Raw genomic sequence first — 111,364 nt, 5'->3', positions numbered from 1 at the left:
TCGGCGAGGTCGTCGACGGCCTGCTCGATCCAGGCGGTGACCGCGGCGCGGCGGCGGGCGCGCTCGGCCCGGATCTCCTCCGGGCTGCCGTCCGGCCGGCCCGGGCGCGGCCGGCTGACGCGGTGCGGCGCCCAGCGGTTCCACTTGTCGGCCAGGCCGAGGCCGCAGGCCAGCCCGGCCACGACCGAGCCGACCGGGCGGTCCTCGACCGGGTCCTCGGCGTCGCCATAGAGGTCGGCGAAGGCCTGGGAGACCTGCAGGTCGAGGGCGGCGGCGCGGCCGCGGTCCTCGGCATCGCTCCAGACCAGACGGCCGATCAGGGTCTGGACCTGCTCGCGGTGGCGGGCGCGGCGGGCGTCGCGGCCGCCGTCGCGGAGGGACAGGTCCCGCACGGCGCGGGCGCGCTGGGCCAGGGTCTGGCGCACCAGATGGGCATAGCGGGTGAAGGCGAGCCCGGGGTCTCCGGCCGGGGCGGCCTCGGGCCGACTCTCCGCAGCCTCAGCCTGGGGCTCTGCCGCCTGGGCGGCGAGGGCGCGGGCGCCGGCGGCCTCGGCCAGCTGCATGCCGATCTCGGCCAGGCGCGAGAGCATCTCGCACTGCTGCAGGGCGCAGCCGCGGCCATAGGCCTGGACATCGAAATCGGCGGGGATCTCCTTCATGGAACATATCATGAACGAGCCGCGCAGGCTCGCGCAATGAACATTGTGTTCAGTAGCCGGGCGGAACCGGCGGAGGCTGCGCCATGGGCGCTAGGCGTGAAACAGTTCGCTGACGGACTCTCCGGCGTGGATCCGGCGCATCGCCTCGGCCAGGGCGGGAGCGATGGAGAGGACCACGAGCTTGGGATGGCGGTCGGCCCCGTCCACCGGAATGGTGTTGGTGCAGACGATCTCCAGCACGTCGTCCTGGGCGCCGAGCCGCTCCAGCGCGCCGCCGCAGAAGAGGCCGTGCGTGCAGGCCACGCGGATCGACCGCGCGCCCTGGCGGCGGAGATGGCCCAGCAGCTCCAGCACCGTGCTCCCCTTGGCGATCTCGTCGTCGATGACGATGACGTCCTTGCCGCGCACCTCGCCGATGACGGTGCTGATCTCGACGCGGTCGTTTTCATAGCGCTGCTTGGCGCCCATGGCGACGCCGGCGCCCAGCAGGCGCGCGAAGGCGGACGCTTCCTTCGCATAGCCGAGGTCCGGCGAAACCACGACGGCGTTGGAGAGGTCGTACCGGCGGAAATGGCCGGCGAGCTCACCGAGGGCGTGGAGATGGTCCACCGGCACGCTGAAGAAGCCATGGACCTGGGGCGAGTGCAGGGCGACGGTCAGGACCCGGTCGGCCCCCGCCGCGACCAGCAGATCCGCCACCAGCCGGCCGCCGATCGAGATGCGCGGCGCGTCCTTCTTGTCCGACCGCGCATAGGCGTAGTGCGGCATGACCACGGTGATCCGCGAGGCCGAAGCGCCGCGGGCAGCGTTGATCATCAGGAGCAGCTCGACCAGATGCTCCTGGACCGGAGGGTTGAGCGGCTGGACCAGGAAGACGTCGCGCTCGCGGCAATTCGCCTGCAGCTGGACCTGGAGGCAGTCATTGGCGAAGCGCTGCACCCTGGACGGCAGGAGCGGCACGCCCAGCGCGGCGCAGATCTCCGCCGCCAGGCCGGGATGCGCGGTTCCGGAGAAGACAGCTAGATCCGCCATTGGTCCCCCTGGACGCCCCGGGTCTTCGGAACGGCGCCAAGCTAGAGGCGGCACATGGCCCTGTCCACGGCCGGACGTTGCCCCCGGACGCGCATCGGCGATGCCGGAAAAGCGCAGGCTCGGAGCGGCTCATGACGTTATCCATCAGAACTTGTGGCTGGCCGAGTTCGACGCCCCTGATCGCGATTTTCCCCGGCGGCGATCCACGAGGCGGCGTCGAGATCATGACGCCGACCAGACCGCGGCCCGGCCCATGCGGACCGGACATGATGTTCGCTCATCCGGCGCACACCGGACAACGCTCGAATCCGCAGAATCCGAGGCAGACGAGCCAGTCGAGGGCACAGATTCTGTTATCCAGCCCCGGAAGCCATGTGCGATCGCCGCTCCGGACGGTGCCGGACGGCCCGGCGAGCGCCGCCGCGAATGTCCACTATGCCGAAGTCCAGGATCTCCAAACCTTCGGTGTGCCGAAGGTGCCGGTCCGCATACTGGTCGAACGGGCCCATGATCCTGCATCTGGTTCCGAACACCGGCCGTGAAGCGAAGGGAACCGTCCCTTCGAACGGGATGGCGTTCCCCTGTTCGCAAGAGGTGCATTCATGAAGATCGTCGTCATCGGCGGGACCGGCCTGATCGGCTCGAAGATCGTTGCCGGGCTGACCCGGGAAGGCCATCAGGCCCTCGCGGCTTCGCCGAACACCGGGGTCAACGCCCTGACCGGAGAAGGCTTGTCCGAAGCCCTCGCCGGCGCCGATGTGGTCGTCGACGTCGCCAATTCGCCCTCGTTCGAGCCACAAGCCGTGCTCACCTTCTTCGAGACCGCGGGCCGCAATCTGCTCGCCGCCGAACGCGCAGCTGGAATCCGGCACCACGTGGCGCTCTCCATCGTCGGCACCGATCGGATGCCCGACAACGGCTATTTCCGGGCAAAGGTGGCCCAGGAGGCGCTGATCAAGGCGTCCGGCGTGCCCTACACCATCGTCCGCGCCACCCAGTTCATGGAATTCCTCGGCGCGATTGCCGATTCGAGCGCCGTGGACGGGGCAATCCGCCTTCCCGGCGGCATGTTCCAGCCCATCGCCGCCGATGACGTCGCGGCAGTCCTGGCGGAGACCGCAATCGCCGCGCCGCGGAACGGGACGTTCGATATCGCCGGCCCGGACCGCGCCCCCTTCGATCGCATCATCGCCCAGTACCTCGAAGCCATGGCCGATCCCCGCCCCGTCGTGCAAGACCCCCGGGCGCGCTACTTCGGCGGCACGGTCGAGGAAACGTCGCTGGTGCCGCTCGGCGAGGCGCGGCTCGGCCGCATCTCGCTCGGCACATGGCTGCGCGACCACAGCCCCGCGTGAGACCGACACCCGACCAAGGCAATCCCCATGAAACATCCGGTTATCGCAGCCCTCCTGCTCGTCGCTTCCTCGGGCGCCGTCTTCGCGGACGCTCCGGGCTCCAAGAACGCGAGGGTCACGCTGGTCTATGAGCACGCCCTGCCGGACGTGCCCGGGAAGAGCATCAAAGGCGTGCTCGTCGAATACGGACCGGGCGGCTACTCGCCCGCGCACACCCACCCGAAATCGGCGCTGATCTACGCCACCGTGCTGGAAGGCGCCGTCAAGATGCAGATCAACCAGGGGCCGGTGCGCACATACAAGGCTGGCGAGAACTTCACCGAAATGCCCGGCGACCATCACGGCGTCAGCGCCAATGCCAGCGAGACCGAGCCCTCCAAGCTCCTCGCCGTGTTCGTCGTGAACACCGACGAGACGGAGCTGGTGACTCCGGACCCCAAGTGAGCGTCGTTGAATCCGCCGCGTCGGCGCCGCCGGTTCACCGCCCGCCGGTCCCCAGGTCATCGGAATGCCCGGCCTTCACGCGGGGCCATTGGACGATGGGACGGTCGCCGACACGATAGTAGTGCTCGCCCTCCCACCGGGGCCAGCCGGCCGGCGAGTCCTCCCACGGCTCCTGCCGCCCATAGACCGTGAGGTCGAGCAGGGCGTAGCTGTTCCCCATCACCTCGACGCCGCGCTGCGTCGTCCAGTAGGTCTCGAACACATCGGAGCCCTGCCGCAGGTAGCAGACGATGTGCATCATGCCCACCCTGCGGCCGACCAGGAGCGTCTCGAGCGAGCCCCGGTCGGCCGCGTACCAGGGCATCTCCCAGCCCATGAAGTCGCGGTACCGGGCGCTCTCTTCGTACGGGCCCTGGCAGATCGTGGCGTAGGTGACGCCGCGGGACTGCAGGAAGGACAGCTCGCGGACCTGCGCCGTGTAGAGGGAGCAGCCCTCGCACTGCTCCGCCGCCGGGCGGCCGGCGTGCCACATGAAGTAGTAGGCGATGAGGATCCGGCGTCCCTCGAACGCGTCCAGCAGCGTCACCGGGCCATGGTCGCCGATGAGCGGCGTGGCGCCGTCCACCTCGACCATGGGCAGTCGCCGGCGGGCGGCCGCAAGGGCATCGCCTTCCCTCGTATGAGCCTTCTCTCGAACCCGCAGGGCGTCCAGCTCCGCCTGGAAGGTGCCGCGGTCGACGATCCTGGGCGCGGCAGGGTGCTTTCGTTTGGCGTCTTTCATCGTCTCGTTCTCCCTTTCTCGACCTGGCAGGTCGCGGAGAAAGAGCTAGCGCCGGACATCGAAACGGTGAGAGTGACAAGTCTGGCGGGATTCGATGCGCCCCCCTCGCTGCCGCTGCTCAGACCGCCCGAACTTCGGCGAGCCGCCTGATCGAATATTCGTCGTCCCAGCAGACGGCGGCCTCCCACGCGGCCGACGCCTGGGCGGCGATGTCATGGGCGTCGCCGTCGAGGCCGGCGGCGTTGTAGGGCAGCACCAGGTCGAGGTCGGGGACGTCGACATGCGACTCGTCCCAGTCGATCAGCGCGACCCGATCCGCGGTCATGCGGATGTTGCGCGGATTGGGGTCGCCGTGGACGACGCATGTCCGGCGTCCGACGAGTCTCGCCCACGCCGCCCGGCACCGGGCAACGCCCTCCGGCGGCATCGCGCCGAGGTCGATCTTCGTCCCGGTATCGGCGTGCAGGAGGTCGGTCGACGATCGCCAGCCCGGGCGCTGCGGCCAGCCCTGCGTCAACCGATGCAGCCGGCGGAGCGTGTCGGCCACGCGACGCCAGTCAGCCTCCGTCTCGGGCGGTCCGCCCTCCACATATGTCATCACCACCAGGCCGTCCGCGAACAGCCGGCCGGCCGTCGTCGGGATCGGCACCGGCACGGCCAGACCTGCACGGTCGAGATGCTGGAGGAGCCCGGTCTCCCACGCGAGATCGGCGTCGCTCCTGGTGCCGAGACGACCGACCGCGAGGTGCCCGCGGACGCGCACGCTCCACACGTCGTTGGCGACCCCGCCGGCGAGCCGTTCGATGCGGGCGACATCTTCACCCCACTGCCCGAGCGCTTCCCATCCCATTGCGACGCCTTCGACCAACCCGACCGGCGCCCAGCTCTAACTTGAACGCAAGCCCGGAACAATGACCCGGCCTCGCGTCACTCCGCTTCAGCCGCCCGGCCGGTAGCGCAGGCCGTCGAGCACCAGCCGCAGCAATCGACCGGCACGCTGGCGCCAGTCGGGCTGGCCCGCGATCGACCAGATGCCGGCCGCCGCCGCCAGCAGCACGTCGTCGGGGTCGGCATCGCCCCGGATTGCCCCGGCCTTGGCGGCGGCGTCGAGCAGCAGCGCCATCGCCTGCCGGATCCGCGCCTTGGTCCGGGCCATGCCTTCAGAATCGGACTCCCGCGCCCGGGTCAGCACCTCGGCCATGCCGCGCTTGGCCGCGACCATCGCGGCATAGCGGTCCATCCAGTCGACCAGCGCCTCCTCCGGCGGCAGCCGGCGCAGCAGCGTCTCGGCGGCCTCGCACAGCCGGTCGACCTCGTTGCGGTACACGGCTTCCACCAGCGCCTCGCGGGTCGGGAAGTGGCGGTAGAGCGTGCCGATGCCGACCCCGGCCCGGGCCGCCACCGCCGACAGCGTGACCTCGCCCTCGACCGCGCCGAACAGCTCCGCCGCCGCAGCCAGCAGCCGCTCGCGGTTGCGCCGGGCATCGGCGCGCCCGCCACCCGTCTCCTGCCCGTCCGCCGCCGTCACGCTCGTCTCCATCCAGCCGCCGCCATCATGCACCATTCACGGCGCTGGTTGAAAACGGAGGATCCTCCGCTTAGATCAGGAAAACGGAGGATCCTCCGCTTCAATCCCGACGAGGACACTATGGCAGGCAAGGTCTGGTTCATCACCGGCACGTCGAAGGGGCTCGGCCGGGCCTGGGCGGAGGCGGCGCTGGCGCGCGGCGACCAGATCGCGGCGACGGCCCGCGACATCTCCAGCCTCTGCGGCCTGGTGCACGAATACGGCGCCCAGGTGGCGCCGATCCGGCTGGACGTGACCGACCGCGCCGCGGTGTTCGCGGCGGTGGCCACGGCGCAGGAGCGGTTCGGCCGGCTGGACGTGGTGGTCAACAACGCCGGCTACGGCCTGCTCGGCGCGGTCGAGGAGGTCAGCGAGGCGCAGGCCCGGGCGCAGATCGAGACCAACCTGTTCGGCGCGCTGTGGGTGACCCAGGCGGCGCTGCCGATCCTGCGGGCCCAGGGGTCGGGCCACATCATCCAGGTGTCCTCGGTCGGCGGCGTCAACGCCTTCCCGATGCTGGGCCTGTACCATGCCTCGAAATGGGCGCTGGAGGGGCTGAGCCAGGCGCTGCAGGGCGAGCTGGCCGGCACCGGCGTCAAGGTCACGCTGGTCGAGCCCGGCGGCTACGCCACCGAATGGAAGGGCGGGTCGATGGTGCATGCCGAGCCGATCGCCGCCTATGACGAGATCCGCGCCGGGCGGCTGGCGCGGTGGCGCGACGCCGAATTCGCCGATCCGGGCGCGAGCGGCGCAGCCATCCTGCGCGTGGTCGACGCCGCCGAGCCGCCGCTGCGGGTGTTCTTCGGCCCGAACAACCTGGAGATGACGCGGGCCGAATACCAGAAGCGGCTTGCCGGCTGGGAGCAGTGGCAGGATGTCGCCGCGCTGGCGGTGGGCCGCTGACCGAAGCCGGGCGGGCACCGCCCGCCCGGGCATTGGCGTCGCGGGGTAGTGCTGATAGGATTTCGGACCTGGACAGGCGATAGGGGCGGCTGGTCCATGCAATCCCGCGACGTGGAGCGGTTTTCCGACCTGATCGGACAGATCTACGACTGCGCCATCGATTCGGCGCTGTGGCCGGAGACGATCGGCGCGATCTGCGACGCCACGCGCTGCTGGGCCGGGTCGATCGTCGTCAGCACCTTCGAGCCGCCGGCGCTGCGGCTGGTCAAGAGCTGGAACTTCGACGACCAGATCCTGGCTTGCCTGCCGAGCTTCGCCGCCGAGAGCGCCCAGGTCTGGCAGAGCCTGCCCGACTATTGGACGCGTGACCTGGACCGGCCCGGCTCGTCCATGCGCGAGGCGCCAGAGACCTACGGCGAATCGAGCTGGGCCCAGGATCTCATGATCCCGCGCGGCATCGTCGATTCGATGCATCTGATGCTGATCCGCGAGGCGGACCGGGTCGCCGACCTGGCCCTGTACCGCCACCAGGATCACGGCCCGGTGACCGACCAGGATCTCGGCCTGCTGCGGCTGCTGGCGCCGCATATCCGACGATCGGTCACGATCGGCGACGTGATCGAGATGAAGAACCTGGAACGGCAGGCGCTGCACGCGACGCTCGACAGCGTGGCCGCCGGCATCGTCGTGGTCGGCGCCGAAGGCCGGATCCTGCACGCCAACGACATGGCCCGCGCCATGCTCGAGGCGGGCACCCCCGTGATCTCGGTCCGCGGCCGGCTGACCGCGCTGAACCCGGACTCCAACCGAGAGCTGCAGCAGGCGATCGCCGTCGCCCAGGCCGATGAGAGCCGGATCGGCGCGATTGGCATCGGCGTCCCCCTGGTGGGCGAGGACCTGGTCCCGGCCACCGCCCATGTCCTGCCCCTGGCGCGCGGCCAGCTGCGCACCCGCCTGGTGCCGCAGGCCGCCGCCGCCGTCTTTATCGCCGCCGCGGGCACGCCGCTGCGGCTGGACCTCGACACCGTGGCCCGGATCTACGACCTGACCCCGGCGGAGACGCGGCAGCTGCATCGCCTGGTCACCGGCGACAGCGTGGCCGAGGCGGCAGAGGCGCTGGGCGTGAGCCAGGCGACCACGCGGACGCACCGCCAGCACATCTTCGCCAAGATGGGTGTGTCCCGGCGCGGGGAGCTGGTGGCCCTGGTCACGCGGCTGATCCCGCCGGCGACGAAGGCGGACACGCCCGCGCGGAAGGGGCGCTAGCCCCCGGCTAGGCGCTGCTGATAGACGGCGAGATGGGTGGCGGCCAGGGCCAGGAGCGGCGTGTCGATCCCCGCAGCCTGGCCGCGGGCCAGCAGGTCGCCGATGATCTGGTCGGCCTCGACCGGCCCGCCCTGCTGCAGGTCGCGGTACATCGACGAGGTGCGGCCGGCGCCCGGCTCGGTCAGGAAGGCCCGGGTGCTGGCCAGGAAGGCGCTGCCGGGCGGGGTCCCGACCGCGCTGACCACCGCGACCACCTCGTCGAGGAAGCGGCCGGCGAAATCGGCCCCGCCGGGCGCGGCCACCACCTCGCCGGTGCTGCCGCGCATCAGGCAGGTGATGCCGCCCAGCGCCGCCAGCATCACCCATTTCTCCCACATCTCGCGCTCGATCCCGGTCGTCAGGCGGGCGTCGAAGCCGGCGCCGCGCAGCACCGAGTCGAGCCGGTCGGTGCGGGCCGAGAGCGTGCCGTCACGCTCGCCATAGGCGAGCTCGTGGAAGCCGGCGAGCTGCACGATCCGGCCCTCCGCGTCGACCGTGCCGGCGATCTTGCAGACGCCGCCGAGCACCGAAGCAGAGCCGAAGCGGGCCGACAGCAGATCCATGTGCCGCATGCCGTTCAGGAGCGGCAGGATCATGGTCTCCGGCCCCACCGCGGGGGCGAAGTCGGCCATCGCCCCGGCCAGGCCATAGGCCTTCACCGCCAGCAGCACGACGTCATAGGGGCCGTCGACCGCATCGGCGGTGACCAGCCGCGGCGCCCGGGCGACGTCGCCATGCGGGCTGACGATGCGCAGGCCGTCGGCCCGCGGCGCGGCGGCGCGGGCGGGCCGCACCAGGAAGGGCACGTCGCGGCCGGCCCGGGCCAGCCGGCCGCCGAAATACCCGCCCGGCGCGCCGGCGCCGACAACCAACATACGCATCGCTTGCTCCGTTCTGCCCGTCGCGCCCCATCCCGGCCAAGCTGGGGTCCGCCCCGCCGGATGTAAAGGCGCTGCCTGGGCTGCGAATTGCGGGGGTGGACGCCTGTCCCTTCGGGTGCAATGACTCGATGCTCGTCAGCCGGCCGGCCATGCCGCCCTCGGCACGACGCCATCTTTTCGGCCCAAGGGGAGCTCACCGGTCCATGGACACGCGCGGCATCAACGACATCGGCGCCTCGATCGATGCGGCGGTCGAAGCCATCGCCCCCGGGCTGGTCGAGGTGCGGCGCGACATCCATGCCCATCCCGAGATCGGCTTCGAGGGGCAGCGCACCGCCGGTGTGGTGGCGGCGGAGCTCGACAGGCTCGGCATCCCCTACCGCACCGGGATCGGCCGCACCGGCATCGTCGCCGAGATCGAGGGCGGCGCCCCCGGCCCGTGCCTGCTGATCCGCGCCGACATGGACGCGCTGCCGATCCAGGAGATGACCGGCCTGCCCTTCGCCAGCACCGTGCCGGGCAAGATGCACGCCTGCGGCCACGACATCCACACCGCGACGCTGATCGGCGTCGGCGCCGTGTTGAAGGACCTGGCGCCGCGGCTGCGCGGGTCGGTGCGCTTGGTGTTCCAGCCGGCCGAGGAAACGCCGGAGAGCGGTGCTGCCGCGATGATCGTGGACGGCGCGGCGGACGGCGCCGACATGGCACTGGCCTTCCACAACAGCCCGACCATGCCGGTCGGCCAGTTCGGCTACCTCCGCGGCGCCAGCACCGCCTCGGCCGACACCTTCGACATCACCGTGCGCGGCCGGTCCGGCCATGCGGCACGGCCGCAGGACGCGGCCGACCCGATCGTCGCCGCGGCCTATCTGGTGACCCAGCTGCAGACCGTGGTGTCGCGCACCATCGACCCGGCCCAGGGCGCCGTGGTGACGGTCGGCAGCATCGCCGGCGGCGCCACCCACAACATCATCCCCGACAGCTGCACCCTGCGCGGCACGGTGCGCGCCCGGTCGCCCGAGGCGCGGACGGCGGCGGAGGCGGCGATCCGCCGGATCGTCCAGGGCATCGAGCTGACCCAGGGCGTGACCTGCGACCTCGACTACCAGCTGGGCGTGCCGCCGCTGATGAACGACAACCGCGTGCTGGAGGCGTCGGTCGCCGCGGTGCGGGCGCAGTTCGGCGACGTGGTGCACGAGACCGCGCCCGGCTTCGGCGCCGAGGATTTCGCCTTCTTCTCCGAGCGCGTGCCGTCCTTCCATCTGCGGGTCGGCGCCGGCCAGCCGGAACGCAACGACCACCTGCACAACTCCGACTACCAGCCCGACGAGCGCTGCATCGGCCTGGGCGCCGCCGCCCTGGTCCGCAGCGCGGTCGAATTGTTGTCCTGATCAGGCAACGGCCTCGGCCACCGCGAAGCTGTCCTCGAGCAGCCGGAAGCGGGAGATCAGACCATCGCGCACGGCGACGTCGATGGTGAAGTCGCTGCGCATGATCCGCCCGGTGCGCTTCGCCCGCGATTCCAGCGCGCCGGCGGCGAAGGCGCGGTCGCCCTCGGCGGCGATGGCGGTGACGTCGAAGCGGATCGGCTCGATCCCCTCCCACAGGGCGCGGACGAAATCGGCGACGCCCGCCCGGCCGCTGCGGCGCCCGATCCAGGGCACGCGGTCGACCGCGCCGGGGATATCCCAGTCGGCGTCCTCGGTGAACAGCGAGGCCACCGCCTCCGGCGACGCGTCCGAGCGCATCGCCGCGATGTAGCGCTCGAGCGCCCCCCGGGCCGTGCCGCCGGCCGCCGCATCGCCGCGCAGGATGCGGATGCGGTCGCGGTCGGCGCTGGTGAAGTCCGGGTCGACATAGATGTGGACGCTGCGGATCAGCGTGCCGTCGAAGTCGAACACGTCGCAGAACCGGCCCTGCGACACCACCCCGTCCGGCCAGCGCAGCCCGGCGCGGGTGACGCCGCCTTCCTTGCCTTCGACCACGACGGTGTCGCCGGCGACGATTTTGCGCAGCCCGGGGATGTCGTGCTGCAGGCTCTCCAGCTCGGCCGCCAGCCGGGCGGCGAATTCGGCCACCGCCGCCTTGCCGCGGGCCAGGCCGAATTTCGGGAAGAACAGCTCCACATCCTCGGTAAACAGGTCGAGCCAGGCCGGGTCGCGGTCGTCCGCCCGGCGGAAATAGGCGTCGATCACCTTCAGCCGGGCATCGGTCAGGTCGGGGCCGGTCGTCATCGCGGATCTCCGAATTCTATAATTTAAGCTACAGAAATGCTGTCGGCTTGCGCGGCGGTGGTCAAGGGAATTATGTAAGTTCAGCTACAGAAAGGAGCAGCGATGGCGACGCGGGGCCGGCCGCGCAGCTTCGACCGCGACGCGGCGTTGCGGCGGGCGATCGAGGTGTTCTGGGCCAAGGGCTACGAGGGAGCGCAGCTGGTCGACCTGACCGCGGCGATGGGCATCAACCCGCCCAGCTTCTACGCCGCCTTCGGCTCGAAGGAGGCGTTGTTCCGGGAGGCGCTCGACCAGTACCTGGCGACCGACGGCGCCGGCAGCATGCAGGCGCTGGAGACGGGCGCGACCGCGCGCGAGTCGATCCTCGGCATGCTGACGGCGAGCGCCGGCATCGCCCTGGCCTCGCCCGGGGCCCGCGGCTGCATGCTGATCCTGGGCCTGGTCAACGGCCTGCCGGAGAACGATGGGCTGCGCCTCCATCTCGCCGGGCTGCGGCGCGAGACCATCGAGCGGATCCGCCGGCGGCTGCGGCGCGGCGTCGAGGACGGCGACCTGCCGGCCGGGACCGACATCGACGGCCTCGCCACCTTCTTCGGCACGGTGATGCAGGGCCTGTCGCTGCAGGCCCGCGACGGCGCGTCCCGCGAGGAGCTGACGGCCGCAGCCCTGGCCGCGGCGAAGGTCCTGGATTGAGCAGGGATCTCGCCAAAGGGCCCGATTTCCGTCACCTTTCTCGGGTGGATTGCAGGAGGCGAGTCGCGCGGCCGCGGCCGCGACCCCCGGAGTGAGGAACAGGCACCGATGATCGAGGCGATGAACCTCGCCATTCTCGTCGCGGCGGGACTCATTGCGCTCAGCGTCTTCACCAGCCTGATCTCCTTCCGGGTCGGCGCCCCCCTGCTGCTGGTGTTCCTCGCGGTCGGCCTCGGCGCCGGCGAGGACGGCATCGGCGGGATCCATTTCGACGATGCGCCCGCGGCCTATTTCATCGGCAGCGTCGCCCTGGCCCTGATCCTGTTCGACAGCGGCTTCGAGACGCGGCTGCAGAGCCTGCGCGCAGCCGCCGCCCCGGCCCTGACCCTGGCCACGGCCGGGGTGCTGATCACCACCGGCCTGGTCGCCGTCGCCGCCCGCCAGGCCTTCGGCTTCGGCTGGTACGAATCGCTGCTGACCGGCGCCATCGTCAGCTCGACCGACGCGGCCGCGGTGTTCTTCCTGCTGCGGGTCGGCGGCATCACCCTGCGCGACCGCATGCGCTCGACCCTCGAGATCGAATCCGGCAGCAACGACCCGATCGCGATCTTCCTGACGCTGGCGCTGGTCGAGGCGGCGCGCCTGGGCACCGGGGCGGAGACCCTGACCTGGTCGCTGGCCACGGCCTTCGCGCTGCAGGCCAGCATCGGCATCGTCTTCGGCCTGGCCGGCGGCTTCCTGATCGTGCGGGTGATCAACCGGGTCAGCCTCGACCCCGGCCTGTACCCGGTGATCGTGCTGAGCCTCGCCCTGCTGATCTTCGCCGCCACCGGCATGCTGGAGGGATCAGGCTTCGTCGCCGTCTACGTCGCCGGCCTGGTCGCCGGCAACGCCACGCTGCGGGCCGCCGCCCTGATCCGGCGGTTCCAGAGCGGCATGACCTGGCTGGCGCAGATCGGCATGTTCCTGCCCCTCGGCCTGCTGGCCACGCCGTCGCAGTTCCCCGCCGTGGCCCTGCCGGCACTGGCCGTGGCCCTGGCGCTGACCTTCGTGGCCCGGCCGATCGCGGTGTGGCTGTGCCTGCTGCCCTACGGCTTCTCGCGCAACGAGACCACCTTCGTCGCCTGGGTGGGCTTGCGCGGCGCGGTGTCGATCCTGCTGGCCATCCTGCCGCTGATCGCGCAGCTGCCGGACGGGCGGACGATGTTCAACGGCGTCTTCCTGGTGGTGATCGTCTCGCTGCTGCTGCAGGGCTGGACCATCCGGCCGCTGGCCAAGTGGCTGGGCCTGATCGTGCCGCCGCGGATCGGCCCGGTCGACCGCGTGGAGCTGGAGCTGCCGGGCCGCGCCAACCACGAGCTGGTGGTGTACCGCATCGCGGCGCAGAGCCCGGTGGCACGCGGCGAGCGCATCCCGCGCTGGGCCCGGCCGGCGCTGATCGTGCGCGACGGCCAGTCGGTCGACATCCACCATGCCGGCCGGCTGCAGACCGGCGACCAGGTCTATATCTTCACCCCGCCGCAGCAGGTGCGCCTGCTGGACCGGCTGTTCGCCACCCCGGCCCGGCTGGCCGAGGACGACCGCGACTTCTTCGGCGACTTCACCCTGCACGCCGAGGCGCCGCTGGCCGAAGTGGCGGAGAGCTACGGCTTCGCCCTGCCCGACCCGGCCGAGACCCGGACGATCGGCGCCTTCCTGCAGGACGGCTTCGGCGGCCGGGTCGAGGTCGGCGACCGGCTGCCGGTGGGCGGGGTCGAGCTGATCGTCCGCGCCGTCGACGACGAGAACGAGGTGACCGAGGTCGGGCTGGCGCTGGAGCCGAGCCGCGGCGCCCAGCCGAAGCTGCCGGTGTTCCAGAACCTGTCGGAGATCGCCGCCTGGGTCCGCGGCCGGCTGCGCGAGCGCCGCGCCCGGCGGTCGCCGCCGGCGGCCCCGGTGACGGAGCCGCCCCCGGCGGACGAGACGGCGCCGGCCGGCCGGCCCGAATAGCGCGTCGCCGGTTCCGGCCCTGCCATCGATCCGCTACTGTCGGCGGCGACAGGGACCAAGCGGGGACGCGATGCTGACGATCTATTCCGAGGACCATCGGCTGCAGCACGGCAAGGTGGAGCTGACCGGCGGCCATTTCATCCCGGTGGTGGAGAAGCCCGAGCGGGCCGAGACCATCCTGGCGCGGATCAAGGCCGTCGGCCTGGGCGAGGTGCGGGCGCCGGAGCGCTTCGGCACCGACCCGATCGCCCGGGTGCACGACCGCGGCTTCATCCGCTTCCTGGAGACCGCCTGGGACGAATGGGTCGCCGAGCACGGCGAGATCGACGCGCTGCCGACCAACTGGGCGGTGCGCAACATGCGCCAGGTCGTGCCCAGCTCGATCGACGGCCGCCTCGGCTACTACGCCAGCGACTGCGGCACCCCGATCACCGCCGGCACCTGGCGCGCGGCGCTGAGCTCGGTCGACGTCGCCCTGACCGGGGCGAAACTGGTGGCGGCCGACGGCAGGCCGGTGTTCTCGCTGTGCCGGCCGCCCGGGCACCACGCCTCGACCGACGTCTATTGCGGCTACTGCTTCTTCAACAACGCCGCGGTGGCGGCGCAGTGGTTCCGCGACAACGGCGCCGCCCGGGTGGCGGTGCTGGACATCGACTACCACCACGGCAACGGCACGCAGGAGATCTTCTGGCGCCGCGACGACGTGCTGTTCGTGTCGCTGCACGCCGACCCGAATGTCGAATACCCCTACTATCTCGGCTATGCCGAGGAGCGCGGCGAGGGCCCCGGCGAGGGCTACACCCTGAACCTGCCGATGCCGTTCGGCACGACCTGGGACCGCTACCGCGAGGCGCTGGACGCCGCCCTGGCGCGGATCCGCGACTACGGCCCGGACGCGGTGGTGCTGTCCTTCGGCGCCGACACCTTCCAGGAGGACCCGATCTCGCGCTTCAAGCTGAACAGCGACGACTTCACCCGCATGGGCGAGATCCTGGGCCGCGGCCTGGGCGTGCCGACCCTGACGGTGATGGAGGGCGGCTACGCCGTCGACGCGCTGGGCGTCAACGTCGCCAACCTGCTGCAGGCGCTGGAGGGAGCCGCCCGCTAGGGCCGTTCGGCCAAGGCCTTGGCGTAGTTCGCCAGCGACCGGTTGTAGCGCGGCAGGTGGCGGGCCAGGGCGGCGAGGGCCAGCGCCGCCGCCTCCCGCTCGCGCCCGGTGTCGGCCAGCGCCAGGGCCAGGAAGGCGGCGACCGCATCGTCGAGCTCGTCGGAGCCGGCGTCGCGCTCGGCGGCCAGCAGCGCCACGCCCTCATCCGCCCGGCCCAGGTTGCGCAGCGTGCTGGCCAGCTGAATCACGGCACGGCGGCGGCGCAGGCCGGTCAGGCCGGCCGCCAGGGCCTGGCGGTACAGCTCCTCCGCCCGCGCCTCATGGCCGGTCGAATCATGCGCCGAAGCGCGTTCGAACAGCGCGGCCGCATCGCCCGGCGGGCGTTCGGCAGCCAGGGCCTCGACCCGGGCCAGGAAACCGGCCGGGTCGAGGGAGTCGAAGGCGGCCCAGAGATCCGCCATCCGCTGCTCCCAGCCGAGTTCGCCGCTCATCACGCCTCCGGGTCGCGCTGGGCCGGGATGTCGATGGTGAAGCGGCTTCCGGCAGGCCCGCTGTCGATCTCGATGGCGGCGTCGAGCTGGCGCACCTGGGCCTGCAGCACCATCATGCCGAGGCCGCTGCCGTTCGCCGGCATCTTGCCCTCCGGCAGGCCGACGCCGTTGTCGGCCACCTCGAGCCGCCAGCCGTCCTCCGCCCGCGGCTGGAACCGGATCTCCACCCGCCCCTCGCGGCGGTCGGGAAAGGCGTATTTCACCGCATTGGTGACCAGCTCGTTGACGATCAGCCCGATCGGCACGATCCGCGACGGCGGCAGCTCGGCCGGCGCCGCCTCGACCAGGATCGAGATGCCGCCGTTCTCCGGCAGGAGGGCCCGCGACAGGTCCTCGCACAGCCCGGTCAGGTAGTCCTTCACCTCGACCCGGTCGACCGAGACATTGGCGTAGAGCCGGCGGTGGACAATGGCCAGCGCCTGGATCCGATCGTTCGCCTCGGCCAGGGCGTGCTTCGCCTCCGGAGTCTGCGCCCGGCGAGCCTGCAGCCCGAACAGGCTGGACAGCAGCTGGAAGCTGTTCATCACCCGGTGGTTGATCTCGCGCAGCAGCAGGTCCTTCTGCTTCAGGTTCTCCTCGATCTTGTCGGCCATGGCGTCGAAGGCGGTGGCCAGGCGGCCGAATTCATCGCGTCCGTGGCGCAGCCGGACGCGGGCGTCGAGCCGGCCGCGCTGCCAGTCGCGGGTGGCGGCCAGGAGCCGGTCGATCGGCCGCAGCAGGAACAGCCGGCCGCCGATGCCGGCGGCGGCGAGCGAGACCAGGAGGCCAGCGACGATCAGGGCGATGCCGCGCTGGGTCGCGGCGTTGATGGTGGCGAAGGCCGCCGCCTGGTCGATGCCGACCAGCACGAACAGGTCCAGCTCCTCCGACCGCATCGGCACGTAGCCGTAGATGCGCCTGGTGTCGTCGATCGCGCCGCTGCTGACCGACCCGGCCTGCGGCGACGCCAGGAGGTCGAGGAACTTGTTCGGCAGTTGCTTGCCCACCCAGGGCCCGTCCGGCCCGGGCAGGCGCGACATCACCACCCCGGCGCGATCGGTGATCATGATCACCGCGTTGCGCGATTCGGTGTCGATGTTGATCGCCGCGGCCATGGCGTCGACGCTGAGCGCCGCCACCACGGCGCCCTGGAAGCTGTCGCCGTCGAAGATCGGATAGGCGACGTGCAGCACCTTCTCGCCGACCGCGTCGGTGGTGGCGAAGCCGCCGACGGCGAAGCCGCGGATCTCCCGCGCGCGCTGGAAGAAGCCCTGATGGCCGACCGAGGTCGAGATCGCGGCGGTGTGGTTGGCACCGCACAGGAGGTTGCCCTCGGCGTCGACCACGGCGATGGCGTTCAGGCTCGGCACCTCCGACCGCAGATCGTCCACCACCTCGGTGCAGCGGCCGCCCTGGCCCTCGCGGATCGCCGGCACCCGGGCCATGGCCGCGAGCAGCTGGCGGACCCCGTCGACGATGCGGAACTGCGCCCCGGCGGCGACGTTGGCCAGGCGGATCGCGTCGTCCTGGATCTCGTTGGTGCGGGCGATGCGCAGCGCGTACTCGTTGTAGCCCTGCAGCGCGATGCCGGGCACGACGGCGAGGGCGACCAGCAGGAACAGGCGCGACAACAGGTTCATCGCGACGGCGGCCGGCGGCGGTGGGAGGCGGCGTCGGCCGGAATCCTCGAGCGCATATCCTGTCCCGACGTCATCGGTCCCATCCTGAAGCGAGCCCCGCGCGATTCCAACCCGCAGCTGCGGCGCCGGGACGGCCCGACAGCCTGCGGCCGGGTTCTACGACAGCAGCCTTGGAAAAGCCATCACCGGGCCGCAAAGTGGTCACCGCCGGCCATGGGAACAAACCGTCGCACGGCCCGTTTTTCAACGGTGAAGTGCCCGGCTGCAACCGGCGCTTGAGCATGGAGACGAAGACGATGTTGAAACCCACCATGATCGTGCTCGCGGCCGCGCTGGCGCTTGCGGCGTGCGGTCGTGATACGGGCGGCCGGGCCCTCTCCGGCGGCCTGATCGGCGCGGGCGCGGGCGCCGGCATCTCGGCGCTGACCGGCGGCAACGCCGCCACGGGCGCGCTGATCGGCGGCGCCGTGGGCGCGGTCGGTGGCGCGGCGACGAGCTGCCGGACCATCAATCTGGGCGGCCGCTGCTGATTTCCGGGCCGACGGACGATACGAGGCGCCGCAGGTTCCGGCGCCTCGTTTAAGGTTATATGATCGGGGACAGAGTCGCCTCTGTCCTCGTTTGCTTTTCGGGGTGCGCCCACCCACGCCATCAGGGGCCTGCGCAATCAACGGAGCGAGGAACGGACATGGCCACGCGGAACCTGGATCAGGAGCTTGATACGCTGCGCGCCGATCTCGGCAAGATCCGTGAGGACATCGCGGCGCTGACCCGCACCCTGGGCGACGCCGCCGCGGCCGAGGTCAAGGCCGGCGGCGCCCGGCTGAACGAGGCGGCCCACGCCGCCAAGGAGCGCGCCCAGCGCCTCGCCGACAGCGCCCGCGCCCAGGGCGAGGAGGGGATCGCCGCGCTGGAGCACCGGATCGAGCAGAACCCCATCACCAGCGTCCTCGTCGCCTTCGGCGTCGGCCTCGTCATCGGCAAGCTGCTGGACCGCTGAGGCCGGCGTGAAGACGGACCTCGGCGCCGCCCTGCTGGGTGCCCTCGCCGCCCGCCAGCGTCTCCGGCTCGGCCAGGCGCTGCGCCGGGCCTGCATCGCGGCCGCGCTGTTCGCGGTCGCTCTCGTCCTGGCGGTGATCGCGCTGGTCCTGCTGGCCTGGTCCGGCTTCTACCTGCTGCTGCCGAGGCTGGGGCCGGCCGGCGCCGCGCTGGTGGTCGGGCTGGTCGTGCTCGGCCTCGCCGCCGTCGTCGCCCTGATCGGCGTTCTCGCCGGCCGCCGCCCGCGCCGCCGCCCCGCCCCCGCCTCGACCGCCGGAGCCGGGCTGGACGGCATCGCCGCCGGCCTCGGCCTGTCCGCCGCCAAGGCGGCGCCGAAGGCCGCCCTGGCGGCGCTGGTGATCGGCATCGCGGTCGGGGCCCTGCCACTGCTGGGGAGTGGCCGCAAGCGGGATTGATACCGCTGCAGCGTGTTGCCCCATGACCGCCGCTGCGTTTCGTCTATAATCCCGCCTCCTGCCGTCGTTGGGGGCCCCAGCCCAGGGCGGGGAGACGGCAGGGTCCGGTATTCCCAGAACAACAAAGGTCCAGACATGATCGACAGACGGACGGTGCTGACCGCGGGCGCCATGGCGACGGCTTCGCTGCTGCTGGCGGGGCTGACGCGACCGGCCTCGGCCCAGGCCGACGGGGCCGCGGACTTCATCGACGGCATGGCCAAGCGGGCGATCGGCATCCTCCAGGCCGGCGGCGCCGCGACGGCGCAGGGCAAGGCCGAGTTCACCCGGATCCTGAACCAGGGCTTCGACCTGCCGACCATCGGCCGCTTCGTGCTGGGCCGCTACTGGAACAGCGCCACCCCGCAGCAGCAGCAGGAATATATGGACCTGTTCGAGCGGATGATCGTCGAGACCTATTCCCGGCGGTTCCAGAACTACCAGGGCGAGACCCTGGTGGTGAAGGGCACCCGCGCGGTCGGCGGCAGCGACACCCTGGTCGCGACCGAGATCCGGCAGAAGGACGGGCCGCCGATCCAGGTCGACTGGCGGGTGCGCCCGGCCGGTGGCGGCTACAAGGGGGGGGGCGTCCTCGTCGCCCCGGTCAGCATGAGCGTGACCCAGCGCGACGAGTTCGCCTCGGTGATCGCCCCGAACGGCGGCAGCCTCGACGGGCTGCTGCAGGCGGTGCGCCAGCGGGCCGGCGGCTGATCCGCCGGAACCCTGACCGGGGATGATGCCATGGCGGTGGCGGACGGCGGCAGGGACGTCGCGGAGTGGCTGGTCGCCGAGGGCCGGCTGCTGACCGACCCGGTGGCGCTGGTCGACGCGTTCTGCCGCCGCCTGATCGCCGCCGGCGTGCCGCTGCAGCGGGTGCGGATCGGCCAGAGCATCACCCACCCGCTGCTGAGCGCCTGGGGCGTGGTATGGACCGCGGCCAAGGGCGGCGAGGAATACGTCATCGACCGCAAGGTGCTGGCGACCAGCACCTTCGTCGGCAGCCCGTTCGAGGCGGTGATCCGCAGCCGCCGGCCGCTGCGCCGCCGCCTGGACGGGCTGGGCCCGGACGACCACGGCGTGTTCCATGAGCTGGCGGCGGCCGGCGGCACCGACTACGTCGCCGTGCCGATCGTCTACGGCAACGACACGGTGCAGGTGGCGAGCTTCGTCACCGACCGGCCGGGCGGCTTCGGCGACGACGAGGCGGCGCTGCTGGAGCGGCTGCGCCATCCGCTGGCGGCGGCGCTGGAGCCGACCGCGATGCGCCGCTCCGCCGCCAGCCTGCTGCGCACCTATCTGGGCGTCGGCCCGGCCGACCGGGTGGCGGAAGGCGCGATCCGCCGCGGCGACGTCGTCGCCGTCGAGGCGGCGATCCTGTTCGTCGACATGCGCGGCTTCACCGCCCTGTCCGAGCGCCTGACCTCGGCCGCCGTGCTGGCGGTGCTGGACCGCTATTTCGAGACCGTCGCCCAGGCCATCGTGGACCGCGACGGCGACGTGCTGAAATTCCTCGGCGACGGCGTGCTGGCGATCTTTCCGGTCGAGCAGGCCGGGAGCGCGCAGGCCGCCTGCGACGCCGCGGTCGGCGCGGTGCGGGCGATCCGTGACGGCCTGGCCACCGGGCCCGACCCCGTGGCCTTCGCCGCGGCACTGCATCTCGGGCCGGTGCTGTACGGCAACATCGGCAGCCCTGACCGGCTGGACTTCACCGTGCTGGGGCCGGCGGTCAACCTGACCAGCCGGCTGGAAGGCCTGGCCAAGCAGTTCGACCGGCCGACCGTGTGCTCCGACCCGTTCCGGCAGGCCTGGGCGGGAACCACGGAGCCGCTGGGGGCGCATCCGATCCGCGGCCTGGCGGAGCCGCAGCCGGTCTTCGCGATCGAGGCCTGATCAGGCCTCGACGATCTCGGCCAGCGTGCCGTCGGGTTCGAACAGCCCGGCGGCGAGGCGGCCGCCGCGGCCGCAGCCGGAATCGAGCGTCACCGCCAGCCCTTCGAGCCGAAGCCCCCCGCCCGCCGGGTCGTGGCCGCGGATCAGGCGCTGGAAGCCGGCATAGGGCTCGGCGAGACCGGCGAAAGCGGCATGGGACCACCAGAAGGCATCGCCCTGGGCGGCGAGCGGCCGGCTCGGGTCGATCCCGGCGCTGACGAAGAGGATGCCGTCGCCCTCGGTGAAGGCGGCCCGGCGCAGCGCGGCATAGAGCGCGTTGTGGCCGGGTGCGGCGCGAATCGATTCGCGCAGGCCGTTGGTCCAGCGCGTCAGCCGGACGGCGCCCTCGCGCGCCGCGGCCATGCCCTCCTCGGGCCGGCCGCCATAGGCGCGCAGCGTCCCCTCGACGCCCTGCGCCAGCATCCAGCGCAGCACGTCCTGCGGGTTCGGCGCGAATTGCAGCTGCAGCATCTTCTGCCACATCTCCTCCTGCGCCCCACGCAGGAAGACGACGTCCTCGGCCAGCACGCCGGGGCGGGCGATCAGGGCCCGCCGCATCGACAGCACCTCGTCGACCAGGTCATGCACCCGGACGGACCGGCCGATCAGGTTGCCGAGATAGACCAGCCGGTCGCCGGGCTGAAACCGGGCCGCGACATGGTCGTGCAGCACGGCCAGGCGGTCGACCTCGCCATGCACGGCGCCCACGGCCCAGATTCGCCTCGGGCGGCCGAGCCGGGCGAATTTCTCGCTGTCGCGGGTCACGCGGGAACGGGGGGAGAGGAACTGGTCATCTGCCGCCGCAGTTTAGCGGCTCGCCCCGGTGAAACCAGCCCTAATCATCGTCATGAAAAAGGCGGCCCGAAGGCCGCCTGTTTTCGTGGGAAGAAGGTCTCAGGCCGCCTTCTTCAGCACCTGCTCCAGCTTCTGGGTCGCCTTGACCTCGTCGATCTTCTCGACCGCGGCCAGCTCGCGCGCCAGGCGCTCCAGCGCCGCCTGGTAGATCTGGCGCTCGCTGTAGGACTGCTCCGGCTGGTCGGTGGCGCGGTGCAGGTCGCGCACCACCTCGGCGATCGACACCGGGTCGCCGGAGTTGATCTTGGCCTCGTATTCCTGGGCCCGGCGGCTCCACATCGTGCGGCGCACGCGGCTGCGCCCGGTCAGGGTCTCCAGCGCGGTCTTGATCCGGTCCTTCGACGACAGCTTGCGCAGGCCCGACTTCTTGGCCTTGCCGACAGGAACCTTGAGCGTCATCCGCTCCTTCTCGAAGCTGATGGCATACAGCTGCACGGTCATGCCGCTGATGCTGTGCGTCTCGAGCGCCTCGATGCGGCCGACGCCATGCGCCGGGTACACAACGTAGTCGCCGACGTCGTACTCAAGTTCCTGAGCCATGTCTGCCAATGGAGTCACCCTCTGTGGTCGGACCCAGTGGCGGAGGCCGAAACCGGCCGCCGCCCCGCGCTTCGCCGCGCCGCTGACCGCGCTTGACCTCCGCACCGAAACAAAGACGCAGAAATCGATTCCGGCCCGCATGGGGAGGGTCGGAAGTGGTCGTCAGCACCGGGAATGGATGTAGATTATAATACGTTGCGGACCCGATATGAAGACCGGGCCCGCCCCGACATGACGCTTTTTTTGCAATGCAGGCCGGCGGACTCGGCGAATCGTCAATTGCCTTCGCCCGGATTCGGGCTGAAATGCTCGGCGAATTTGTTCGCGACCTCCTTCCAGGAGTCGGCGTCCTCAGGGGCGTCCTTCTTGCGCGTGATGTTCGGCCAGATCGCGGAGTATTCGCGATTCAGCTCACCCCATTTTTCCGCGGCCTCGGCCTCGGTGTCCGGCTTGATCGCCTCGGCCGGGCACTCCGGCTCACAAACGCCGCAGTCGATGCATTCGTCCGGGTGGATGACCAGCATGTTCTCACCCTCGTAGAAGCAATCCACGGGGCAGACTTCGACGCAATCCGTGTACTTGCACTTGATGCAAGCTTCACCCACCACATAGGCCATACTTGATTTACTCCGGGTCTCCATTGGCGGCCGCCGCGGCGCCGTTGCGGGCAAGCACGCGGCGGCGGGCAGCGCCGCTATCCGCATCCGAGACGAATAGAAGCGCTGCGACTCGCCGCATCAGATTGGCTTCGAGGTCGTCGACTTTACCATCCGCGAGGATGACATCCCACAGCATTTCCACAATGCGGATGCGCGCGGGCTCGTCGCAATGCTCGCGGATGGCGTGGGTCAAAGCATGCCAGGAGACAGCGCCGTCGCTGGCCCGTTCGGCATCGGTGCCGAGCTGCGCCGCCTCGAAGGGGCCCAGCCGGAAGCGCCAGGCCAGGAGGGCCTGGATGCGCTCGCGCTCCGGCTCGTCCAGCGAATCGTCGACCCTGGCGGCTTCGGTCAGCAGCGCGGCGACGGCGCGGCGCAGCGTGCCGTCCTGCGGGACCGGCCGGGCATCGCCGCGGGCCCAGTCGAGAATATGGTTCAGCATGGCGCAGCAGATTTAGTCGCTGCCGCCCTTCGGCGGAAGGGACCGGCGGTCGCGGCCGGTCGGCCGGGGGCCGCCGGACGGGGGCAGCGCCGCCTCGGGCGTCGGCGGCTGCAGGTCGCGGTAGAGGGTCTGCGCCTCGCTGGCCGGGCCGCGGCGCTCGGCCAGCGACACCACCTCGATCACCCGGATGTGCCGGCCCTGGACGAAGGTCAGCACCTGGCCGGGGCGGATTGCCGCATGCGCCTTCTGGGTCGGGACGCCGTCGATGCGGATGCCGCCGGCGGCACAAACCTTGGCGGCCAGGCTGCGGGTCTTGAAGAAGCGCGCCTGCCACAGCCACTTGTCGAGTCGCGGCCGCTCGGTCTCCTCGCGCTCAGCCCCCCGCTCAGCCATTGGTGCGGCGGAGCTGGGCCAGCTTGGCGAAGGGGCTGTCGGCGCTGGCGGCCGCCCGCGGCGCCTGCGGCCGCTTCGCCCTTACCGGAACATAGGTCACGCGTCCCTCTTCGTCCTGGGTCGGCCGATACCCGGCCGCCTGCAGGATAGCCGGGATTTCGGCAACGGTGCAGCCGACGATCGGCGCCAGCGCCGGATCGGCGGTCAGCCCGCCCTGCCGGCGCCGCGACTCGGCGGCGTCGCGCAGCGCGTCGATCCGGTCCAGGCGGATCCGCCGCGGGCCGCAGAGGACGAAGCCGGCCAGGTCCAGCGCCGCGGGGTCCTGCCCCTCCTCCGACGGCACCGAGATCCGGGCCGGGGCGGGCAGAACGGCCGGCAGCGGCCGCCCGGCGGCGACGGCGCCCAGCAGCACGCGCAAGCTCGTCGGCCGCGGCTTCAGCATCGGCGCCAGATAGACATGGCTCGGCCCGAATCGGACGCCGAAGCCGGACAGCTGCCTGCGATCGGCCGCGGTCAGGGCGTGGATCAACCCGTCCAGCGCGCGCCGCGGCCGCAGCCCCAGCCCTTCGACCAGCTGGAAGGCGATGCCGCGGGCGGCGCCGCTCAGCGCCGTCTCGCGCAATCGCAGCAGCGGCTGCAGCTCGCGCGCCACATGGTCGGCCAGGAAGCGGGTCAGCCGCGCCGCCACCCGGTCGCGGCCGGCCCCGTCCAACAGGTCGGTGTCGCGCACCCTCGCGGCGGGGGCCAGCGGCGACGAGCCGGCGGCGATCCGGCCGATGCCGACGCCGCGCCAGGAGATGACGCCGTCGGCGGCCAGGGCCAGATCCTCGTCCGGCGCCGCCTCCAGCTTGCCGACGCGGCCGGCGACCTCGTCCTTCAGCGCCCGCCGGGCGGCGCTGCGGATCGCCTTCAGGTCGTCGTCCTCGATGGTGGGGTCGGGATAGAAGGCGAAGCCCTCGATGCTGCCGACATGCTCGCCCTCGACCAGCACCTCGCCGCGGGCGTTGACCGCGGCCAAGAGCTCGCCGCCCGCCTTCATCGTGCGCACCAGCAGCGCGGTGCGGCGGTCGACGAAGCGCTGGGTCAGCCGCTCGTGCAGCGCGTCCGACAGCCGGTCCTCGACCGCGCGGGTGCGCTCCTGCCAGTGCCCCGAATCGGCGATCCAGGCGCCGCGGTGGGCGATGTAGGTCCAGGTCCGGACATGGGCGATGCGGGCGACCAGCGCGTCGATGTCGCCCTCGGTCCGGTCCAGCTTCTCCACCTGCTCGGCCACCCAGTCGGTGTCCAGCCGCCCGGCCAGGCCGGTGGTGAGCTGGCGGAAGATCTGGCCCTGCATGCGGATATGGGCGTCGGACAGCACCTTGCGGAAATCCGGGATCTGGCACACCTCCCACAGCAGGCGCACCGCCGCCGGGTTGCGGGCGCGGCCGACCAGCTCCTCGTCGCGCATCAGGAGGCCCAGCGACAGCTGGTCGTCGGCTTCGGCCATGCGCCGCAGCTCCGGCCGATCCGGCCGCCGCTCCAGGCTGCGCAGCAGGCCCAAGGGGCTGCGGAAATCCAGGTCGCCGTTGCGCCACATCACCGTCTGCAGCGGGTCGAAGCGGTGGTTCTCCACCCGCTCGACCAGCTCCTCGTCCAGCGTCCCGGCCTCGTCGGTGGTGCCGAAGGTGCCGTTGGCCATGTGCCGCCCGGCGCGGCCGGCGATCTGGGCGATCTCGGTGGCGCGCAGGCGGCGCGGGAAGCGGCCGTCGAACTTGGTCAGCCGGGCGAAGGCGACATGGTCGATGTCCATGTTCAGCCCCATGCCGATGGCGTCGGTCGCCACCAGGTAGTCGACCTCGCCCGACTGGTACAGGCCGACCTGGGCGTTGCGGGTGCGCGGCGACAGGGCGCCCAGCACCACCGCGGTGCCGCCGCGGGTGCGGCGCATCAGCTCGGCGATCTCGTAGACGTCGTTGGCCGAGAACACGACGATGGCGCTGCGCGGCGGCAGCCGGGTCAGCTTGCGCTTGCCGGTGTGGGTCAGCTCCGAGAAGCGGGGCCGGGTCACGAACTCCGCCTCCGGCACCAGCTTGCGGATCAGCGGGCGGATCGTCTCCGCCCCCATCACCATGGTCTCGGCCCCGCCGCGGGCGTGCAGCAGCCGGTCGGTGAAGACGTGGCCGCGCTCCGGATCGGCGCAGAGCTGGATCTCGTCGATGCCGAGGAAGGCGACCGGGCGGTCGAGCGGCATGCTCTCGACCGTGCACAGGAACCAGCGGGCGCCGGGCGGGACGATCTTCTCCTCGCCCGTCACCAAAGCGACATGCGCCCGTCCCTTGATCGCCACGATCCGGTCGTAGTTCTCGCGGGCGAGCAGCCGGAGCGGGAAGCCGATCATGCCGCTCGCATGGCCGAGCATCCGTTCGATGGCGAGATGGGTCTTTCCGGTGTTGGTCGGGCCGAGCACGGCCGTGAGGCGCGTGCGTTCACCTGCGAGGTCCATACCCGACAATTGAACGCTGGCGGGTGCTAATGCAAGACTGCCGCCCCGCGGACTGCGCGGGCGGCCCATTGGTCGCGGACGATATTGGTCGGGGGCTCACCCGACTCGACGGAGAATTGAGATGCGTGCCCTTTCGCTGTTCGCCGCCGGCGTCGCCGCCTGGCTTCTCCTGCCGGCCGCCGCCCAGGCGCAGGCGACGGCGGAGGGCGCCGACAGGATCCGGCTCGGCCTCAAGGACTGGATCGCCACCCATCTGGCCACCCCCGACAAGTCGGTGGTGTTCAACTTCCAGGGCCCGATCACGGTCGAGCCGCAGGGCAAGTCCTACAAGGCGGTGATCCCGCGGTCGGAGGTCGTGTTCGCGGACGAGGGCAACCCCTCCCGCCTCGCCCTCGACCCGGTCGAGCTGGTGCTGACGCCGCTGGAGAACGGCTGGCTGGACACGGTCGCGACCATCCCCTCGACCTACCGGGTCGTCCCGGCCAAGGGCGACGACAAGGGCGTCGAGGTGACGATCGGGACGCAGGCGCTGCGCGGCGTCTTCGCCCCGCAATACCACGCCTTCATGTCGCTGGACGGCAAGCTGGGGCAGATCACCGCCCATTCGCTGAACCCGGCCGAGGCAAAGGGCGCGTTCAAGATCGACCAGATCGCGCTGACCGGCGACAGCAAGGCGGTCGGCCAGGACACCTATGACAGCAGCGGCACCATCGCGCTGTCGGGCATCTCCTTCCTCGACGAGACCGGCGCCCAGCTCTTCCGCCTCGACGGCGCCACGGTCGAGGGCAAGGCGGCGGCGGCGGACATGGCGGCGCGGCGCGCCTCCAGCGACAAGCTGACCGACCGGCAGAAGCGCTACCCGCCGCAGGCCGACGGCGAGATGCCGAAGGAGTTCCTGGCCGAGCTCGGCCGCGTGTTCGGGGCAAGCCCGAAGCTGTTCGACGATTTCGGCTTCACCTACGGGCTGAACGGGCTGGAGGTCACCCCCGGGACCGGCGACGTCAACAAGGTGACGCTCGCGTCCGGCGGCTTCGGCGTCGGCATCGCCGGCCTGGCCAAGGGCGCCTCGACCTTCCGCATCACCTTCGACCTCGCCCAGCTCGGCATCGACCCACTGCCGGAGTTCGGCCAGTTCGTGCCGCACACAGCGACCGTCGAGCTGGCGCTGACCAACCTGCCGAACCACACGCTGCTGCAGGCGCTGACCGGAATGCTCGACAGCTCGGCCACGCTGGGTCCCGACCAGGCGGCGGAGATCGCGACCGCGCAGCTGCAGCAGGCGGTGCTGAACAGCAACGGCGCGCTCGAGATCCGGTCGTTCAAGGCGTCGTCGCCCCTGACCAGCATCGACCTGACCGGCACGCTGCGGCCGAATCCCAAGGCGCCGCTGATGATGACCGGCGACGCCCGGCTGGTGGTGACCGGGATGGAGCAGGCGCTGGAGGCCGCCAAGGCCATGCCGGACGGGCAGGAGATGGTGCAGGGGCTGACCGTGCTGCAGACCATGGGCGCCCAGGAGGAGGTCGACGGCAAGCCGGCCCGCACCTACAAGCTCGTGATCGGCGAGAACGGCGACATCCTGCTGAACGGAACCGATCTCAAGCCGCTGCTCGGCATGCGCTGACGCACCGGCCGCGACGTCGCATTGGGGAGGCGAACATGACACGGGCGATCTCACTCCTGCTGGGCACGGCCCCGCTCTGGCTCGCCGGCAGCGCCCTGGCCCAGGCGGCGCCGGACGCCGCCGCGCTGCGCGACGGGCTGAACGAGATGCTGAAGCCGATCCTGGGCATCCAGGTGCAGCAGCAGCCGCTGTTCACGGGGCCGGTCACGGTCGAGCCGGCCGGCTCCGGCACCACCGTGGTGTTCCCGGGCATCGACCTGACGCTGAAGGGCGGGGAGAAGGGCCCGAAATCGGTGGCCGTGCACTGTGACGCCCAGACCTACCGCGCATCCCCGACCGGCGGCGCGACCTGGCGGCTGGAGAGCGACCAGCCGCTGACCTGCGTCGCCGAGCCGGAGGGCGAGCCCCGGGTCACGCTGAGCAGCCGGGCCCTGCAGGCGCATTTCGTGGTCGATCTCGACCAGAAGCTGTTCACCGAGGGCGAATGGCGGGCCCAGGCCACCGCCCTCGTCCAGGAGGGCGAGCCCGTCAAGGTCACGATCGACACCCTGTCCGGCACCAGCCGGATCCAGCCGGCTTCCGACCCGGCCAAGCACGACATCGCCTTCAAGATCGAGGCCAGCGGCATCAGCGCCCTCGACGAAAAGGGAGTGGAGCGCTTCGCCCTCGGTCATGTCGTCTACGACGCGACCGTGGACGGCGCGGATGTGCGGCAGGCCATCGCCGCCACCGGCGAGGTGCTAGACGTCTATGCCGAGATGATCGACACGGTCATCCCGTCCGGGCCGGCACCGGCGGATCCGCAGCAGACTCTCGCGGCACAGGCCGAGCTGACGAAGAAGCTGATGGAGCCGATCAAGCGCATGACGGCCGCCTACGGCACCGGCGGACAGCTTGCGGCGACGGTGACCGACCTGCGGGTGAAGGCGCCGGATGTGCAGGTGACGATGGACCGGCTGCGCATCGGCGAAGGCTATGACGGTGCGACCGCCCCGACGGGAACCGGCTTGATCGAGGTCGAGATGGCCGGTCTGGCGCTGGCGCCGAAGCCGCCTTTCGCCCAATGGATCCCGACCGACGGAACGATCCGCCTGAACGCCAGCGGCATCCCGTGGACGGAGGTCGGAACCGCCTATATGAAGGTCATGGAGGCCTCGGCGATCCAGCTCGAGAAGCCGGAGGAGGCGCAGCAGCAGATCGCGCAGGCCATGATGGAGATCGGCGGTATCCTGCGCCGGGCCGGCAGCCGGCTCGACATCACCAGCTTCCGCATCACCGCCCCCGAGGCGGCGGTCGATCTCGGCGGCTCGGTGCAGGGCAAGGATGCGGCCGCGCATGGCGTGACCGCCGATCTCGATCTCCGCATCACCAATCTCGACGGGCTGATCAAGTTCATCCAGGGGCTGCCCGACGGGGCCGAGGCGGCGGCCGGGCTGACCATGGCGCAGGTGATGGGGCGCGAGGCCAAGACCGATGACGGCCGATCGGCGCGGGACTACGACATCGTCGTCGACGACGCCGGCAAGATCCTGGTCAACGGCACCGACCTGGCCGCGCTGGCGCCCAAGCAGTAGCCGCCGCCGATCCGGAGAACCCCATGCACCGTCTCGCTCCGGCCCTGCTCGGCGCCGTCCTCGTCCTGGCCGCCGGCCCGGCCTTTGCCCAGGCGACGGCGGAAGGCGCCGCCGCCCTGCAGAAGGGCCTGACCGGCATCCTGACGCCGACCCTGGCGACGGCCGGGCTGGGCGAGCCGATCTTCGAGGGAAGCTGGACGGTCGAGCCGGCCGGGGCGGAGTACCGCGTCACCGGTCCCGCCCTGGCGCTGGCCCTGCGCGACGACGCCGACGGCCGCAAACGGGTGGTGCGGATTCGCTGCGACGGCGACCGCTACACCGCCACGGCCGGGAACGGGCAGGCCTATCGGCTGAAAGGCGAGACGCCGCTCCGCTGCGAGATCCGCCCGGGCGGGGGCGAGCCGCCGGTCACGATCACCAGCCGAACCCGCCATGCCGAGCTGACCGTCGACCTCGCCGCGTCTCTGCTGACCGCCTCGACCGACGAGTCCGAGGGCGTGACGGTGACCGAAGGCGACAAGACGCAGCTCGCCGTTCATCGGCTGAGCCTGACCAGCGCCACCACGCCGCGGCCCGGCTCGACCCACCAAGACATCGCCCTGCAGCTGGAGGCGGAAGGCCTGTCCGCCGGCGATCCCGCGGCCGGCGACGGCGTCACGCTGGGCCGGCTGCGCTATGCCGGGCGGCTGGAGGATGTCGACGCCGCGGCGCTGCGCGACCGGACGTGGCGGGTGATCGCCTTCGCCCTCGACGCCGCCCGGCGCGACCCCCAGGCGCCGCCGCCGCCGAATGTCGAGCGCAAGCTGGACGTGCTGATGCGGCAGGTGCTGGAGCTGGTCGGCAGCGCGTCGCAGACCCAGCTGGAGCTGACGGATCTGCAGGGCGGCGGCGACGACACCACGGTCGGCTTCGAGTCGCTGACCGTCGGCGGCGGCTATCGCGGGCTGGACCGCGCCGCCCCGGGTCGCGGCCTGGGTGGTGACGTGGCCCTGGAGCTGCGCGGCCTGAAGGTCGCGGACGCGCCGACCAAGGCGAAGCCGGGCAGCCTGTCGATCGACCGGGTCGGGCTGTCGGGCGCGCTGACCCCCACAGCCGGCGGGCCGACCGCCGGGGCGGCGCTGACCCTCGATGTCGACAAGGTGTCCTTCACCCTGACCGAGGAGCCGCCGCCGGGCGGCACCCCGTCGGAGGCGCGGTTCGACCTCGGCAAGGCCCGGTATGCGCTGTCGGCCCAGGGCCTCGACGTCGCCGGCCTGATCGCGGTGATCGGCGGGTTCGAGTCGCTGCTGGCCAAGCATGGCGACGACGCCCCGCCGGCCGAGGATCTGTCCCCCGTGCTGGCCCGGGTCCGGACGACGGTCGCCGCGCTGTCGCAATACGGGGCCGAGATCGGCCTGAGCGACCTGCGGCTGCGGACGCCTGACGTGAATCTCGCGATCGGCGCGGTTGGCTATGGCGAGACCTATGCCGGGCTCGACGGCGACCAGGCCGGCTACGGGCTGCGCCTGGCGCTGGACGATCTGACGCTCGATCCCGGCCTGCCCTTCGGCGACTGGGTGCCGCGCCAGGCCAGGATCGACATCGCGCTGAAGGACATCCCCAGCCGCTCGGTCCAGGCGCTGTTCTGGGAGGGCGTCGAGGCGGCCATCCAGGCCGACCAGCGGCACGACGGCGACCCTGCGCTGCCGGACGGCGACCAGGCCTTCGACGAGGCGATGCAGCGGATCGTCGACCGGCTGCTGCAATCCGACGCCCGCCTGTCGATCGACAGCTTCCGCATCACCGCCCCCAAGGGGGCGATCGACCTCGGCGGCGGCGGCACGGTGGATCCGCGGGCGGCCTTCGGCGTGACGGCCCGGGCGAAGCTGCAGGTCGCCGGGCTCGACGATTTCGTCAAGTTCCTGCAGACCCAGCCCGACGGCGCGGACGCCGCCGCCGGCATCACCATCTTCCAGATGCTGGGGCACGAGGCCAAGACCGCCGAGGGCAGGCCGGCGCGCGACTACGACCTCGTGGTCGACCCCGCGGGCCGCATGCTGGTCAACGGCACCGACCTCGCCGCAGTGATGCCGAAGTGACCATCGACGCAGGCGAGAGCTGCCCAGGCAGGGGTTGCGGCCCGGCGCGGCTTTGACCATATCCGGCGGCAGCCACGAAGAAGCACCCCGGACCCCGAGATGGATCAGCAGAAGACCGACGAAACCCTGACCTTCCAGGCCGAAGTCAGCCGCCTTCTCGATATCGTCGCGCATTCGCTCTACAGCCAGAAGGAGGTGTTCCTCCGCGAGCTGATCTCGAATGCGTCCGACGCCTGCGACCGGCTGCGCTATGCCGCGATCACGGCGCCCGAGCTTTCGGCCGGCGACGCCGACTACCGCATCACCCTGTCCGTCGACCCCAAGGCGCGCACCCTGACCGTCGCCGACAACGGCATCGGCATGGGGCGCGAGGAGCTGGTCGGCAATCTCGGCACCATCGCCCGGTCCGGCACCCGCGCCTTCATCGAGACGCTGTCGGGCGACGCCAAGAAGGATGTCGGGCTGATCGGCCAGTTCGGCGTCGGCTTCTACTCCGCCTTCATGGTCTCGCGCGAGGTCGAGGTGTTCTCGCGCAAGGCCGGCGAGGACCAGGGCTGGCGCTGGATCTCCGACGGCAAGGGCGCCTTCACCGTCGGCGCGGCCGAGGATGTCGCCCGCGGCACCCGCATCGTCCTGCATCTGTCGGAGGGCGAGGACGAATTCCTGTCGCCGCTGCGCCTGCGCCAGATCGTCAAGACCCACTCCGACCACATCGCCATCCCGATCGTGCTCTTGGGCGAGGACGGCAAGACCGAGACGCTGAACCGTGCCTCGGCGCTGTGGACCCGGCCGAAATCCGAGATCACGGCCGACGAGTACAAGGAGTTCTACCACCACGCCGCCCACGCCTTCGACGAGCCGTGGCTGACCGCGCATTGGAAGGCGGAGGGGGCGATCGAGTACAGCTCGCTGCTGTTCGTGCCGTCCAGCCAGCCCTTCGACCTGTGGGAGCCGGAGCGCAAGCACCGGGTCAAGCTGTATGTCCGCCGGGTGTTCGTGACCGAGGCGGCGGAAGGTCTGATCCCGCCCTATCTGCGATTTCTGCGCGGCGTGATCGACAGCGAGGACCTGCCGCTCAACGTCAGCCGCGAGCTGCTGCAGTCGAACCCGACCGTGGCCAAGATCCGCCAGGGCGTGACCAAGAAGATCCTGGCCGAGCTCGGCCGCAAGGCCAAGGACGACGCCGAGTCCTATGCCAAGTTCTGGACTGCCTTCGGCGCGGTGCTGAAGGAAGGCATCTACGAGGACCGCGAGCAGCGCGACGCCCTGCTGCCGCTGCTGCGCTTCCGTTCGACCAAGGGCGACGGCCTGGTCAGCCTGGAGGAGTATGTCGGCCGGATGCGGCCGGGCCAGGACGCGATCTGGTACATCACCGGCGACGACGCGGCGGCGCTGGCCCGTTCGCCCCAGCTCGAGGGCTTCCGCGCCCGCGACGTCGAGGTGCTGCTGCTGACCGACCCGGTCGACGAGTTCGCCGTGCCCTCGCTCGGCGAGTTCCAGGGCAAGCCGTTCAAGTCGGCCACCCGCGGCGGCGCCGACCTGTCGAAGATCGAGGCCCCGGCCGAGGCGCCCAAGCCCGAGGCCGGCGAAGGCGTGGACGAGCTGGTCGCGGCGCTGAAGCTGGCGCTGGCCGACCAGGTCAAGGACGTCCGCGCCTCGCAGCGCCTGACCGACAGCGCCGTCTGCCTGGTCGCCGACGAGGGCGACACCGACCTGCATCTGGAGCGGCTCCTGAAACAGCACCGGCGGGTCGACGCCAGCTCGAAGCGCATCCTCGAGGTCAATCCCGGCCACCCGCTGATCCGCCGGCTGGCGGAGCGCGCCGCGGCCAAGGATGCGCAGCTGGAGGATTGCGCCTTCCTGCTGCTGGACCAGGCCCGGATCGTCGAGGGCGAGCCGCTGCCCGACCCCGCCGCCTTCTCGCGCCGCCTCTCCGACGCCCTGGTGCGCGGCCTCGCGGCCTGATCCGGGCCGCATAGGCCCGCCGCCTCCGGACACGGCGATCCGCCGGCATCGACGGCCGGCGTCGCTCCTTTCCGCTCCCATTCCCGGCGCCCAGGCCCTTGTAACCGGCCGCCCGAGTCCGGCGAACCGTGCTGTGGGGACACGCTCCACTCCGGCGAGGGAACGCCGCCATGTGGCAGGGTGTTCGTCTATCGAGGTCGCGGGACGCTTCCGCGGCATCGTTCGGCCGAAGAGGGGGCGTCCATGCCGCATCTCGACGATCCCGAGACCCAGCGCGCCAACCTGAAGTTCATCAAGGCGTCGATGAACGAGCCGCTGCTGTCGCGCGAGACCGAGTTCGAGCTCGCCCGACGCTGGCGCCAGGATCACGACGAACCGGCGCTGCACGCCCTGGTGCGCGCCTATACCCGCCTCGTCATCGCCACCGCCTCGCGCTTCCGCAACTACGGCCTGCCGATCGGCGACCTGGTGCAGGAGGGCAATGTCGGGCTGATGCAGGCGGCCGCCCGCTTCGAGCACGACCGCGAGGTCCGCTTCTCGACCTACGCCGCCTGGTGGATCCGTTCCGCCATGCAGGACTATGTGCTGCGCAACTGGTCGATCGTCCGCACCGGCACGACCGCGGCGCAGAAGTCGCTGTTCTTCAACCTGCGGCGGCTGCGCGCCAAGATCGAGAATGCCGGCGGCCAGACCGGGCTGACCCAGGCCGGCCGCGACTGGATCGCCGGCGAGCTCAGGGTCGACGTCGCCGATGTCGAGGCGATGGAGATGCGCTTGGCCGCCGCCGACCAGTCGCTCAACGCCCCGATCTCCGAAGAAGGCGAGGACGACTGGCAGGGCCTGCTGGCCGACACCCGCCCCTCGCCGGAGGAGGTGGTGATCGGCCTGCGCGACAACGTCACCCGCTCGCGCTGGCTGGCCGAGGCCATCGGCGCGCTGAGCCCGCGCGAGCAGACCATCATCCGCCAGCGCCGGCTGCGCGACAGCGGCGCCACGCTCGAGGAGCTGGGCCGCCAGCTCGGCGTCAGCAAGGAGCGGGTGCGCCAGCTCGAGCACCGGGCGATGACCAAGCTGCGCGCCTCGATCTCCCGCCACGTCGCCGAGCCGGAGGAGCTGTTCCTGGAGGAGTGATACCAGCGAGCCCATGAAAGGATCGTCATTGCGAGCGCAGCGAAGCAATCCAGGGCGGCTCGCACCGGCCCCTGGATTGCTTCGTCGGCTTCGCCTCCTCGCAATGACGGTTCTTTCTTGGGAGAGGGATGAGTCTGATCACGAGCTCGCCGGTATGAGGCGGCGGCGCGTCGTAGGTTGGGTTCGCCCGGCGAACCCAACCTGGTTCCAGTCGCACGATGTTGGGTTCGCGGACGCGAACCCAACCTACGCAACGATCACTCCACGATCAGCTTGACCCGTGCCCCCGGCGTCACCTCGTCGCCCACGACGTCGTTCAGCAGCCGGAACCGGGCCTCCGCCGCCTCCACCCGCATCCGCCCGACCAGCGACGACACGGTGTCGCCCGGCCGCACCCGGACGACGACGAGGCGGCGCGGCCGCACCGCGGCGGCCTCGGCCGCGCCGATCCGGCGGAAGCTCTCGACCGCGCTGCGCGCCAAAGCCGTGGCGGGGCTGCCGGCCCGGGTCAGAACGTTGAAGCGCTCGCGTCGCTCCGGCGTGGTCTCGATCACCACCAGCAGCGCCTCCCACCGGTCGGGACCGACCGCGATCCCGGCGACGCCCCAGGCGGCCGCGAAGCCGCCGAGATCGCCCTCGCCGACGCTCTGCACGCCCCCCGCCCTGCGCCCCCAGACCCGCTCCAGGAACAGCCGCGCCGGCAGGGCCCGCGGCTGCGACAGATGGTCGAACAGGATCACCGAATCGTCCGGCCCCAGCCCCATCACCCGCTGGCGCTGGCGCAGCAGGGCCACGCCCCGCGGCGCGTCCCAGCGGAACCGGGCGGCAGGATCGATCACGGCCTGGCCGCGGATCGGGATCTGGCCGGCCCCTTCGCCCCAGGGCAGGCCGTCGACGGCATCGAGCCAGGCCTCCTCCCCCGTCTCGCCCGGCGGCAGCGCCGCCGCCCGGGCCTGGGCGGCCGCCAGCCGCTCCGCCGTCTCCGGATGGTCGCCGCCGCTGATCGACGCCGTGGCCAGCTCCGGGCGGCCGGACAGGGATGCGGCGAGGCTCTGGGCGGCGCCGAGCCGGGCCAGGAAGGCGGGGGCCGCCGCAGGGTCGAAGCCGGCCTGGGCCAGGGCCTCGATGCCGATCCGGTCGGCCTCCTGCTCCTGCGCCCGGTCGAACTCGGCCTGGGCCTCGACCTCGGCGAGGCCGGCGACCGCCGGATCGACCGGCGGCCGCGCCGCGCGCGACCTGGCGTGGCCGGCGACGACATGCCCGATCTCATGCGCCAGCACCGAGGCGACCTCGGCCTCGCTGCGGGCCAGGGCCAGCAGGCCGCGATTGACCAGAAGGCGGCCGTCCGGCAGGGCGGCGGCGTTGACCTGGTCGGAATCGAGCAGCTCGACCGCCACCCGCAGGCGGCCGCCGGTCTCGGCATCCGCCACCCGCCGGGCGATGCGGGCGACGTGGTCGCGCAGCGCCGGCGCGTGATAGGGACCGCCGAAGGCGGCGCGGACCGCCCGCGCCTCGGCGGTATCGGCCAGGGCCGGACGCGGCAGCAGCGGCGCCGCCATCAGGCCGACCAGCAGGTCACGGCGAATCATCAATCCAGCCTCTCGATCTGCTCCATCCGGACCAGGGCGATGCGCGGCCCGCCCGACCAGTCGAGCCAGCCGCGCACCCGGATGCGCCGACCCTGCAGCGCCGTCAGGTCCTGCCCGGCCCCGGCCAGGCGGCGGACGAGGTCCGGCTCGGCCGTCACCGTGAAATCCTGCCGCGGATCCGGGCCGAAATTGAGATAGGCGCGGCCGCGCACCAGAGCCGCCTGCAGCACCCGCCCCTCGACGATCTGGAAGCGGTCGAGGTCGCCGCGGCCCAGCGCCTCGGCCGGCCGCACGGCGAGCCCGGGATCGCCCCACAGGCCGCGGCCGGCGGCGCGGGCCTCGGCCTCCACCGCCAGCAGCGCGGCCAGCGCCGGGGCGGGATCGGCGCCGGCGGCGTCGACCCGCGCCAGGCCCCGGCCGAGCAGCGCCGCCTGGATCCAGGCGCCGTCCTCGCGCCGCAGCTGGGCCGGCACCCGGCCGTGGCGGTCGGGCGGCGCCAGCCGGGCCGGGCTGACCGAACGGTCCTGCAGCAGCCCGGCCAGTGCCGACCGGGCGAAGTCGCGCCAGCGGCCGGCCGGGATGTCGAGCGCGCTCAGCCGCACCGCCGTGCCATCGGCGAGGCTCACGGTGCGGCCGTCGGGCACGGCGGCGACCGCGACCGGCGGGCCGTAGTCGAGCCCGTCCGCCGGATCGGCACCGGCCCTGCCGGCGGCGCAGAGCAGGATCAGAAGCAGCAGGGCGCGGCGCATCGGTGCAGCATAGGACAGGCGATGCGGATTCGGCTGCGCCTTCGCATCGCAGGGCATCGCTTCGATCGGCTTTGTGCAATGCGCCGCAGAGACCGTAGAGTAAGGGTCGAGACTCAGCCCGACAGCGAGATCCATGCCGCGCGACCTGATCTTCCCGACCATCGAGCCCTTCGCCACCGGCCTGCTGCCGGTCGACGACCTGCACAGCATCTACTGGGAACAGTGCGGCAAGCCGGACGGCGTGCCGGTGGTGTTCCTGCATGGCGGCCCCGGCGCCGGCGCCTCGCCCACCCATCGCCGCTTCTTCGACCCGGGCTTCTACCGCATCATCATCTTCGACCAGCGCGGCGCCGGCCGGTCGCGCCCCCTGGGCGAGACGCGGCAGAACACCACCGAGCACTTGGTCGGGGACATGGAGCAGCTGCGCCGCATGCTGGGTATCGAGCGCTGGCACGTCTTCGGCGGCTCCTGGGGCTCGACCCTGGCCCTCGCCTACGCCCAGGCGCATCCGCAGCGTTGCCGGTCACTGACCCTGCGCGGCATCTTCCTGATGCGGCCGACGGAGATCGACTGGTTCTTCCACGGCATGGGCACCTTCTTCCCGGAGGCGCATCGCAGCTTCGTCGACTTCCTGCCGCCGGCCGAGCGCGGCGACCTGACCCGCGCCTATCACCGCCGGCTGACCGACCCCGACCCGGCGGTGCACCTGCCGGCCGCGAGGGCCTGGAGCATCTATGAGGGCTCCTGCTCCACCCTGCTGCCGAACCCGGAGATCGTGGCTTCGGCCGGGGAGGACGCGCATGCGCTGGGCCTGGCCCGGATCGAGGCGCACTATTTCCTGAACAACCTGTTCGCCCCGCCGGATCGGCTGCTGCGCGAGGTCGACCGGATCCGGCACATCCCGGCGACGATCGTGCAGGGCCGCTACGACACGGTCTGCCCGATCACGACCGCGGACGAGCTGCACCGCGCCTGGCCGGAGGCGACCTATGTGGTGGTGCCGGACGCCGGCCATTCGGCGATGGAGCCCGGGATCCGCACCGCCCTGGTCGAGACCATGGAGCGGCTGAAGGTTCTAGCCTAGTCGGCCAGCCCGCCGCCGCGGGCGTGGCGGACCAGGCGCACCAGCTCCTTCCGCGCCGACTCGGCGTCGGTCACGGGCGCGGCGAAGGCCAGCCGGGCGACGGCGGCGCCGAGGCGCAGATCGGCGCCGTCGGCGTCGATGCCGGTCATCCGCCAGCCGCTGCCGCTGCGGCCGAGCAGCGCCTGGGCGTAGAGATCGACGGCGTCGGCGTGGTCGTCGTTCATATGGCCGATGATGCCGGGCTCGGCCGCGGTCAGCGCCGGCGGCGGGTCGATCAGCAGGTCCTCGGCGTCGAAGCGGTGGATGGCGCCGAAGCCGGCGACCATGTGGCCGCGCTCGACCCGTACCCGCCACAGGCTGAAATCCGGGAAGCCGGCATAGGTCGCCGCATCCGGGTGCCGCGCCAGGTAGCGGGCGCGCAGCGCCGGGTCGTCCGCCGGCTCGGCCCGGCCGGAGACGGTCAGGCGCGGCCCGGTCAGCGGCTGGTCGAAGCCGGCCGTACCGTCGAACAGCAGCGAGGCGCGGGAGTCGCCCTCGAGGTTTCCGGTATGCTCCGCCAGCCGCGAGATCAGCAGCAGCGGCTGCCCCGCCGGGTCGGTCGCTACCAGCACCAGGGAGGCGTAGGGACCGCCTTCGCCGTCCAGCGTCGCCAGGGCGGCGCGGTCCAGGCTGCGCAGCAGGATCCGGGCCCGTTCGGCCGGGGCGAGCTCTGAGATCGTCATCGCGCCGCTACCTCGCTGGTTTTCCTGAGGATTACCTCGTCCGAGTGACATTTTGGCCGCAGATACGCCATATTGGGCGTTCAGCGTCCCCGGCAATATGCATGTGCCTGCCGGGGGCGGGTGGTGAGAGTGGAGGGGGCCATGGCCCAGACCATCGCGCTGGTCGACGACGATCGCAACATCCTGACATCGGTCGCGATGTCACTGGAGTCGGAAGGCTATGAGGTCCGCACCTTCTCCGACGGCGACGAAGCGCTGCGCGGGCTGGCGCAGAAGCCGGTCGACCTCGCCGTGCTCGACATCAAGATGCCGCGCATGGACGGGATGGAGCTGCTGGGCCGGCTGCGCAAGACCACCAACATGCCGGTGATCTTCCTGACCTCGAAGGACGACGAGGTCGACGAGCTGCTCGGCCTGCGCATGGGCGCCGACGACTACATCAAGAAGCCGTTCTCGCAGCGCCTGCTGATCGAGCGCATCCGGGCCCTGCTGCGGCGCGAGCAGCTGGCGGCCGACACCACGCCCGCCGATCCCTCCGCCGTGGTGACCCGCGGCGACCTGACGCTGGACGGCAACCGCCACGCCTGCCTGTGGCGCGGCGAGACCATCGACCTGACGGTCACCGAGTTCCTGCTGGTCAAGGCGCTGGCGATCCGCCCCGGCCATGTCAAGAGCCGCGACCAGCTGATGGACGCCGCCTATGGCGAGCACATCTATGTCGACGACCGCACCATCGACAGCCACATCAAGCGCATCCGCAAGAAGTTCAAGGCGGTCGACACGGAGTTCAGCCACATCGAGACGCTGTACGGCGTCGGCTATCGCTACAAGGAGGCCTGAACGTACCGGCGGCCGCCCCCTTCCCGGCCGCGGTGCGGAGCTGACCGCCGCATGACGCCATGACGGCCCCGTTACGAGCCTCCCGCGGCCCGGCGCCGCGCCTCGGCGAGCCGGCCGAGGACAGCCCGCCCCAGACCGGCGCCGCCCAGGCCGCCGCGCCGGAGCCGGCTGCCGAGCCGATCACCGCGACCCCGGTCGGCGGCCGTACCGTCGACGCCCCGGTCGCGCGCCTGCGCCGGCGCTTCTTCTCCAAGCTCACCGCCCGCGTCCTGGCCGTCAACATGATGGCGCTGATGATGCTGGTCGGCGGCATGCTGTACCTGTCGTCCTACCAGGAGCGGCTGATCGAGAACGAGCTGTCCTCGCTCGACGCCGAGGCCACGATCCTGGCCGCCAACCTGGCCGAGGCGGCGGTGGTCGGCGGCGTCGACACGGTGCAGTCGCTGGACCCCGACAACGCCCGCCAGATCGTGCGCCGGGTGTACCAGACCAACGACACCAGGGCCCGGCTGTTCGGCGCCGACGGCAAGCTGGTGGCCGACAGCCGGATGCTGGGCCAGCCCGGCGGCATCATCGAGGTGCGGCCGCTGCTGCCGCCCCAGTCGAAGGGCTGGCTGCGCAGCATCTGGGACGCGATCTACGACTGGTCGACCGAGTTCGCCGGGCCACGCAAGCGCTGGCCGAGCTATGTCGAGCGCCAGGACCAGCAGGCGAACGACTATGCCAGCGTCCGCGCCGCCCTCGGCGGCGGCGTCGGCCGCCAGATCTGGACCCGCGAGGACGGCAAGCTGATGCTCGGCGTCGCCGTGCCGGTGCAGCGCGTGCGGCTGGTGCTGGGCGCGGTGCTGATGACCCGCGAGGGCGTCAACATCGAGGGCAACCTGCAGACCGTGCGCGAGGAGATCCTGAAGGTCTTCGCCATCGCGCTGGGCGTCACCATCATCCTGTCGCTGTATCTCGCCGGCACCATCACCCGGCCGATCCGCCGGCTGGCCCGGGCGGCGGAGCGGGTGCAGCAGGGCCGCGGCCGCAAGATCGAGATCCCGGACATGAGCGGCCGGCGCGACGAGATCGGCGAGCTGGCCTCGGCGCTGCGGGCCATGACCGCGGCGCTGTGGACCCGGATCGATGCGATCGAGCGCTTCGCCGCCGACGTCTCGCACGAGATCAAGAACCCGCTGACCTCGCTGCGCAGCGCGGTCGAGACCACCGCCCGGATCACCGATCCGGCGCAGCAGCGCCGGCTGATGGCCATCATCCTGGAGGACGTGCAGCGGCTGGACCGGCTGATCACCGACATCTCCGACGCCTCGCGACTGGACGCCGAGCTGTCGCGGGCCGAGACCGGGACGGTCGACATCGCCCGCATGCTGGGCATGCTGACCGAGCTGTACAAGACCACGCTGGAGGACACCGGCCTCAAGATCAGCCTGAGCCTGCCGCCCGGCTCGGCCCTGACCGTGCCCGGAATCGAGGACCGGCTGGTGCAGGTGTTCCGCAACCTGATCACCAACGCGATCTCGTTCTCGCCCCCCGACGGCGCCATCACCCTGCGCGCCCGGCGCGAGGGCGCCTGGGTGATCGCCACGATCGAGGATGACGGGCCCGGCATCCCGCCGGCCAAGCTGGAGGCGATCTTCGACCGGTTCTACACCGAGCGCCCGGCCGGCGAGAAGTTCGGCACCCATTCCGGCCTGGGCCTCAGCATCTCCAAGCAGATCATCACCGCCCATCGCGGCGAGATCTTCGCCGAGAACCGCGAGGGCCGCCCGGGCGCCCGCTTCACGGTGAAGATTCCGGCGAAGTGAGCGACGGCATCCACGACATTCCGCATCGAAGGGGGATTTTCATGACATCGAGCCTGCGCGGGCTGCTGCTCGGCAGCGTCTTCGCCCTGGCCGCGGCGCCGGCCCTGGCCCAGACCCAGACGGTGGTGCCGCCGCCGGTGGTCGTCCAGGTCCAGGCCGATGCGGCCGAGCCGGCGGCGCCGGCCGAGGCACCGGCCGCTCCGGCGGTGCTCGAGGAGATGGACGCGCTGTCCTTCGTCACCTGGGCCAGCGCCTCGGTCCGCGGCGCCCCGAACGGCACCGCCGAGCTGAAGGAGACGCTGCCCTTCGGGTCCCAGGTCATCGTCACCGGCCGGCTGGCCGCGGGCGGCTGGGGGCGGGTGCAGACGCCGAAGACGCCGGTCGGCTACATGTGGGCGCAGACGCTGGCGCCGATGCGCATCGCCATGCCCGGCGCCGGTGCCGGCGCGCCCGACCTGGACCCGGCCGACGGCTCCGCCGACGACACGATCGGGACCGCGACGCCGCTCGGGACCGTGGGCTCCTCCCCGCTCGCCGCCGAGGGCCGGGTCTCGAACAGCGACCAGACCGACGTCTATGCCATCACCACCGAGGGCTGGACCGACCTGACCGTCACGCTCGCCGGGATGACCGGCGATGCCGATATCGAACTGAAGGACGGCGACGACAGCACCCTCGGCTCCTCGGCCAATGGCGGCTCCGACGACGAGCGCATCGCCACGGTGGTCGGGCCCGGCACCTACTACCTGGTGATCACCAGCTACGGCGACGACACGCCGTACCGCCTCTCCGTCTCCGGCACCCCGGGCGAAGCGCCGCCGCCGGATTCGGCGGGATCGAACCAGTCCGGCGCCCGCGACCTGGGCGACGTCACCGGTGGCAGCGCCGAGGCCAGCGACTGGGTCGGCCCGGCCGATTCCAGCGACTACTACGCCTTCACGATCCGCGAGCGGCAGGCCGTCACCATCGGCCTGGACGGCCTGTCAGCCGACGCCGACATCAACCTGGAGGGGACCGACGGCGCCTATCTGCTGAGCGGCACCAACACCGACACCGAGGCGGAGGCGCTGACCGCGACGCTCGATCCCGGCACCTACTACCTGAACGTCTATCCGGCCGGCAGCGAGGCCACCGAATACCGGGTCACCGTGGCCGGCGCGGCCGCCGCCCCGCCGCCGCCGGACCATGCCGGCAACACCCCCGACGAGGCCGGCACGATCGAGCGCGTCGGGCCGCAGCCGGTGACCGTCAAGGACTGGGTCGGCTTCACCGACCGCGACGACTATTGGCGCTTCACCCTGGTCAACCGCGCCGACGTCACCATCCGCATGACCATGGAGCAGGGCGACGCCGACATCGACCTCCTGCGCGCCTCGGACCAGGAAAGCCTGATCAGCGGCGCCGAATCCGGCACCGATCCGGAGGAGCTGCAGCTGAGGCTGGACCCCGGCACCTATCTGCTGCGCGTCTACTCCTATCAGGGCGACACGCCCTACACGCTGGAGGCCAAGGCGGTGCCGGCGAAATAACGCGTCTTGTTGTCAGACGATTTGCCGTTGCGATTGACAGGCGTCGGGGGGCCGGTCACCTTCCCACCCGCGATGGCGACGATCCATGCGACCTGCGTCGCAGTCGACGGCCGCGGCGTGCTGCTGCGCGGGCCGTCGGGCAGCGGCAAATCCGACCTGGCCCTCCGGCTGATCGATGCCGGGGGGCGTCTGGTCGCCGACGACCGCGTGCAGCTCTCGCTCGAGGGCGGCGTCGTGGTGGCGCGCCCGCCCGCCGTCCTGGCCGGGCTGATCGAGGCCCGCGGCTTCGGCCCGATCCCGGTGCCCTTCGTGCCGGCCGCCCCGGTGCTGCTGGTCGCCGACCTGAAGCCGGCCGAGGCGATCGAGCGGCTGCCGGAGCCGGCGGTGTGCGCCTATCTCGGCATCCGCCTGCCGCTGGTCTCGGTGGCGCCGTTCGAGGCCTCGGCGCCGGTCAAGCTGCGCCTGGCCCTGACCGCGCTGGCCCTGCCCGAACACCGTCTCGCACGATGAGCACTAGCCTGCATTTCTCAGACCCCTTGCGCCCTGCGTCGCCTTGCGGCGAGTCGAATGAGGGCGCGGGCTGCGAAGAGCGTATCAGGCCATACGGTCGAGCGGCCCGCGCCCGCAGGCGGCCGCCGCAAGGCGACCCTCCGGGCCGACGCCACAGGCCGCCAGGGTGCGTCGAGCGGCTTGCCCGATGTGCGACATCGCGCTGCGCCGCTCTCCTGCCCTGGCGGCCTGTGGCGTCGGCGCAGGGCACAAGGGGTCTGAGAAATGCAGGCTGATCCCCAAACCACGGCGCATCCCGGCGTCCGCCATCGTCTGGTGCTGGTGACCGGCCTGTCCGGCGCCGGCCATTCCACCTCGCTCAAGACCCTCGAGGATCTCGGCCACGAGGCGATCGACAATCTGCCGATCGCGCTGCTGGGCCCCCTGGTCGACCATGCCGAGGGCCGGCCGATGGCTGTAACCATCGACACCCGCACCCGCGGCTTCTCGGTCGAGGCGCTGGAGGCCGAGATCGCGGCCCTGCGCGCCCGCGGCGACGTCGACGTGCGGCTGCTGTTCGTCGACGCCGACGACGAGGTGCTGCAGCGCCGCTACACCGAGACCCGGCGGCGCCACCCGCTGGCGATCGACCGGCCGGTGGCGGACGGCATCCGGCGCGAGCGGCTGGAATTGTATCCGCTGCGCCTCCTGGCCGATGTGGTGGTCGACACCTCGCTGACCAGCCCGCAGGACCTGCGGCGGCTGATCGAGGGGCATTTCGGCCTCGACACCACGCCCGGCCTCTATGTCACGGTGATGTCGTTCTCCTTCAAGCGCGGCCTGCCGCGCGAGGCCGACCTGGTGTTCGACGTCCGCTTCCTCGACAACCCGCACTGGGTGCCGGACCTGCGGCCGCAGACCGGCCAGGACCCGGCGGTGCAGGCGATGATCCGGCGCGACGCCCAGTTCGACCCGTTCATGGCCTCGCTGTTCGGCCTGCTCGAACCGCTGCTGCCGCGCTACAACCGCGAGGGCAAGAGCTATCTCACCATCGCCGTCGGCTGCACCGGCGGCAAACATCGATCGGTGTTCGTGGCGGAGACGCTGGCGGCCTGGCTGGACGGCCAGGGCTATCGCCGCGGGCTGGTCCATCGCGACATGCCGACGTAAGGGCTGACAGGAAGGCAACCGGAACGACATGACCACCCACCCGATGATCGGCATGGTCCTCGTGACCCATGGTCGTCTCGCCGACGAGTTCGTCGCGGCGATGGAGCATGTGGTGGGCGCGCAGCCCCAGGTCGCCACGGTCTGCATCGGGCCCGAGGACGATATGGAGCAGCGCCGGGCCGAGATCATGGACAAGGTCTCCGCGGTCGATGGCGGGCGCGGCGTGGTGCTGCTGACCGACATGTTCGGCGGCACGCCGTCGAACCTCGCGATCTCGATCCTCGACCGCGCCAATGTCGAGGTGATCGCCGGCATCAACCTGCCGATGCTGATCAAGCTGGCCTCGGTGCGGAAGACCGACACCCTGACCGACGCCGTGACCGCGGCCCGCGAAGCGGGGCAGAAATACATCAGCGTGGCCTCGGCCCTGCTGAAGCCCGAGAAGCGCAAATGACCGGCCCGGGGACCCCGGACATGGCCGAGGAACGGCTGACCCGCAGCGTTACCATCTGCAACCAGCGCGGCCTGCACGCCCGGGCGGCGGCGAAGTTCGTCAAGCTGGTGGCCGAGTTCGACGCCGAGATCTGGGTCGAGCGCAACGGCACCGAGGTCGGCGGCCAGTCGATCATGGGGCTGATGATGCTGGCGGCCGGCCCCGGCACCGACATCGCCATCGCCGCGGCCGGGCCGCAGGCGGCGGAAGCCCTGACGGCGCTCGTCTCCCTGGTCGAGCGCGGCTTCGACGAGGACTGATTCCATGGCGACCCGGATCGCCGACCTGCCCCCGCCCGCGCCCAGCCGGGAGATCGTGCTGGGCGGCCTCGCCGTCTCCGGCGGCGTCGCCATCGGCCCGGCCCATCTGATCGAGAGCGGCTTCGAACAGGTGCCGGAATACCGGCTGGAGGAGGCCGACCTGGCCGGCGAGCGCGAGCGCTTCGCCGAAGCCCTGGCCAAGTCCCGGCGCCAGATCAAGAAGCTGAAGGCCAAGGCCCAGGCGCTGCCGGAGCAGGCGGCGGAGGATGTCGGCTACCTGCTGGACGCCCATGCCGCGATCCTGTCCGGCTCGCGCCTGCTGCGCGGGGTCGAGACCCGCATCGCCGAGGAGCGGGTCAACGCCGAATACGCGGTGCAGTCGGAGATCGCGTCGATTGCCGCCCAGTTCGCGGCGATGGACGACAGCTATCTGGCCAGCCGGATCGACGACATCCGCGAGGTCGGCGCCCGGCTGATCCGCAACCTGACCAAGCGCCAGTTCCAGGCCTTCGCCAACCTGCCCGAGGGCAGCATCGTGCTGGCCGAGGAGATCACCCCGGCCGACACCGCGCTGATGGACCCGCGCCGGGTGGCGGGCTTCGCCTCGGCCCTCGGCGGCGCCCAGAGCCACACCGCGGTGATGGCGCGGTCGCTCGGCCTGCCGGCGGTGCTGGGCGTGCCGGGCCTCCTGGCCGGGGTCCGCCCCGGCCAGACCGTGATCGTCGACGGCACCGCCGGCCAGGTGATCATCGACCCGACGCCGGAGACCCTGTCCGCCTACCGCATCCGGCGCGACCTGGCGCGGGCCGACCGCAAGCAGCTCGAGGCGCTGGTCGGTCTGCCCTCGCGGACCCGCGACGGCGTCGACGTCACCCTGTCGGCCAATGTCGAGCTGCCGCGCGACGTGCAGATGTCGGCCGAGCTCAACGCCGCCGGGGTGGGCCTCTTGCGCACCGAGTTCATGTTCATGAACCGGGACGACCTGCCGGGCGAGGAGGAGCAGTATTCGATCCTGCGCGGCGTGGTCGAGGGCATGGCCGGCAAGCCGGTGACGATCCGCACCCTCGACCTCGGCGGCGACAAGATCGCGTCCGCCCTGGGCGGCCGCTTCGCCGAGACCGCCAACCCCTCGCTCGGCCTGCGCGCCATCCGGCTGTCGCTGAAGGAGCCGAAGCTGCTGGAGACGCAGCTGGCGGCGATCCTGCGGGCCGGGGCGCACGGGCCGATCCGGGTGCTGCTGCCGATGATCACCGCCATCGGCGAGATCCGCGCGGTCAAGGCGGCGCTGGACCGGACGATGCGGCGGCTGAAGCGGCGCCGGGTGCCTGTGCCGGCGGCGATGCCGCCGCTCGGGGTCATGATCGAGGTGCCGGGGGCGGCGCTGATCGCCGACGCCCTGGCGCGCGAGGTCGATTTCTTCGCCATCGGCACCAACGACCTGGTGATGTACACCCTGGCCGCCGACCGCGGCGACGAGGCCGTGTCGCATCTCTACGACCCGCTGCACACCTCGGTGCTGCGGCTGGTGCAGTTCACGGTCGAGGCGGCGCTGCGCGCCCGCATCCCGGTCAGCGCCTGCGGCGAGATCGCGGGTGATCCGCGCTTCACCGCGCTGCTGGTGGGCCTGGGCATCCGCGACCTGTCGATGGCGCCGCTGCGCCTCCTGGAGGTCAAGCGCCGGATCCTGACGCTGGACAGCGTCGCCGCCGCCCGCCGCGCCCGGATGATGCTGGACCAGACCGATTCCGGCCGGATCGCGGCGTTGCTGGACGATTTCAACGAGGGTGGTTGAGAGCGGCGGATGAGAGTCCTGGTCACCGGCAGTTCCGGCCATCTCGGCGAGGCGCTGGTCCGCAGCCTGCGGGACCGGGGGCATGAGGCGGTCGGCCTCGACATCCTGCCCGGGCCGTTCACGGCACAGGTCGGCTCGGTCGCCGACCGCGCCGTCGTGCGGCAGGCGATGGCGGGGATCGAGGCGGTGCTGCACGCCGCCACGCTGCACAAGCCGCATGTCGCCACCCATGGCCGGCAGGACTTCGTTGACACCAACGTCACCGGCACGCTGAACCTGCTGGAGGAGGCCGCGGCCGCGGGTGTCGGCGCCTTCGTCTTCACCAGCACCACCAGCGTGTTCGGTGACGCCCTGGTGCCGCCCCCGGAGGCCCCGGCCGCCTGGGTGACCGAGGATGTCGTGCCGGTGCCGAAGAACATCTACGGCGTCACCAAGGCCGCGGCCGAAGACCTGTGCCAGCTGTTCCATCGCAACCAGAGCCTGCCCTGCCTGGTGCTGCGGACCTCGCGCTTCTTCCCCGAGGCCGACGACGACGGGACCAAGCGCGCGGCCTATGCCGACGACAACCTGAAGGCCAACGAGTTCCTGTTCCGGCGGGTCGACATCGAGGATGTCGTCGACGCCCATCTGCTGGCGCTGCAGAAGGCGCCGGCGATCGGCTTCGGCCGCTACATCGTCAGCGCCACCACGCCGTTCCGGCCGGAGGACCTTGCGGAGCTGCGCCGCGATGCACCGGCGGTGGTGCGGCGACATGTCCCCGGCCATGAGGCGGAATATGCCCGCCGCGGCTGGCGCATGCTGCCAAGCATCGACCGGGTCTATGTCAACGACCGGGCCCGCGCCGAGCTGGGCTGGCAGCCCCGTCACGACTTCCGGGCCGTGATCGACCGGCTACGGACGGGCGGCGCGTTGTGGAGCCCGCTGGCCCGGCTGGTCGGATCGAAGGGCTACCATGCCGAAACCTTCATCGAGGGGCCCTACCCGGTTGGCTGAGCCGAGGACGGCTCCTTGCGTGAATAAAACGCATTCGCTCCTTGCATCGCATAGTATTTTACACAAAACTGCATGATGCCGACTCGCACCTGGGGAACAGGCATGCATGGCTCCGTTCACATCACGCCGGCGATCTGGATCCGGGATGAGAACCGGTCGCCGATCGCCCTGAGCGACGCCGACGACCTTGCCGATTGGCTGGGCCGGAAATGTACATCGCTGATGCGCAGCCCGACAGCCGGCAAGAACCAGATCCTGGAATTGGAAGGCCTGCTGGCGCGGGTCGAGGCCGCGATCGATGCCGGCCATCTGGCCCCCGAGCTGCGCCGCGACGTCGTCGCCACGATCGCCGGGCTGAGCGGAGTCTTCGTCACCGCCGCCCTGCCGGATGGCAACAGGCCGGTCCCGGCCGCATCGGGCTCCGCCAGTTCCCCGACCGACCGGCACCACGTCGGCACTCTGGCTTCGACAGTCGTCGAGCTGCGGAGGGTTTAGCCCGCCCTAGACCCGAACCGCCCGCGCCGAGGCCGCGGTCGCGACCAGCAGGGCGGCCACGATCCCGAGAGCGGCCGGCAGGCCGAGATGGTCGGCGATGAAGCCGATAGCCGCCGGGCCGACCAGGATGCCGCAATAGCCGAGCGTGGCGATGGTCGAGATCGCCAGCCCCGGGGCCATGCCAGGCACCCGGCCGGCGGCGCTGAACAGCACCGGCACGACATTGGCGGCGCCGACCCCGACGAGGGCGAAGCCGATCAGCCCGGCCGCCGGCCAGGGCGCCAGGATCGCCAGCAGGAATCCGGCCGCCGCCAGGGCGGAGCCGAGCCGGACCACGGCCTCGCCGCCGAAGCGGCTGGTGATGCCGTCGCCGGCCAGCCGCATCACCGCCATCGCCACGGCGAACATGGCATAGCCGAGCCCGGCCACCGCCGGATCCTGGCCGCGGCTCTCGTGCAGGAACACGGCGCTCCAGTCCAGGACCGCGCCCTCGGCCTGGAACAGCACGAAGGTCAGCAGGCCGAGCACCAGCACGATGCCGCGCGGCAGGGCGAAGCGCATCCCGGCCTGGGCGGCGCCGCGCTCCGGCGGCAGCATCGACCCGGCCTGGACCGCCAGCAGCGCCAGCATCAGGCCGCTGACGATCAGGGCCACCGCCAGGGGCGACAGGCCGAGCCCGAGCAGCAGGCTGGCGCCGCCGGCGCCGATCAGCCCGCCGACGCTGAACATGCCGTGGAAGGAGGACATCAGCGGCCGCCCGCCGCGCGCCTCGACCGCCGCGGCCTGGACGTTCATCGCCACGTCCATCGACCCGGTGGCGGCGCCGAACAGGAACAGGGCCAGGCCGAGCATCAGGGCATCCGGCGCCAGGATGATCAGCGGCAGCGACAGGCAGATCACCAGCCCGCCGAGCGCCGTGATCAGCCGGCTGCTGAAGCGGGCGGCGAGAAAGCCGGCCAGCGGCATCGCCACCATCGCCCCGGCGCCCATGCCGAGCAGGGCCAGGCCCAGCACGCCGTCGTCGATCCCGAGCCGGGCCTTGGCCAGCGGCACCTGCGGCGCCCAGCTGGCGGTGACGGTGCCGCAGATCAGGAACATGGCGCGGGTGGCGAGGCGCGCGCCACGGAGGTCGGCGGTCGAGCCCTCGGTCTGGGCAAGGCTGGTCATGTCGGCTCCGGTCAGGCGAGAATCAGGGTAAGGCCGGCCTGGCGATAGGCGGCCAGAAGGGCGGTGTCGGCCGCCTTCTCCGTGATCAACGCGTTCAACCGCGTGATCGGCAGGATCGGAAAGGGGGCGGCGGTGCCCAGCTTGTCGGCGGTGACCGCGGCGGCGACCCGGCCGGCACAGCCGGCCATGCGCCGCTTCACCAGCGCCTCCTCATGGTCCATGCCGCCGAGCCCGGCCTCGACATCCAGGCTGCAGACCCCGAGCAGGCAGAGATCGGCGCGCAGGCCGTCGAGCGCCGCCAGCACCGAGGTGCCGACGGTGGCCTGGTCGGCCTTGTCGACCCGGCCGCCGAGCAGCACCACCTCCACCGCCGGGTGCCGGGTCAGGGCCAGCGCCGCCGGCAGGCTGGGCGTGACGATGGTGGCCCGCAGGTCGGGCGGCAGCGCCTCGGCCACCGCCAGCATGGTGGTGCCGCTGTCGAGCAGCACCACCTCGCCCGGCCGGATCAGCCCGGCCGCCACCCGGCCGAGCATGGCCTTGGCCTCCGGATGCTCGCGGGCCCGGGTGGTGAAGGTGCCGGCGGCAGGGGTGAGCGGCAGCGCCCCGCCGTGGACGCGGCGCACCGCGCCGGCACGGGCCAGGTCGTTGAGGTCGCGCCGGATCGTATCCTCGGACACGCCGAGCGCGGCGCTGGCCGCGGTGGCCAGGATCTTGCCGTCGAGGGCGAGGAGGTCGAGGAGGCGGCGGCGCCGCTCCTCCGGCAGCAGGATGTCGGTCATGGGCGATGCCTGATTTTGCCCGATCCTGCACGATCAGGCAGAAACACGCAACAGCCGGCAGAATATGCTCTCCTGCCTCTTCTGCAGATCCGAGGCGAAATCAAATACATAAAGATATCTTTATGCTTGTGGCGGACGGGCCCGGCTGCTACACCCTGCGGCAATTCCGCATTGCCTCGAGGAGCACCCGATGCCCGACGCCGCCACCTTCACCGACTACAAGGTCAAGGACATCAGCCTCGCCGACTGGGGCCGCAAGGAGATCGCGATCGCCGAGACCGAGATGCCCGGCCTGATGGCGCTGCGGCAGGAGTTCGGCCCGTCGCAGCCGCTGAAGGGCGCCCGCATCGTCGGCTGCCTGCACATGACCATCCAGACCGCGGTGCTGATCGAGACGCTGACCGCGCTGGGCGCCACGGTGCGCTGGTCGTCCTGCAACATCTTTTCGACCCAGGACCAGGCCGCCGCGGCGGTCGCCGCCGCCGGCGTCCCGGTCTTCGCCTGGAAGGGCGAGACCGAGGAGGAGTTCTGGTGGTGCATCGAGCAGACGCTGCGCGGCCCGGGCGGCTGGACCCCGAACATGATCCTGGACGATGGCGGCGACGTCACCCAGATCATGCACGACAAGTATCCGGAGTTGCTGGCCGAGGTCCGCGGCCTGTCCGAGGAGACGACCACGGGCGTGCACCGCCTGTATGAGATGATGAAGAAGGGCACCCTCAAGGTCCCCGCCATCAACGTCAACGACAGCGTCACCAAGTCGAAGTTCGACAATCTCTACGGCTGCCGCGAGAGCCTGGTCGACGGCATCAAGCGCGCCACCGACGTGATGATGGCCGGCAAGGTCGCGGTCGTCGCCGGCTACGGCGACGTGGGCAAGGGCTCGGCCGCCTCGCTGCGCAGCCAGGGCGCCCGCGTGCTGGTCACCGAGATCGACCCGATCAACGCCCTGCAGGCGGCGATGGAAGGCTATCAGGTCGTGACCATGGAAGAGGCGGCGCCGATCGGCGACATCTTCGTCACCGCGACCGGCAACATCGACGTCATCACGCTCGACCACATGCGGCAGATGAAGGACCGCGCCATCGTCAGCAACATCGGCCACTTCGACAGCGAGATCCAGATCGACGCCCTCCGCAACTACAAGTGGGAGGAGGTCAAGCCGCAGGTCGACGAGGTGGTGTTCCCGGACGGCAAGCGCCTGATCGTCCTGGCCAAGGGCCGCCTGGTGAACCTCGGCTGCGGCACCGGCCACCCCAGCTTCGTGATGTCGGCCAGCTTCACCAACCAGGTGCTGGCGCAGATCGAGCTGTGGCAGAACCACGCCAACTACGAGCGCAAGGTCTACGTCCTGCCGAAGCACCTCGACGAGAAGGTCGCGGCGCTGCATCTGGAGAAGATCGGCGCCAAGCTGACCCAGCTGACCCCGAAGCAGGCCGAATACATCGGCGTGCCGACGCAGGGTCCGTACAAGCCGGACCACTACCGCTACTGATCGGCTCCGATCGACCCGAACAGCCCCCGCCCTCCGGCGGGGGCTTTTTTTCGTCACGGCGGCGAAAGCCTTCGTCATCGCGCCGCAACGGAAATCTCAGATTCAACGCATTTGCGCCCAAACCCGGCCGCCGCCCCCGTCCACGATCCCTCTCGCCACAGAAACCGATATTTCATCCTATTTGACGGAGGCCTCATGACGACGTTCACCGGCACGAACGGCGACGATTCTCTTCCGCCCTTCGGTTCCGACGACAACGGCGACGACATCTTCCGCGGGCTCGCCGGCAACGACCAGATCCAGGCCGGCTCCGGCAACGACCTGATCTACGGCGACGCCGGAGCCGACACCATCCAGGCCGGGGCCGACAACGACATCGTCTACGGCGGCTCCGAAGCCGACACCATGGATGGCGGCGGCGGCGACGACTATCTCAACGGCGGCACGGGCGCCGACTCCCTGATCGGCAATTTCGGCGACGACACCTATGTCGTCGACTCGGCCGGCGATACGATCACGGAATATGCGGCGTCGGACGGCACCGACACGATCCATGCCAGCGTCTCCTACACCCTGCCGCAATTCGTCGAACGCCTGATCCTGACCGGCAGCGCCAACATCAACGCGACCGGCGGCGGCGCGGCCGACACGCTGGTCGGCAACGCCGCCGCCAACACGCTGACCGGCAATGGCGGGGCCGATTTCCTGTCGGGCGGCGACGGCAACGACGTGCTGAACGGAGGGGCCGGCCCGGACGTCCTCGTCGGCGGCAACGGCATCGACGCCGTCATCTACACCGAGGACAGCGTGGCCGTGACCGTGAACCTTGCCACCGGGGTCGGCAGCGGCGGCAACGCGCAGGGAGACACCTATCTCGGCATCGAGAATGTCAGGGGCGGCAACGGCGGCGACACCCTGGTCGGGACCTCGGCCGCCAACGGGCTGAACGGCTGGGCCGGCAAGGATACGCTGACCGGCGGCGGCGGGGCCGACCGCTTCGCCTTCACGGCCGCCAGCCACAGTGCGACCGGCGCCAATGCCGACCGGATCACCGATTTCAGCCACGCCCAGGACGACGTCATCGACCTCGCGGCCATCGATGCCAACTCGGCCGTGGCCGGCAACCAGTCCTTCTCCTTCATCGGCACCGCGCCGTACACCCTTCATGCCGGCGAGCTGCGCTATGCCGTTTCCGGCTCGACCACGACGATCGGGGGCGACCTCAACGGCGACGGCACCTCCGACTTCCAGATCGTCCTGATCGGCAGCGTGGCCCTGGTGGCGAGCGACTTCGTGCTTTAGGGGCCGGACCGACCGTCAGTCGGTCGTCGGGATGCCGTCGAAATCGCTCTCGACCGACAGGTCGTTCTGGTCGGCGCAGGTGAAGCGGGCCGAGCCGGCGAGGGGATCGAGGCCGGTCAGGGTCAGCGTGCCGCTCGCCGCCTGGTCGCAGCCGGCGATCGAGCCGTCCCCCGCCTCCAGGCTGAAGGACACGCCGTAATCGGTCGCCGACTTGTCGGCCGCAACCGCCCGGGAGAACGGCTTCAGGTCGTGCGCGCCGAGAGCCGCATCCTTCGGCAGCGCGACCACCACGGCGCCGACCGGCATCATCTGCTTGGCGCCGTGGACCTCGCGCTCCTGCTCCAGATACAGCATCAGGAGACGGCTGCCGGCGGCCTGGCGCTTGGCCGAGCCGGTGCCGGTGATGGTGGCGTTGACTGGCGCGCCGACCTTGGTGCTGACCCGGCCCGGGCCGGCCGAGGCCGCGGCCGGCTCGGACGGCACCACCTGGTTCGGGTCGACCGGCACCGCGTCGAAGGTCAGCGACAGCGTCGCCTCGGCCGAATCGCGGCAGGTGAAGTTCAGCGTGCCGGCGAAGGGCGAGACGGCCGAGACCTCGACCGTGCCCTGCGGCACCAGGCGGCAGTCGCGCACCCGCGACCCGTCCGCGCCGATGGCGAGGTACAGCGCGCCGGCGGCCTTGCCGTCCTTGTCGTGCCGGGCCGAATCGTAGCTGCCGACCGGAAGATCGCCCGGCGCGACATCGGCCGGCAGCAGCAGCTGGATCTGGCGGGCGCGGATCACCCCTTCGCCGGTCGCGGTCATGCCGACCACGAAGCGGCCGCGGTCGTCCTTCACCGCCAGGGCGAAGCCCTCGATCTTTTCGGTCTCGCCGCCGGTGCCCGCGACCGTGCCGTGGAAGGTGCCGAGGGTCTGGTCGGCCGCCGCCGCGGGCAGGGCCGGCAGCAGCAGAAGGGCGAAGGCGAGACGGCGCAGCATGATCTCTTCCCGGTGATCCGGCCGCACCCTACACGCTGCGGCCCCGCCGCGCCTCCCGCCATCGCGTCGCAGCGCCGTCAGGCGCCGAGATGCGCCTCGAAGGCTTCGAGCGCCTGCGGCAGGTCGGCCCGGCCGAAGCCGATGCGGAACCGGTCCGCCGGCACCCGGCCGAGGGCGGAGCGGGAGACCCGTGCCGGCAGCAGCAGCACGCCCGAGCGTTCGACCAGGTCGTCGGCGAAGGCGTCCACCCCTTCGCCGCCGAGATACCGCGGATAGGCGATGCAGCCGGCCGCCGGCACCTGCCACTCGAACCGGTCGGCATGGCGGGCGAAGAAGGCGTCGAGCAGCGGCAGGTTCCGGGCCACCAGCGCCCGGCTGCGCGCCACCAGATGGTCGCGCGCGCCGATCGCGATCTCGCCCAGCGCCTCGCTCGGCGCCGGGGCGCAGAGCGTGGTGTAGTCCTTCTGCCGCACGATCCGGCGCAAGAGCTCGCGGTCGCGGCAGGCGACCCAGCCGAGGCGCAGCCCGGGCAGGCCGTAGGTCTTGGACAGCACCCCGATCGACAGGGCGCGCTCATACAGCTCGACCGCCGGCGGCAGGCGGTCCTCCTCGCGCCGCTCCAGCCCGTGATAGACCTCGTCCGACAGGATCCAGATCCCGCGCGACCGGGCGATGTCGACGACGGCGTCGAACACCGGCCGCGGCGGCAGCCAGCCGGTCGGGTTGTGCGGCAGGTTCAGGATGATGGCTTTGGTGTTCGGCCGCAGCGCCGCGGCGATCCGGCCCGGGTCGAGCGACCAGCCGCCCGCCGCGCCGGGGTCGGGCTCCAGCGGCACGCCGGTGACGGCGCAGACGCTTGCGGCCACCGCCTCGAGCGACTGGTAGTTCGGGATCAGCGTCACCGCGTGGTCGTCCGGCCCCAGCAGCGCCCGCACCGACTGGAAGATCGCCTCCCCCGCCCCGACCGTGACCGCGACGTCGTCGGCCTCGAGCCCGGCATACATCCCGGCGATCGCGGCCCGCAGCGACGGCGCCCCGGCCGTCTCGGTGTAGCCGAGCCACAGCCGGTCCCAGGCCTCGCGCTGCTGCGGCGTGCCGAGGGCCAGCAGATCGGCCAGCGTCAGCGACTGCATGTCGGAGGCGCAGAGATTGTGGCGGGCGGGGGAATCCCAGCGCGCGAAATAGGCTTCGAGCGCGAATTCGGGCAGGAACATCGGGAACTCCTCAGGCGGCAGCTTGAGACCGGGCCCGGGCCGCGGCCCGGTCGGCGTAAAGGGTGGCGCGGGAGATGCCGAGCTGGGCCGCGACATAGGCCGCGGCGTGACGCATCTCCAACAGGCCTTCGGCATCGATCGCGGCGACCAGGGCGATGCGCCCGGCGCGGTCGAGCCGATCGGCGGACAGGCCCGCAGCGGCCAGGCGGTCGCGCAGGATCAGGTTGATCGCCTCGCGCCAGTCGCGGCGGAACAGCGGCTCCGGCCGCGGCGCGGGCGGCGGGAACAGCCCGGCCAGCAGGCGGGCCGCGGCGTCGACGCGTCCGAGCCCGAGATTGACGCAGAGCAGCCCGGCGGGCCGGCCGTCATCGCCCGGCAGCACGGCGCTGACCGAGCGGATCCGGTCACCGGACGGCCCGGCCTTCTCATAGGGGCCGAGCACGCTGCGGCCGGGCGCCAGGTCGCCCTCCTCCAGGTCCAGCAACGATGGGTCGCCGGCCTCGCGGCGCGACAGCGGGTTGACGATCCGCAGGATCGTGTCGGTGGCGAGATCGTGCAGCACCACCTCGGCTTCGGGGCCGAGCAGGGCGGCGATCGCTTCGGCAATCGCGTCGTATCGGGAAGACCATGTCATACAAATTGTCTAAATCAGACAGTTTATATGAGTCTAGCATGAAGATTGATCCCGTTCCATCGCGGGATTGTTCGAGACAATGTTCTGATTGTACCAATTCTGCAGCCGCGCCATCCTGCTGCTATGACGCCCGAGCTGCTCTCCTCCTTCGTCCTGTTCGCCTTCGTCACCTCGATCACGCCGGGGCCGAACAACATCATGCTGACCGCCTCCGGCCTCAGCTTCGGCTTCCGCCGCACGGTGCCGCACATGGTCGGCATCGCCGCCGGCTTCACGGTGATGGTGGCGGCGGTCGGGCTGGGGCTGGGCGCCGCCTTCGCCGCCTGGCCGCTGCTGTACGAGCTGTTGAAATACGGCGGCGCCGCCTATCTGCTGGTTCTCGCCTGGAAGATCGCGCGCTCCGGGCCAATTGCCGCCGGCGGCGAGGCCGGACGGCCGATGACCTTCCTGGAGGCCGCGGCGTTCCAATGGGTCAACCCCAAGGCCTGGGTGATGGCGGTCGGCGCCATCGCCACCTACACGCCGCAGGCGGGATTCCTGGGCAACCTGGCGATCGTCACCGTGGTGTTCGGGCTGGTGAACCTGCCCAGCGTCGGCTGCTGGGCCCTGTTCGGCACGGCGCTGCGCCGGGTGCTGCACGCCCCCGCCGCGGTCCGCGCCTTCAATGTCGGCATGGCCCTGCTGCTGGTCGCCTCGCTGTACCCGATCGCGGCGGAGCTGATCGGCTGACTCAAGCCGACGGCACCCCGGACGTGGTCGAATACTCGAAATGCAGCACCTCGCCCGGATGGGCGAGCGGGTGGATGGCGTGGGCGGCGGAGGCGGCCTCGGCGAAGCCGGTCAGGATCAGCTTCAGCTTGTGCGGATAGGTGGCGATGTCGCCGACCGCGAAGATGCCGGGCGCGCTGGTCGCCGCCGTCGCCTGGTCGATGGCGATGTGGTTCCGGTCCAGCGCCAGGCCCCACTCCGCGATCGGCCCCAGATTCATCGACAGGCCGAAGAAGGGCAGCAGCACGTCGGCGTCGAGCCGCCGCACCTCGCCGTCCAGCGTCGCCACGGTGACGGCGGAGAGCTGCCCGCCTGCCCCCTCCAGCCCGTGCAGCTGGTAGGGCGTGACCAACTCGATCGTCCCGGCCTCCGCCAGGGCGTGCAGCTTGGCCACGCTGTCCGGCGCGCCGCGGAACTTGTCGCGCCGGTGCACCACCATGACCTTGGCGGCGATGTCGGCCAGCAGGATCGACCAGTCCAGCGCGCTGTCGCCGCCGCCGGCCACCACCACCCGCTTGCCGCGCAGCGCCTCCTTCCGCGTCACCATGTAGAAGACCGAGGTGTTCTCATAGGCCTCGATCCCGGCCAGCGGCGGCCGATTCGGGCCGAAGGCGCCGACCCCGGCGGCGACGATCACCGCCGCGGCGTCGATCTGCGTGCCGGCGCTGGTGCCGACCAGCCAGCGGCCGTCCGGCTGCCGCGCCAGGGTCTCGACCCGCTGGCCGAGATGGTAGACCGGGGCGAAGGGCGCGGCCTGCGCCACCAGCCGGTCGATCAGCTCCGCCGCCTCGATCCGCGGCTGGCCGGGGATGTCGTAGATCGGCTTCTCCGGATAGAGGGCGGCGCATTGCCCGCCCTGGACGTCCAGCACGTCAACGACGTGGCATTTCATCTTCAGCATGCCGCATTCGAACACCGCGAACAGCCCGACCGGGCCGGCCCCGATGATGGCGACGTCGGTGCGGTGCGGGGTCGGCATGGTGGTCCTCCGGTGATCCAGACTCCCCAGGGATAGCCGGTTCCGTGCCGCCGTGCACGGGGGTGACGCAACGGACGGGCTGTGCGAACAATCGGCCGATGTTCCGATTCACCCTCGACCTGCCGGACGAAGCCGCGACCGAAGCCCTGGCGGCGTGCCTGGCGGCGCTGTTGCGGCCCGGCGACATCGTTCTCCTGGCCGGCGACCTCGGCGCCGGCAAGTCCTTCCTGGCCCGGGCCCTGATCCGCACCGCCGCGGGCGAGCCGGAGCTCGAGGTGCCGAGCCCGACCTTCACCCTGGTCCAGTCCTACGACCTGCCGGCCGGCCTGCTGTGGCATTTCGACCTGTACCGGCTGGCAGCGCCGGAGGAGGTGCTGGAGCTGGGCTGGGACGAGGCGCGGCTGGGCATCTGCCTGGTGGAATGGCCGGACCGGCTGGGCCCGCTGGTCCCCGCCGACCGGCTGAAGATCGAGCTGTCCCACGGCCCGGCCGACGGGCGCATCGCCACCGTCACCGGCCTGGGCGGCCGCGGCGCGGCCCTGGCGCGGGCCCTGCGCGAGGGCGCATGACCGCGCGCGTGTACACGATCGCGGCCGGCGGCGGCGTCGCCGACGCCCTGGCCCGCGGCCTGCTGGCGCAAGCGGCGGGCGACCCGCTGGCGCTGGGCGCCATGACCGTGCTGCTGCCGGGCCGCAGGGCCGGGACCACGCTGCGCGACGCCTTCCTGCGCGCGGCGGAGGGCAAACCCCTGCTGCTGCCCCGGCTGCTGCCGGTCGGCGACATCGACGCCGATGCGCTGGGCCTGGCGGCGGGCGAGACCCCGGCGGTGGCCGAGGCACTGGACCTGCCGCCGGCGATCGCGCCCCGGCAGCGGCAGATCCTGCTGGCGCAGCTGGTCCTGGCGCGCCGGGATCAGGAGGTGGGCGCCGACCAGGCGATGCATCTGGCGGCGGCGCTGGCCCGGCTGCTGGACGAGGTGCAGGCCGAGGGACTCGGCTTCGACCGGCTGGACGGGCTGGTGCCGGAAGAGCTGGCCGAGCATTGGCAGGAGACGCTGCGCTTCCTGCGAATCGTCACCGAGACCTGGCCCGAGGTGCTGCGCGAGCGCGACGCCCTGGACCCCGCCGAATGGCGCAGCCGGCTGACCCTGGCCCAGGCCGAGGCGTGGAAGGCCGCGCCGCCGGCTGCCCCGGTGATCGCCGCCGGCCTCTTGGGCACCAACCCGGCCGAGATCGAGCTGCTGCGCGTCGTCGCGTCGCTGCCGCAGGGCGCGCTGGTGCTGCCCGGGCTGGACCGGGGCATGGACGGCGAGAGCTGGGATCAGCTCGACGACGGCCACCCGCAGCAGCCGCTGAAGCGGATGCTGGAGGGGCTGGGCGTCGACCGGACGGCGGTCGCCGACTGGCCCGCCCCGGGCCCGGGCGGTCCCGACCGCACGGTGCTGCTGCGCGAGGTGATGCGGCCCGCCGCCACCACCGACGCCTGGCGCAGCCCGGCCGGGCTGGACGCCGCGGCGCTGGCCGGCCTCGCCCGGATCGACTGCGCCACGGCGCAGGAGGAGGCGGGCGTGATCGCCCTGCTGCTGCGCGAGGTGCTGGAGACGCCCGGCCGCACCGCCGCGCTGGTAACGCCGGACCGCGACCTGGCCCGCCGGGTGGCGGCCCACCTCACCCGCTGGCAGGTGGCGGTCGACGATTCGGCCGGCCGGCCGCTGGCCGACACTCCGGTCGGCGCCTATCTGCGGCTGGCCGGCGACGTCGCCTTCCGCGACGCCTCGCCGCTGTCGGTGCTGGCGCTGCTGAAGCACCCGCTGGCGGCCGGCGGTGAGCCGATCGGCTTGTTCCGCGAGGCGCTGCGGCGGCTCGAGCGCGAGGTGCTGCGCGGCCCGGCGCCGGAGCCGGGCATCGCCGGCCTGAAGGCGGCGCTGGCCGCCGGCGGCGGCGGCCCGGCGCTGGCCGGCTGGCTGGACAAGGTGGGCGGCATCCTCGGCCCCTTCGTCGCCGCGGTGCGCGAGGAGTCACAGTCCCCGGCCGAGCTGCTGCGGCTGCACATCGAATGCGCCGAGGCCCTGGCCGCCACCGATGCCGAGCCCGGCCCGGCCCGGCTGTGGCGGGCCGAGGACGGCGAGGCGGCGCAGACCCTGATGGACGAGCTGCTGGCCGGCTTCGACGGCTTCCCGGCGATCCCCGGCCAGGACTGGCCCGGACTGTTCGAGGCGATGATGGACGGAGCGGTGGTGCGGCCGCGCTGGGGCCGGCACCCGCGGCTGGCGATCCTGGGCCCGGTCGAGGCGCGGATGGCGCGGTTCGACCGCATCGTGCTGGGCGGGCTAAACGAGGGCACCTGGCCGGCCGCGCCCGCCGCCGACCCCTGGCTGTCGCGGCCGATGCGGCGGCAGTTCGGCCTGCCGGCGCCGGAGCGGCGGATCGGCCTGGCCGCCAACGACTTCGCCCAGGCCGCCGCCGGCGCCGAGGTCATCCTGACCCGGGCGGAGAAGGTGGAGGGCACGCCGACCGTGCCGTCGCGCTGGCTCTTGCGGCTGCAGGCGGTGCTGGACGGCGCCGGGCTGGCCCTGGCGCCGCCGGCGCGCGACTGGCGCGCCTTGGCCCGCCACATCGACGAGCCGGAGGCGGTGCGGCCGGTGGCGCCGCCCCGGCCGAAGCCGCCGGTCGCGGCCCGGCCGCGGCGCCTGTCGGTCACCCAGATCTCGGTCTGGATGCAGGATCCCTATGCCATCTACGCCCGGATGGTGCTGAATCTCTCGCCGCTGGACCCGATCGAGGCCGAGCCCGGGGCGTCGGAGCGCGGCACCGCGATCCATGCCGCTTTGGCCGCCTTCCTGCAGGCCCATCCCGACACGCTGCCGCCGGACGCGCTGGACCGGCTGCTGGCGCTGGGCCGGGCGGAGTTCGCCAGGCTGCCGCCGGGTCCGGACATCCGCACTTTCTGGTGGCCGCGCTTCGCCCGCATCGCCGCCTGGTTCGTCGAGACCGAGGCACGGCTGCGTGCGGCCGGGCGGCGCGCCATCCTGACCGAGCAGAAGGGGCTGGTCACCCTGCCCGCCCCGGGCGGGCCCTTCGCCCTGTCCGGCGTCGCCGACCGCATCGACCGGGGACCGGACGGGCTGGTGGTGGTCGACTACAAGACCGGCGTGGTGCCGTCGAACGAGCAGATCCTGGCCGGCCACCAGCCGCAGCTGCCGTTGGAGGCGATGATGATCCGCGACGGCGGCTTCCCCGGCGTGCCCGAGGGCGTGCCGGTGGCCGGGCTGGAGCATTGGCGCCTGTCCGGCGCCGCCACGGCCGGCGAGATCAAGCCGGTGAAGCCGGCCGAGGGCGACCTCGCCGCCCTGGCCGACCAGGCGCTGGGCGGGCTGATGGGGCTGATCGCCCGCTTCGACCTGCCGGAGACGCCGTATCTGTCCCAGCCGCGCGGCCTGGCGCCGCGCTTCTCCGACTACGCCCATCTGGCCCGGGACAAGGAATGGTCGGCGGGAGGGGGCGAGGGATGAGCGCGATCCGCCCTGATCCCACGGCGACGCAGCGCCGTGCCTCCGACCCCCAGCATTCGGTCTGGGTCGGCGCCTCGGCCGGCACCGGCAAGACCAAGGTGCTGACCGACCGGGTGCTGCGGCTGATGCTGGCCGGCACGCCGCCCGACCGCATCCTGTGCATCACCTTCACCCGCGCCGCCGCGGCGGAGATGGCCAACCGCATCGCCGCCACCCTGGCGCGCTGGGCGACGATGCCGGACGACGCGCTGCAGCTGGCCTTGGCCGACCTGATGGGCGCGCCGCCGACGACCGCGGTGCAGACCGAGGCGCGGCGCCTGTTCGCCCGGGTGCTGGACGTGCCCGGCGGCATGCGCATCCAGACCGTGCACAGCTTCTGCCAGTCGCTGCTGCGCCGTTTCCCGGTCGAGGCCGGGCTGCCACCGCAATTCGAGCTGATCGACGACCGCAGCGCCGCCGAGATGCTGGAGCGGGTGCGCCGCCAGGTGCTGGCGGATGACGACCTGGGCTGGGCGGTGGACCGGGTCGCCGCCTCGGTCGGTGCCGACGAGTTCAGTGAGATCGTGCGCGCTTTGGTGGCCGAGCGCGGCCAGCTGACCCGCCTCTTGGACGAGCATGGCGGGCTGGCCCCGCTGGTGGCGCAGATCCGCGCCCTGCTGGACCTGCCCGCGGGCGCCACCGCCGACAGCCTGCTGCGCGACGCCTGCGCCGATTCGGCCCTGGATTGCGACGCGGTGCGCGCCGCGGCCTATGCCCTGCTGAACAGCAGCGCGACCAAGGACCAGGACCGCGGCACCGCTATCGCCAACTGGCTGGAGAACGCCGACGGCCGCGTCGGACGCTGGGGTGACTATCTGCGCGCCTTCCTGACCAAGGAGGGCACGGTCTACAAGACGCTGGCGACCAAGGCCGTCGCCGCCATGCCCGGCGTGCTGGACGCGCTGATGGCCGAGGCCGACCGCATCCTGGCCCTGACCGAGCGGCTGCGCGCCGCCGAGACCGCCGACGCCACCGCCGCCCTGCTGACCCTGGGCGCGGCGCTGATCGAGCGCTACCGGGCGGAGAAGGCGCGGCGGACCCTGCTGGACTATGACGACCTGATCCTGCAGGCCGGCGACCTGCTGGAGCGGCCGGGCAAGTCCGCCTGGGTGCTGTTCAAGCTGGACGGCGGCATCGACCACGTGCTGATCGACGAGGCGCAGGACACCAGCCCGGAACAGTGGCGCGTGGTCCAGGCGCTCACGGCGGAGTTCTTCGCCGGGCTGGGCGCCCGCGAGGATGTCGACCGCACCGTCTTCGTCGTCGGCGACGAGAAGCAGTCGATCTTCAGCTTCCAGGGCGCCGACCCGGCCGAGTTCAGCCGCGTGCACGGCCTGTTCGACCGCCGCAGCCGCGAGGCCGAGCGGCCGTTCCACACCATCCCGCTGGAGACCTCGTTCCGCTCCGTCTCCGCCGTGCTGGAGCTGGTCGACGCCGTCTTCGCCCGCGGCCCGGCGCTGGACGGGGTGGCGCCGGAGCCGCCGCGCCATTTCGTGTCCGAGCGGCGGCGGCTGCATGGCGGGCTGGTCGAGCTGTGGCCGCTGCTGGGCCCGAGCGAGAGCGACGAGCCGCCGGCCTGGGAGCCGCCGACCGAGCAGCGCGGCATCAGCGACCCCGGCGCGCGGCTGGCCCGGCTGATCGCGGCCCGGATCGCCGGCTGGCTGCGCGACGGCGCGATCCTGGAGTCCCAGGGCCGCCCGATCCGGCCCGGCGACGTGCTGATCCTGGTGCGCACCCGCAACCGCTTCTTCGTCGAGCTGATGCGGGCGCTGAAGGCCGCCAATGTCCCGGTCGGCGGCATGGACCGCATGGTGCTGACCGAGCAGCTGGCGGTGATGGACCTGATGGCGCTGGCCCGCTTCCTGCTGCTGCCGGAGGACGACCTGTCCCTGGCCGAGCTGCTGAAGGGCCCGCTGATCGGGTTCGACGACGACCGGCTGTTCGCCCTGGCCCATGGCCGGCCGGGCACGCTGTGGACGGCGATGGCGGCGTCGCCCGATCCGGCGGTGAAGGCGGCCCGCGCCTGGCTGGCGGAGATCCTGGACCGGGTCGACTTCCAGGCGCCGTTCGAGCTGTTCTCCGGCGTGCTGGCCCGGCCCTGCCCGGGCGACGAGATCTCCGGCCGCCGGGCCATGCTGGGCCGGCTGGGGCCGGAGGCGGAGGACCCGCTGGACGAGTTCCTGTCGCTGGCGCTGGGCTTCGAGCGGCAGCTGCCGCCGTCGCTGCAGCGCTTCCTGCACTGGCTGGAGACCGGCGAGACCGAGGTCAAGCGCGAGCAGGAGCAGGGTGACGGCCAGGTGCGGATCATGACCGTGCACGGGTCGAAGGGCCTGCAGGCGCCGATCGTGATCCTGCCCGACCTGGTCGGCATGCCGCGCGGCGGCGCCCGGGCCGGGGAGAAGATCCTGTGGCCCGACGAGGCCCTGCCGGTGCCGCTGTGGGCGCCGCGCGCCGCCGACCGCCCGCCGGTCTATCGCGAGGCGATGGAGCGCGCCGACCACCGCCGCGACCAGGAATACCGCCGCCTGCTCTATGTCGCCCTGACGCGGGCCGAGGACCGCCTCTACCTCTGCGGTCACTACGCCACCGAGCGCGGCAAGCCGGCCGAGGGCTGCTGGTACCATCTGGTCCGCGACGGTCTGGCGACGCTGCCGGACGCCGCGACGGTGGCGATCGACGGCGTCGACGGCGAAGGCCTGCGCCTGCACCGGCCGCAGGCCGACCGGCCGGCCGGGCCCGATACGGTTGCGCCTTCCCTAGAGGCCGAGGCTCCGCCTCCGGACTGGCTGCACCGCCCGCCGCCGCCGGAGCCCGACCCGACCCGGCCGCTGACCCCGTCGCGGCCGGAGGCCGAGCCGCCGGCCCGGTCGCCGCTGGAGGGCGGCGACCAGGGCCGGTTCCGCCGCGGCGCCCTGATCCACGCCTTGCTGCAGGCGCTGCCCGACCTGCCGCCCGAGGCGCGCGAGGCGGCGGCGCGGCGCTACCTGGCCCGGCCGCAGCACGGCCGCGACGAGGCCGAGCAGGCGGAGATCGTGGCCACCACCCTGGCGGTGCTGGACCAGCCGGGCTTCGAGGCGCTGTTCGGCCCCGGCAGCCGGGCCGAGGTGCCGGTGGTCGGCCTGGTCGAGGGCCGCGCCCTGTCCGGCCAGATCGACCGGCTGGTGGTGACGCCCGATTCGGTGCTGGTGGTGGACTACAAGACCAACCGCCCGCCGCCGGCCAGCGTCGAGGCGGTGCCGCGCGCCTATCTGGTGCAGATGGCCGCCTACCGCGCCGCGCTTCGCCTGGTTTATCCAGGCCGGACAGTGCGCTGCGCGCTGTTGTGGACGGAGGGTCCGAGGCTGATGGAGCTCCCGCCCGCGACGCTGGACCGGCATGCCCCGGGCGCATCGTCTTGACCTTGTTCCGTTCCGGTCCCTACCCTATCTCCACGTGGTGAGGTGGCGTCCCCGCCCCTAAGGCAAGGAATTTCCATGAGCACGAAGCCCGTCTCGGATACCAGCTTCGAAACCGACGTCCTGAAGGCCTCGGGTCCCGTCCTGGTGGACTTCTGGGCCGAATGGTGCGGCCCCTGCAAGATGATCGCCCCGGCGCTGGAGGAGATCGCCGCCGAGTTGGGCGAGAAGGTCAGCGTCGTCAAGCTGAACATCGACGACAACCCGCTGACCCCGCCGAAATACGGCGTGCGCGGCATCCCGACCCTGATGCTGTTCAAGGACGGCCAGGTCGCCGCCACCAAGATCGGCGCCGTGCCGAAGGGCGCGCTGCACCAGTGGGTCGAGAGCAACCTCTGATCCTGCGGCGATCCTGACGAAAGCCCCGCTCCGGCGGGGCTTTTTCATGGGCGATGGGCCGGGTTCGCCTACTCCACCTTCTCGCCCGGATACGCGCCCCAGAAGGACGCGCGGCGCATCCAGCCGCGATAGCCCTTGAGGTCGACATAGCACCAGTCGGCCTGCGCCCCGTCGCCCGGGCAGCGCAGCAGCGAACCGATCACCCCCGGCTCCGCCTTCGCCATCAGCCCCGAACCCTCGCTGGGCTCGTTGTAGATCGGCTGGTCCTCCTTGCCGGTGACCACCAGGCTGCGCCGGCGGGTCAGCAGTGCCTGGTGCACCCAGCCCTCGATCCCCTCCCAGTCGCGCACCCGGCGCCAAGTGTCGAACTCCGCGATCACCTCGACCGGCAGGCCCTTCTTGCTGACCACCCATTCGACCGGATAGCGCTCGCCCGGCCCGGTGCGGAGGTTCACCTCGTCCGACCGCAGCGACACGAATCGCGGCACCGGCTGGCCGCTGCCGGCGGCATGGGCCGCGAGCGGCACGGCGGCGAGGAGAAGGGCGGCGAGGAGGCGGCGCATGGGGCTCCGTCTGGCGGCGGTCGATGCCGACACAAGAATCCCGGCCGCCGCCGCCGTCAAGTGCGTCCGTAGCGGCGCATGATCTCCGGCAGCCGCTCGACCGGCAAAGCGTGGCTGACCCGGCCCTGGCGGCCCCTGGTGGTCTCGGCGGCGCAGAGCGAGTTCCAGATCGCCTCCTCCGTCGCCTCGACCACCGCCGCCATCAGCGGCTGCAGCGCGAAATCCGGCAGCATGCGCAGGTTCTCGAAGGGCAGCGCCCGGCCGGTATCGGTGGCCTGGCCGAGGTCGTTGCCGGTGGAGAAGGCGATGAACACGTCGCCGCTGCCCGGCCAGCCGAGGCCGCCGACCCGCGCCAGGCCCAGCCCGGCCCGCTGGGCCAGCCGCTTCAGCTGGTGCGGGAACAGGGGCGCGTCGGTGGCGACCACCACCAGGATCGAGCCCTCGACCCGGCGCTGGGCGAAGCAGCTGGGCACGTCGGCGACCGGGATCTCGCGCCCGACCGGCACGCCGTCGAGCAGCAGCCGGTCGCGGTCGCCGTAATTGGTCTGCACCAGGATGCCGACGGTCCAGCTGTCGGCCCCCTGGGCGACGATGCGCGAGGCGGTGCCGGTGCCGGCCTTGAACTCATGCGCGTTCGTGCCGGTGCCGCCGCCGGCGCAGCCCTCGGCCACCGGATCGGCGGTGGCGCGGCGCAGCGCCTCCAGCGCATGGTGCGGCCGCAGCACGAAATGCTCGCTCTCGGACAGCCAGCCGTCATAGGTCTCGGCCACCAGCGGCATCTTGAAGTCGGCGCCGGTGGCCAGCGTCATCTCGGCCTCCACCATGCCCTCGTGCACGGCGCCGATCGAGAAGGTGCCGGTCAGGGCCAGCGGGCCGCAGAGCAGGCCGAATTCGTTGATCCAGGTCAGGCCGGTGACCTCGCTGTTGCCGTTCAGCACATGGCCGGCGGCGAACAGGTTGCGGCGCCAGATCTCGCCGTCCTGCGGCACGATCGCGGTGATGCCGGTGCGGATGACGTGCGGCGCCTCTTCCATCAGGGTGACCTGGCCGACCAGCACGCCGGGAACATCGGTGATGCCGTTCTTCGGGCCGGGCGGCAGCGTGCCGATCGACAATCCCAGATCCCGCAACCTCGCGCGCGCCATCCCACCCTCGCTCTGATATCGGAGCTTCGCCCCCGTGCCTGGGTAGCAGGCCGGGCGGGCGCGATCTACGCCCCGATTGGGTGGGCGGCTGCGGCCCCATTCGAGCCGGAGGTAAAGAAAAAGGGCCGACCCATGGCCGGCCCGAGTTGAACAGGGAGGTTCATGCACGATGCGGACGTGCACCCGTAGAACCCTTCGCAAAGGGGGAGGTTCCCACCCCCTTGAAAAATTTTGCCCGCCATGCATGCGCCGCCGGAATTTGCCTATCTTCTAGGCGGAACGGGCCCCGTCGCTATCCCAGAGCGGCGTCGAACAAGGCCTCGTAATCGGCCCGCGACACCGGCCGGGCGTTGCTGGCGGTGGAGTGGTCGGCCAGGGCGCCGGCGACCGCGCGGTCGCGATGCGCCTCGGTCACACCCATCTGCCGCAGGCTCTTCGGCAGGCCGAGCCGAGCGTTGAGGTCCTCGATCGCGGCGGCGAGGTCGGCGTCCTCCGCCAGCCCCATGGCGCGGGCCAGCCGGGGATATTTCGCGGCCGCCGCCGGGGCGTTGAAGCGCAGCACCGCCGGCAGGATCACGGCGTTCAGCGTGCCGTGATGCAGCACCGGGTCGGGGATGGCGCCCAGCGCATGCGACAGGCCGTGCACCGCGCCCAGCCCCTTCTGGAAGGTCAGCCCGCCCTCCAGCGCCGCCATCATCATCTCGGCCCGCGCCTCGCGGTCGCCGCCGTCGGCCACCGCCCGCGGCAGGAAGCGCATGGCGCGGCCGGCGCCGTCCAGCGCGATGGCATCGGCCGGCGGGTTGGCGCGCGGCGACAGGAAGGTCTCGATGCAATGGGTCAGCGCGTCCATGCCGGTCGCGGCGGTCAGGAGCGGCGGCAGGCCGAGCGTCAGCTCGGGGTCGCAGACGGCGCGGGCCGGGATCAGATGCGGGCTGATCAGCGCCAGCTTGCGGCCGTCGCGCAGGGTGATCAGGGCGCCGCGCCCGACCTCGCTGCCGGTGCCGGCGGTGGTCGGCACCGCGACCAGCGGCGCCACCGGGCCGATGCGGCCGGCGCCGCCCTCGATCAGCGCGTATTCGGCCAGCTGCCCGGCATGGGTGGCGCGCAGGGCCACGGCCTTGGCCAGGTCCATGGCCGAGCCGCCGCCGAGCGCCACCAGCCCGTCGCAGGCGGCGTGCCGGAAGACCTCGAACGCCGCATCGACCGCCGCCTCGGTCGGGTTGCCCGGCGTCTCGGCAAAGACAGCATGCTCCGCCGGCAGCATCCGGCGCACCCGGTCGAGCAGCGGCAGCCGGGCGATGCCCGGATCGGTGACCAGCAGCGGCTTGCGGATGCCGAGCTCCGCCAGCTCCTGCGGCAGCAGCTCGACCGCGCCCGCCCCGAAGCGGGTGGTGGTCAGATAGGTGATGGTGTCGGCCATCGATGCGGTCCTCGGTCCTGGCGATCTGGGAGTCCACGGAAACCCTAGAGGATGACGCCCGGTATCGGAAGCCGGCGCAAAGCCTTTGCGCGCCCCGGCGCAATACGCAAAACGATCCATGGAGGCCGGCGATAAGCTGCCGCGGCAACGATCCCGGAGCCGCCATGACCGCCCGCCCCGTCCTCGACCATGCCCGCCTGATCGACCGGCTGCAGCGCCTGGGCGCCATCGGCCGCGGCCCGTCCGGCGGGCCGACCCGGCTGGCCGCGACCGATGCCGACCGCGACGGCCGCGACCTGGTGGCGGGCTGGATGCGGGAGGCCGGGCTGGAGGTGCGGGTCGACCGCATCGGCAACATCTTCGGCCTCTGGCCCGCCCCCGGCGCCGCCGATCCGGTGATGGTCGGGTCGCATATCGACACGGTGATCGACGCCGGCATCTATGACGGCTGCTTTGGCGTGCTGGCCGGGCTGGCAGTGGTCGAGGCGCTGCGGGCCGCCGGCGCCAGGCCGGCCCGGCCGGTCGCGGTCGCCACCTTCACCAATGAGGAGGGCGTGCGGTTCCAGCCGGACATGATGGGGTCGCTGGTCCATGCCGGCGGGCTGGACCTCGACGCCGCCCTGGCCACGGTCGGCACCGACGGCGCCGTGCTGGGCGAGGAGCTGGCGCGGATCGGCTATGCCGGCGACCTCGCGCCCGGATCGATCCGGCCGGCCTGCTATCTCGAGCTGCACATCGAGCAGGGCCCGGTGCTGGAGGCGGAGGGGCTGGCGATCGGCGCCGTCGACACGCTGCAGGGCATCTCCTGGCAGCGGATCACCATCGCCGGCGCCGCCAACCATGCCGGCACCACGCCGATCGCGGCCCGCCGCGACGCCGGGCTGGCCGCCGCCCGGGTCATCGCCCATCTGCGCGACCGCGTGGCCGGCGCCAATGCCGGAACGCTGGCCACGGTCGGCTCGCTGCGGCTGGAGCCGGGCGCGATCAACGTCATCCCGTCCCGCGCCGTGTTCACGGTCGACCTGCGCGACCCGGACGAGGAGCGGCTGCAGGCGGCCGAGGCGGCGCTGGCAGGCTATCTCGAGACGTTGGCTGCGGCCGAGGGCGTCGAGGTGGCGACCGAGCGGCTGGCCCGATTCGAGCCGGTGCGCTTCGACCCCGAGCTGGTGCGGCTGATCGCCGAGGCGGCGGAGCGGCGCGGCCATCGCTGGCGGCGCATCACCTCCGGCGCCGGACACGACGCCCAGATGATCGCCCGGATCGCGCCGTCGGCGATGATCTTCGTGCCCAGCCGCGGCGGCATCAGCCACAACCCGGCGGAGTTCACCGCGCCGGACCAGCTGGCTGCCGGCGCCGATGTGCTGCTGGACGTGGTGGCGCGGCTGGTGGACGCCTGAGGCCAGGTCGCTCCCATTTTGTCATGCCCGGGCCTGACCCGGGCATCCAGGAAATGTCGATGCCGCTCCCGGCGGCCTCTGGATTGCCGGGTCAAGCCCGGCAATGACAGAAAAGGAAAAGGCCTTCTGACCTAGGCCCGGATCAGGGTTCCGACGCCGCCTTCGGTGAAGACCTCGAGCAGCACGGCGTGCGGCACGCGGCCGTCCATGATCACCGCCCCCTCGACCCCCTGCTCGACCGCCGAGATGCAGGTCTCGAGCTTCGGGATCATGCCGCCGGAGATGGTGCCGTCGGTCATCAGCTCGCGCGCCCGGGCCAGCGGCAGCTCCTGGATCAGCGCCTTATCCTTGTCCAGCACGCCGGCGACGTCGGTCAGCAGGAAGAAGCGGGTGGCGTTCAGCGCCGCGGCGATGGCGCCCGCCGCCGTGTCGGCGTTGATGTTGTAGCTCTCGCCGCGCGGGCCGACGCCGATCGGCGCGATCACCGGGATGAAGTCGCTGTCCTCGAACGCCTCGAGGATCTCCGGGTTCACCGCCGCCGGCTCGCCGACGAATCCCAGGTCGAGGATGCGCTCGATGTTGCTGTCGGGGTCGCGCTTGGTGCGCTGCAGCTTGCGGGCCGAGATCAGCGCCCCGTCCTTGCCGGAGACGCCGACCGCCTTGCCGCCGACCGCCTGGATGGCCGAGACGATCTGCTTGTTGATGTTGCCGGACAGCACCATCTCGACCACGTCGACGGTGTTGCGGTCGGTGATGCGCAGCCCGTCGACGAATTCCGACTTGATCTGCAGCCGCTCCAGCATCGCGCCGATCTGCGGGCCGCCGCCATGCACCACCACCGGGTTGATGCCGACCTGCTTCAGAAGCACGACGTCGCGGGCGAAGCTCTCGGTCAGCGAATCGTCGCCCATGGCGTTGCCGCCGTACTTGATCACGAAGGTGGCGCCGGCGTAGCGGCGCATGAAGGGCAGCGCCTCGACCAGGGTGTTGGCCTTGTCGAGCGAGGCGGCGGGCAGCTTGGGCGGGGCGGCGAAGGGCTTGGTCATCGGGCTCGTATCCTGCGAGCGGTTGCCGGCGCCCCTCTCATGCCCCAGCGCGCGGCCGCGATCAACCGCGCTCAGCCGTTCTTCGCGATCTCCGCCAGGAAGGCGCGCAGTTCGGGGATGCCCTCGCCCTTGTCGCTGCTGGTCAGCATCACCTTCGGAAAGGCGGCCGGGTGGCGCTTCAGCGCCGCCTCGACCTCCGGGATCCGGCGCTCGCGCTCGCCCTTGCCGACCTTGTCCATCTTGGTCAGCACCACCTGGGTGGCCACGGCGGTGTCGTCGAGCAGCTTCAGGATCTCCGTGTCCGACTCCTTGATGCCGTGCCGGCCGTCGATCAGCACCAGGGCCCGGCGCAGCGTCGCCCGGCCGCGCAGATAGCCCTTCAGCGTGTCGGTCCAGCCCTGGGACAGCGACTTCGACACCTTGGCGTAGCCGTAGCCCGGCAGGTCGACCAGCGACAGTAGGCCGCCGAGGTCGAAGAAGTTGAGCTGCTGGGTGCGGCCCGGGGTGTGGCTGGTGCGGGCCAGGGTCTTCCGCCCGGTCAGCGCGTTGACCAGGCTGGACTTGCCGACATTCGAGCGGCCGGCGAAGGCGATCTCCGGCAGGCCCGCGGGCGGCAGGTCGGACAGCGAGGCCGAGCCCCAGGTGAAGCGGCATTCCTGCGCGAACAGCAGCCGCCCCGCCTCGATCGCCTCCGGTCCGTAGGTGTCCACGCCGGTCGCCTGCGCCTCCGTCACCCCTTGCGGCCCGCCGGCTTGCGCGTGACGGGTCCCTTCGGGGCGGCGGGAGCCTTGGCGTCGCCGCTGCCGTTCTTCTTGCGCGTCACCGAGGGCGGCGCGACCGGCGATTCGGCGCCTTCCTCGACCCCGCCCGAGATCTTCACATGCATGCGCTTCATGATCGACCACTGCTGCAGGATCGTCAGCGTGTTGTTCCACGCCCAGTACACCACCAGGCCGACCGGGAAATGCGCCAGCATGAAGGTGAACACCACCGGCAGCAGCATGAACACCTTGGCCTGGACCGGGTCGGCCGGCGCCGGGTTCAGCTTCTGCTGCAGGAACATGGTCACGCCCATGATCAGCGGCCAGGCGCCGATCATCAGCATCGCCGGCGGGGCCCAGGGGATCAGGCCGAACAGGTTGAACAGCGTGGTCGGGTCGGGCGCCGACAGGTCATGGACCCAGCCGAAGAACGGCGCGTGCCGCATCTCGATGGTGACCAGCAGCACCTTGTAGAGGGCGAAGAACACCGGGATCTGGATCAGGATCGGCAGGCAGCCGGCGGCCGGGTTGACCTTCTCGCGCTTGTACAGCGCCATCAGCTCCTGCTGCTGCTTGGCGCGGTCGTCGGCATAGCGCTCGCGCAGCTTCACCATCTCCGGCTGCAGCGCCTTCATCTTCGCCATCGAGCGGTAGGACTTGTCCGCCAGCGGGTAGAAAAGCAGCTTCAGGGCGAGGGTGAAGATCAGGATCGCGACGCCGAAATTGCCGACCAGGCTGTGGATCCAGGCCAGGACCTTGAAGAACGGCTTGGTCAGGAACCAGAACCAGCCGAAATCGATGGCGAAGTCGAACTTGGTGATGTTCAGCGTCTCGGCATAGCTGCCGATCAGGTCGACCTCCTTGGCGCCGGCGAACAGCCGGCCGGTCGAGTCCACCGTCTGGCCCGGGGCCACGGTGACGGGGTCGGCCTGGTAGGTGGCGAGGTAGCGGCCCTCGCCGTCCGACTGATGCAGGAACTGGGTGTCGACCTTGACCGACTGGTCCGGGATCAGCGCCGCCAGCCAGTACTTGTCGGTGAAGCCGAGCCAGCCGCCGGTGGTGCTGTGGCGGATCGCCTTGTCGTCCTGGACGTCCTTGTAGGTCTTCTCGTCCAGCGTGCCGTTGAAGACGCCGTACGGCCCCTCATGCAGCACGAAATAGCCCTGCGTCACCGGCGTGCCGAAGCGCAGCACCCGGCCGTAGGGGGCCAGCTGCACCGGCTTGTCGGTGTTGTTCACGACCCGCTGGACCACCGTGAACATGAAGTTGGCGTCGACCGAGATGGTGCGCTCGAACACCAGCCCCTGGCCGTTGTCCCAGCGCAGCACCACCGGCGCGTCCGGGGTCAGCGTCTGCCGGTCGGCGGTCCACACCGTGTTCGCGCCCGGCACCACGACCGAGGGGTCGGCCGGCGCCCAGCCGTAATCGGCATAGTAGGGGGACGGGCCGCCCAGCGGCGTCAGCAGCACGATCTCCGGGCTGTTCGGGTCGACCGTCTCGCGGTAGTCGCGCAGGGTGACGTCGTCGATCCGGCCGCCGGTCAGGTTGATCGAGCCGTGCAGGCGCGGCGCGTCGATCTTGACCCGGCTGGTCTGGGCCAGCGCCTGGGCGCGGTCCATCGGCGCCTGCGCGGCGCTGCCGATCGCGGTCGGCGCCTGGGGCGACGCGGTCGAGGTGGTGGTGGCCTGCTGCTGCGGCGCCGGGGTCGGCTTCGGCGCCGGGAACAGGAACTGGAAGCCGAGAAGGATGGCCAGCGACAGGGCGATCGCCAGGATCAGGTTCTTCTGGTCGGTCATCGCATCAGGGCTCCGGTCCCGGCCCCTGCCCCTTGATCTGGCCGGCCGGTCAGTCGTGTACGGTCAATGGTCGGTGGGCCGGGCCGCGCCGCAGCAGGCGTCATGGCCCCGTCCACCGGCAGTCTTGGTCAGGGTATCGGGCACGGGGTCATACCCCGACCCGCCCCAGGGGTGGCAACGCGCAATGCGCCGCAGGGCCAGCCAGCCCCCGGCGATCGCACCGTGCCGCTCAATAGCCTCGATCGCGTATGCGGAGCAAGTGGGCGCGAAGCGGCACTGGCGTCCGATCAGCGCCGACAGGCTGTAGCGGTAGCCGATCACCAGGGCGCGCAGCCCGTGGGCCAGCGGGCTCATGCCGCGGTTCCTCCCGCCTCCGCCCCTGCGGCCTCTGGCGCCGGGCGCACGGCCCCCAGCTTCTGCAGCGCGCGGTCGAGATCGGCGACGAGGTCGGCGAACGGCCGGCGGATGGTCTCGCCGCGGGCGATCAGCACCAGGTCGAGCCCCGGCGCCGCCCGACGGCCCAGCACCTCGGCGGCGGCGGCGCGCAGCCGTCGGCGCGCCCGGTTGCGGGCGACCGAATTGCCGACCTTGCGGCTGGCGGTGTAGCCGACGCGGAGATCGCAGCCGGCCGTCGCCTCCGCATCGGTCCCAGCCTGGTCCCAGCGGCGCAGCTGGACGATCACGCCCGGCTGCGCCCATTTGCGGCGCGTGCCGGCCACGGCCAAAAACTCGGCCCGCTTCTTCAGCCGGCCGAGGCGGATCATGGAAGGATCGTCAAGGCGGACGCGCATCCGGTCACCCCGGCCGCGAAAGCCGGTTAAGCGGAGAGGCGCTTCCGGCCCTTGGCGCGGCGATTGGACAGCACGCGGCGACCGCCGACGGTCTCCATGCGGGCGCGGAAGCCGTGGCGGCGCTTACGCACCAGCTTGCTCGGCTGATAGGTTCTCTTCACGGTCGGAACTCCGGATGGCTCACTGCGCCCTTCCGGACGCAAAACGGTCGCGGGTTATAGGCATGACCGGCGCCCGAGTCAATCGATCCGGCTACGGATCGGTGTGGGGGATCGGTGCGGGGATGCGCCGGACGCGGATCTTCCGGTAGATTGGGCGCCATGGCATGGAATCCCACCAACACCCTGAAATTCGCCGGCCCGCGGCTGCAGCCCGGGCTCGACCTCATCACCCGGCTGCCGGACATCGAGGCGCGGCGGATCGTCGATCTCGGCTGCGGCACCGGCGCGCTGGCCGCCCAGCTGGCCGAGCGCTGGCCGCGCGCCGCGGTCACCGGGCTCGACCGCGACCGCAACGCCCTGCGCGAGGCGCGGCAGACCCATCCGGACCTGGACTGGGTCGAAGGCGACATCGCCGACTGGACGCCCAAGGAGCCGGTGGACCTGATCTTCTCCAACGCCGCGCTGCAATGGGTGGAGGGGCATGACGCGCTGGTCCCGCGCCTGCTGTCCTTCCTGGCCCCCGGCGGCGTTCTGGCGGTGCAGATGCCGCGCAACCACGACGCGCCGAGCCATGTGCTGATGCGCGCCCTGGCGTCGGAGCCGCCCTGGGCCGGCCGGATCCCGCTGCGCCGCCCGCCGGTCGGCACTCCGGCCGCCTATTACGACCTGCTGGCGCCGCGCACCGAGGCGCTGGACATCTGGGAGACCGAGTACCTGCACGTTCTGAAGGGCGACAATCCGGTGCTGCACTGGGTCCGCGGCACGGCGCTGCTGCCGGTGATGGCGGCGCTGTCGGGGCCGGAGCTCGACGCCTTCATCGCCAGCTACGCCGCCCGGCTGGCCCAGGCCTATCCGCCGCAGCCCGACGGCAGCACCCTGTTCCCGTTCCGCCGCCTGCTGCTGCTGGCCCGGGTGGGGGCGTGAAGCGGACCCGGCTGTCACCGCTCCTCAAACCTCCCGGATACCCTGACAGCCGGCCGCCTTCGCAGCCTTGACGAATTTGCGGTCGAAGGTCGCGAAGCCTTCGCAATGCGCCGATCGGCCGAGGTGAAGCGCATCAGCGAAATCCATCCCCTTCTCGGCGAGGTCGAGGGCGGCGGCGACAATGGCTCCGTCCTCGACCGTCACCGTGGGAAGGCCCGCGAACGCCCGCAGCGCGCGCACAACATCTACCGGGCGATAGCCGTAGGCGCTGCGCAGCACCCATTCGACTTCGAGCATGACCGTGACCGGGGCGAAGACCGGCTGGCCATCGATCAGCTTGCGGGCACGGGCAGACTGGCCGGGATGGTCGCCGGTCAGGTAACGGACGATCAGATTGGTATCAATCGCGAGCATGCCGCCGCCGGGCCTCGGCGAGCACGGCGGCGTCCATCTCCTCGAGCGACTTGGGCGTGCCGCGATGGGGAAGCGAGCCGAACACGTCCTCGGGCCGCGTCCCGGGAAAGGCTGGGATGGGCCGCAACAGCACGCCTTCGGGCGTTTCCTCGACCAGCAGCCGCGTTCCCGCCCGCCACTCCCGCCGCTGGCGGATGGTGCTGGGCAGGATCACCTGCCCCTTGGTGGAAACGGTGGTCGTGAGCTGATCCGCGCCGGCCATCACGCTCGCATCCCGCCAAAGTAAGACGATGGTAAGATAGAGACCGAAGGCACGCGCTTCAAGTGGTGGGCCAGATCCCTTGCTGGCCGAAAGGTCCGGCAGAGCCCAGTGCCCGGACGGCCTGGACGATCGTCTGCCGATAGTCGCCCGCCTGCTTCGGACCGAAGGCTTGGGTGGTCCAATGAAGGATGGAAGCGCGGTCCTGGTTGGCCGCGATGTCTCAGCGGACCTGCCAACGGCCCCCGGCCATCCGGAATCAGTCCGCCGAACCGGATTCGAGGGCGCCGGCTATGGCTTTCTCGGCTATCGCATTCATGTGCCGCTCCAGATCGTCCATGGAGTCGAACTCGGTGTACTCCCCGCGCTCCATCGCGGCGATTCCGACATCGACTGCGGCCCGGAGGCGCTCCAGCCTGGCCGCATTCTCCTGCTCCCGCTGTTCGACGAGGCGGAGGCCCTCGCGCAGGACCTCGCTGGCGTTCTGGTAGCGGCCGGACTTGACCAGCCCTTCGATCAGCTTGGCCTGATGATCGGTCACGACGACGTTGCGGGTCGGCATCAGCGCTGTCCTCTGAACACGGCTGCAGACCCATAAGATAGGGCGATTGGCATAATATGCTAATCGCCCCGATCGTGTTCGGCCTGCGCCGCCCTCACTTCCGCGGCTTGTACCAGGCGTCCAGGGTCTCCTGCACCTTGGCGGCGGCCTGCTCGGCGGTCATGGTGCCGTTCAGCACCTGGGCCGAGACGTTCCAGATCGCCTGGTCGACATTGGGCTTGCCGCGCGACAGGATCTGGTGCGCCAGGCGGATGTTGCCGCCGCATTTGTCCTTCCAGCTCTGGAACTCCGCCGCCAGCGGGTCCTTCAGTTCGACCTTGTGGGTCGACAGGGTGAAGAAGCCCGGCAGGGCGTTGGTGTAGAGCGTCGCGAACTCGGCCGAGGCGACCCATTCCAGGAAGGCGCGCGCCGCCTCCGGATGCTTGGTATGGGCGTTCATGCCGAAGCCGATATCGGTGTGGTTCGAGATGAAGCACGGATCGCCCGCCTTCGCCACCGGCGGCGGGAAGGCGCCCATCGGGAACTCGGCCTGGGCTTCGAACAGCGGGATCTCCCACGACCCGGCCGGGTAGATCGCGGCCCGACCGAGGGTGAACAGGTTCTGGCTGTCCGGGTAGGACTGCGCCTCGTAGCCGTCGGCCAGATAGGGCTTCCACTTCGCCAGCTCGGCCCAGGCGGCGACATAGGGCGGGTCGGTGAACTTGGCGGTGCCGGCGATCAGCGCCTTGCGGCCGGGATCGCCCTGCCAGTGGTTCGGGCCGATGTTCTGGAAGCCCATGGTCGCGGCCTCCCATTGGTCGGCGGTGCCGATCGACAGCGGGATCTCCCCGGCGGCCTTGATCTTGTCGAGCAGGGCGAAGAACTCGGCCTCCGTCTGCGGCGGCGCCAGGCCGAGCTTGTCGAAGATCTCCTTGTTGTAGATGAAGCCGCCGATGACCGAGCCGACCGGCACGCAGTAGGTGGTCTTGCCGTCGTCGGTGCTCCAGGCCGTCCGCGACGCCTCCGGGAAGGCGTCGATGCCCTTGAGGTCGTTGACCGAGGCCAGATGGCCCTTCTGGAACAGCGCCAGCGAAGCGTCGAAGGCGCGGCAGGCGACGATGTCGCCGGCGACCCCGCCCTCCATCTTGGCGTTCAGCGCGGCGTTGTACTCGGTCGGGGCAGAGGGCGCGAAGTTCAGCTTGATCCCCGGATGCGACGCCTCGAAGGCCGGGATGATCGTGTCCTGCCAGATCTTGAGGTCGTCGTTGCGCCAGCTCTCGATCGTCAGCGTCACGTCCGCGGCCTGCGCGGCACCGGCCAGGACGGCGAGCGCCGCGCCCGTCATCAGGGCGCGGGTCAGGATGGTGGTCATTGTCTCGGGCCTCCCCTTTTGGCTGGTCTAGACCACACGGCAGGCCGGCCGACTTGTCAAGCCCGCGGACGAGGGGAGACGCCCATCAATCGAGCTGCAGCACGATCCCCTTCAGATAGGCGCTCTCCGGCAGCAGCGGATGCACCGGATGGTCCGGCCCGGCGCCGGACTGGCGCAGGATCCGGCCGGTCCGCCCGGCATCGACCAGGCCGCGCGCCACCTGCTCCGCGAACAGCGCCGGGTCGACGTGATGGCTGCAGGAGAAGGCGCAGAGGAAGCCGCCGCGCTCGGTCACCCGCGCCGCCAGGCGGGCCAGCTTGGCATAGCCGCGGGCGCCGGCGGCAAGGTCCTTCTTCGACTTCACGAAGGCCGGCGGGTCGACCACCACCACCGGCCAGCGCTCGCCCTCCCCGCCCCTGCGCTCCAGCTCGGCGAAGGCCTCACCGCGGGCGGTCGAGACGCGATCGGCGACACCGTTGGCCGCCGCCGCCTTGGCCGCCAGCTCCAGCGACGGGGCCGAGCGGTCGACCAGCGTCACCGCCTCCGCCCCCGCCAGCGCCGCCTGGATGCCGAAGCCGCCGGTGTGGGTATAGACGTCGAGTAGCCGCCGGCCGCGGGCCAGCCTGGCCACGAAGGCGCGGTTGTCGCGCTGGTCGAAGAACCAGCCGGTCTTCTGGCCGCCGAGGGGATCGGCCTCGAACTTGGCGCCGTTCTCCTCCACCGCGATCGGGCCGTCGACGGCGCCGCGGGCGACCCGAACCTCCTCCGCCAGCCCTTCCAGGCCGCGCACGGCGCTGTCGTTGCGCAGCACGATCGCGCGGGGCCTCAGGAGATCCTCCAGCGCGTCGCAGAGCGAGCCTTCCAGCCGGTCCATCAGCGCCGTGTTGCTCTGCATCACCAGCACGTCGCCATAGCGGTCGACGATCAGCCCCGGCAGCCCGTCGGCCTCGGCATGGACCAGGCGGTAGAAGGGCCGGTCGAACAGCGCGTCGCGCAGCGCCTGCGCCGCGGCCAGGCGCCGGCGCAGGAAGGCGGTGTCGATCGCCGCGTCCGAGCTGCGGTCGAGCATGCGCACGGCGATCAGCGCGTGCCGGTTGAAGCCGCCGACGCCGAGGGCCTTGCCGTTCGCCGCCTCGACCCGCACCGGGGCGCCCAGCGGCACCTCGCGCAGCTCCGGCGTCATGGCGATCTCGTTCGAGAAGATCCAGGGATGGCCGGCGGCGACGCGCTTGTCGCGGCCGGGCTGCAGGCGGATGAGCGGCAGGTCGGTCATGGCGGCGGAGCATAGGGGCGCGGCCGCAGGACGGGAACCATGATCGGCGTTGACGCCATGCCGGCCGGTCCTGTCTGCTGCCTCTCGCCGCCGCCAACGAGACCGCCATGACCATCCGCCCGGGCCCGCGCAATTCCATCACCGACATCGCCGGCCTGCTGGTCGGCCAGGCCGAGGACATGGCCGCCCGCACGGGCGTGACCGTGCTGCTGCCACAGGCGCGCTGCACCGCCGCCGTCGATGTCCGCGGCGGCGCCCCGGGCACGCGGGACACCGACGCTCTGGACCCGACCTGCCTGGTCGAGGCGGTGGACGCGCTGGTGCTGTCCGGCGGGTCGGTGCACGGGCTGGAGGCCGCGTCCGGCGTCGTCGCCTGGCTGGCCGCGCGCGGCCGCGGCCATCCGGTGGGCCGTGTCCGGGTGCCGATCGTGCCGGCGGCCATCCTGTTCGACCTGACCAATGGCGGCGACAAGGGCTGGGGCGGCACCCCGCCCTACCGCGCCCTGGCGCTGGCCGCCTGCGACGCCGCCGGGGTCGAGGTGCGGCAGGGCAATGCCGGGGCCGGCACCGGCGCCAAGACCGCGACCTGCAAGGGCGGGCTGGGCACCGCCTCGGCGGTCGATCCCGAGACTGGTGTCACGATCGGCGCCCTGGTCGCCGCCAACCCGGTCGGCGCCGTGACCATGCCGGACGGCACCTTCTGGGCCTGGCCCTGGGAGCAGGAGGGCGAGTTCGGCGGCCCGCACCGCCCGGCCGGCCCGGCGACGCCGGAGCCGGTGCTGTACCGCCACCCCGAGGCGGCAGGGGCCGGCGGCAACACCACGATCGGCGTCGTCGCGGTCGACGCCGCCCTGACCAAGGCCGAGGCCCAGCGCCTGGCGATCATGGCGCAGGACGGGCTGGCCCGCGCCATCCGCCCGGTGCACACGCCGATGGACGGCGACACCATCTTCGCCCTGGCCACCGGCGCCGTGCCGCTGCCCGAGCCGCGGGCGGTGGCGCTGGCCCGGATCGGCGCCATCGCCGCCGACTGCGTCGCCCGCGCCATCGCCCGCGGCGTCTGGCATGCCGAAACGCTGGGGCCGCACACCGCCTGGCGGGAGAAATACGGCGCCATCAAGTAAGATCACGACCATGAGTTTCCTGTCATTCCCGGGCTTGACCCGGCAATCCAGAGAGCGTCGAGACCTTCTGGATGCCCGGGTCAAGCCCGGGAATGACACTGAAGAGAGGATTTGCCTTTCGTCCGACGGCTTTCAAAAGCACCAAGGCAAGCCTTGAACCCGCCCCGGCGGCGCTGCCATCATCCGCGGCGAACGCGAAGCGCCGGGATTCGCGCCGGCCGGCGACGGCACGGCCGAACAGGGAGACGACGATGGGGATGAGGGGCATGCTCGCCGCCGCCGTACTGGCGGTCGGGCTGATCGCGACGCCGGCGCTGGCCGCCAAGGACCAGGCCGTGATCGGCATGGTGCTGGAGCCGCCGAATCTGGACCCGACCGGCGGCGCCGCCGCGGCCATCGCCGAGGTGGTCTACGCCAATGTCTTCGAGGGGCTGACCCGGATCGACGAGAACGGCCAGGTGCAGCCCGGCCTGGCCACCGAATGGAAAGTGTCCGACGACGGGCTGACCTACACCTTCACCCTGCGCCGCGGCACCACCTTCCACGACGGCACGAAGTTCGACAGCGAGGCGGTGAAGTTCTCCCTGGACCGCGCCCGCGCCGCCGATTCGACCAACCCGCAGAAGGCGTTCTTCGAGCCGATCCAGTCGGTGGACACCCCGGCCTCGGACCAGGTGGTGATCACCCTGTCGCATCCGGACGGGCTGTTCCTGTTCCATCTCGGCCAGGCGGCGGCGCTGATCGTGGCGCCGAACTCCGCCGCCGGCAACGGCACCCACCCGATCGGCACCGGCCCGTTCAAATTCGTCGAATGGGTGGCCGGCGACCATGTCACGCTCGAACGTACCGACGCCTATGCCGGCGAGAAACCGAAGCTGAACCGGCTGATCTTCCGCTTCGTCGCCGACCCGGCGGCGGCCTCGGCCGCGGTGATGTCGGGCGACATCGACGCCTTCCCGAACATGCCGGCGCCGGAGACGCTGGACCAGTTCAAGGCCGATCCGCGCTTCGCGGTCGAGATCGGCACCACCGCCGGCGAGACCGTGATGGCGGTGAACCAGCGCCGCAAGCCGTTCGGCGACGTGAAGGTCAGGCGAGCTCTGGCCATGGCGATCGACCGCCAGGCGCTGATCGACGGCGCCATGTTCGGCTACGGCACCCCGATCGGCAGCCATTTCGCGCCCTATGAGGCCGCCTACAAGGACCTGACCGGCGCCTATCCCTACGATCCGGCGAAAGCCAAGGCGCTGCTGGCCGAGGCCGGCTATCCCGACGGCTTCAGGGCGACCCTGAAGCTGCCGCCGCCCGGCTATGCCCGCCGCGGCGGCGAGATCATCCAGGCGCAGCTGGCCGAGATCGGCGTCCAGGTCGAGCTGGTGCCGGTGGAATGGGCGCAGTGGCTGGAGCAGGTGTTCAAGGGCTTCGACTACGACATGACCATCGTCGCCCACACCGAGGCGCTGGACATCGACATCTACGCCCGCGGCAAGGACAAGTACTATTTCGGCTACGACAACCCGGCCTTCGACCAGGTGATCCAGCAGCTGAACCGCACGGTCGACCCTGAGCAGCGGAAGGCGCTGTACCAGCAGGCGCAGCAGATCCTGTCCGACGACGAGGCCGCGGTGTTCCTGTTCCAGCTGCCCAAGACCGGCGTGCGCAACGCCAAGCTGATGGGGATGTGGAAGAACAGCCCGATCGCCGCCAACGACATGACCAAGGCCTATTGGGCGGAATGAGAGGGGACGATTCCCTCGTAGGTTGGGTTCGCGGCCCGCGAACCCAACACGGTTCCATGCTGTTGGGTTCGCCATCGGCGAACCCAACCTACGCCCGTCTCTGATCCATGCTCGGCTTCCTGGGGCGGCGGGTGCTGACGCTGCTGTTCACGCTGGTCGCCGCCTCGGTCGTGGTGTTCACCGTGCTCGAGGTGCTGCCGGGCGACCCGGCCCTCTTGATGCTGGGCACCGAGGCGCGCGAGGACACGCTGGCGGCGCTGCGCAGCCAGATGGGCCTCGACCGGCCGGCGCCGGTCCGCTACCTCGACTGGGTCGGCGGCGCCCTGACCGGCGATTTCGGCACCAGCTACACCTACAAGATGCCGGTGGCGACGCTGATCGGCGATCGTCTCGCGGTGACCGCGCCGCTGGCGCTGTTCGCCCTGCTGCTGTCGACCGCGCTGGCCATCCCGCTCGGCATGCTGGCCGCCGTGAAGCACAACCGCGTCGGCGACTGGGGGGTGATGGGGTTCAGCCAGCTCGGCCTCGCCGTGCCCAGCTTCTGGGTCGGCATCATGCTGATCTGGCTGTTCGCGCTGCAGCTCGGCTGGTTCGGCGCCGGCGGCTTCCCCGGCTGGTCCGCCGGCTGGGCCCCGGCGCTGCACGCGCTGATCCTGCCGGCCCTCGCCTTGGCCCTCACCGAGGCGGCGATCCTGGCCCGCATCGTCCGCTCCTCGATGCTGGAGACGATGCGCGAGGACTATGTCCGCACCGCCCGGGCCAAGGGGCTGAGCCGGGGCGAGGTGCTGCGCCGGCACGTGCTGCGCAACGCGCTGATCCCGGTCGCCACCATCGTCGGGCTGCAGTTCGGCTTCCTGATGGCGGGCGCGGTGGTGGTGGAGAACGTGTTCACCCTGCCCGGCCTCGGCCGCCTCGCCTTCCAGGCCATCGCCCAGCGCGACCTGATCGTGGTCAAGGACGTGGTGGTGCTGCTGGCCGCCATCGTCGTCGTGGTCAATTTCCTGGTCGACGTGATCTACGCCGTGATCGACCCGCGGCCGAAGCAGGCGGGGTGATCATGGTCCGGCTGCTCGCCCATCGCGGCTTCGCCCTCGGCCTGCTCCTGTGCCTGGTGTTCATCGGCATGGCCGTGGTCAGCCTCGTCTGGACGCCGTTTCCGCCGAACGCCATCTCGATCCCCCAGAAGCTGCAGGGGCCGGGCGCACTGCACTGGCTGGGCACCGACCAGCTGGGCCGCGACACCCTCTCGCGCATCATGGTCGGCGCCCGCACCTCGGTCGCGGTCGGGGTGGTGGCGGTCGCGATCGGACTCGTCATCGGCGTGCCGCTGGGCCTGTGGGCCGCCGCCCGGCGCGGCTGGACCGACGAGGTGCTGGGCCGCGCCGTCGCCCTGACCTTCGCCTTCCCCGCCATCCTCAGCGCCATCCTGATCACCGCGCTGCTCGGCCCCGGGGCGGTCAACGCCATCCTGGCGATCGGCATCTTCAACATCGCCGTCTTCGCCCGGGTGGCGCGCGGCGCCGCGCTGGTGGTCTATGGCCGCGACTTCGTCCGGGCCGCCCAGTCGCTGGGCCGTTCGCGCCTGGACATCGCGCTGCGCCACGTGCTGCCGAACATGGCCAACGCCCTGATCGTGCAGGCGACGATCCAGTTCGCCATCGCCATCCTGGCCGAGGCGGCTTTGGGCTATCTCGGCCTCGGCACCCAGCCGCCGCAGGCCAGCTGGGGCAAGATGCTGCTGGACGCCCAGACCCTGCTGGCCCAGGCGCCGCTGCAGGCGGTGTTCCCGGGCCTCGCCATCGCCGTGGCGGTGCTGGGCCTCAACCTGATCGGCGACGGGCTGCGCGACCTGCTGGATCCAAGAATGAAGGTCGGGCGCATCGGCTGACGCAAAAACTTTGCGTCATGACACGATCATCGCGCGCATCTCCCGCCCGCCGGCGGATAGGGTCACGACACTTCTACCCACCCCGGGACCGACCATGAAGCTGCTGTACCAGACTCATTCTCCTTACGCTCGCAAGGTGCTGGTGATGGCGCATGAGGCCGGCTTGGCCGGCCGGATCGAGGTGATCCATCACGAGACCAGCCCGACCCGGCGCAACGAGGCGGTCTATGCCGCCAACCCGCTGGGCAAGGTGCCGGTGCTGATCTGCGAGGACGGGCTGGCGCTGTTCGACAGCGTCGCGATCTGCGACCACCTGGACGGCCTGCATGACGGTCCGAAGCTGATCCCGCCCGCTGGCCGGGCGCGCGCCCTGACCCTGCGGCTGCAGGCGCTGGCCCAGGGGCTGGCCGATGCCGGCATCGCCCTGCGCTGGGAGACCGAGCGCCGGCCGGAGGCGCTGCGCTATCCCGCCCTGGCCGAGGGCCAGGCGGCGAAGCTGGTCGCAGCCTACGACTTCGTCGAGCGCGAGGTCGATCTCGACGGCCCGGTCGAGCTGGGCCAGATCGCCCTGGCCACGGCGCTGAGCTGGCTGGAGTTCCGCGGCCTGCCGGCGTTCCGCCTCGGCCGGCCGCGCCTCTCCGCCTGGTTCGACGCCTTCAGCCGCCGCCCCTCGATGCTGGCCACGCCGCTATCCGGCGAAACCCACGACTGAGATCAGGCGACGACGAGATCCGTCGGCGCCAGGGTCAGCGGCTCGCAGCCGGTGTCGGTGACCAGCACGGTCTGGCCCGAGGTCATCGCCAGGCCCCGGTCGCTATCGTAGAGGATGATATGGATGAAGAACACCATCCCGGGCGCCGCCAGGGTCGGGTTGCCGTGGAAGAACATCGACAGGCCGGGCGCGTCCATCCAGTTCGGTGCGAAGGTGGTGCCCAGCGAATAGCCGCAGGCGTTCAACCGCGCATGGCGCAGCCCGGCGGCGTCCGCCACCCGGGCATGGGCGTCGAACACGTCGCCGAGCGGCCGGCCCGGCTTCAGCGCCGCCTTCGCCGCCTCCAAAGCCTCGACCGCCGCCCGGTGCATCGCCCGGTGCTCCGGCGAGGCCTTGCCGACCAGCAGGGTCCGCATCAGGCAGGCGTGGTAGTGGCGGTAGGTGCCGGCGAATTCCAGCGTCAGCTGGTCCTCGGCCGACAGGTGCCGGCGGCCGGTGAAGTAGCGGCACATCAGGGCGCCGGGGCCGGAGCCGATGATGAACTCGTTGGCCGGGTCGTCGCCGCCGCCGCGCCAGACCGCGCCCTGCATCGCCGCCAGGATGTCGCCCTCGAAGGCGCCCGGCTTCGTCAGCCTCACCGCCTCGTCATAGGCGGCGTCGGCCAGCTTCGCCGCCTCGCGCACATAGGCGAGCTCGGCCGGGCTCTTGATCAGCCGGAAGCGGGAGACGAGGTCCGAGGCGTCCTCGTGCTGCGCGTAGCCGTCGAGCTTGGCCTTGAGCCGGAAGCCGAGCGCCGCGGTCAGGCCGTAGGCGTCCCATTCGACGCCGACCTTGCCGCCGCGGACGTCGTATTCGTCGAGGATCTTCAGCAGGTCGTCCGCCGGCTCCGACCCCGCGCGGTCGACCCAGACGCGGACATCCTCGATCACCGAGGTGAAGCGGGCCTGGCGCTCGTCGGCGGAGCGGGTCAGCAGCGTCATCCGGCCGTCGGCGCCGAGCCACAGGCACTGGAAATAGACGTAGCCGAAGGTGTCGTAGCCGGTCAGCCAGTACAGCGACTCCTGGCGGAACACCAGAAGGCCGTCGAGGCCGCGGGCTGCGATCTCGGCGCAGATGCGGCGGCGGCGGTCCGCCAGCTCCGACGCCTCGAAATGGATCGGCATGGCGGCCTCAGCGCTTCTGGCGGATCTCGGCGATCGGCTCGGCGTAGCGGTACTCGATGTCCCAGGGGAAGAAGATCCAGGTGTCCTGGCTGACCTCGGTGATGAAGGTGTCGACCAGCGGCCGCCCGGCCGGCTTGGCGTAGACCGTGGCGAAATGCGCCTTCGGCAGCAGGTCGCGCACCACCCGGGCGGTGCGGCCGGTGTCGACCAGGTCGTCGACGATCAGCCAGCCCTCGCCGTCGCCTTCCACCGGTGGCTTCAGGATCTTGGATTCCCGCATGTCCTGGTGGTCGTAGGTCGAGACGCAGACCGTGTCGATCAGCCGGACGTCGAGCTCGCGCGCCAGGATCGCGGCCGGCACCAGCCCGCCGCGAGTGATGGCGACGATGCCCTTCCACGGCCCCAGCTCGGCCAGGCGCCAGGCCAGGGCGCGGGCGTTCCTGTGCAGCTCCTCCCAGGAGACCGGAAAGTCCTTCCGGAACGTCGCGTGATCGGCCATGTCGGATCTCCAAAACCCCTGGGGAATTGGCGCTTCATAGCGCAACCCGACCTGCACCGGAAGGGGAGGCCCGCCTTTCCCACCCTCCATGCGGCCTGCGTTGCCTTGCGGCGAGGTGAATGCGGCTCCGGGCGGCGAAGAGCGTATAGAGACATACGGTCGAGCCACCCGGAACCGCAGGCGCCCGCCGCAAGGCAACCCTCCGGGCCGGTTGAAGACGCCGGCAGGGTGCGTCGCCGCGCTTGCCCGATGGAGCCCCATCGCGCCGCGCGCGGCTCCTGCCCTGCCGGTGTCTTGAACCGGCGCAGGCCACACGGAGGGTGGGAAAGGCGGGCCTGGCCTTGATCTCGCCATGCTTGCCCACGATTCTCCGCCTGCAGCCCCCGGGGCTGCGCTGAGACCAGAGAGTGGAATGCGCGCCTTTGTCCTGACCGCCGCCCTGATCGCCGTCGCCGCCGGGTCCGCCTCGGCTGCCGAATCCTGCGACGTGAACGCCGAATCCGCGGCCGTCGTCGCCGCCTGGGGCGCCAAGGTGCGCGACGGGTCGCTGCCCGAGGACAAGCTGTCCGAGATCTCGAAGAAGATCCAGTCGCTGCCCTCGATCAGCGCCCAGGACCCGAACAAGGCCTGCGCCGTCCTGGCCGAGATCAAGCGCGACCTGGGGCTGTAGCCCGGCAGGCCGGAGGCCGGGCCGCCCTCAGCGGAAACCGACCATCGCCAGCGCCCGCTGGACCTTCTCGGCCGGCCAGCGCTTGACCTCGCCCGGCGGCTCCCTGCGGCTGGTGACGGCCGTCCCCTCGCCGGGGCCGAGCGTGACCGAGCCGGCATCGGTCGAGACCTCGACCGCGCCGTCGAGCACGAGGACGCCGAAGGCGCCGTCGATCGGCCCGGCGAAGAAGCGGGTGCCGCGCACCCCGAGCGTCGCGACGCCGGTCTCGATGGTGACGCTGCGGTTGGGCGCCTGCTCGACGCCGCCGCCGACGAACATGAAGGCGCCCTGCAGCCGGCGCAGCGCCAGCGTGGCGCCGCCATCGGCCCCGCCATAGGCGAAGCGGTCGACCAGCAGCCGCGCCGCCGGCCCCAGCATCAGCTCGGTGCCGTCGTCGAGCTTGACCTGCAGCCGCGACTGCGGACCGGTCCACAGCGTGTCGTCGAGGAACACCGGCGAGGCCGGGTCGAGCAGCCGGTCCTGGCCCTGATAGTAGGCGCCGGCCGCCGGCTCCAGCCGGTCGACCTGGCCGATCTGCGGACGGTCCTCGGCCAGGGCGGCTGCCGGCAGCAGCAGGCAGGCGAGGGCGAACCCGATCGAGCGTGATAGTCGTGACATCGCAATCTCCCTTTCCGAGAGATCATGGTTCGGAACGGGGCCGTCCGGTGTTACCTGGGTCATTGCGCAGCGCAACCGGCCTTCCCGTCGTGGAAGACAGTCCCTATCCTAGCGCAACCGAGACAGGAGAGTGTCAGTGGCCAGCGTTCCGCCGGCGGAGAAGCGCCGTCTTCTGTCCGAGACCCCGTTCTTCGCCGCCTTCCCCCCGTCGCAGCGCGATGCCCTGGCCGCCCGGCTGACCGAACGCAGCCACGAGGACGGCGACACCATCTTCCTGCGCGGCGACGAGAGCACCAGCCTGATGATCGTGGCCTCCGGCCGGGTGGCGCTGCGCCTGACCTCGCCGCAGGGGCGCGAGATCCTGCTCGCCATCCTCGAGCCGGGCGAGATCTTCGGCGAGATGTCGCTGCTGGACGGCCGCGGCCGCAGCGCCGACGCCGTCGCCTTCGGCCCCTGCCGGCTGCTGAGCCTGGAGCGCCGCGACATGCTGCCGGTGCTGCAGGACTCGCCCGAGGCCTGCATCCGGCTGCTGGAGCTGCTGTCGACCCGGCTGCGGCGCACCAGCGACCAGCTCGAGGGCGTGGCCCTCCTGACCCTGCCGTCGCGGCTGGCGCGGCTGCTGCTGACGCTGAGCGAAGCCCGCGGGTCCCGCGGCACGGGGGGCGAGGTGCTGCTGCCGCTGGACCTGTCGCAGCGCGACCTCGGCCAGCTGATCGGGGCCAGCCGGGAGAAGGTCAACCTGCAGCTCGGCCGCTGGTCCGCCGAAGGGCTGCTGCGGCGGCAGGACGGGGCGCTGGTGATCTGCGACACCGACGCGCTCGCCGACATCGCCGACGCGGGAGTGCCCTGACTCCCATGCACGGCCTGTGGCGCCGCTTCGGCCCGATCCTGCCCGGGCTTCTCGTCCTGGCCGGCCTGCTGGCGCTGCGCCTGGCCGACCCGACGCCGGTGGCGGCGCTGCGGCTGCAGGGATTCGACCTGTTCCAGCGCTTGGCGCCGCCCGCCTACGACCCCGGCGTGCCGGTCCGCGTGATCGCGATCGACGACGAGTCGCTGCGCCGGGTCGGGCAGTGGCCCTGGCCGCGCGACCGACTGGCCCGGCTGGTCGAGCGGCTGGCCCGGGCCGGCGCCGCGGCGGTCGTGCTCGACCTCATCCTCGCCGAGCCGGACCGCACCGCCCCGACCCGGATCGCGGAGGCGCTGGCCGGCCGCGCCGACCCGGCCACGCTGGCGGCGCTGACCAAGGGGCTGCCGGATCCCGACCACGACCTCGCGGCGGCGCTCGGCCGGGCCCCGAGCGTCGTCGCCTTCGCCCTGGCCGAGGAGCCGGGCCGAATGCCGCGCGTCGCCGCCAGCTTCGCCGAGATCGGGCCGGCGCGGGAGCGGCTGGACCGCTTCGCCGGGGCGGTGCCGAGCCTGCCGGAATTCGAGGCCGCGGCGGCGGGCAACGGCAGTATCGGTACCGCCGCCGGGCGGGACGAGGTGCTGCGGCGGCTTCCCGCGGTCGCCCTGCTCGGCGACGCCCTGATCCCGTCGCTCGCGGTCGAGGCGCTGCGGGTCGCCCAGGGCGCCGGCACGGTGACGCTGCGGGCCGTCGCGGACGGCTCGGGGCTGGATGCGGTCCGGGTCGGCGCGGTGATCCTGCCGGTGGCGCCCGATGGCCGGTTCTGGCTGCAGTTCACGCCGGACACGCCGGCCCGGCAGGTCCCGGCCTGGCGGGTGCTCGACCCCGCCGTGCCGGATGCCGAGCTCGCGGCCGCGCTGCGCGGGCGGATCTTGTTGATCGGCGTCACCGCCGCCGGCTTCGGCGACACCGTGCTGACCCCACTGCGCGACCGCATCGCGGGCGTGACCGCCCATGCCGAGGCGCTGGAGCAGATCCTGCTCGGCCGCCAGCTCACCCGGCCGGCCTGGGCCATGGCCGCGGAGATCGGGCTGCTGCTGGTGCTGGGCCTCGGCCTGATCGCGTCCTGGCGGCGGCTGCCCGCGATCATCTCGGGCGGCGTCGTGGTGCTGATCGCCGCCGCCCTCGCCGCCGGCGCCTTCCTGGCCTATCGGCAGGCCGGGCTGCTGCTCGACCCGACCCTGCCGGCGCTCGGCCTGCTGCTGACCCACGGCGTCGTGGCAGCGACGGCGCAATGGCGGGTCGAGCGCGACCGCCGGACCATCCGCGCCGCCTTCGCCCGCTATCTGGCCCCCGCCCTGGTGGCCCGGCTGGCGGAGCATCCGGAGCGGCTGCGGCTGGGCGGCGAGTGGCGCGAGATGTCCTTCGTCTTCACCGACATCGCGGGCTTCACCAGCCTGAGCGAGACGGTGCCGCCCGACCGGCTGGTGGCCACGCTGAACGCCTATTTCGACGGCCTCTGCGGCTGCGTCCTCGACGCCGGCGGCACCATCGACAAGATGGTGGGCGACGCGCTGCACGCGATGTTCGGCGCGCCGGTGGACCAGCCCGACCACGCCGAGCGCGCCGTCGCCTGCGCCCTGGCGATCCATCGCTTCGCCACCGGCTTCGCCGCCGCCCGGCGGGCCGAGGGCATGCCCTTCGGCGAGACCCGGATCGGGGTCACGACCGGCAGCGCGGTGGTCGGCAATTTCGGCAGCCGGCATCATTTCGACTACACCGCCTACAGCGAGGCGGTGAACCTGGCGGCGAGGCTGGAGCACGCCAACAAGGCGCTGGGAACGCCGCTCTGCATCTCCGCCGCCGCGGCCAGGGCCTGCCCGGGCCGGAGCTTCCGGCCGGTCGGGCGGCTGCTGCTGCGCGGTGTCGGCACCCCGGTCGAGGCGATGATGCCCGACGAGCTATGCCCCGCCCCGGCCGGGGCCTATGCCGCGGCCTACGCGGCGGTGCGGCGGGGCGAGGCCGGGGCGTCCGCCCTCTTCGCGGTGCTGGCGGCGGAGCACCCGGAAGACCCGCTGGCGCGGCTGCATGCCCGGCGCCTGGCCGAAGGCGCCAAGGACGACCTGATCGCGATCGATTGAGAGACCGTGCGGAAATGCACCTGGCGCGGCCGTCTGACGGCGGACTCGAAGCTTCCGGTGCTCACGCACCAAACGTGCGCTGCGCTCCGGTTCTCGAACCCACTGCCGGCCGACTCACGCCAGCGCATTTCCAAACGGTCTCTGAGGGATCAGCGGCGGCGCGGCAGGCGGATCGCGACCGTCTGGCGGGTCGGCGCCCACACCGTCCAGCGCGGCGGCCGGGCCACCCAGCGATGCGAGATCTGCGTCGGCCGCTCCAGGCCGTCTTCCTGCCGGGCGGCGCGGCACAGGGCGAGGCCGTAGACGAGGGCGAGCGCGAAACCGCCGATGAGAGCGATGAGAGCCGCGAGCATCATCCGTACCTCCTGCCCCTGGAAACGACGGAGCCGCCCTGCGGGTTCCCGCCGCCCTCCCGGACCGAGGCGACGAGTCAGTTCGCGATCCGATCCAGCGGACCGTCGCCATCGCCGCCGACGGCATCCTGGACCGCGTCGATCGCCGCATCCTGCGCGGCGTCCTGCACCGCCTCCATGGCGGTATCCTGGGCGTCCTCCACGGGCCGCAGGATGTCGCCGACGGATCTCTCCAGCGACCCGACGGCGGTGCCGGCCGCGCCCAGCAGATGCCAGATCCCGAGGACGGCCTCGCAACGGGTGCTGGGCGAAAAGGTCGCGAGCGCCGCTTCGCAGTTCTCCCGGCTGCCGGCCAGGACCGGCGTCTGCGCGGCCGCGTCGCCATCGGCCGTGAGATAGTAGACGGGTGTCAGGGCCATGCGGGCCGCGATCGCCGCCGCGAAGATAACCACTGCCGCTCGCATGCTCGGCCTCGCCGGATCGTCCTGGGGGCCGGACAGCTATACCGTCCCGGGATGGGGAGGCCAACCCGGCAGTCCCGTGCGGACGCCCGTTCTCCGGGAGCTGGCTGGGGCGCTAGGATTCGAACCTAGGAATGGCGGGACCAAAACCCGCTGCCTTACCGCTTGGCTACGCCCCAATCGGCCGGGCGGGATAGATAGCCCAGCCGGTGCCGCATCGCAACCGCGCGTTGCCGGCCCGGTTCCGGCATAATAGAAGATTAGGCGCGTATGCGGGGCAGCGCGGGTCAGGCAAACGGTCGAGGCAGGTCACGGCATGAGCGGCGAGCAGCCCCTTGGGGATTCCCTGCACTTCCCGGCGCAGAACGCGCCCGAGACGACGGAGGACGCGCGGCTCAGATCGCTGAACGACAGCGTGCTGCAGCTGCAGCAGGAACTGCGCAACGCCCGCGGCGAGATCGACGCGCTCAACGACCGCCTGGCGGAGGCGCCGCCGTCCCCGCGCCGCGGCGGGCTGGCCGGATGGATCGCGGCGGCGCTGATCGCCATCCTCGGCATCGGCGGGATCGCCCTGGCGGGATTCGGCTCGCGCGAGCGGGGCCCCGCGCCCCCTGCCCCCCCGGCGGAGACGCCGGCGGTGGCGACCGCCGCCCGGCCCCGACACCGGCCTCGCCATCGGCCGAGCCGGTCCCCGCCGCCATACCGGCTGCCGCGACGACCACGGCCGCCGAGAGCCGGCCGGAGCCGCCCGCGGCAGCACGGGCCGAGGCACCGGCGCCCGCGACCCCGCAGCCGGCGGCGCCCGCCGAGGCCGCCGCCACCCCGGCCCCGCAGCCCGTGCCCGAAGGCACCGCCGCCCCAGCCGCGCCGCCCGCCTCCACCGATGCCGGGCCTGTCCCGGTCCGGACGGCGGAGGCCGCCGCGGCGCCGCCGGCCACCGAACCGCCCCCCCAAGCCCCGGCCGTGCCGGCCGCCTCCCCGGCGCCGGCCGATGCCTCGGCCCCGCCGGCACCGCAGGCTGAGACCGCCGCGACGCCGCCCGCCGACGCGCAGCCGGCGGCCCAGGCTCCGGCGGCGCCTTCCTCCGACCAGGCCGCCGCCGCCCCGGACGATCCGGCGGCGCAGGCGCCGCTGCCGGCGGACGCCTCGGCCGAGTTGCGCACCCTGGCCCGCCGCGCGGTCGCCGGCGCGCCCGACGCCGAGCACGATCTGGGCACCTTCTACGCCCTCGGCCTGCAGGTGCCGCGCAGCTTCGAGCGGGCCGCCTACTGGTACCGCAAGGCCGCCGACCACGGCGTCAGCAATGCCGCCTACAATCTCGGCGTGCTGCTGGAGCGCGGCCTCGGCGTGGCACGGGATTCGGCGACGGCGACGGCCTATTTCCGCAAGGCGGCCGATGCCGGCCACCCCGATGCGCAGAACGCGCTCGGCCTGGCCTATCTCAGCGGCGCCGGCGTCACCCGCGACCCGGCCGAGGCGCTGAAATGGTTCCGCCAGGCCAGCGCCAACGGCAACCCTCGCGGCGCCTTCAACATGGGCCGGCTGTACGAGACCGGCGCGGTCGGCGCCCCCGATCCGCGCGCCGCCGCCGGCTGGTACCGGGTCGCGGCCGATGCCGGCAACGCCGACGCCAAGGCGGCGCTGGCCCGGCTGCAGGACGACACGCCGCGCAGCGGCTTCGTCACCCTGACCCCCACGCGGCCGCCCCGGCCGTGCCGGCGCCCCCCCCCCGCCGATGCCAGCGCGGACCAGGCCCTCGGCGCGCTCGCGTCCCAGCTGGCCCCGCCCGGAGCGGCGGAGCCGGCCGCGGCCGCGACGCCCGAGGACCAGCCCGTGACCGCCGCCCGGGCCCCGATCCGGCCCCCGATGCCGGGCCGGCGGCCGGCCGCCGGCAGAACCGGCGACGGCATCCGCCGACGCCGCACCGGCCACCGCACCGGCAGCGGCGGAGCCGCGCGCGAGCCGGCGGCCCCGCAGTCGCCGCGGCGCAGCCGGCCGCCCCCGATGCCGCGCCGGCTCCGGCACCCCAGCCGGCCGAGACCGCCGCGGCGCCGGCCGAGGCAGCGGCGGCCCCCGCCGGCCCGGTGCCGGGCCGCCGCCCGACCCCGCCGGCCGAGACGGCCGCGGCGGAGCCGGCTGTGCCGGAGGGCCGCGCCCCTGCCTCCCCGCCGCCCGCTGCCCGGTCGGCGCGGACCGCGGCGGCAACGGAGCAGACGGCCACGCCGGAGGGCCGGGCCCCGGCCTCTCCGCCCCCGCCGCCCGGCGGACCCAGCCGGCGGCGGCGCCCGCCGCCGAAGCGACGACGCCCCCCGAGCGCTCGGCCGCGCCGCAGCAGCAGTCCGCAACGGCCCCGGCGACGGCCGCCCCGGCGGCCGGCGACGCGCAGCTGCGGGAGATCCAGCAGCTGCTGACGATGATGAACTTCGACCCCGGCCCGGCGGACGGCCAGCTCGGCGGCAAGACCCGCAGCGCCATCGGCGCCTTCCAGCGGCAGCAGAAGCTGCCGGTCACCCGCCGCCCCTCGGCCGAGCTGCTGGAGGCGCTGCGCCGCGCGGCCGGGGCCGAGACGCCGGACTGGACCCCGGGGCATTTCTGACCACAATCGCCATCGGGCGATTCGGCCTGGAGCGAGAGGGGAAGGGACGGCGATGGGTCAGGACGCGGTCTGCATCTGGACGGCCGGCGCGACGCTGGGCGAAGGGGCGCTGTGGCTGGCCGAGGAGCAGGCGCTGTACTGGGTCGACATCCTGCGGCCGCGGATCCTGCGCTGGGACCCGGCGACCGGGGCGCAGGCGGAATGGCCGATGCCGGAGCCGATCGGCTTCATCGCGCCGCGCCGGCGCGGCGGGCTGGTGGCCGGGCTGCGCAGCGGCTTCCACCTGGTCGACCTGCCCGAGGGCCGGGTGACGCCGATCGGCAACCCGGAGCCCGACCGGCCGGGCAACCGCTTCAACGACGGCAAGGTCGACCCGATGGGCCGGCTGTGGGCCGGCACGGTGGATTTCGACTGCACCGAGCCGACCGGCGCCTTCTACCGCCTGGACCCGGACCATCGCTGGCACCGCATGGATGACGGCTACATCGTCACCAACGGCCCGGCCTTCTCGCCCGACGGCCGCATCCTGTACGAGGCGGATTCGGAGCGGCGGGTGATCCATGCCTACGACCTCGACCTGGCCTCGGGCGCCGTCTCCAACCGCCGGCCCTTCGTGCTCTTCGCCGAGGATGACGGCGTCCCGGACGGCATGACGGTGGACCGCGACGGCCATCTGTGGGTGGCGCATTGGGGCGGGTCGCGGGTCAGCCGCTTCCGCCCCGACGGCACGCTGGACCGCGCGATCGCGATCCCGGCGCCGCATGTCACCAGTTGCGCCTTCGGCGGCCCCGGCCTGACCACGCTCTACGTCACCACCGCCCGGGCCGGGATGTCGGAGGCGGCGCTGCGCCAGCACCCGCTGTCCGGCGGCCTGTTCGAGGTCAGGGACGCCGGCCGCGGCCTGCCGGGCAGCCACTTCGCGGGTTAGCGGAATTCTCAACCGAACCGCTGATGCCCCTCCCACACCGTCATGGCGAGGAGGCGAAGCCGACGCGGCCATCCAGCGGCTCGATTTCTGGATGGCCACGCCCCTGCGGGGCTCGCCATGACGGTTAAGGGAGGCCACGCCCCTCTCAAAGCCCGCCGTCGTTCATCCGGTACCAGGTGATGACGGCGGAGACGTAGAGCCGGTGCAGGGCGTGCAGCGGCAGGGGCCTGATCGGCACGGGCGGCAGCGGCAGGGCGTCGGCGTCGCCCGTGGCCACATACGCCGCCATCGCCCGGCCCATCGCCGTCTGCAGACCGACGCCGCGGCCCTGGCAGCCGATGTCGACCAGGAGGCCCGGCGCCGGCTCGTGCAGATGCGGCAGGTAGTCCCGCGTCACCGCCACCCGGCCGCACCAGCGATGCTGGATAGCGATCCCGGAGAGCTGCGGGAACAGCTTGCCGACGACGCGCTCGAGATGCGCCCAGTCGGACGCGCCCTTGGGTTCGCGGAACGGGCCGCGGCCGCCCATCAAGAGGCGGCCCTGATGGTCCAGCCGGAAATAGAGCAAGAGCTTGCGGGTGTCGGAGCTGACCTGCCCGCCGGGCAGCACCGTCTCGCGCTCGCGGTTGGTCAGCGGCCGGGTCGCCACCTGGAAGGAGTTGGCGGCGATGATGGTCTCTTCCAGCCGCGGCCACAGCCCCTTGGAGTAGCCGTTGGTGCAGAGCAGGACGCGGTCCGCCGTGACCGTGGCGCCGCCGGCCGTGCCGAGGCGCCAGCGCCCCTCCGCCCGGTCGAGCGACGTGACCGGCGTGCCGGTGTGGATCGCGGCCCCGGCCTTCAACGCCGCCCGGGCCAGGCCGCGGGCGTAGCCGAGCGGCTGGATGCCGCCGCCGCGCTCGTCCAGCCAGCCGCCGAGATAGCGGTCGGTGCCCAACGCCTGCCCGATCGCGGCCTTGTCCAGCGGCCGCACCGGCGCGCCGCGCTTCGCCCATTGCGCCGCCCGCGCCTCGGCCTCGGCCAGGCCCTCCGGCGAATGCGCGCCCTGGATCCAGCCGGCGCGCCGATGCGGCACATCCATGCCGTGGCGCGCGATCAGGTCGAACACCAGGTCGGCCGTGCCGCCGCCGAACTCGGCCAGCCGGCCGCCCCGCTCCGCCCCGAACATCGCGACCAGTGCGTCCGGGTCGTGCTTCAGTCCGGGGATGACCTGGCCGCCGTTGCGGCCGGAGCCGCCGAAGCCGATCTGCCGCGCCTCCAGCAGCACCGGGCGCACCCCACGCTCGGCCAGATGCAGCGCCGCCGACAGGCCGGCATAGCCGCCGCCGATGATCGCCACATCCGCGGTGACCGACGTGTCGAGCGGCGGCGTCTCGGGCGCGGGCGCCGCGGTGGCGGCCCACAGCGAGGGTTCGAGCGGAAAGTAGTCGTCGGCCACGTCTCGCCTCGAGGTCAGAGCGGGTGGAGCACCCGGCGCAGGAAGTCCTGGGTGCGCGGATGGCTGGGCTGGGTCAGCACGGATTTGGCCGGCCCCTGCTCCACGATCACGCCGCCGTCGATGAACAGCACCCGGTCGGCGACCTCGCGAGCGAAGCCCATCTCGTGGGTGACGACGACCATGGTCATGCCGTCCTCGGCCAGGCCGCGCATCACCGCCAGCACCTCGCCCACCAGCTCGGGGTCGAGGGCCGAGGTCGGCTCGTCGAACAGGATCGCCTGCGGCTGCATCGCCAGCGCCCGGGCGATGGCGACGCGCTGCTGCTGCCCGCCGGACAGCTGCGCCGGCCGCGCCTCGGCCTTGTCGGCCAGGCCGACCCGGGCCAGCAGCGCCCGGCCGCGCTCCGCCGCCTCTTCCCGCGGCTGCTTCTTCACGAAGACCGGGCCTTCGATCACGTTCTCCAGCGCCGTGCGGTGCGGGAACAGGTTGAAGCGCTGGAACACCATCGAGACGCGGCTGCGGATCTCGACGATCGACCGCGCGGCGCGGTCGACCCGCCGGCCGTCGACCGTGATCTCGCCGGCCTCGTAGGTCTCGAGCCCGTTGATGCAGCGCAGGATGGTCGACTTGCCGGAGCCGGAGGGACCGATGATGCAGACCACCTCGCCCTTGGCCACGCTGGCGTCGATGCCCTTCAGCACCTCGACCGCGCCGAACCGCTTGCGGACGCCCTTCAGCTCGATCACGGCTTGCCCGCCTTCTTCTCGAAATGGCGCACCAGGAGGATCAGCGGGATGCTCATCGCCAGGTACATCAGCGCCACCAGGGTGAAGACGCTGGTGTTCTTGAACGAGGCGGAGGCGATCAGCTTGCCCTGCAGCGCCAGCTCCGCGACCGTGATGGTCGAAGCCTGCGAGCTGTCCTTCAGCAGCATGATCATGATGTTGCCGTAGGGCGGCAGCACGATGCGTACCGCCTGCGGCAGGATCACCCGCCGCATGGTCAGCCCCCAGCCCATGCCGATCGACTGCGCCGCCTCGATCTGGCCGCGGTCGATGGCCTGGATGCCGGCGCGGAAATTCTCCGCCTGATAGGCCGAATAGGCGACGCCGAGGCCGATGATCGCGGCCTGCAGTGCGGTCAGCGACACGCCGAGATCCGGCATCACGAAGTACAGGTAGAACAGCTGGACGATGATCGGGATGCCGCGGATCACGTTGACCACGGTGACGCTGAGCCCCGACAGCACGCCGATGCCGGAGACCCGCAGCACGGCCCAGACAAGGCCGAGCACGGTCGACAGCACCAGCGCGCCGAAGGTCACAATCAGCGTCAGCCCGACGCCCTGCAGCAGGATCGGCAGGAACTCGGCGGCGTCTCGGAGGAAGCTCTGCATCGAGGCCTCGACAGAGTGGGGGCTCAGGAGGCGCCCTGCGGCTTCACGCCCCATTTGGCCAGGATGCTGTCGATGGTGCCGTCGGCCTTGAGCTTGGCCAGCGCCGCGTCGACCCGATCGCGCAGCGCCTGGTCGCCCTTGCGCAGGCCGATGCCGACCGAGCCGATCGAGGTCGGCTGGTAGCTTTCGACCAGCCGGACGCCGGGGATGGCCCCGTCCTTCAGGTTGTAGGCCAGGATCGGATAGTCGGCGAAGCCGGCGGCGATCCGGCCCGCATTCACGTCGCGCAGGATGTCGGGGATGGTGTCGTAGGCCTTGACCTCGGCGAATAGGCCGCTCTTCTGCAGCGCGTCGACGAAGGTGGTGCCGACCTGGGCGCCGACCGTCAGGCCCTTCAGCTCGGCCAGCGTCGTGTAGTCCTTGGTGTCGTCCCTGGGGACGATCAGCCCTTCGCCATAGGTGTAGATCGGCGTGGAGAAGTCGATCACCTCCTGCCGCTTCGGGCTGATGAACATCGCCGCCGCGATCAGGTCGATCTTGTTCGAGGTCAGCGAGGCGATCAGCGTCGAGAACGCCATCGGCTCGATCTGCACCTCGAAGCCGGCCTCCTTGCCGACCGCGCCGACCAGGTCGACCATGATGCCCTGGATGGTGTTGGTCTTGGTGTCGAGGAAGGTGAAGGGCACGCCGGTCGGGGTCGACCCGACCTTCAGCGCCTCCGCCGCCGCCGGCGTCGCCGCGAGCGCCGCCACGGCCGCCGCAGCCTGGATGAGCGTCCTGATCCGCATCGCCCTGCCCCCTGTGGTGGATTGCCGGCTGGCGCGGACCGGGTCCGCATGCCGGGGTGGTTTCACCAATATGAAATCGGCATAATCGGGCGCGTTTGGCAAGCGATTTTCACCTATATGAAACCGGATCCCGCATGAGCATCGACCTGACCGTGGGCGCCCGCATCCGGGCGCTGCGCCATGCCCAGGGCCTGTCGCTGGAGACGGTCTCGGCCCGATCCGGCCTGTCGATCGGCTTCGTCAGCCAGGTCGAGCGCGGCCTGTCCTCGCCCTCGCTGAAGGTGCTGACCGCCATCGGCGACGTGCTGGGCGTCGGCCTGGCCGGGCTGTTCGGCCCGGCGCCGGCGGAGGGCGCCGACCCGGTGGTGATGCGCCGGGCGGAGCGGCCGGGGCTGAACCTGTGGCGGTCGGGCATCACCAAGCAGCTGCTGAGCCCGGCCGGCGACGGGGGCTTGAGCCTGTTCCTGGTGACGATGGAGCCGGGCGCCAGCACCGGCGACGAGTTCTACACCCATGCCGGCGAGGAGGCCGGCACGGTGCTGGAGGGCGAGATGGCGCTGACGGTCGACGCCGAGAGCTGGACGCTGGCGGCCGGCGACGGCTTCCGCTTCGCCAGCCGCCGGCCGCACCGCTTCGCCAACCCCTCGGCCGAGTCCCAGGCCGTGGTGCTGTGGATCAACTGCGTGATCGGGCGCTGAGCGGCATCGACCCGCGCGGCCGCCCCCTCACCCTCCCGTCGCCGAGGCATTGCGTTTGCCATTTGCCTCCCGGCAGGCGCTCGCCATGACGTAGGGATGGCTGAGGCGGCCCAGCCCAAGCCGTCACTGCGAGCGCAGCGCAGCCATCCGGCCCCTTCGCCCCGGCGACGCCAGCCGGGACCGCAGCCGCCGCCCCAGCGCGATGCCCGGCTGCTCGACCCACCGATAGGTCATGGCCGAGACGGCCAGGAGCAGCAGAGCGCACAGGCCGCCGACCAGCCAGAACTGGATCGGATCCGCCATGGCGAAGGCGCGCACCGGCGGGACCGCGAAGACGAGCGTGAGAGCCAGGCCCTGCATCAGATAGAGGCTGTAGCTCATCGCGCTCATCCGCCGGGCCGGGCGGGTCGACAGCAGGCCGAACAGGGTGGCGCCGTCGCAGACGAGAGTGAAGAACACCACGGCCAGGATGATCTGGACCGGGCCGATCATGTCGCCGAAAGCCAGGAACAGCGCGCCCAGGCAGGTCAGGGCGAGCAGCGAGCCCGCCCGGTCCGGCAGGCGCGGCCGGGTTGCGCGCCGGACCAGGCAGGCCGCCGTCATGCCGGAGAAGAAGGCGGCGAGAATCGTGGCCAGGACGGCAACCAGCAGCGTCGGCGTCGGATGGGTGATGGACGTGTCCGCCGCCCCGGACGCGACCGCCAGGACGGCCAGGCAGAGCAGCAAGCCGCCGCCGGCGAAGCGCAGGGGCCGGGCGCCGCAGGCAGCGCCGGCCATCAGCCGCAGCGACCCGTAGAACAGCCATTCGACGAAGATCGTCCAGGTCACCCCCGCCAGGACCAGCCCGGTGCCCCGATAGCCGTTGACGTCGGGCTGGAGCGGGGAGAGGCCGAGCGCCAGCCAGTGCAGCACGGCGGCCGCGACGGCCCAGGCCGGCTCCCTGAGCGTGAAGTCGGTCCGCCAGGCGACGATGGCGAGCATCAGCCCGACGGCCAGGAGATACATCGGGCCGATGCGGAAGACGCGGCCGATATAGAGCCCCGTCCAGTCTGGGCGGCCCCGGCTGTCGAGCAGCTTCCCCCAGAACAGGAAGCCGGTGATCATGAAGAACAGCATGACGCCGGCCTGCGCCAGCAGGGTGTGGAAGCCGGGCGGCAGCGGCTGCCAGGCCCCGGTCTCGATGTAGCGGTGGGTGAGAGCCAGATGGGCGGCGAAGACGCTCAGGGCCAGGAAGCCGCGCAGCCCGTCGAGCGTCGCCGTCCGCCGGTCGGGCCGCAGCGGCTCGTCCGCGATCCGGAAGACCGGGGCGCACAGCACCAGCCAGGCCGCGACCATCAGGACGAAATACGGCCATATGGAGAAGATGCTCATGCCGCCCCCACGACCGGTCGCACCTGCGGCGGAGACCTCAGCCGATCACCCGGCGGACGTCTAGCTGCAAGATCATGCAGGGCCGGCGCCCGACGGGGCCCGGCGTCCGCTCAGGGGCCCGGGGGTGGCTCCGCCGGCAAACCCGGAGGCGCGCTCGGGGCCGGCTCCGCCGGAGCTTCCGGCGCCGGTTCGGTCGGGCGGATGGCGGCGCGGGCGGCGGCCCAGTCTTCCAGCGCCTTGGTCTCCAGCCGCCGCACCGGGGCCGAGGGGGTGCCGTCGAAGCGCAGCCCCACCGCCGGCACGTCGGGATGGGCGCGAAAGGCCACATCGACGCCGAGGTCGAGCCGCCAGCGCGGCAGGTCGAGGGTGAAGCCGCCCGTGCCCATCGCCGCGTCGGTGACCAGGCGCAGGTCGGTCGAGGCCGCAGTGCCGTCGGCGATGGCGAAGGTGGCGTTGATCGCCGGGACCTTGGTGCTGCCGCCGGCGAAGGCGGCGCGCAGCCCTTCGAGGAAGGCGCCCGGCAGCCCCGGATCGGCCAGCAGCCGTTCGGCCGCGGCGAGGTCGATGCCGGCCAGCGTCGCGTCGCGCACCGCCACCAGCCCCTTGCCGTCCAGCCCGTAGACCAGGCCGGCGACGCTGTTGCCGGCCGAGGTGGCGTCGAGGCCGAGATCGAGCCGGCCGGCCAGACCCTGCGGGCCGGCCGATTGCCGCAGCACGGCGGCAAGGTCGGCGTCGACCAGATCGGCATGGCCGGACCAGCGCGGCGCCTGCCCGTCGCCCTGGGGCCAGTCGATCCGGCCGTTCAGGCCGAGCCGGCCGCCGGCCACGCCGGCCGAGAGCCGGTCGAGCGTCAGGCCGGCCTGGTCGAGCCGGGCGTGCAGCTCCGGCTGATCCAGGGTCCAGCCGGCGAGGGAGATCGCCGCCGCGTCGAGATCGAGATTGCCGTCGACCCGGGCCAGGCCGCCCAGGTCGAAGGGCCGCGCCGGCCACTGGCCGGCGGCGTCGCCGGACGGCGCCAGCCCGGCCAGCAGCCGGTCGAGCGGCAGCGCCGTGCTGCGCAGCGACACCGCGAGGCGCGGCCGGGCGCCGCCGGCGTCGAGCTCGACCGTCCCGCCCAGCGACACCGGGCCGACCGTGCCTTGCAGGTTGTCGAGGCGCAGCCGGCCGCGGGCCCAGTCGGCATCGGCATAGAGGTCGACGCCGCCGAGGTCGGGAGCCGCCAGGCCGCCCTCGCCGACCCGCTGCAGCAGCCCCGGCAGGTCCGGATGGGTCAGGCGCAGGCTGAGCGCGGCGTGCGGCGCCGTCACCGCGTCGGACAGGCTGCCGCCCAGCGCCACCGTGCCGCCGAGGGCGTCGACCGTGCCGTCGACCGACAGCGACGCCGGGTCGCCGCGCAGCCGCAGCGAGGCCTCGAGCGGGCCCGCCGACGGCGCCGGCACCGCCCCGTGCAGGCGCAGCGCGCGCAGGAGCGCCGGCGGGTCCTGGGCGTCGAGCGTCGCCTGCAGGTCGATGTCGCCGAAGCCGGCGAGCCGCCCGATGGCGCCGTTCAGGCTGAGCCCCGCCCCGCCCGGCCCCTCGACCCGGCCGCTGTGGATGGTCAGCGTGCCCTGGGCCATCGTCGCCTCGAGCCTGAGGCCGGTGAAGGCGGCGCCGTCGACCGCCACGGCGTCGACCGTGGCGTCGAGATTGACGTCGGCCCCGGTCAGCGCCGCCAGCAGGCGGTCCCGCAGCGCGGGGTCTGATCGCAGCAGGCCGGCGAGCGGCGGCGCGCCGGCCGGGCGATAGGCGTCGACGTCGAGGCGGCTGAGCACCAGCCGGGCGCCGATCCCGGGCCGGTCGCCGCCGACATAGGTCAGGGCGCCGGTCAGCCGGTTGCCGTCGAGATCGGCGTCGAGGCTGGCGACCCTGAGATTGGCGATGTCGCCGGTGAGGGTGCCGGCGATCCGGCCGCGGCGCAGCGCCGTGGCCGGGACCGCGCCGGGGTCGATGCCGACCCAGTCGAGCGCGCCGCGCAGGTCGTCCGCCGCGAGCTGGACCGAGAGCTGGTCCGCCGCCGGCCGGTCGCCGTCGAGACGGATGGCGCCGGAGGCCGCGGCCGAGGCGCCGCCGGGCAGGCCGAAGGCCAGGCGGGTCAGGCCGATCCGCGCCGGGTCCAGCGTCGCCTGCAGCCGCAGGTCGCGCACCAGCCCGCCGCGCACCGCCAGCGCCGCGACCGACAGGTCGAGCGTGCCGGCGACCGGCAGCGCCGCCTTGCGCGACAGCGCCGCGGCCAGGCGCCCGGCCAGCGCCGCCGGATCGGCGTCGTCGCCGGCCCAGTCGGCCAGCGCCAGGCGGTTGAAGCCGAGCGTCGCCTCGACCCGCGGCACCGCGGCCAGGGTGACGGCCACGCCGCCGGCGGCGCGCATGTCGCCGAGGTCGGCGGTGAGGTCGGTCAGCTCGATCCGGTCGGCCCCGGCGTCGCCCGCCCCCGCCCTGGTCTGCACCGTGGCGCGCAGGGCAAAGACGCCGGGCCGGGACGAGGAGGCGGGCAGCTTAACGCCGATGCGCGCCAGGCTGGCGTCGAGGTCCTTGCCGACCACCGAGAGGTCGCCCTGCAGGCCGCCATCGGGCTGCAGCAGGCCGCCGAACCGGGCGTCGGTGGCGTCGAGCCCGACCGTCGCCGTCACCGGCAGGGCGCCGAGCGGCGAGCGCGGCTGCAGCGCCAGGTCGAGCGTCATCGGCACGCCGGCGACGACGCCGGCGCCGCTGATCGAGACCGGCCCGCCCCGGCCGGGCGCGGCCAGCCGGAGGTCCGCCGCCTCGACCTCGACCTGGCGGCCGCTGCGGCGGTCGAGCCAGAGGATCGAGCCCTGGCGGATCGCGGCGCGGACGGAAGAGAGCCGGCGGCCGATGTCGCCGCCCAGCCCGTCCCAGGAGCGCCGGCCGTCGGGCAGCGTCTCCAGCGCCACGCTCGGCTGATCGAAGGTGACGCCCACCACCTCGATGCGGCCGAGCAGCAGGGGCAGAAGGGAGACGCGGAGGTCGACGCCGTTCGCGGTCAGAAGGTCCGGCACGGTCGCGCCCGGCACGCTGGCGACGCGGACGTCGCCGGCCACCAGGCGCGGCATCGGCAGCATCTCGAAGGAGACCGGCCCGTCGATGGTCACGGCGCGGCCGGTCAGGCCGCCGATCTCCTGCGCGATGCGGCCGCGATAGGGCGTCCAGTCGAGCTGCCCCGGCACCACGAGCACCGCGGCGACCAGCAGGACGAGGAGGATGAGGAGACCGAAGGCGAGTTTCTTCACGGCGCTGCAGGCGTCGTCCGGGGTTGCGACTGGCGGCACGACTCGGGCGCATGATCGGAAATAGAGCACCGGAATCACAATACAAATCAGTATGAGACAAAACACCGGTGCCGTGCGCCACAGCGACCTTATCCCCCGCCGCGGTTTCGGCTAGTCTCGGCGGCACGGAGGGATGCGGACGATGGGCGAGGTCATCAATCTGCGGCAGGCGCGCAAGGCGAAGGCCCGCGCCGGGAAGGAAGCGCAGGCGCAGGAGAACCGCGTCCGCTTCGGCCGCACCGGGGCGGAGAAGCGGCGCGATGCCGACACGGCCGAGCGCGAAGCGCGCCGGCACGAGGGGCATCGCATCGACGGCCCCGATGACGGGGACGACCAGGATCCGGACGGGGGCGCCGCGTAGATGCGCCCCGTCTCGCGGGTCGCGGCCCTGGCTGCACTGCTTGGGCTGATCCTGGCCGGCTGCGCCGGCCCCGCCCGGCCGCCCAAGGGCGGCGGCACCGGCGGCATGGCCACCGATTTCCAGCACCTGCCGGGCTGGCGGGAGGACGACGTCGCCGCCGCCCTGCCCGCCGTCTGGAACACCTGCAGCGTCTATGCCGCCAAGCCGCCGGGGACGCGGCTGAACTACAACGGCATCGACGGGCCGGTCGAGGACTGGACGCCGATCTGCGACGCCGCCCACCGCCTGACCGGCCGCGACGAGGCCCAGGCCCGGCAGTTCTTCGAGACCTGGTTCACCCCGGTGGCCCTGACCGGCTTCGACGGCGGCCAGTACGGCCGCTTCACCGGCTATTTCGCGCCGGAGCTGAACGGCAGCCGGGTGCGCCGCGGCGCCTACCAGACGCCGCTGTACCGCACGCCGTCGAGCGATCGGGACCGGCGCCGCAGCCGGGCCGAGATCGCCCGCGGCGCGCTGGAGGGCCGCGGCTACGAGATCGCCTGGGTCGACGACCCGATCGACGCCTTCTTCCTGGAGATCCAGGGCTCCGGCAAGGTGCGGCTGGACGACGGCACGGTCATCGGCCTGAAGTTCGACGGCCAGAACGGCCAGCGCTACAGGGCGGTCGGCCGGGTTCTGGTCGATGCCGGCATCGCCACGCTGGACGAGATGTCGATGGGCTACATCCGCAGTTGGATGATCGCCAATCCCGACCGGGCGCAGTGGCTGATGAACCAGAACCCGAGCTACGTCTATTTCCGCGAGAAGGCGGCCGAGGACGTGATCGGCGCCCATGACGTGCCGCTGACGGCGGGGCGCAGCCTGGCGGTCGACCGCGACTACATCTCGCTGGGCACGCCGATCTGGCTCGACATCGAGGACGACCCGACGGTGCCGAACCGGACGCTGCGGCGGCTGGTGCTGGCCCAGGACATCGGCGGCGCCATCCGCGGCCCGATCCGCGGCGACCTGTACTGGGGCGAGGGCCATGCCGCCGGCGATATGGCCAGCGCCATGAACGCCGAGGGCCGGGCCTACATGCTTGTGCCGCGCGCGACGCTTGGATTGACGGCGGGGCGGTAGAGGCTTGCGGTCCCTTCCCTTCTGTCATTGCCGGGCTTGACCCGGCAATCCAGGGGCTACCAGGGCGGCATCGACATCTCTGGATGCCCGGGTCAAGCCCGGGCATGACAGTAAAGTGGTTCCCTCATCATCACCCACCCGCCGCCAAGGGTAATGACGGCAAAACTTGGGCATCCAGTCCTGCACGAATCGAAGGCAGGCGATGCGCGGCGCGCAATGGCGCGGCCGATTCGGCGGTCGTAAGGTAGCGGTCGCGGCCTCGAGGCCGCTCTACGCCGGCCGCCGCCACCATGACCGTCACGCTCGCCCAGCCCCGCGCCTCCGTCGCCGCGGGCATCGGTTTCGCCTGTCTCGGCTTCGCCCTCTACACCTGCATGGACACCGCGGTGAAATGGGTCTCCGCGGGCTTTCCCCTGTACCAGGTGATCTTCTTCAATTCCGCCTTCGGCCTGCTGCCGATGCTGGCCTATGCCCAGATGACCGGCGGCATCGGCCAGCTGCGGACCAAGCGGCTGTGGCTGCATGCGACCCGGTCGGCGATGGGGCTGGCGGGGTCCTTCACCTGCTTCCACGCCTATGCGAAGATGCCGATCGCCGACGTCTACGCCGTGCTGTTCTGCGCGCCCCTGCTGATCACCGCCCTGTCGGTGCCGATCCTGGGCGAATCCGTCGGCTGGCGGCGCTGGACCGCGGTCGGGGTCGGCTTCATCGGCGTCATGGTGATGCTGCGGCCGGGCGCCGGCATGGCCAACCCGGCGGTGCTGGGGGCGCTGTTCTCCGCCGTCGTCAACGCGCTGGGCTTCCTGCTGCTGCGCCGCTTCATCGCCAGCGAGAACCGGATCTCCTTCGGCTTCTACGCCAATTCGACCACGGCGATCGTCACCGGGCTGATGATCCTGGCCTTCGGCGGGGTGGTGCCGGCGCTGCACGAGCTGCTGGCGATCGCCATCGGCGGCGTGCTGGGCGGCACCGCCTATCTCTTCGTCACCAACGCCTACCGCCAGGCGCCGGCCGCGGTGGTGGCGCCGTTCCAGTACAGCCAGATGATCTGGGGCGTGGTCTCCGGCTACCTGCTGTGGCGCGACGTGCCGGACCCGACCATGCTGATCGGCTGCGGCATCGTCGTCGCCAGCGGCCTCTACATCCTGCACCGCGAGACGGTGCGGCAGGCGCCGGTGGCGCAGAACGCCGTGCCGGCCGCCACCGTCGCCTCGGTGCCGTCGCCGATCAAGACGACGACGGACCGGGCCCTCGGCTGAGCCGCTCGCGCGCGTCCGGCGTGGCCAGGCAAGTGGCGACGGCCTCGTAGCCGGGCGCGCCGGGCCAGGGCGCGACGGTGCTCGGCGGGCTGTGATTGGCCGGGCAGAGCAGGATCGCCTCATCCGGCCCGACCGCCGCCAGGTCCAGGATGGCGCAGGAGCGGGTCATCAGAAGAAGGGGCCGGCTGTCGGGGCCGCGGCGGCGCAGATGGGCGACCAGCGCCTCCTGCGTCGCCTGGTCCAGCCCCTGCTCGACCAGGTCGACCACCAGCGCGGCCGGCCCTTCGGCCTCCAGCCCGGCGAGGAGGGCGACCAGCGCGTCCGAGACGGCGGCGCCGTCCTCGACCAGCCACGCCAGGGCGCGGTCGACACGGGCGCGGAGATCCGGGTCGGCGTCGAGCCGGGCGCGGACCGCGGCGACCGCCTCCCCCGACAGGCCTCGCTGCCGCAGCGGCCGGGCGTCGAGCCAGGCGCCGGCCGCGGCGCCGTCCAGCGCCACCCGGTCGAGGCCGAGGAAGGCGGCGCCGGGCAGCGCCTGGGCCAGGCGCAGCGCCAAGCGGGTCTTGCCGCTGCCGAGCGGGCCGACGATGTAGGTCAGCGGCCGGAGCGGCCCGAGCTCGAACCGCTCGCCGCCCCAGGGCCAGGGCAGGTCGAAGGCGATGCCGGGCCCAGGGGGCCAGGCCCCGGGCACCAGCCGCGCCAACTCGCCGGCGGTCGGCGCCCGGCCGCGGGCGAGGCCCTCGCGCAGGCCATGCACCCGTTCGATCGTGCCGGCGATCTGGCGCAGGCGGCCCTCGAGCGCCTCCTGGTGTGCGGCCAGCGCCGGCTCCAGCCCCTGTGGGTCGCCCTGCAGCACCCGCGCCACCTGCGCCAGGCTGAAGCCGAGCGCGCGCAGAGCGGCGATCTCGCCGGCGCGGCGCATCTCGTCAGGGCCATAGGCCCGCCATCCGGCCGCGCTGCGGACCGGGACCAGCAGGCCGCGCTGCTCGTAGAGCCGGAGGGCCTTGGCGGACACGCCGAGCCGCCGGGCGGCTTCGGAGGCGTTCAGGAAGCGGGCGTTCACGGACTCACCTCATGACGGGTTGACCGCCCCTCTTATCGGAGCGGCCCCAGGGGCCGGGTCAACAGGGATTGGCGATCCGGCCGGAATCCGTCATGCTGGTCTCCATGACGACCAAGCGCGCCGCCCCGGGACGACTTCGCACCCCGGCCTTCTGAGCCGGCCGGGCCCGTGTGCCCGGTCTTCGTCCCCCTCGCGCTGCGATCCCGTCCCATGACCATCCCCTTCCATCTCCGACTTCCCGGCGGCCGCCGGCGGAGGGTCCGCCGGCGGCCGTAGCTCTCTCCCACACGCGGGCAAGGAGGCACGGATGGCGTACGATCCGCAGGCGATCGAGCCGAAATGGCAGAATTATTGGGACCGGCACCGCAGCTTCCGGGCGGAGATCGACCCGGGGAAGCCGAAGTTCTACGCGCTGGACATGTTCCCCTACCCCTCCGGCGCCGGGCTGCATGTCGGCCACCCGGAGGGTTATACCGCCACCGACATCATCTGCCGGTACAAGCGCATGGCCGGGTTCAACGTGCTGCACCCGATGGGCTGGGACGCCTACGGCCTGCCGGCCGAGCGCTACGCCATGCGCACCGGCATCCACCCGGCGGTGACCACAAGGCGCAACATCGAGACCTTCCGCCGCCAGGTGAAGCGGCTGGGCTTCTCCTACGACTGGGAGCGCGAGCTGGCGACCACCGATCCCGGCTTTGTCCGCTGGACGCAGTGGATCTTCCTGAAGCTGGTCGAGCGCGGCCTGGCCTACCGGGCCGAGGCCACCGTGAACTGGTGCCCGGCCCAGAACACGGTGCTGGCGAACGAAGAGGTGAAGGACGGCCGCTACATCGAGACCGGCGACCCGGTGGTGCAGCGGCCGATGCGGCAATGGATGCTGCGCATCACCGCCTATGCCGACCGGCTGCTGGCCGACCTGGACGGGCTGGACTGGCCGGAGGGCATCAAGGCGCTGCAGCGCAACTGGATCGGCCGGGCGGAGACGGTGGCGCCGGACGGCACGCGCCGGGTCACGTACCGGCTGCGCGACTGGCTGTTCTCGCGCCAGCGCTACTGGGGCGAGCCGATCCCGATGCTGCACCTGGCCGACGGATCGGCGGTGCCGCTGCCGGAAGACAGCCTGCCGCTGCTGCCGCCGGAGCTGGACGACTATGCCCCGGCGCCGGGCGGCGAGCCGCCTCTGGCCCGCGCGAGGGGCTGGGTCGAGACCACCGTGCCCGGCACGGACATCCCGGCCCGGCGCGAGACCGATACCATGCCGCAATGGGCCGGCAGCTGCTGGTACTATCTGCGCTTCCTGGACCCGCACAACGACCGCGCGATCGTCGGCCGCGAGGCCGAGCGGTACTGGCTGCCGGTCGACCTGTATGTCGGCGGGGCGGAGCACGGCGTGCTGCACCTGCTGTACGCCCGGTTCTGGCACAAGGTGCTGTTCGACATCGGCGTGGTCTCGACGCCTGAGCCGTTCCGGCGGCTGGTCAACCAGGGGATGATCCTGGCGCCGTCCTACCGCGACGCCGCCGGCCGCTACTACGAGGCGGCGGCGGTGGAGGAGCGCGACGGCGGCTATTATGCCGGGTCCGTGCCGCTGGTGCGGCAGGCCGAGAAGATGTCGAAGTCGCGCTTCAACGTAGTCAACCCGGATTCGGTGGTGGCCGAGCACGGCGCCGACGCGCTGCGGCTGTACGAGATGTTCCTGGGCCCGCTGGAGGCGGCGAAGCCCTGGCGGACCGACGGGGTGGCCGGCATCCGCCGATTCCTGGACCGGACCTGGCGGATCGTCTGCGGCACCGATGACCTGCTGAGCCCGGCGGTGCGGGAGGTGGAGCCGATGGCCGCGCTGCTGCGGCTGCGCCACGCCACGGTCGCGGCGGTCACCGCCGACATCGAGGCGCTGCGCTGCAACACCGCCATCGCCCGGCTGATGCAGCTGGCCAGGGCGCTGGCGGCGGCCGACCCGCGGCCGCGCGCGGTGGTGCAGGATTTCGTGCTGCTGCTGGCCCCCTTCGCCCCGCACATCGCCGAGGAGCTGTGGAGCAAGCTGGGCCATCCGGACAGCCTGGCCCACGCCCCCTGGCCCGGCTTCGACCCGGAGCTGGCCGCGGAGGAGAGCCGCGACCATGCGGTGCAGCTGGACGGCCGGACGAGGCACCACATCCGCGGCCCGGCCGGCCTGGACGCCCGGGAACTGATCGCCGCGGCCCGGGCCGATCCGCGGGTGGCGGCATTGCTGGAGGGGCGAGAGGTGGTGCGGGAGGTCGCGGTGCCGGGAAGGCTGGTGAATTTCGTGACACGGAGTGGGGGTGATTCTGGTCCCTAGGTCGGGTTCGCCTCGGCGAACCCGACCTACTCACTCAGGCGACCTCCGCCACGACCAGAGTCTGGGGCGACGGCGCGAGGGGTGCGAAATCCGGTTCGCGGAAGCCAGCGTGGGCCAGCATCCGCCGGAGGGCGCTGGGCGGGAAGGACGTGCCGCCGGGCGTGGTCGCCAGCATGATATAGGCGAACATGGCCGGCATCGGCGGCGAGACCCGGTCCTCGTTGGGCACGAATTCGACGATGGCCACGCGCCCGCTCGGGGCCAGCGCCGCGCGCGCCTTGGCGAGCAGGCCGATGCAGGCCGCCTCGTCGAAATGGTGCAGGAAATTGGGCATCAGGATGATGTCGTAAGGCCCGCCGAACGGGACGTCGAAGGCGCTGCCCGGCAGGGTCCTGTAGCGGGCGCCCAGCCCGGCGGCCGCCGCGTTCTCGCGGGCCACGCCGAGCACGTTGTCCCAGTCGAGCGCCACCACCTCGGCGGCCGGGAACCGGCGCGCGAAGGCGATGCCGAAGAGCCCGTGGCCGGCGGCGATGTCGAGAATGCGGCCGGGCGCCGGCGTCAGCCCGGCGAAGTGGGCAGCGGTCGCCTCGGCGATCGGCCCGAAGAAGGGCGCCATGTAACGGGCGAAGCTGACCCAGACGGGATCCTCCGGAGCCGTGTTGGCCAGGCCGACGCTGCCGCCGTTGCGGACGAAGGCCGCCGGATCGGAGAGGGCCAGCCCAAGCATCTCCGGCGCGGCCAGGAAGCGGTGAAAATCGCCTAGAAACGCCGGCGAGCGGCGGTCGAGAAACGCCGCCGAGCTCGCCGTCAGCCGATAGCCGTCGCCGGATTTGTCCAGGAACCCCAGGACGGTCAGGTAATCGGCGAGCGCCTGGATGCCAGGCTCCGCGGCGCCCGTGCGCCGGCTGATCGCCGCCACGGTTCCCGCCCCCTCGGCGATGGCGGTGAACACATCGAGCTCGATCGCCGCCTTGATGGCCGAGGTGCGAAAATATCCGAGCACCGTGTCCATCAGCAGTTCCGGCGAGATGTCGGACATTTCTTTTCTCCCGGCTGAAATGAACTGATCGAAATTCTCTGTTCCCACCTATGCCGGTCAGTATAGCGAAGACAACGGCCGGCAAGAAGCGCCGGCCTGTCATATGATGGGCCGCCGGCAACGGATCCGCCCGCCGCCTATCCCTCCTCCACCAGCGGCAGCTCGCTGAGCAGCCAAGCGCGGAACGCGCCGGCGGCGGGGGAGAGGCGGCGGTCTTCCGGCATCGCCAGCCAGTACCAGCTGCGCGGCACCGAGACGTCGAACAGCCGCACCAGCCGGCCGGCGGCGATGTCGCGGGCGCAGAGCACGTCGTCGCCCATCGCCACGCCCTGCCCCGCCATGGCGGCGTCGAGCGCCAGCGCCACGTCGAGGAAGCGCGGACCGCGGGTGGCGTCGATGCCGTCCACCCCCGCCGCGGCCAGCCACAGCGACCAGGTCTGGGCGCTTTCGTCATGCAGCAGCGTCTGGCCGCGCAGGTCCGCCGGCGTCCGCAGCGTCGCCGCCAGGGCCGGGGCGCAGACCGGATAATCCATCACCTGCACCAGCTTCTCGGCGGCCAGGCCGGGCCAGCCGCCGCGGCCGTAGCGGA

107 protein-coding genes, 1 tRNA gene and 1 pseudogene (2 of these 109 only partly in view) are annotated in these 111,364 nt (G+C 72.1%); 55 read left to right on the top strand and 54 right to left on the bottom strand.

The annotated features are described in order from the left end of the window. A protein-coding gene (locus tag LG391_RS11355) for a hypothetical protein (protein ID WP_225768123.1) crosses the window boundary here: on the bottom strand, nt 1-659 show its 5' portion. 202 nt of this gene lie to the left of the window's left edge; 659 of the gene's 861 nt are visible here — the first part of the coding sequence; it begins with the start codon at nt 657-659; its stop codon lies off the left edge, out of view. Nucleotides 660-749: 90 nt separating this feature from the next. Continuing rightward, on the bottom strand, nt 750-1,691 hold the full coding sequence (locus LG391_RS11350; RefSeq protein ID WP_225768122.1) for a ribose-phosphate pyrophosphokinase: 942 nt from the start codon (nt 1,689-1,691) through the stop codon (nt 750-752). Nucleotides 1,692-1,822: 131 nt separating this feature from the next. Between LG391_RS11350 and LG391_RS11345 the strand changes: the two genes are divergently transcribed. The 3 genes from LG391_RS11345 to LG391_RS11335 are packed head-to-tail and all read left to right on the top strand — an operon-like array spanning nt 1,823 to nt 3,490. Beyond that, entirely contained in the window at nt 1,823-2,233 is a 411-nt protein-coding gene (locus tag LG391_RS11345; RefSeq protein ID WP_225768121.1) for a hypothetical protein, read from the top strand. A 60-nt stretch (nt 2,234-2,293) separates the two neighbouring features. After that, nucleotides 2,294-3,046 (top strand): SDR family oxidoreductase, encoded by a 753-nt coding sequence (locus tag LG391_RS11340; protein WP_225768120.1) that lies wholly within the window; start codon nt 2,294-2,296, stop codon nt 3,044-3,046. A gap of 27 nt (nt 3,047-3,073) precedes the next feature. Continuing rightward, complete coding sequence (locus tag LG391_RS11335; protein WP_225768119.1) at nt 3,074-3,490, top strand: cupin domain-containing protein; 417 nt, start codon at nt 3,074-3,076, stop codon at nt 3,488-3,490. Between the two features lie 34 nt (nt 3,491-3,524). Here LG391_RS11335 and LG391_RS11330 read toward each other — a convergent pair whose 3' ends face one another. From LG391_RS11330 to LG391_RS11320, 3 genes are all read right to left on the bottom strand, one after another. After that, nucleotides 3,525-4,271 carry a DUF899 family protein gene (locus tag LG391_RS11330; protein ID WP_225768118.1) on the bottom strand — a complete coding sequence of 249 codons (747 nt, stop codon included), beginning with the start codon at nt 4,269-4,271 and terminating at the stop codon, nt 3,525-3,527. 118 nt (nt 4,272-4,389) lie between these two features. Continuing rightward, entirely contained in the window at nt 4,390-5,121 is a 732-nt protein-coding gene (locus LG391_RS11325) for a phosphotransferase enzyme family protein (RefSeq protein ID WP_225768117.1), read from the bottom strand. 87 nt (nt 5,122-5,208) lie between these two features. After that, nucleotides 5,209-5,811, bottom strand: coding sequence for a TetR/AcrR family transcriptional regulator (locus LG391_RS11320; protein ID WP_225768116.1), 603 nt, complete (start codon nt 5,809-5,811; stop codon nt 5,209-5,211). A gap of 108 nt (nt 5,812-5,919) precedes the next feature. Here LG391_RS11320 and LG391_RS11315 point away from each other — a divergent pair, with 108 nt between their 5' ends. Both LG391_RS11315 and LG391_RS11310 read left to right on the top strand, forming a co-directional pair. After that, complete coding sequence (locus LG391_RS11315; RefSeq protein WP_225768115.1) at nt 5,920-6,741, top strand: SDR family NAD(P)-dependent oxidoreductase; 822 nt, start codon at nt 5,920-5,922, stop codon at nt 6,739-6,741. A 96-nt stretch (nt 6,742-6,837) separates the two neighbouring features. Continuing rightward, entirely contained in the window at nt 6,838-8,007 is a 1,170-nt protein-coding gene (locus tag LG391_RS11310) for a helix-turn-helix transcriptional regulator (protein WP_225768114.1), read from the top strand. Here LG391_RS11310 and panE read toward each other — a convergent pair. Then, nucleotides 8,004-8,927, bottom strand: a complete 924-nt coding sequence (gene panE, locus LG391_RS11305; RefSeq protein WP_225768113.1) for a 2-dehydropantoate 2-reductase — start codon at nt 8,925-8,927, stop codon at nt 8,004-8,006. The two genes, LG391_RS11310 and panE, sit on opposite strands and share 4 nt — an antisense overlap. Before the next feature lie 203 nt (nt 8,928-9,130). On the opposite strand from panE, the gene LG391_RS11300 reads away from it, so the two are divergent. Further along, the gene (locus tag LG391_RS11300) at nt 9,131-10,318 is read left to right on the top strand and encodes a M20 family metallopeptidase (RefSeq protein ID WP_225768112.1); all 1,188 of its coding nucleotides are present in this window, start codon (nt 9,131-9,133) and stop codon (nt 10,316-10,318) included. Here LG391_RS11300 and LG391_RS11295 read toward each other — a convergent pair whose 3' ends face one another. After that, nucleotides 10,319-11,161: a nuclear transport factor 2 family protein gene (locus LG391_RS11295; protein ID WP_225768111.1), complete on the bottom strand. Its 843-nt coding sequence runs from the start codon at nt 11,159-11,161 to the stop codon at nt 10,319-10,321. A 102-nt stretch (nt 11,162-11,263) separates the two neighbouring features. Between LG391_RS11295 and LG391_RS11290 the strand changes: the two genes are divergently transcribed. The 3 genes from LG391_RS11290 (at nt 11,264) to LG391_RS11280 (ending at nt 14,951) form a co-directional block, all read left to right on the top strand. Further along, the gene (locus LG391_RS11290) at nt 11,264-11,854 is read left to right on the top strand and encodes a TetR/AcrR family transcriptional regulator (RefSeq protein ID WP_225768110.1); all 591 of its coding nucleotides are present in this window, start codon (nt 11,264-11,266) and stop codon (nt 11,852-11,854) included. Between the two features lie 108 nt (nt 11,855-11,962). Then, nucleotides 11,963-13,843 carry a potassium/proton antiporter gene (locus LG391_RS11285; RefSeq protein WP_225768109.1) on the top strand — a complete coding sequence of 627 codons (1,881 nt, stop codon included), beginning with the start codon at nt 11,963-11,965 and terminating at the stop codon, nt 13,841-13,843. Between the two features lie 70 nt (nt 13,844-13,913). After that, nucleotides 13,914-14,951 carry a histone deacetylase family protein gene (locus LG391_RS11280; RefSeq protein ID WP_225768108.1) on the top strand — a complete coding sequence of 346 codons (1,038 nt, stop codon included), beginning with the start codon at nt 13,914-13,916 and terminating at the stop codon, nt 14,949-14,951. Here the strand turns inward: LG391_RS11280 and LG391_RS11275 are convergent. Both LG391_RS11275 and LG391_RS11270 read right to left on the bottom strand, forming a co-directional pair. Further along, nucleotides 14,948-15,442, bottom strand: a complete 495-nt coding sequence (locus LG391_RS11275) for a tetratricopeptide repeat protein (RefSeq protein ID WP_225768107.1) — start codon at nt 15,440-15,442, stop codon at nt 14,948-14,950. The genes LG391_RS11280 and LG391_RS11275 overlap by 4 nt on opposite strands. After that, on the bottom strand, nt 15,442-17,121 hold the full coding sequence (locus LG391_RS11270; protein ID WP_225768106.1) for a sensor histidine kinase: 1,680 nt from the start codon (nt 17,119-17,121) through the stop codon (nt 15,442-15,444). The genes LG391_RS11275 and LG391_RS11270 overlap by 1 nt, the downstream gene beginning before the upstream one ends. A gap of 170 nt (nt 17,122-17,291) precedes the next feature. On the opposite strand from LG391_RS11270, the gene LG391_RS11265 reads away from it, so the two are divergent. The 5 genes from LG391_RS11265 (at nt 17,292) to LG391_RS11245 (ending at nt 20,504) form a co-directional block, all read left to right on the top strand. After that, nucleotides 17,292-17,651 carry a hypothetical protein gene (locus LG391_RS11265; protein ID WP_308013042.1) on the top strand — a complete coding sequence of 120 codons (360 nt, stop codon included), beginning with the start codon at nt 17,292-17,294 and terminating at the stop codon, nt 17,649-17,651. Nucleotides 17,652-17,809: 158 nt separating this feature from the next. Next, the gene (locus tag LG391_RS11260; RefSeq protein WP_225768105.1) at nt 17,810-18,121 is read left to right on the top strand and encodes a YqjD family protein; all 312 of its coding nucleotides are present in this window, start codon (nt 17,810-17,812) and stop codon (nt 18,119-18,121) included. A 7-nt stretch (nt 18,122-18,128) separates the two neighbouring features. Continuing rightward, a complete protein-coding gene (locus LG391_RS11255; RefSeq protein WP_225768104.1) occupies nt 18,129-18,575 on the top strand; it encodes a hypothetical protein in 447 nt (148 codons plus the stop codon). A 135-nt stretch (nt 18,576-18,710) separates the two neighbouring features. After that, nucleotides 18,711-19,325: a phospholipid-binding protein MlaC gene (locus LG391_RS11250; protein ID WP_225768103.1), complete on the top strand. Its 615-nt coding sequence runs from the start codon at nt 18,711-18,713 to the stop codon at nt 19,323-19,325. Nucleotides 19,326-19,355: 30 nt separating this feature from the next. After that, a complete protein-coding gene (locus LG391_RS11245; protein WP_225768102.1) occupies nt 19,356-20,504 on the top strand; it encodes an adenylate/guanylate cyclase domain-containing protein in 1,149 nt (382 codons plus the stop codon). Here LG391_RS11245 and LG391_RS11240 read toward each other — a convergent pair whose 3' ends face one another. The 6 genes from LG391_RS11240 to LG391_RS11215 all read right to left on the bottom strand — a co-directional run bounded on the left by LG391_RS11240 (nt 20,505) and on the right by LG391_RS11215 (nt 25,914). Beyond that, nucleotides 20,505-21,251 carry a hypothetical protein gene (locus tag LG391_RS11240; RefSeq protein ID WP_225768101.1) on the bottom strand — a complete coding sequence of 249 codons (747 nt, stop codon included), beginning with the start codon at nt 21,249-21,251 and terminating at the stop codon, nt 20,505-20,507. It lies immediately after the preceding gene. Between the two features lie 186 nt (nt 21,252-21,437). After that, entirely contained in the window at nt 21,438-21,938 is a 501-nt protein-coding gene (locus LG391_RS11235) for a CarD family transcriptional regulator (RefSeq protein ID WP_138887935.1), read from the bottom strand. A 275-nt stretch (nt 21,939-22,213) separates the two neighbouring features. After that, a complete protein-coding gene (gene fdxA / locus LG391_RS11230) occupies nt 22,214-22,555 on the bottom strand; it encodes a ferredoxin FdxA (RefSeq protein WP_225768100.1) in 342 nt (113 codons plus the stop codon). Between the two features lie 7 nt (nt 22,556-22,562). Further along, complete coding sequence (locus tag LG391_RS11225) at nt 22,563-23,036, bottom strand: TerB family tellurite resistance protein (RefSeq protein ID WP_225768099.1); 474 nt, start codon at nt 23,034-23,036, stop codon at nt 22,563-22,565. 12 nt (nt 23,037-23,048) lie between these two features. Further along, complete coding sequence (locus LG391_RS11220; RefSeq protein WP_225768098.1) at nt 23,049-23,429, bottom strand: RNA-binding S4 domain-containing protein; 381 nt, start codon at nt 23,427-23,429, stop codon at nt 23,049-23,051. Further along, nucleotides 23,422-25,914 (bottom strand): helicase-related protein, encoded by a 2,493-nt coding sequence (locus tag LG391_RS11215; RefSeq protein ID WP_225768097.1) that lies wholly within the window; start codon nt 25,912-25,914, stop codon nt 23,422-23,424. Before LG391_RS11215 ends, LG391_RS11220 begins: the two co-directional genes overlap by 8 nt. Nucleotides 25,915-26,035: 121 nt before the next feature. Here LG391_RS11215 and LG391_RS11210 point away from each other — a divergent pair, with 121 nt between their 5' ends. The 5 genes from LG391_RS11210 (at nt 26,036) to LG391_RS11190 (ending at nt 34,286) form a co-directional block, all read left to right on the top strand. Continuing rightward, on the top strand, nt 26,036-27,538 hold the full coding sequence (locus tag LG391_RS11210) for a hypothetical protein (RefSeq protein WP_225768096.1): 1,503 nt from the start codon (nt 26,036-26,038) through the stop codon (nt 27,536-27,538). A 35-nt stretch (nt 27,539-27,573) separates the two neighbouring features. Further along, on the top strand, nt 27,574-29,112 hold the full coding sequence (locus tag LG391_RS11205) for a DUF2125 domain-containing protein (protein ID WP_225768095.1): 1,539 nt from the start codon (nt 27,574-27,576) through the stop codon (nt 29,110-29,112). Between the two features lie 23 nt (nt 29,113-29,135). Next, entirely contained in the window at nt 29,136-31,190 is a 2,055-nt protein-coding gene (locus LG391_RS11200) for a YdgA family protein (protein WP_225768094.1), read from the top strand. Nucleotides 31,191-31,289: 99 nt separating this feature from the next. After that, the gene (htpG, locus tag LG391_RS11195; protein WP_225768093.1) at nt 31,290-33,155 is read left to right on the top strand and encodes a molecular chaperone HtpG; all 1,866 of its coding nucleotides are present in this window, start codon (nt 31,290-31,292) and stop codon (nt 33,153-33,155) included. Nucleotides 33,156-33,398: 243 nt separating this feature from the next. Next, nucleotides 33,399-34,286: an RNA polymerase factor sigma-32 gene (locus tag LG391_RS11190; protein WP_225768092.1), complete on the top strand. Its 888-nt coding sequence runs from the start codon at nt 33,399-33,401 to the stop codon at nt 34,284-34,286. Nucleotides 34,287-34,543: 257 nt separating this feature from the next. Here the strand turns inward: LG391_RS11190 and LG391_RS11185 are convergent, their stop codons facing one another. Continuing rightward, nucleotides 34,544-35,875 (bottom strand): M48 family metalloprotease, encoded by a 1,332-nt coding sequence (locus tag LG391_RS11185; protein ID WP_225768091.1) that lies wholly within the window; start codon nt 35,873-35,875, stop codon nt 34,544-34,546. Beyond that, nucleotides 35,875-36,681: a thermonuclease family protein gene (locus tag LG391_RS11180; protein WP_225768090.1), complete on the bottom strand. Its 807-nt coding sequence runs from the start codon at nt 36,679-36,681 to the stop codon at nt 35,875-35,877. Before LG391_RS11180 ends, LG391_RS11185 begins: the two co-directional genes overlap by 1 nt. A gap of 76 nt (nt 36,682-36,757) precedes the next feature. Between LG391_RS11180 and pip the strand changes: the two genes are divergently transcribed. Further along, nucleotides 36,758-37,708 carry a prolyl aminopeptidase gene (gene pip / locus LG391_RS11175; protein WP_225768089.1) on the top strand — a complete coding sequence of 317 codons (951 nt, stop codon included), beginning with the start codon at nt 36,758-36,760 and terminating at the stop codon, nt 37,706-37,708. Here pip and LG391_RS11170 read toward each other — a convergent pair. Further along, a complete protein-coding gene (locus LG391_RS11170) occupies nt 37,705-38,430 on the bottom strand; it encodes a HugZ family protein (RefSeq protein WP_225768088.1) in 726 nt (241 codons plus the stop codon). The two genes, pip and LG391_RS11170, sit on opposite strands and share 4 nt — an antisense overlap. A 141-nt stretch (nt 38,431-38,571) precedes the next feature. Between LG391_RS11170 and LG391_RS11165 the strand changes: the two genes are divergently transcribed. From LG391_RS11165 to LG391_RS11120, 10 genes are all read left to right on the top strand, one after another. Continuing rightward, on the top strand, nt 38,572-39,270 hold the full coding sequence (locus tag LG391_RS11165; protein ID WP_225768087.1) for a response regulator transcription factor: 699 nt from the start codon (nt 38,572-38,574) through the stop codon (nt 39,268-39,270). A 59-nt stretch (nt 39,271-39,329) separates the two neighbouring features. Further along, nucleotides 39,330-41,078: a stimulus-sensing domain-containing protein gene (locus LG391_RS11160; RefSeq protein WP_225768086.1), complete on the top strand. Its 1,749-nt coding sequence runs from the start codon at nt 39,330-39,332 to the stop codon at nt 41,076-41,078. Between the two features lie 41 nt (nt 41,079-41,119). Next, nucleotides 41,120-42,607 carry a pre-peptidase C-terminal domain-containing protein gene (locus tag LG391_RS11155; RefSeq protein WP_225768085.1) on the top strand — a complete coding sequence of 496 codons (1,488 nt, stop codon included), beginning with the start codon at nt 41,120-41,122 and terminating at the stop codon, nt 42,605-42,607. 72 nt (nt 42,608-42,679) lie between these two features. Beyond that, nucleotides 42,680-43,117: an HPr kinase/phosphorylase gene (locus LG391_RS11150; RefSeq protein WP_225768084.1), complete on the top strand. Its 438-nt coding sequence runs from the start codon at nt 42,680-42,682 to the stop codon at nt 43,115-43,117. A 264-nt stretch (nt 43,118-43,381) separates the two neighbouring features. Then, on the top strand, nt 43,382-44,266 hold the full coding sequence (gene rapZ, locus LG391_RS11145; RefSeq protein WP_225768083.1) for an RNase adapter RapZ: 885 nt from the start codon (nt 43,382-43,384) through the stop codon (nt 44,264-44,266). A 43-nt stretch (nt 44,267-44,309) separates the two neighbouring features. Then, nucleotides 44,310-44,720: a PTS sugar transporter subunit IIA gene (locus LG391_RS11140; protein ID WP_026869137.1), complete on the top strand. Its 411-nt coding sequence runs from the start codon at nt 44,310-44,312 to the stop codon at nt 44,718-44,720. After that, on the top strand, nt 44,717-45,019 hold the full coding sequence (locus LG391_RS11135; RefSeq protein WP_225768082.1) for an HPr family phosphocarrier protein: 303 nt from the start codon (nt 44,717-44,719) through the stop codon (nt 45,017-45,019). The genes LG391_RS11140 and LG391_RS11135 overlap by 4 nt, the downstream gene beginning before the upstream one ends. A gap of 4 nt (nt 45,020-45,023) precedes the next feature. Beyond that, a complete protein-coding gene (gene ptsP / locus LG391_RS11130; protein ID WP_225768081.1) occupies nt 45,024-46,811 on the top strand; it encodes a phosphoenolpyruvate--protein phosphotransferase in 1,788 nt (595 codons plus the stop codon). A gap of 9 nt (nt 46,812-46,820) precedes the next feature. After that, nucleotides 46,821-47,804 (top strand): NAD(P)-dependent oxidoreductase, encoded by a 984-nt coding sequence (locus LG391_RS11125; RefSeq protein WP_225768080.1) that lies wholly within the window; start codon nt 46,821-46,823, stop codon nt 47,802-47,804. Between the two features lie 102 nt (nt 47,805-47,906). After that, the gene (locus LG391_RS11120; protein WP_225768079.1) at nt 47,907-48,299 is read left to right on the top strand and encodes a hypothetical protein; all 393 of its coding nucleotides are present in this window, start codon (nt 47,907-47,909) and stop codon (nt 48,297-48,299) included. A gap of 6 nt (nt 48,300-48,305) precedes the next feature. On the opposite strand, the gene LG391_RS11115 is transcribed toward LG391_RS11120, so the two are convergent. Next, nucleotides 48,306-49,466 (bottom strand): MFS transporter, encoded by a 1,161-nt coding sequence (locus LG391_RS11115; protein ID WP_225768078.1) that lies wholly within the window; start codon nt 49,464-49,466, stop codon nt 48,306-48,308. Between the two features lie 11 nt (nt 49,467-49,477). Then, complete coding sequence (locus LG391_RS11110) at nt 49,478-50,245, bottom strand: DeoR/GlpR family DNA-binding transcription regulator (protein ID WP_225768077.1); 768 nt, start codon at nt 50,243-50,245, stop codon at nt 49,478-49,480. Between the two features lie 190 nt (nt 50,246-50,435). On the opposite strand from LG391_RS11110, the gene ahcY reads away from it, so the two are divergent. Then, nucleotides 50,436-51,740: an adenosylhomocysteinase gene (ahcY, locus tag LG391_RS11105; RefSeq protein ID WP_225768076.1), complete on the top strand. Its 1,305-nt coding sequence runs from the start codon at nt 50,436-50,438 to the stop codon at nt 51,738-51,740. A 195-nt stretch (nt 51,741-51,935) separates the two neighbouring features. Then, a complete protein-coding gene (locus LG391_RS11100; RefSeq protein WP_225768075.1) occupies nt 51,936-53,042 on the top strand; it encodes a calcium-binding protein in 1,107 nt (368 codons plus the stop codon). A 15-nt stretch (nt 53,043-53,057) separates the two neighbouring features. On the opposite strand, the gene LG391_RS11095 is transcribed toward LG391_RS11100, so the two are convergent. The 3 genes from LG391_RS11095 to LG391_RS11085 all read right to left on the bottom strand — a co-directional run bounded on the left by LG391_RS11095 (nt 53,058) and on the right by LG391_RS11085 (nt 55,868). Then, nucleotides 53,058-54,020: a hypothetical protein gene (locus tag LG391_RS11095; protein ID WP_225768074.1), complete on the bottom strand. Its 963-nt coding sequence runs from the start codon at nt 54,018-54,020 to the stop codon at nt 53,058-53,060. 77 nt (nt 54,021-54,097) lie between these two features. Continuing rightward, the gene (locus tag LG391_RS11090) at nt 54,098-55,234 is read right to left on the bottom strand and encodes an aminotransferase class I/II-fold pyridoxal phosphate-dependent enzyme (protein WP_225768073.1); all 1,137 of its coding nucleotides are present in this window, start codon (nt 55,232-55,234) and stop codon (nt 54,098-54,100) included. 10 nt (nt 55,235-55,244) lie between these two features. After that, entirely contained in the window at nt 55,245-55,868 is a 624-nt protein-coding gene (locus tag LG391_RS11085; protein ID WP_225768072.1) for a PAS domain-containing protein, read from the bottom strand. Nucleotides 55,869-55,991: 123 nt separating this feature from the next. On the opposite strand from LG391_RS11085, the gene LG391_RS11080 reads away from it, so the two are divergent. Next, on the top strand, nt 55,992-56,597 hold the full coding sequence (locus tag LG391_RS11080) for a LysE family translocator (RefSeq protein WP_225768071.1): 606 nt from the start codon (nt 55,992-55,994) through the stop codon (nt 56,595-56,597). Between the two features lies 1 nt (nt 56,598). Here LG391_RS11080 and LG391_RS11075 read toward each other — a convergent pair whose 3' ends face one another. Beyond that, nucleotides 56,599-57,615, bottom strand: a complete 1,017-nt coding sequence (locus LG391_RS11075; RefSeq protein ID WP_225768070.1) for an NAD(P)/FAD-dependent oxidoreductase — start codon at nt 57,613-57,615, stop codon at nt 56,599-56,601. Between the two features lie 98 nt (nt 57,616-57,713). Between LG391_RS11075 and tsaE the strand changes: the two genes are divergently transcribed. The 4 genes from tsaE to trxA all read left to right on the top strand — a co-directional run bounded on the left by tsaE (nt 57,714) and on the right by trxA (nt 64,959). Further along, nucleotides 57,714-58,184 (top strand): tRNA (adenosine(37)-N6)-threonylcarbamoyltransferase complex ATPase subunit type 1 TsaE, encoded by a 471-nt coding sequence (gene tsaE, locus LG391_RS11070; protein ID WP_225768069.1) that lies wholly within the window; start codon nt 57,714-57,716, stop codon nt 58,182-58,184. Next, a complete protein-coding gene (gene addB / locus LG391_RS11065) occupies nt 58,181-61,126 on the top strand; it encodes a double-strand break repair protein AddB (protein ID WP_225768068.1) in 2,946 nt (981 codons plus the stop codon). Before tsaE ends, addB begins: the two co-directional genes overlap by 4 nt. Next, nucleotides 61,123-64,563, top strand: a complete 3,441-nt coding sequence (gene addA, locus LG391_RS11060) for a double-strand break repair helicase AddA (RefSeq protein ID WP_225768067.1) — start codon at nt 61,123-61,125, stop codon at nt 64,561-64,563. The genes addB and addA overlap by 4 nt, the downstream gene beginning before the upstream one ends. 75 nt (nt 64,564-64,638) lie before the next feature. Beyond that, nucleotides 64,639-64,959: a thioredoxin TrxA gene (trxA, locus tag LG391_RS11055; protein ID WP_026869154.1), complete on the top strand. Its 321-nt coding sequence runs from the start codon at nt 64,639-64,641 to the stop codon at nt 64,957-64,959. Nucleotides 64,960-65,027: 68 nt separating this feature from the next. Here trxA and LG391_RS11050 read toward each other — a convergent pair whose 3' ends face one another. From LG391_RS11050 to LG391_RS11040, 3 genes are all read right to left on the bottom strand, one after another. Then, nucleotides 65,028-65,522 (bottom strand): SH3 domain-containing protein, encoded by a 495-nt coding sequence (locus LG391_RS11050; RefSeq protein WP_225768066.1) that lies wholly within the window; start codon nt 65,520-65,522, stop codon nt 65,028-65,030. Between the two features lie 56 nt (nt 65,523-65,578). Beyond that, the gene (locus tag LG391_RS11045) at nt 65,579-66,667 is read right to left on the bottom strand and encodes a P1 family peptidase (protein WP_225768065.1); all 1,089 of its coding nucleotides are present in this window, start codon (nt 66,665-66,667) and stop codon (nt 65,579-65,581) included. Nucleotides 66,668-66,959: 292 nt separating this feature from the next. Next, complete coding sequence (locus LG391_RS11040; RefSeq protein WP_225768064.1) at nt 66,960-68,087, bottom strand: iron-containing alcohol dehydrogenase; 1,128 nt, start codon at nt 68,085-68,087, stop codon at nt 66,960-66,962. Nucleotides 68,088-68,251: 164 nt separating this feature from the next. On the opposite strand from LG391_RS11040, the gene LG391_RS11035 reads away from it, so the two are divergent. Then, the gene (locus tag LG391_RS11035; RefSeq protein ID WP_225768063.1) at nt 68,252-69,484 is read left to right on the top strand and encodes a Zn-dependent hydrolase; all 1,233 of its coding nucleotides are present in this window, start codon (nt 68,252-68,254) and stop codon (nt 69,482-69,484) included. Between the two features lie 131 nt (nt 69,485-69,615). Here LG391_RS11035 and argB read toward each other — a convergent pair whose 3' ends face one another. The 6 genes from argB to rpmH all read right to left on the bottom strand — a co-directional run bounded on the left by argB (nt 69,616) and on the right by rpmH (nt 74,039). Next, nucleotides 69,616-70,530, bottom strand: a complete 915-nt coding sequence (gene argB / locus LG391_RS11030) for an acetylglutamate kinase (RefSeq protein ID WP_225768062.1) — start codon at nt 70,528-70,530, stop codon at nt 69,616-69,618. A gap of 71 nt (nt 70,531-70,601) precedes the next feature. Then, the gene (yihA, locus tag LG391_RS11025; RefSeq protein WP_225768061.1) at nt 70,602-71,240 is read right to left on the bottom strand and encodes a ribosome biogenesis GTP-binding protein YihA/YsxC; all 639 of its coding nucleotides are present in this window, start codon (nt 71,238-71,240) and stop codon (nt 70,602-70,604) included. A 20-nt stretch (nt 71,241-71,260) separates the two neighbouring features. Beyond that, entirely contained in the window at nt 71,261-73,087 is a 1,827-nt protein-coding gene (yidC, locus tag LG391_RS11020; RefSeq protein WP_225768060.1) for a membrane protein insertase YidC, read from the bottom strand. A 63-nt stretch (nt 73,088-73,150) separates the two neighbouring features. Beyond that, nucleotides 73,151-73,441, bottom strand: coding sequence for a membrane protein insertion efficiency factor YidD (yidD, locus tag LG391_RS11015; RefSeq protein ID WP_225768059.1), 291 nt, complete (start codon nt 73,439-73,441; stop codon nt 73,151-73,153). Next, the gene (rnpA, locus tag LG391_RS11010; RefSeq protein WP_225768058.1) at nt 73,438-73,851 is read right to left on the bottom strand and encodes a ribonuclease P protein component; all 414 of its coding nucleotides are present in this window, start codon (nt 73,849-73,851) and stop codon (nt 73,438-73,440) included. Before rnpA ends, yidD begins: the two co-directional genes overlap by 4 nt. A gap of 53 nt (nt 73,852-73,904) precedes the next feature. After that, nucleotides 73,905-74,039, bottom strand: a complete 135-nt coding sequence (rpmH, locus tag LG391_RS11005; protein WP_081991844.1) for a 50S ribosomal protein L34 — start codon at nt 74,037-74,039, stop codon at nt 73,905-73,907. Nucleotides 74,040-74,198: 159 nt separating this feature from the next. Between rpmH and LG391_RS11000 the strand changes: the two genes are divergently transcribed. Continuing rightward, nucleotides 74,199-74,963, top strand: a complete 765-nt coding sequence (locus LG391_RS11000) for a methyltransferase domain-containing protein (RefSeq protein WP_225768057.1) — start codon at nt 74,199-74,201, stop codon at nt 74,961-74,963. A gap of 24 nt (nt 74,964-74,987) precedes the next feature. On the opposite strand, the gene LG391_RS10995 is transcribed toward LG391_RS11000, so the two are convergent. The 5 genes from LG391_RS10995 to LG391_RS10975 form a co-directional block, all read right to left on the bottom strand. After that, entirely contained in the window at nt 74,988-75,377 is a 390-nt protein-coding gene (locus tag LG391_RS10995) for a type II toxin-antitoxin system VapC family toxin (RefSeq protein WP_225768056.1), read from the bottom strand. Then, on the bottom strand, nt 75,364-75,639 hold the full coding sequence (locus tag LG391_RS10990) for an AbrB/MazE/SpoVT family DNA-binding domain-containing protein (protein ID WP_225768055.1): 276 nt from the start codon (nt 75,637-75,639) through the stop codon (nt 75,364-75,366). Before LG391_RS10990 ends, LG391_RS10995 begins: the two co-directional genes overlap by 14 nt. A 256-nt stretch (nt 75,640-75,895) precedes the next feature. Continuing rightward, nucleotides 75,896-76,198, bottom strand: a complete 303-nt coding sequence (locus tag LG391_RS10985) for a type II toxin-antitoxin system ParD family antitoxin (RefSeq protein WP_225768054.1) — start codon at nt 76,196-76,198, stop codon at nt 75,896-75,898. Between the two features lie 94 nt (nt 76,199-76,292). Then, on the bottom strand, nt 76,293-77,549 hold the full coding sequence (locus LG391_RS10980; protein ID WP_225768053.1) for an ABC transporter substrate-binding protein: 1,257 nt from the start codon (nt 77,547-77,549) through the stop codon (nt 76,293-76,295). An 85-nt stretch (nt 77,550-77,634) separates the two neighbouring features. Then, nucleotides 77,635-78,822, bottom strand: a complete 1,188-nt coding sequence (locus tag LG391_RS10975) for a class I SAM-dependent rRNA methyltransferase (protein WP_225768052.1) — start codon at nt 78,820-78,822, stop codon at nt 77,635-77,637. A 107-nt stretch (nt 78,823-78,929) separates the two neighbouring features. Here LG391_RS10975 and LG391_RS10970 point away from each other — a divergent pair, with 107 nt between their 5' ends. Further along, entirely contained in the window at nt 78,930-79,946 is a 1,017-nt protein-coding gene (locus LG391_RS10970) for a P1 family peptidase (RefSeq protein ID WP_225768051.1), read from the top strand. Between the two features lie 22 nt (nt 79,947-79,968). Here LG391_RS10970 and LG391_RS10965 read toward each other — a convergent pair whose 3' ends face one another. Then, entirely contained in the window at nt 79,969-80,214 is a 246-nt protein-coding gene (locus LG391_RS10965) for a hypothetical protein (protein ID WP_225768050.1), read from the bottom strand. On the opposite strand from LG391_RS10965, the gene LG391_RS10960 reads away from it, so the two are divergent. The 4 genes from LG391_RS10960 to LG391_RS10945 all read left to right on the top strand — a co-directional run bounded on the left by LG391_RS10960 (nt 80,213) and on the right by LG391_RS10945 (nt 84,285). Next, complete coding sequence (locus LG391_RS10960; protein ID WP_225768049.1) at nt 80,213-81,685, top strand: ABC transporter substrate-binding protein; 1,473 nt, start codon at nt 80,213-80,215, stop codon at nt 81,683-81,685. The two genes, LG391_RS10965 and LG391_RS10960, sit on opposite strands and share 2 nt — an antisense overlap. Before the next feature lie 107 nt (nt 81,686-81,792). After that, complete coding sequence (locus LG391_RS10955) at nt 81,793-82,740, top strand: ABC transporter permease (protein WP_225768048.1); 948 nt, start codon at nt 81,793-81,795, stop codon at nt 82,738-82,740. Between the two features lie 2 nt (nt 82,741-82,742). Then, complete coding sequence (locus LG391_RS10950; protein WP_225768047.1) at nt 82,743-83,573, top strand: ABC transporter permease; 831 nt, start codon at nt 82,743-82,745, stop codon at nt 83,571-83,573. 94 nt (nt 83,574-83,667) lie between these two features. Continuing rightward, nucleotides 83,668-84,285 (top strand): glutathione S-transferase family protein, encoded by a 618-nt coding sequence (locus LG391_RS10945; protein WP_225768046.1) that lies wholly within the window; start codon nt 83,668-83,670, stop codon nt 84,283-84,285. Nucleotides 84,286-84,287: 2 nt separating this feature from the next. Here LG391_RS10945 and LG391_RS10940 read toward each other — a convergent pair whose 3' ends face one another. Then, complete coding sequence (locus LG391_RS10940) at nt 84,288-85,448, bottom strand: Xaa-Pro peptidase family protein (protein WP_225768045.1); 1,161 nt, start codon at nt 85,446-85,448, stop codon at nt 84,288-84,290. 7 nt (nt 85,449-85,455) lie between these two features. Continuing rightward, nucleotides 85,456-85,947: a xanthine phosphoribosyltransferase gene (gene gpt / locus LG391_RS10935; RefSeq protein ID WP_225768044.1), complete on the bottom strand. Its 492-nt coding sequence runs from the start codon at nt 85,945-85,947 to the stop codon at nt 85,456-85,458. Between the two features lie 412 nt (nt 85,948-86,359). On the opposite strand from gpt, the gene LG391_RS10930 reads away from it, so the two are divergent. Continuing rightward, nucleotides 86,360-86,617 (top strand): hypothetical protein, encoded by a 258-nt coding sequence (locus LG391_RS10930; RefSeq protein WP_225768043.1) that lies wholly within the window; start codon nt 86,360-86,362, stop codon nt 86,615-86,617. A gap of 27 nt (nt 86,618-86,644) precedes the next feature. Here LG391_RS10930 and LG391_RS10925 read toward each other — a convergent pair whose 3' ends face one another. After that, nucleotides 86,645-87,274 carry a FecR domain-containing protein gene (locus LG391_RS10925; protein WP_225768042.1) on the bottom strand — a complete coding sequence of 210 codons (630 nt, stop codon included), beginning with the start codon at nt 87,272-87,274 and terminating at the stop codon, nt 86,645-86,647. A 136-nt stretch (nt 87,275-87,410) separates the two neighbouring features. Between LG391_RS10925 and LG391_RS10920 the strand changes: the two genes are divergently transcribed. After that, a complete protein-coding gene (locus LG391_RS10920; protein ID WP_225768041.1) occupies nt 87,411-88,124 on the top strand; it encodes a Crp/Fnr family transcriptional regulator in 714 nt (237 codons plus the stop codon). A gap of 5 nt (nt 88,125-88,129) precedes the next feature. Further along, the gene (locus LG391_RS10915; RefSeq protein WP_225768040.1) at nt 88,130-90,259 is read left to right on the top strand and encodes a CHASE2 domain-containing protein; all 2,130 of its coding nucleotides are present in this window, start codon (nt 88,130-88,132) and stop codon (nt 90,257-90,259) included. A 149-nt stretch (nt 90,260-90,408) separates the two neighbouring features. On the opposite strand, the gene LG391_RS10910 is transcribed toward LG391_RS10915, so the two are convergent. From LG391_RS10910 to LG391_RS10900, 3 genes are all read right to left on the bottom strand, one after another. Beyond that, entirely contained in the window at nt 90,409-90,615 is a 207-nt protein-coding gene (locus tag LG391_RS10910; protein WP_225768039.1) for a hypothetical protein, read from the bottom strand. Nucleotides 90,616-90,689: 74 nt separating this feature from the next. Next, nucleotides 90,690-91,076 carry a hypothetical protein gene (locus tag LG391_RS10905; protein WP_225768038.1) on the bottom strand — a complete coding sequence of 129 codons (387 nt, stop codon included), beginning with the start codon at nt 91,074-91,076 and terminating at the stop codon, nt 90,690-90,692. 101 nt (nt 91,077-91,177) lie between these two features. Next, nucleotides 91,178-91,252, bottom strand: a tRNA-Gln gene (locus LG391_RS10900). Nucleotides 91,253-91,343: 91 nt separating this feature from the next. Between LG391_RS10900 and LG391_RS35025 the strand changes: the two are divergent. The 3 genes and pseudogenes from LG391_RS35025 to LG391_RS10885 form a co-directional block, all read left to right on the top strand. Further along, nucleotides 91,344-92,648, top strand: a pseudogene (locus tag LG391_RS35025) (tetratricopeptide repeat protein); the annotation flags it as partial. Nucleotides 92,649-93,459: 811 nt separating this feature from the next. Next, complete coding sequence (locus LG391_RS10890) at nt 93,460-93,669, top strand: peptidoglycan-binding protein (protein WP_225769337.1); 210 nt, start codon at nt 93,460-93,462, stop codon at nt 93,667-93,669. A 52-nt stretch (nt 93,670-93,721) separates the two neighbouring features. Next, nucleotides 93,722-94,597 (top strand): SMP-30/gluconolactonase/LRE family protein, encoded by an 876-nt coding sequence (locus LG391_RS10885; RefSeq protein ID WP_225768037.1) that lies wholly within the window; start codon nt 93,722-93,724, stop codon nt 94,595-94,597. Between the two features lie 145 nt (nt 94,598-94,742). Here the strand turns inward: LG391_RS10885 and LG391_RS10880 are convergent, their stop codons facing one another. From LG391_RS10880 to LG391_RS10865, 4 genes are read right to left on the bottom strand one after another with little or no spacing between them, the layout of a single operon-like run. Then, nucleotides 94,743-96,032, bottom strand: coding sequence for an FAD-binding oxidoreductase (locus LG391_RS10880; protein ID WP_225768036.1), 1,290 nt, complete (start codon nt 96,030-96,032; stop codon nt 94,743-94,745). Between the two features lie 14 nt (nt 96,033-96,046). Continuing rightward, nucleotides 96,047-96,778, bottom strand: coding sequence for an amino acid ABC transporter ATP-binding protein (locus LG391_RS10875; protein ID WP_225768035.1), 732 nt, complete (start codon nt 96,776-96,778; stop codon nt 96,047-96,049). Beyond that, the gene (locus tag LG391_RS10870; protein ID WP_225768034.1) at nt 96,775-97,428 is read right to left on the bottom strand and encodes an amino acid ABC transporter permease; all 654 of its coding nucleotides are present in this window, start codon (nt 97,426-97,428) and stop codon (nt 96,775-96,777) included. The genes LG391_RS10875 and LG391_RS10870 overlap by 4 nt, the downstream gene beginning before the upstream one ends. Nucleotides 97,429-97,451: 23 nt before the next feature. After that, entirely contained in the window at nt 97,452-98,216 is a 765-nt protein-coding gene (locus LG391_RS10865) for an ABC transporter substrate-binding protein (protein WP_225768033.1), read from the bottom strand. Between the two features lie 134 nt (nt 98,217-98,350). Here LG391_RS10865 and LG391_RS10860 point away from each other — a divergent pair, with 134 nt between their 5' ends. After that, nucleotides 98,351-98,914 carry a cupin domain-containing protein gene (locus LG391_RS10860; RefSeq protein ID WP_225768032.1) on the top strand — a complete coding sequence of 188 codons (564 nt, stop codon included), beginning with the start codon at nt 98,351-98,353 and terminating at the stop codon, nt 98,912-98,914. Nucleotides 98,915-99,037: 123 nt separating this feature from the next. On the opposite strand, the gene LG391_RS10855 is transcribed toward LG391_RS10860, so the two are convergent. Both LG391_RS10855 and LG391_RS10850 read right to left on the bottom strand, forming a co-directional pair. Then, nucleotides 99,038-100,285 (bottom strand): acyltransferase, encoded by a 1,248-nt coding sequence (locus LG391_RS10855; RefSeq protein WP_225768031.1) that lies wholly within the window; start codon nt 100,283-100,285, stop codon nt 99,038-99,040. Between the two features lie 110 nt (nt 100,286-100,395). Then, entirely contained in the window at nt 100,396-103,569 is a 3,174-nt protein-coding gene (locus LG391_RS10850; RefSeq protein WP_225768030.1) for an AsmA family protein, read from the bottom strand. Between the two features lie 181 nt (nt 103,570-103,750). Between LG391_RS10850 and LG391_RS10845 the strand changes: the two genes are divergently transcribed. The 3 genes from LG391_RS10845 to LG391_RS10835 all read left to right on the top strand — a co-directional run bounded on the left by LG391_RS10845 (nt 103,751) and on the right by LG391_RS10835 (nt 106,350). Then, entirely contained in the window at nt 103,751-103,969 is a 219-nt protein-coding gene (locus LG391_RS10845; RefSeq protein WP_225768029.1) for a DUF4169 family protein, read from the top strand. After that, nucleotides 103,970-105,091, top strand: coding sequence for a murein transglycosylase A (locus LG391_RS10840; protein ID WP_225768028.1), 1,122 nt, complete (start codon nt 103,970-103,972; stop codon nt 105,089-105,091). A 290-nt stretch (nt 105,092-105,381) separates the two neighbouring features. Beyond that, a complete protein-coding gene (locus tag LG391_RS10835; protein WP_225768027.1) occupies nt 105,382-106,350 on the top strand; it encodes a DMT family transporter in 969 nt (322 codons plus the stop codon). Here the strand turns inward: LG391_RS10835 and LG391_RS10830 are convergent. After that, on the bottom strand, nt 106,319-107,413 hold the full coding sequence (locus LG391_RS10830) for a MerR family transcriptional regulator (RefSeq protein WP_225768026.1): 1,095 nt from the start codon (nt 107,411-107,413) through the stop codon (nt 106,319-106,321). The two genes, LG391_RS10835 and LG391_RS10830, sit on opposite strands and share 32 nt — an antisense overlap. 307 nt (nt 107,414-107,720) lie before the next feature. Between LG391_RS10830 and LG391_RS10825 the strand changes: the two genes are divergently transcribed. Continuing rightward, nucleotides 107,721-109,736 (top strand): class I tRNA ligase family protein, encoded by a 2,016-nt coding sequence (locus tag LG391_RS10825; protein WP_374200740.1) that lies wholly within the window; start codon nt 107,721-107,723, stop codon nt 109,734-109,736. Nucleotides 109,737-109,770: 34 nt separating this feature from the next. Here the strand turns inward: LG391_RS10825 and LG391_RS10815 are convergent, their stop codons facing one another. Together LG391_RS10815 and gcvA are read right to left on the bottom strand one after the other, a co-directional pair. Beyond that, nucleotides 109,771-110,775, bottom strand: coding sequence for a class I SAM-dependent methyltransferase (locus LG391_RS10815; protein WP_225768025.1), 1,005 nt, complete (start codon nt 110,773-110,775; stop codon nt 109,771-109,773). A gap of 137 nt (nt 110,776-110,912) precedes the next feature. Then, a protein-coding gene (gcvA, locus tag LG391_RS10810) for a transcriptional regulator GcvA (RefSeq protein WP_225768024.1) crosses the window boundary here: on the bottom strand, nt 110,913-111,364 show its 3' portion. It continues 430 nt past the right edge of the window; the window shows 452 of its 882 coding nt (coding positions 431-882); its start codon lies off the right edge, out of view — the gene reads right to left on this strand; the stop codon is at nt 110,913-110,915.

Source organism: Inquilinus sp. Marseille-Q2685, assembly GCF_916619195.1.
Lineage (GTDB): Bacteria > Pseudomonadota > Alphaproteobacteria > DSM-16000 > Inquilinaceae > Inquilinus.
Note: the sequence above shows the minus strand (reverse complement) of the source record. Positions and strands in the feature narration are given on the sequence as shown.

Coding starts and splice junctions, on each gene's coding strand:
- LG391_RS11350 (WP_225768122.1), bottom strand. CDS start 1,691: ATGGCGGATCTAGCTGTCTTCTCCGGAACCGCGCATCCCGGCCTGGCG.
- LG391_RS11345 (WP_225768121.1), top strand. CDS start 1,823: ATGACGTTATCCATCAGAACTTGTGGCTGGCCGAGTTCGACGCCCCTG.
- LG391_RS11340 (WP_225768120.1), top strand. CDS start 2,294: ATGAAGATCGTCGTCATCGGCGGGACCGGCCTGATCGGCTCGAAGATC.
- LG391_RS11335 (WP_225768119.1), top strand. CDS start 3,074: ATGAAACATCCGGTTATCGCAGCCCTCCTGCTCGTCGCTTCCTCGGGC.
- LG391_RS11330 (WP_225768118.1), bottom strand. CDS start 4,271: ATGAAAGACGCCAAACGAAAGCACCCTGCCGCGCCCAGGATCGTCGAC.
- LG391_RS11325 (WP_225768117.1), bottom strand. CDS start 5,121: ATGGGATGGGAAGCGCTCGGGCAGTGGGGTGAAGATGTCGCCCGCATC.
- LG391_RS11320 (WP_225768116.1), bottom strand. CDS start 5,811: ATGGAGACGAGCGTGACGGCGGCGGACGGGCAGGAGACGGGTGGCGGG.
- LG391_RS11315 (WP_225768115.1), top strand. CDS start 5,920: ATGGCAGGCAAGGTCTGGTTCATCACCGGCACGTCGAAGGGGCTCGGC.
- LG391_RS11310 (WP_225768114.1), top strand. CDS start 6,838: ATGCAATCCCGCGACGTGGAGCGGTTTTCCGACCTGATCGGACAGATC.
- panE (WP_225768113.1), bottom strand. CDS start 8,927: ATGCGTATGTTGGTTGTCGGCGCCGGCGCGCCGGGCGGGTATTTCGGC.
- LG391_RS11300 (WP_225768112.1), top strand. CDS start 9,131: ATGGACACGCGCGGCATCAACGACATCGGCGCCTCGATCGATGCGGCG.
- LG391_RS11295 (WP_225768111.1), bottom strand. CDS start 11,161: ATGACGACCGGCCCCGACCTGACCGATGCCCGGCTGAAGGTGATCGAC.
- LG391_RS11290 (WP_225768110.1), top strand. CDS start 11,264: ATGGCGACGCGGGGCCGGCCGCGCAGCTTCGACCGCGACGCGGCGTTG.
- LG391_RS11285 (WP_225768109.1), top strand. CDS start 11,963: ATGATCGAGGCGATGAACCTCGCCATTCTCGTCGCGGCGGGACTCATT.
- LG391_RS11280 (WP_225768108.1), top strand. CDS start 13,914: ATGCTGACGATCTATTCCGAGGACCATCGGCTGCAGCACGGCAAGGTG.
- LG391_RS11275 (WP_225768107.1), bottom strand. CDS start 15,442: ATGAGCGGCGAACTCGGCTGGGAGCAGCGGATGGCGGATCTCTGGGCC.
- LG391_RS11270 (WP_225768106.1), bottom strand. CDS start 17,121: ATGAACCTGTTGTCGCGCCTGTTCCTGCTGGTCGCCCTCGCCGTCGTG.
- LG391_RS11260 (WP_225768105.1), top strand. CDS start 17,810: ATGGCCACGCGGAACCTGGATCAGGAGCTTGATACGCTGCGCGCCGAT.
- LG391_RS11250 (WP_225768103.1), top strand. CDS start 18,711: ATGATCGACAGACGGACGGTGCTGACCGCGGGCGCCATGGCGACGGCT.
- LG391_RS11245 (WP_225768102.1), top strand. CDS start 19,356: ATGGCGGTGGCGGACGGCGGCAGGGACGTCGCGGAGTGGCTGGTCGCC.
- LG391_RS11235 (WP_138887935.1), bottom strand. CDS start 21,938: ATGGCTCAGGAACTTGAGTACGACGTCGGCGACTACGTTGTGTACCCG.
- fdxA (WP_225768100.1), bottom strand. CDS start 22,555: ATGGCCTATGTGGTGGGTGAAGCTTGCATCAAGTGCAAGTACACGGAT.
- LG391_RS11225 (WP_225768099.1), bottom strand. CDS start 23,036: ATGCTGAACCATATTCTCGACTGGGCCCGCGGCGATGCCCGGCCGGTC.
- LG391_RS11220 (WP_225768098.1), bottom strand. CDS start 23,429: ATGGCTGAGCGGGGGGCTGAGCGCGAGGAGACCGAGCGGCCGCGACTC.
- LG391_RS11215 (WP_225768097.1), bottom strand. CDS start 25,914: ATGGACCTCGCAGGTGAACGCACGCGCCTCACGGCCGTGCTCGGCCCG.
- LG391_RS11210 (WP_225768096.1), top strand. CDS start 26,036: ATGCGTGCCCTTTCGCTGTTCGCCGCCGGCGTCGCCGCCTGGCTTCTC.
- LG391_RS11205 (WP_225768095.1), top strand. CDS start 27,574: ATGACACGGGCGATCTCACTCCTGCTGGGCACGGCCCCGCTCTGGCTC.
- LG391_RS11200 (WP_225768094.1), top strand. CDS start 29,136: ATGCACCGTCTCGCTCCGGCCCTGCTCGGCGCCGTCCTCGTCCTGGCC.
- htpG (WP_225768093.1), top strand. CDS start 31,290: ATGGATCAGCAGAAGACCGACGAAACCCTGACCTTCCAGGCCGAAGTC.
- LG391_RS11190 (WP_225768092.1), top strand. CDS start 33,399: ATGCCGCATCTCGACGATCCCGAGACCCAGCGCGCCAACCTGAAGTTC.
- LG391_RS11185 (WP_225768091.1), bottom strand. CDS start 35,875: ATGATTCGCCGTGACCTGCTGGTCGGCCTGATGGCGGCGCCGCTGCTG.
- LG391_RS11180 (WP_225768090.1), bottom strand. CDS start 36,681: ATGCCCTGCGATGCGAAGGCGCAGCCGAATCCGCATCGCCTGTCCTAT.
- pip (WP_225768089.1), top strand. CDS start 36,758: ATGCCGCGCGACCTGATCTTCCCGACCATCGAGCCCTTCGCCACCGGC.
- LG391_RS11170 (WP_225768088.1), bottom strand. CDS start 38,430: ATGACGATCTCAGAGCTCGCCCCGGCCGAACGGGCCCGGATCCTGCTG.
- LG391_RS11165 (WP_225768087.1), top strand. CDS start 38,572: ATGGCCCAGACCATCGCGCTGGTCGACGACGATCGCAACATCCTGACA.
- LG391_RS11160 (WP_225768086.1), top strand. CDS start 39,330: ATGACGGCCCCGTTACGAGCCTCCCGCGGCCCGGCGCCGCGCCTCGGC.
- LG391_RS11155 (WP_225768085.1), top strand. CDS start 41,120: ATGACATCGAGCCTGCGCGGGCTGCTGCTCGGCAGCGTCTTCGCCCTG.
- LG391_RS11150 (WP_225768084.1), top strand. CDS start 42,680: ATGGCGACGATCCATGCGACCTGCGTCGCAGTCGACGGCCGCGGCGTG.
- rapZ (WP_225768083.1), top strand. CDS start 43,382: ATGCAGGCTGATCCCCAAACCACGGCGCATCCCGGCGTCCGCCATCGT.
- LG391_RS11140 (WP_026869137.1), top strand. CDS start 44,310: ATGATCGGCATGGTCCTCGTGACCCATGGTCGTCTCGCCGACGAGTTC.
- LG391_RS11135 (WP_225768082.1), top strand. CDS start 44,717: ATGACCGGCCCGGGGACCCCGGACATGGCCGAGGAACGGCTGACCCGC.
- ptsP (WP_225768081.1), top strand. CDS start 45,024: ATGGCGACCCGGATCGCCGACCTGCCCCCGCCCGCGCCCAGCCGGGAG.
- LG391_RS11125 (WP_225768080.1), top strand. CDS start 46,821: ATGAGAGTCCTGGTCACCGGCAGTTCCGGCCATCTCGGCGAGGCGCTG.
- LG391_RS11120 (WP_225768079.1), top strand. CDS start 47,907: ATGCATGGCTCCGTTCACATCACGCCGGCGATCTGGATCCGGGATGAG.
- LG391_RS11115 (WP_225768078.1), bottom strand. CDS start 49,466: ATGACCAGCCTTGCCCAGACCGAGGGCTCGACCGCCGACCTCCGTGGC.
- LG391_RS11110 (WP_225768077.1), bottom strand. CDS start 50,245: ATGACCGACATCCTGCTGCCGGAGGAGCGGCGCCGCCGCCTCCTCGAC.
- ahcY (WP_225768076.1), top strand. CDS start 50,436: ATGCCCGACGCCGCCACCTTCACCGACTACAAGGTCAAGGACATCAGC.
- LG391_RS11100 (WP_225768075.1), top strand. CDS start 51,936: ATGACGACGTTCACCGGCACGAACGGCGACGATTCTCTTCCGCCCTTC.
- LG391_RS11095 (WP_225768074.1), bottom strand. CDS start 54,020: ATGCTGCGCCGTCTCGCCTTCGCCCTTCTGCTGCTGCCGGCCCTGCCC.
- LG391_RS11090 (WP_225768073.1), bottom strand. CDS start 55,234: ATGTTCCTGCCCGAATTCGCGCTCGAAGCCTATTTCGCGCGCTGGGAT.
- LG391_RS11085 (WP_225768072.1), bottom strand. CDS start 55,868: ATGACATGGTCTTCCCGATACGACGCGATTGCCGAAGCGATCGCCGCC.
- LG391_RS11080 (WP_225768071.1), top strand. CDS start 55,992: ATGACGCCCGAGCTGCTCTCCTCCTTCGTCCTGTTCGCCTTCGTCACC.
- LG391_RS11075 (WP_225768070.1), bottom strand. CDS start 57,615: ATGCCGACCCCGCACCGCACCGACGTCGCCATCATCGGGGCCGGCCCG.
- tsaE (WP_225768069.1), top strand. CDS start 57,714: ATGTTCCGATTCACCCTCGACCTGCCGGACGAAGCCGCGACCGAAGCC.
- addB (WP_225768068.1), top strand. CDS start 58,181: ATGACCGCGCGCGTGTACACGATCGCGGCCGGCGGCGGCGTCGCCGAC.
- addA (WP_225768067.1), top strand. CDS start 61,123: ATGAGCGCGATCCGCCCTGATCCCACGGCGACGCAGCGCCGTGCCTCC.
- trxA (WP_026869154.1), top strand. CDS start 64,639: ATGAGCACGAAGCCCGTCTCGGATACCAGCTTCGAAACCGACGTCCTG.
- LG391_RS11050 (WP_225768066.1), bottom strand. CDS start 65,522: ATGCGCCGCCTCCTCGCCGCCCTTCTCCTCGCCGCCGTGCCGCTCGCG.
- LG391_RS11045 (WP_225768065.1), bottom strand. CDS start 66,667: ATGGCGCGCGCGAGGTTGCGGGATCTGGGATTGTCGATCGGCACGCTG.
- LG391_RS11040 (WP_225768064.1), bottom strand. CDS start 68,087: ATGGCCGACACCATCACCTATCTGACCACCACCCGCTTCGGGGCGGGC.
- LG391_RS11035 (WP_225768063.1), top strand. CDS start 68,252: ATGACCGCCCGCCCCGTCCTCGACCATGCCCGCCTGATCGACCGGCTG.
- argB (WP_225768062.1), bottom strand. CDS start 70,530: ATGACCAAGCCCTTCGCCGCCCCGCCCAAGCTGCCCGCCGCCTCGCTC.
- yidC (WP_225768060.1), bottom strand. CDS start 73,087: ATGACCGACCAGAAGAACCTGATCCTGGCGATCGCCCTGTCGCTGGCC.
- yidD (WP_225768059.1), bottom strand. CDS start 73,441: ATGAGCCCGCTGGCCCACGGGCTGCGCGCCCTGGTGATCGGCTACCGC.
- rnpA (WP_225768058.1), bottom strand. CDS start 73,851: ATGATCCGCCTCGGCCGGCTGAAGAAGCGGGCCGAGTTTTTGGCCGTG.
- LG391_RS11000 (WP_225768057.1), top strand. CDS start 74,199: ATGGCATGGAATCCCACCAACACCCTGAAATTCGCCGGCCCGCGGCTG.
- LG391_RS10995 (WP_225768056.1), bottom strand. CDS start 75,377: ATGCTCGCGATTGATACCAATCTGATCGTCCGTTACCTGACCGGCGAC.
- LG391_RS10990 (WP_225768055.1), bottom strand. CDS start 75,639: ATGGCCGGCGCGGATCAGCTCACGACCACCGTTTCCACCAAGGGGCAG.
- LG391_RS10985 (WP_225768054.1), bottom strand. CDS start 76,198: ATGCCGACCCGCAACGTCGTCGTGACCGATCATCAGGCCAAGCTGATC.
- LG391_RS10980 (WP_225768053.1), bottom strand. CDS start 77,549: ATGACCACCATCCTGACCCGCGCCCTGATGACGGGCGCGGCGCTCGCC.
- LG391_RS10975 (WP_225768052.1), bottom strand. CDS start 78,822: ATGACCGACCTGCCGCTCATCCGCCTGCAGCCCGGCCGCGACAAGCGC.
- LG391_RS10970 (WP_225768051.1), top strand. CDS start 78,930: ATGACCATCCGCCCGGGCCCGCGCAATTCCATCACCGACATCGCCGGC.
- LG391_RS10960 (WP_225768049.1), top strand. CDS start 80,213: ATGCTCGCCGCCGCCGTACTGGCGGTCGGGCTGATCGCGACGCCGGCG.
- LG391_RS10965 (WP_225768050.1), bottom strand. CDS start 80,214: ATGCCCCTCATCCCCATCGTCGTCTCCCTGTTCGGCCGTGCCGTCGCC.
- LG391_RS10955 (WP_225768048.1), top strand. CDS start 81,793: ATGCTCGGCTTCCTGGGGCGGCGGGTGCTGACGCTGCTGTTCACGCTG.
- LG391_RS10950 (WP_225768047.1), top strand. CDS start 82,743: ATGGTCCGGCTGCTCGCCCATCGCGGCTTCGCCCTCGGCCTGCTCCTG.
- LG391_RS10945 (WP_225768046.1), top strand. CDS start 83,668: ATGAAGCTGCTGTACCAGACTCATTCTCCTTACGCTCGCAAGGTGCTG.
- LG391_RS10940 (WP_225768045.1), bottom strand. CDS start 85,448: ATGCCGATCCATTTCGAGGCGTCGGAGCTGGCGGACCGCCGCCGCCGC.
- gpt (WP_225768044.1), bottom strand. CDS start 85,947: ATGGCCGATCACGCGACGTTCCGGAAGGACTTTCCGGTCTCCTGGGAG.
- LG391_RS10930 (WP_225768043.1), top strand. CDS start 86,360: ATGCGCGCCTTTGTCCTGACCGCCGCCCTGATCGCCGTCGCCGCCGGG.
- LG391_RS10925 (WP_225768042.1), bottom strand. CDS start 87,274: ATGTCACGACTATCACGCTCGATCGGGTTCGCCCTCGCCTGCCTGCTG.
- LG391_RS10915 (WP_225768040.1), top strand. CDS start 88,130: ATGCACGGCCTGTGGCGCCGCTTCGGCCCGATCCTGCCCGGGCTTCTC.
- LG391_RS10910 (WP_225768039.1), bottom strand. CDS start 90,615: ATGATGCTCGCGGCTCTCATCGCTCTCATCGGCGGTTTCGCGCTCGCC.
- LG391_RS10905 (WP_225768038.1), bottom strand. CDS start 91,076: ATGCGAGCGGCAGTGGTTATCTTCGCGGCGGCGATCGCGGCCCGCATG.
- LG391_RS10885 (WP_225768037.1), top strand. CDS start 93,722: ATGGGTCAGGACGCGGTCTGCATCTGGACGGCCGGCGCGACGCTGGGC.
- LG391_RS10870 (WP_225768034.1), bottom strand. CDS start 97,428: ATGCAGAGCTTCCTCCGAGACGCCGCCGAGTTCCTGCCGATCCTGCTG.
- LG391_RS10865 (WP_225768033.1), bottom strand. CDS start 98,216: ATGCGGATCAGGACGCTCATCCAGGCTGCGGCGGCCGTGGCGGCGCTC.
- LG391_RS10860 (WP_225768032.1), top strand. CDS start 98,351: ATGAGCATCGACCTGACCGTGGGCGCCCGCATCCGGGCGCTGCGCCAT.
- LG391_RS10855 (WP_225768031.1), bottom strand. CDS start 100,285: ATGAGCATCTTCTCCATATGGCCGTATTTCGTCCTGATGGTCGCGGCC.
- LG391_RS10845 (WP_225768029.1), top strand. CDS start 103,751: ATGGGCGAGGTCATCAATCTGCGGCAGGCGCGCAAGGCGAAGGCCCGC.
- LG391_RS10840 (WP_225768028.1), top strand. CDS start 103,970: ATGCGCCCCGTCTCGCGGGTCGCGGCCCTGGCTGCACTGCTTGGGCTG.
- LG391_RS10835 (WP_225768027.1), top strand. CDS start 105,382: ATGACCGTCACGCTCGCCCAGCCCCGCGCCTCCGTCGCCGCGGGCATC.
- LG391_RS10825 (WP_374200740.1), top strand. CDS start 107,721: ATGGCGTACGATCCGCAGGCGATCGAGCCGAAATGGCAGAATTATTGG.
- LG391_RS10815 (WP_225768025.1), bottom strand. CDS start 110,775: ATGTCCGACATCTCGCCGGAACTGCTGATGGACACGGTGCTCGGATAT.